Source organism: Silanimonas algicola, assembly GCF_054777375.1.
Genome location: NZ_BAAHAS010000003.1, coordinates 225,340 through 340,682, shown reverse-complemented (window position 1 = coordinate 340,682; position 115,343 = coordinate 225,340). Strand labels below are relative to the sequence as shown.

Annotated in this window: 89 protein-coding genes, 1 tRNA gene and 4 pseudogenes (2 of these 94 only partly in view); 42 read left to right on the top strand and 52 right to left on the bottom strand. The window is 71.6% G+C overall.

The window, feature by feature from the left end:
• Nucleotides 1-175: the 3' portion of a potassium/proton antiporter gene (locus ACYVAK_RS11690; protein WP_461061153.1), read on the top strand. Its footprint begins 1,589 nt before the window's first position; only the last 175 of its 1,764 coding nucleotides appear in the window; its start codon lies off the left edge, out of view; the stop codon is at nt 173-175.
• Between the two features lie 210 nt (nt 176-385).
• Nucleotides 386-3,712 carry a S8 family serine peptidase gene (locus ACYVAK_RS11685; protein WP_461061151.1) on the top strand — a complete coding sequence of 1,109 codons (3,327 nt, stop codon included), beginning with the start codon at nt 386-388 and terminating at the stop codon, nt 3,710-3,712.
• A gap of 104 nt (nt 3,713-3,816) precedes the next feature.
• Here ACYVAK_RS11685 and aceA read toward each other — a convergent pair whose 3' ends face one another.
• Both aceA and aceB read right to left on the bottom strand, forming a co-directional pair.
• Nucleotides 3,817-5,118, bottom strand: coding sequence for an isocitrate lyase (aceA, locus tag ACYVAK_RS11680; RefSeq protein WP_461061149.1), 1,302 nt, complete (start codon nt 5,116-5,118; stop codon nt 3,817-3,819).
• 95 nt (nt 5,119-5,213) lie between these two features.
• Nucleotides 5,214-6,899 (bottom strand): malate synthase A, encoded by a 1,686-nt coding sequence (gene aceB / locus ACYVAK_RS11675; protein WP_461061147.1) that lies wholly within the window; start codon nt 6,897-6,899, stop codon nt 5,214-5,216.
• Nucleotides 6,900-7,044: 145 nt separating this feature from the next.
• Here aceB and ACYVAK_RS11670 point away from each other — a divergent pair, with 145 nt between their 5' ends.
• The 5 genes from ACYVAK_RS11670 (at nt 7,045) to ACYVAK_RS11650 (ending at nt 10,255) form a co-directional block, all read left to right on the top strand.
• A complete protein-coding gene (locus ACYVAK_RS11670; RefSeq protein WP_461061145.1) occupies nt 7,045-8,055 on the top strand; it encodes a LysR family transcriptional regulator in 1,011 nt (336 codons plus the stop codon).
• Nucleotides 8,056-8,167: 112 nt separating this feature from the next.
• On the top strand, nt 8,168-8,572 hold the full coding sequence (gene rnk, locus ACYVAK_RS11665) for a nucleoside diphosphate kinase regulator (protein ID WP_461061143.1): 405 nt from the start codon (nt 8,168-8,170) through the stop codon (nt 8,570-8,572).
• 23 nt (nt 8,573-8,595) lie between these two features.
• A complete protein-coding gene (locus ACYVAK_RS11660) occupies nt 8,596-8,937 on the top strand; it encodes a hypothetical protein (RefSeq protein WP_461061141.1) in 342 nt (113 codons plus the stop codon).
• A 32-nt stretch (nt 8,938-8,969) separates the two neighbouring features.
• Entirely contained in the window at nt 8,970-9,548 is a 579-nt protein-coding gene (locus tag ACYVAK_RS11655) for an RNA polymerase sigma factor (RefSeq protein WP_461061139.1), read from the top strand.
• 14 nt (nt 9,549-9,562) lie between these two features.
• Entirely contained in the window at nt 9,563-10,255 is a 693-nt protein-coding gene (locus ACYVAK_RS11650) for a hypothetical protein (RefSeq protein ID WP_461061137.1), read from the top strand.
• Nucleotides 10,256-10,265: 10 nt separating this feature from the next.
• Here ACYVAK_RS11650 and ACYVAK_RS11645 read toward each other — a convergent pair whose 3' ends face one another.
• Nucleotides 10,266-10,826: a DUF805 domain-containing protein gene (locus tag ACYVAK_RS11645; RefSeq protein ID WP_461061135.1), complete on the bottom strand. Its 561-nt coding sequence runs from the start codon at nt 10,824-10,826 to the stop codon at nt 10,266-10,268.
• A 206-nt stretch (nt 10,827-11,032) separates the two neighbouring features.
• Between ACYVAK_RS11645 and ppk2 the strand changes: the two genes are divergently transcribed.
• The gene (ppk2, locus tag ACYVAK_RS11640; RefSeq protein WP_461061133.1) at nt 11,033-12,175 is read left to right on the top strand and encodes a polyphosphate kinase 2; all 1,143 of its coding nucleotides are present in this window, start codon (nt 11,033-11,035) and stop codon (nt 12,173-12,175) included.
• Between the two features lie 3 nt (nt 12,176-12,178).
• On the opposite strand, the gene pbpC is transcribed toward ppk2, so the two are convergent.
• From pbpC to ACYVAK_RS11600, 8 genes are all read right to left on the bottom strand, one after another.
• Nucleotides 12,179-14,545, bottom strand: a complete 2,367-nt coding sequence (gene pbpC, locus ACYVAK_RS11635) for a penicillin-binding protein 1C (protein ID WP_461061131.1) — start codon at nt 14,543-14,545, stop codon at nt 12,179-12,181.
• A 34-nt stretch (nt 14,546-14,579) separates the two neighbouring features.
• The gene (locus ACYVAK_RS11630) at nt 14,580-20,498 is read right to left on the bottom strand and encodes an alpha-2-macroglobulin family protein (RefSeq protein ID WP_461061129.1); all 5,919 of its coding nucleotides are present in this window, start codon (nt 20,496-20,498) and stop codon (nt 14,580-14,582) included.
• Nucleotides 20,499-20,634: 136 nt separating this feature from the next.
• Complete coding sequence (locus tag ACYVAK_RS11625) at nt 20,635-21,576, bottom strand: pirin family protein (RefSeq protein WP_461061127.1); 942 nt, start codon at nt 21,574-21,576, stop codon at nt 20,635-20,637.
• An 80-nt stretch (nt 21,577-21,656) separates the two neighbouring features.
• The gene (locus tag ACYVAK_RS11620; RefSeq protein ID WP_461061125.1) at nt 21,657-22,280 is read right to left on the bottom strand and encodes a 1-acyl-sn-glycerol-3-phosphate acyltransferase; all 624 of its coding nucleotides are present in this window, start codon (nt 22,278-22,280) and stop codon (nt 21,657-21,659) included.
• A complete protein-coding gene (gene arfB, locus ACYVAK_RS11615; protein ID WP_461061123.1) occupies nt 22,277-22,702 on the bottom strand; it encodes an alternative ribosome rescue aminoacyl-tRNA hydrolase ArfB in 426 nt (141 codons plus the stop codon). The genes ACYVAK_RS11620 and arfB overlap by 4 nt, the downstream gene beginning before the upstream one ends.
• 52 nt (nt 22,703-22,754) lie before the next feature.
• The gene (locus ACYVAK_RS11610; RefSeq protein WP_461061121.1) at nt 22,755-24,011 is read right to left on the bottom strand and encodes a heme biosynthesis HemY N-terminal domain-containing protein; all 1,257 of its coding nucleotides are present in this window, start codon (nt 24,009-24,011) and stop codon (nt 22,755-22,757) included.
• Nucleotides 24,008-24,973 (bottom strand): uroporphyrinogen-III C-methyltransferase, encoded by a 966-nt coding sequence (locus ACYVAK_RS11605; protein WP_461061119.1) that lies wholly within the window; start codon nt 24,971-24,973, stop codon nt 24,008-24,010. The genes ACYVAK_RS11610 and ACYVAK_RS11605 overlap by 4 nt, the downstream gene beginning before the upstream one ends.
• Before the next feature lie 40 nt (nt 24,974-25,013).
• The gene (locus ACYVAK_RS11600) at nt 25,014-25,769 is read right to left on the bottom strand and encodes a uroporphyrinogen-III synthase (RefSeq protein ID WP_461061117.1); all 756 of its coding nucleotides are present in this window, start codon (nt 25,767-25,769) and stop codon (nt 25,014-25,016) included.
• On the opposite strand from ACYVAK_RS11600, the gene ACYVAK_RS11595 reads away from it, so the two are divergent.
• From ACYVAK_RS11595 to ACYVAK_RS11575, 5 genes are all read left to right on the top strand, one after another.
• Nucleotides 25,762-26,247, top strand: coding sequence for a YiiD C-terminal domain-containing protein (locus ACYVAK_RS11595; protein WP_461061115.1), 486 nt, complete (start codon nt 25,762-25,764; stop codon nt 26,245-26,247). The genes ACYVAK_RS11600 and ACYVAK_RS11595 overlap by 8 nt on opposite strands.
• 12 nt (nt 26,248-26,259) lie before the next feature.
• On the top strand, nt 26,260-26,679 hold the full coding sequence (locus ACYVAK_RS11590; RefSeq protein ID WP_461061113.1) for a hypothetical protein: 420 nt from the start codon (nt 26,260-26,262) through the stop codon (nt 26,677-26,679).
• Between the two features lie 83 nt (nt 26,680-26,762).
• Nucleotides 26,763-27,200 carry a rhodanese-like domain-containing protein gene (locus ACYVAK_RS11585; protein ID WP_461061111.1) on the top strand — a complete coding sequence of 146 codons (438 nt, stop codon included), beginning with the start codon at nt 26,763-26,765 and terminating at the stop codon, nt 27,198-27,200.
• A 137-nt stretch (nt 27,201-27,337) separates the two neighbouring features.
• A complete protein-coding gene (secB, locus tag ACYVAK_RS11580) occupies nt 27,338-27,838 on the top strand; it encodes a protein-export chaperone SecB (protein ID WP_461061109.1) in 501 nt (166 codons plus the stop codon).
• Between the two features lie 70 nt (nt 27,839-27,908).
• Nucleotides 27,909-28,937, top strand: coding sequence for an NAD(P)H-dependent glycerol-3-phosphate dehydrogenase (locus ACYVAK_RS11575; protein WP_461061107.1), 1,029 nt, complete (start codon nt 27,909-27,911; stop codon nt 28,935-28,937).
• Between the two features lie 92 nt (nt 28,938-29,029).
• On the opposite strand, the gene ACYVAK_RS11570 is transcribed toward ACYVAK_RS11575, so the two are convergent.
• The 4 genes from ACYVAK_RS11570 to ACYVAK_RS11555 form a co-directional block, all read right to left on the bottom strand.
• Nucleotides 29,030-29,563, bottom strand: coding sequence for an outer membrane beta-barrel protein (locus ACYVAK_RS11570; protein ID WP_461061105.1), 534 nt, complete (start codon nt 29,561-29,563; stop codon nt 29,030-29,032).
• Nucleotides 29,564-29,755: 192 nt separating this feature from the next.
• Nucleotides 29,756-30,226, bottom strand: coding sequence for a tRNA (cytidine(34)-2'-O)-methyltransferase (locus ACYVAK_RS11565; RefSeq protein WP_461061103.1), 471 nt, complete (start codon nt 30,224-30,226; stop codon nt 29,756-29,758).
• A 52-nt stretch (nt 30,227-30,278) separates the two neighbouring features.
• A complete protein-coding gene (locus tag ACYVAK_RS11560; RefSeq protein ID WP_461061101.1) occupies nt 30,279-31,085 on the bottom strand; it encodes a hypothetical protein in 807 nt (268 codons plus the stop codon).
• Nucleotides 31,079-31,807, bottom strand: a complete 729-nt coding sequence (locus ACYVAK_RS11555; protein WP_461061099.1) for an SDR family oxidoreductase — start codon at nt 31,805-31,807, stop codon at nt 31,079-31,081. Before ACYVAK_RS11555 ends, ACYVAK_RS11560 begins: the two co-directional genes overlap by 7 nt.
• A 138-nt stretch (nt 31,808-31,945) precedes the next feature.
• Between ACYVAK_RS11555 and ACYVAK_RS11550 the strand changes: the two genes are divergently transcribed.
• The 7 genes and pseudogenes from ACYVAK_RS11550 to ACYVAK_RS11520 all read left to right on the top strand — a co-directional run bounded on the left by ACYVAK_RS11550 (nt 31,946) and on the right by ACYVAK_RS11520 (nt 41,988).
• A complete protein-coding gene (locus ACYVAK_RS11550) occupies nt 31,946-34,813 on the top strand; it encodes a M16 family metallopeptidase (protein ID WP_461061097.1) in 2,868 nt (955 codons plus the stop codon).
• Between the two features lie 106 nt (nt 34,814-34,919).
• Nucleotides 34,920-35,240: pseudogene (locus ACYVAK_RS11545) on the top strand (DUF4156 domain-containing protein); the annotation flags it as partial.
• A 192-nt stretch (nt 35,241-35,432) separates the two neighbouring features.
• Nucleotides 35,433-36,449, top strand: a complete 1,017-nt coding sequence (locus ACYVAK_RS11540; protein ID WP_461061095.1) for a 3-oxoacyl-ACP synthase III — start codon at nt 35,433-35,435, stop codon at nt 36,447-36,449.
• 102 nt (nt 36,450-36,551) lie between these two features.
• On the top strand, nt 36,552-37,454 hold the full coding sequence (locus tag ACYVAK_RS11535; protein WP_461061093.1) for an alpha/beta fold hydrolase: 903 nt from the start codon (nt 36,552-36,554) through the stop codon (nt 37,452-37,454).
• A 10-nt stretch (nt 37,455-37,464) separates the two neighbouring features.
• On the top strand, nt 37,465-39,168 hold the full coding sequence (oleC, locus tag ACYVAK_RS11530) for an olefin beta-lactone synthetase (protein ID WP_461061091.1): 1,704 nt from the start codon (nt 37,465-37,467) through the stop codon (nt 39,166-39,168).
• A gap of 31 nt (nt 39,169-39,199) precedes the next feature.
• Entirely contained in the window at nt 39,200-40,216 is a 1,017-nt protein-coding gene (locus tag ACYVAK_RS11525; RefSeq protein ID WP_461061089.1) for an NAD-dependent epimerase/dehydratase family protein, read from the top strand.
• Between the two features lie 41 nt (nt 40,217-40,257).
• Nucleotides 40,258-41,988 carry an amidohydrolase gene (locus ACYVAK_RS11520; RefSeq protein WP_461061087.1) on the top strand — a complete coding sequence of 577 codons (1,731 nt, stop codon included), beginning with the start codon at nt 40,258-40,260 and terminating at the stop codon, nt 41,986-41,988.
• Nucleotides 41,989-42,174: 186 nt separating this feature from the next.
• On the opposite strand, the pseudogene ACYVAK_RS11515 reads toward ACYVAK_RS11520, so the two are convergent.
• Nucleotides 42,175-42,708 (bottom strand): annotated as a pseudogene (locus tag ACYVAK_RS11515) (pseudouridine synthase); the annotation flags it as partial.
• A 55-nt stretch (nt 42,709-42,763) separates the two neighbouring features.
• On the opposite strand from ACYVAK_RS11515, the gene ACYVAK_RS11510 reads away from it, so the two are divergent.
• Entirely contained in the window at nt 42,764-44,512 is a 1,749-nt protein-coding gene (locus ACYVAK_RS11510; RefSeq protein WP_461061085.1) for an ABC transporter ATP-binding protein, read from the top strand.
• Between the two features lie 61 nt (nt 44,513-44,573).
• On the opposite strand, the gene ACYVAK_RS11505 is transcribed toward ACYVAK_RS11510, so the two are convergent.
• Nucleotides 44,574-44,978, bottom strand: coding sequence for a PPC domain-containing protein (locus tag ACYVAK_RS11505; RefSeq protein WP_461061083.1), 405 nt, complete (start codon nt 44,976-44,978; stop codon nt 44,574-44,576).
• A 129-nt stretch (nt 44,979-45,107) separates the two neighbouring features.
• On the bottom strand, nt 45,108-45,986 hold the full coding sequence (locus tag ACYVAK_RS11500) for a class I SAM-dependent methyltransferase (RefSeq protein WP_461061081.1): 879 nt from the start codon (nt 45,984-45,986) through the stop codon (nt 45,108-45,110).
• Between the two features lie 195 nt (nt 45,987-46,181).
• On the opposite strand from ACYVAK_RS11500, the gene ACYVAK_RS11495 reads away from it, so the two are divergent.
• Nucleotides 46,182-46,628, top strand: coding sequence for a hypothetical protein (locus ACYVAK_RS11495; RefSeq protein ID WP_461061079.1), 447 nt, complete (start codon nt 46,182-46,184; stop codon nt 46,626-46,628).
• A 60-nt stretch (nt 46,629-46,688) separates the two neighbouring features.
• Here ACYVAK_RS11495 and icd read toward each other — a convergent pair whose 3' ends face one another.
• From icd to ACYVAK_RS11480, 3 genes are all read right to left on the bottom strand, one after another.
• Entirely contained in the window at nt 46,689-48,014 is a 1,326-nt protein-coding gene (icd, locus tag ACYVAK_RS11490) for an isocitrate dehydrogenase (NADP(+)) (protein WP_461061077.1), read from the bottom strand.
• A gap of 92 nt (nt 48,015-48,106) precedes the next feature.
• Complete coding sequence (locus ACYVAK_RS11485) at nt 48,107-49,357, bottom strand: patatin-like phospholipase family protein (protein ID WP_461061075.1); 1,251 nt, start codon at nt 49,355-49,357, stop codon at nt 48,107-48,109.
• A gap of 48 nt (nt 49,358-49,405) precedes the next feature.
• On the bottom strand, nt 49,406-49,774 hold the full coding sequence (locus ACYVAK_RS11480) for a YkgJ family cysteine cluster protein (protein WP_461061073.1): 369 nt from the start codon (nt 49,772-49,774) through the stop codon (nt 49,406-49,408).
• A 127-nt stretch (nt 49,775-49,901) separates the two neighbouring features.
• Here ACYVAK_RS11480 and ACYVAK_RS11475 point away from each other — a divergent pair, with 127 nt between their 5' ends.
• The 6 genes from ACYVAK_RS11475 to recD all read left to right on the top strand — a co-directional run bounded on the left by ACYVAK_RS11475 (nt 49,902) and on the right by recD (nt 62,626).
• Nucleotides 49,902-50,102, top strand: coding sequence for a hypothetical protein (locus tag ACYVAK_RS11475; protein ID WP_461061071.1), 201 nt, complete (start codon nt 49,902-49,904; stop codon nt 50,100-50,102).
• Between the two features lie 45 nt (nt 50,103-50,147).
• Nucleotides 50,148-52,298, top strand: coding sequence for a S9 family peptidase (locus ACYVAK_RS11470; RefSeq protein WP_461061069.1), 2,151 nt, complete (start codon nt 50,148-50,150; stop codon nt 52,296-52,298).
• A 134-nt stretch (nt 52,299-52,432) separates the two neighbouring features.
• Nucleotides 52,433-53,842 carry an HDOD domain-containing protein gene (locus ACYVAK_RS11465; protein WP_461061067.1) on the top strand — a complete coding sequence of 470 codons (1,410 nt, stop codon included), beginning with the start codon at nt 52,433-52,435 and terminating at the stop codon, nt 53,840-53,842.
• 53 nt (nt 53,843-53,895) lie between these two features.
• Nucleotides 53,896-57,291 (top strand): exodeoxyribonuclease V subunit gamma, encoded by a 3,396-nt coding sequence (locus ACYVAK_RS11460; protein ID WP_461061065.1) that lies wholly within the window; start codon nt 53,896-53,898, stop codon nt 57,289-57,291.
• A complete protein-coding gene (locus ACYVAK_RS11455) occupies nt 57,288-60,854 on the top strand; it encodes a UvrD-helicase domain-containing protein (protein ID WP_461061063.1) in 3,567 nt (1,188 codons plus the stop codon). The genes ACYVAK_RS11460 and ACYVAK_RS11455 overlap by 4 nt, the downstream gene beginning before the upstream one ends.
• Nucleotides 60,851-62,626: an exodeoxyribonuclease V subunit alpha gene (gene recD, locus ACYVAK_RS11450; RefSeq protein ID WP_461061061.1), complete on the top strand. Its 1,776-nt coding sequence runs from the start codon at nt 60,851-60,853 to the stop codon at nt 62,624-62,626. Before ACYVAK_RS11455 ends, recD begins: the two co-directional genes overlap by 4 nt.
• On the opposite strand, the gene ACYVAK_RS11445 is transcribed toward recD, so the two are convergent.
• Nucleotides 62,612-64,330 carry a cation:proton antiporter domain-containing protein gene (locus ACYVAK_RS11445; protein WP_461061059.1) on the bottom strand — a complete coding sequence of 573 codons (1,719 nt, stop codon included), beginning with the start codon at nt 64,328-64,330 and terminating at the stop codon, nt 62,612-62,614. The two genes, recD and ACYVAK_RS11445, sit on opposite strands and share 15 nt — an antisense overlap.
• Nucleotides 64,331-64,446: 116 nt before the next feature.
• Between ACYVAK_RS11445 and ACYVAK_RS11440 the strand changes: the two genes are divergently transcribed.
• The 3 genes from ACYVAK_RS11440 to ACYVAK_RS11430 all read left to right on the top strand — a co-directional run bounded on the left by ACYVAK_RS11440 (nt 64,447) and on the right by ACYVAK_RS11430 (nt 67,808).
• Nucleotides 64,447-64,857, top strand: a complete 411-nt coding sequence (locus ACYVAK_RS11440; RefSeq protein ID WP_461061057.1) for an NUDIX hydrolase — start codon at nt 64,447-64,449, stop codon at nt 64,855-64,857.
• Nucleotides 64,858-64,979: 122 nt separating this feature from the next.
• Entirely contained in the window at nt 64,980-66,905 is a 1,926-nt protein-coding gene (locus ACYVAK_RS11435) for a methyl-accepting chemotaxis protein (RefSeq protein WP_461061055.1), read from the top strand.
• Nucleotides 66,906-67,022: 117 nt separating this feature from the next.
• A complete protein-coding gene (locus ACYVAK_RS11430) occupies nt 67,023-67,808 on the top strand; it encodes a DODA-type extradiol aromatic ring-opening family dioxygenase (RefSeq protein WP_461061053.1) in 786 nt (261 codons plus the stop codon).
• A 5-nt stretch (nt 67,809-67,813) separates the two neighbouring features.
• Here the strand turns inward: ACYVAK_RS11430 and ACYVAK_RS11425 are convergent.
• The 10 genes and pseudogenes from ACYVAK_RS11425 to hrpB all read right to left on the bottom strand — a co-directional run bounded on the left by ACYVAK_RS11425 (nt 67,814) and on the right by hrpB (nt 81,876).
• Nucleotides 67,814-67,890: transfer RNA gene (locus tag ACYVAK_RS11425), tRNA-Arg, on the bottom strand.
• A gap of 77 nt (nt 67,891-67,967) precedes the next feature.
• Nucleotides 67,968-69,155, bottom strand: a complete 1,188-nt coding sequence (locus ACYVAK_RS11420; protein ID WP_461061051.1) for a serine hydrolase domain-containing protein — start codon at nt 69,153-69,155, stop codon at nt 67,968-67,970.
• A 29-nt stretch (nt 69,156-69,184) separates the two neighbouring features.
• On the bottom strand, nt 69,185-70,354 hold the full coding sequence (locus ACYVAK_RS11415) for an FG-GAP repeat domain-containing protein (protein WP_461061049.1): 1,170 nt from the start codon (nt 70,352-70,354) through the stop codon (nt 69,185-69,187).
• Nucleotides 70,355-70,415: 61 nt separating this feature from the next.
• Nucleotides 70,416-72,347 carry a putative bifunctional diguanylate cyclase/phosphodiesterase gene (locus ACYVAK_RS11410; RefSeq protein WP_461061047.1) on the bottom strand — a complete coding sequence of 644 codons (1,932 nt, stop codon included), beginning with the start codon at nt 72,345-72,347 and terminating at the stop codon, nt 70,416-70,418.
• Nucleotides 72,348-72,384: 37 nt separating this feature from the next.
• Entirely contained in the window at nt 72,385-72,633 is a 249-nt protein-coding gene (locus tag ACYVAK_RS11405; protein ID WP_461061045.1) for a hypothetical protein, read from the bottom strand.
• A 702-nt stretch (nt 72,634-73,335) separates the two neighbouring features.
• Nucleotides 73,336-74,397 (bottom strand): annotated as a pseudogene (locus tag ACYVAK_RS11400) (pectate lyase family protein); the annotation flags it as partial.
• Nucleotides 74,398-74,568: 171 nt separating this feature from the next.
• Entirely contained in the window at nt 74,569-75,942 is a 1,374-nt protein-coding gene (locus tag ACYVAK_RS11395; RefSeq protein WP_461061043.1) for a sensor histidine kinase, read from the bottom strand.
• Nucleotides 75,943-75,947: 5 nt separating this feature from the next.
• Nucleotides 75,948-77,042, bottom strand: coding sequence for an HD domain-containing phosphohydrolase (locus ACYVAK_RS11390; protein WP_461061041.1), 1,095 nt, complete (start codon nt 77,040-77,042; stop codon nt 75,948-75,950).
• Nucleotides 77,043-77,139: 97 nt separating this feature from the next.
• Nucleotides 77,140-79,023, bottom strand: coding sequence for a tRNA uridine-5-carboxymethylaminomethyl(34) synthesis enzyme MnmG (mnmG, locus tag ACYVAK_RS11385; protein ID WP_461061039.1), 1,884 nt, complete (start codon nt 79,021-79,023; stop codon nt 77,140-77,142).
• A gap of 363 nt (nt 79,024-79,386) precedes the next feature.
• Complete coding sequence (gene hrpB, locus ACYVAK_RS11380) at nt 79,387-81,876, bottom strand: ATP-dependent helicase HrpB (protein WP_461062136.1); 2,490 nt, start codon at nt 81,874-81,876, stop codon at nt 79,387-79,389.
• A gap of 112 nt (nt 81,877-81,988) precedes the next feature.
• Here hrpB and ACYVAK_RS11375 point away from each other — a divergent pair, with 112 nt between their 5' ends.
• Nucleotides 81,989-82,936, top strand: a complete 948-nt coding sequence (locus ACYVAK_RS11375) for an energy transducer TonB (RefSeq protein ID WP_461061037.1) — start codon at nt 81,989-81,991, stop codon at nt 82,934-82,936.
• Between the two features lie 152 nt (nt 82,937-83,088).
• A complete protein-coding gene (locus ACYVAK_RS11370; protein ID WP_461061035.1) occupies nt 83,089-84,099 on the top strand; it encodes a TonB family protein in 1,011 nt (336 codons plus the stop codon).
• A 69-nt stretch (nt 84,100-84,168) separates the two neighbouring features.
• On the opposite strand, the gene ACYVAK_RS11365 is transcribed toward ACYVAK_RS11370, so the two are convergent.
• From ACYVAK_RS11365 to ACYVAK_RS11330, 8 genes are all read right to left on the bottom strand, one after another.
• On the bottom strand, nt 84,169-85,341 hold the full coding sequence (locus ACYVAK_RS11365; protein WP_461061033.1) for an ABC transporter permease: 1,173 nt from the start codon (nt 85,339-85,341) through the stop codon (nt 84,169-84,171).
• Nucleotides 85,338-86,084 carry an ABC transporter ATP-binding protein gene (locus ACYVAK_RS11360; protein ID WP_461061031.1) on the bottom strand — a complete coding sequence of 249 codons (747 nt, stop codon included), beginning with the start codon at nt 86,082-86,084 and terminating at the stop codon, nt 85,338-85,340. The genes ACYVAK_RS11365 and ACYVAK_RS11360 overlap by 4 nt, the downstream gene beginning before the upstream one ends.
• Nucleotides 86,085-86,094: 10 nt before the next feature.
• Nucleotides 86,095-87,573, bottom strand: coding sequence for an alpha/beta hydrolase (locus ACYVAK_RS11355; protein ID WP_461061029.1), 1,479 nt, complete (start codon nt 87,571-87,573; stop codon nt 86,095-86,097).
• Between the two features lie 37 nt (nt 87,574-87,610).
• Nucleotides 87,611-88,816: a M50 family metallopeptidase gene (locus tag ACYVAK_RS11350; protein WP_461061027.1), complete on the bottom strand. Its 1,206-nt coding sequence runs from the start codon at nt 88,814-88,816 to the stop codon at nt 87,611-87,613.
• A 3-nt stretch (nt 88,817-88,819) separates the two neighbouring features.
• The gene (locus ACYVAK_RS11345) at nt 88,820-89,014 is read right to left on the bottom strand and encodes a helix-turn-helix transcriptional regulator (protein ID WP_461061025.1); all 195 of its coding nucleotides are present in this window, start codon (nt 89,012-89,014) and stop codon (nt 88,820-88,822) included.
• The gene (locus tag ACYVAK_RS11340) at nt 89,014-89,442 is read right to left on the bottom strand and encodes a hypothetical protein (RefSeq protein ID WP_461061023.1); all 429 of its coding nucleotides are present in this window, start codon (nt 89,440-89,442) and stop codon (nt 89,014-89,016) included. The genes ACYVAK_RS11345 and ACYVAK_RS11340 overlap by 1 nt, the downstream gene beginning before the upstream one ends.
• Nucleotides 89,439-89,876, bottom strand: a complete 438-nt coding sequence (locus tag ACYVAK_RS11335) for a hypothetical protein (RefSeq protein WP_461061021.1) — start codon at nt 89,874-89,876, stop codon at nt 89,439-89,441. The genes ACYVAK_RS11340 and ACYVAK_RS11335 overlap by 4 nt, the downstream gene beginning before the upstream one ends.
• A gap of 99 nt (nt 89,877-89,975) precedes the next feature.
• Nucleotides 89,976-90,710 carry a ferredoxin--NADP reductase gene (locus tag ACYVAK_RS11330; protein WP_461062134.1) on the bottom strand — a complete coding sequence of 245 codons (735 nt, stop codon included), beginning with the start codon at nt 90,708-90,710 and terminating at the stop codon, nt 89,976-89,978.
• A gap of 141 nt (nt 90,711-90,851) precedes the next feature.
• Here ACYVAK_RS11330 and ACYVAK_RS11325 point away from each other — a divergent pair, with 141 nt between their 5' ends.
• From ACYVAK_RS11325 to ACYVAK_RS11300, 6 genes and pseudogenes are all read left to right on the top strand, one after another.
• The gene (locus ACYVAK_RS11325) at nt 90,852-92,561 is read left to right on the top strand and encodes an AMP-binding protein (protein ID WP_461061019.1); all 1,710 of its coding nucleotides are present in this window, start codon (nt 90,852-90,854) and stop codon (nt 92,559-92,561) included.
• A 91-nt stretch (nt 92,562-92,652) separates the two neighbouring features.
• Nucleotides 92,653-93,513, top strand: a complete 861-nt coding sequence (locus ACYVAK_RS11320; protein ID WP_461061017.1) for a methylated-DNA--[protein]-cysteine S-methyltransferase — start codon at nt 92,653-92,655, stop codon at nt 93,511-93,513.
• A gap of 127 nt (nt 93,514-93,640) precedes the next feature.
• Nucleotides 93,641-94,617, top strand: a pseudogene (locus ACYVAK_RS11315) (ABC transporter ATP-binding protein); the annotation flags it as partial.
• On the top strand, nt 94,594-95,382 hold the full coding sequence (locus ACYVAK_RS11310; RefSeq protein ID WP_461062132.1) for an ABC transporter permease: 789 nt from the start codon (nt 94,594-94,596) through the stop codon (nt 95,380-95,382). The pseudogene ACYVAK_RS11315 and the gene ACYVAK_RS11310, both read left to right, overlap by 24 nt.
• 130 nt (nt 95,383-95,512) lie before the next feature.
• Nucleotides 95,513-96,301, top strand: coding sequence for an alpha/beta fold hydrolase (locus ACYVAK_RS11305; protein ID WP_461061015.1), 789 nt, complete (start codon nt 95,513-95,515; stop codon nt 96,299-96,301).
• Nucleotides 96,294-97,190, top strand: coding sequence for a GGDEF domain-containing protein (locus tag ACYVAK_RS11300; RefSeq protein ID WP_461061013.1), 897 nt, complete (start codon nt 96,294-96,296; stop codon nt 97,188-97,190). Before ACYVAK_RS11305 ends, ACYVAK_RS11300 begins: the two co-directional genes overlap by 8 nt.
• A gap of 3 nt (nt 97,191-97,193) precedes the next feature.
• On the opposite strand, the gene ACYVAK_RS11295 is transcribed toward ACYVAK_RS11300, so the two are convergent.
• From ACYVAK_RS11295 to ACYVAK_RS11260, 8 genes are all read right to left on the bottom strand, one after another.
• Nucleotides 97,194-98,387: an ATP-binding protein gene (locus ACYVAK_RS11295; protein WP_461061011.1), complete on the bottom strand. Its 1,194-nt coding sequence runs from the start codon at nt 98,385-98,387 to the stop codon at nt 97,194-97,196.
• Nucleotides 98,388-98,462: 75 nt separating this feature from the next.
• A complete protein-coding gene (locus ACYVAK_RS11290) occupies nt 98,463-99,557 on the bottom strand; it encodes a response regulator (RefSeq protein ID WP_461061009.1) in 1,095 nt (364 codons plus the stop codon).
• Entirely contained in the window at nt 99,554-103,795 is a 4,242-nt protein-coding gene (locus tag ACYVAK_RS11285; protein WP_461061007.1) for a response regulator, read from the bottom strand. The genes ACYVAK_RS11290 and ACYVAK_RS11285 overlap by 4 nt, the downstream gene beginning before the upstream one ends.
• Before the next feature lie 133 nt (nt 103,796-103,928).
• Nucleotides 103,929-104,750 (bottom strand): TatD family hydrolase, encoded by an 822-nt coding sequence (locus ACYVAK_RS11280; protein WP_461061005.1) that lies wholly within the window; start codon nt 104,748-104,750, stop codon nt 103,929-103,931.
• 13 nt (nt 104,751-104,763) lie between these two features.
• On the bottom strand, nt 104,764-105,981 hold the full coding sequence (locus ACYVAK_RS11275) for a BaiN/RdsA family NAD(P)/FAD-dependent oxidoreductase (protein ID WP_461061003.1): 1,218 nt from the start codon (nt 105,979-105,981) through the stop codon (nt 104,764-104,766).
• Between the two features lie 13 nt (nt 105,982-105,994).
• A complete protein-coding gene (locus ACYVAK_RS11270) occupies nt 105,995-106,558 on the bottom strand; it encodes a YaeQ family protein (protein WP_461061001.1) in 564 nt (187 codons plus the stop codon).
• Between the two features lie 55 nt (nt 106,559-106,613).
• A complete protein-coding gene (locus ACYVAK_RS11265) occupies nt 106,614-107,516 on the bottom strand; it encodes an alpha/beta hydrolase (protein ID WP_461060999.1) in 903 nt (300 codons plus the stop codon).
• Nucleotides 107,516-107,920 (bottom strand): DUF3224 domain-containing protein, encoded by a 405-nt coding sequence (locus ACYVAK_RS11260; protein ID WP_461060997.1) that lies wholly within the window; start codon nt 107,918-107,920, stop codon nt 107,516-107,518. Before ACYVAK_RS11260 ends, ACYVAK_RS11265 begins: the two co-directional genes overlap by 1 nt.
• A 99-nt stretch (nt 107,921-108,019) precedes the next feature.
• Here ACYVAK_RS11260 and ACYVAK_RS11255 point away from each other — a divergent pair, with 99 nt between their 5' ends.
• Complete coding sequence (locus ACYVAK_RS11255) at nt 108,020-109,174, top strand: serine hydrolase domain-containing protein (protein ID WP_461060995.1); 1,155 nt, start codon at nt 108,020-108,022, stop codon at nt 109,172-109,174.
• Here the strand turns inward: ACYVAK_RS11255 and ACYVAK_RS11250 are convergent.
• The 3 genes from ACYVAK_RS11250 to ACYVAK_RS11240 are packed head-to-tail and all read right to left on the bottom strand — an operon-like array spanning nt 109,135 to nt 113,667.
• Complete coding sequence (locus tag ACYVAK_RS11250; protein ID WP_461060993.1) at nt 109,135-112,383, bottom strand: efflux RND transporter permease subunit; 3,249 nt, start codon at nt 112,381-112,383, stop codon at nt 109,135-109,137. The two genes, ACYVAK_RS11255 and ACYVAK_RS11250, sit on opposite strands and share 40 nt — an antisense overlap.
• Nucleotides 112,376-113,452 carry an efflux RND transporter periplasmic adaptor subunit gene (locus ACYVAK_RS11245; RefSeq protein ID WP_461060991.1) on the bottom strand — a complete coding sequence of 359 codons (1,077 nt, stop codon included), beginning with the start codon at nt 113,450-113,452 and terminating at the stop codon, nt 112,376-112,378. Before ACYVAK_RS11245 ends, ACYVAK_RS11250 begins: the two co-directional genes overlap by 8 nt.
• Before the next feature lie 11 nt (nt 113,453-113,463).
• Nucleotides 113,464-113,667: a YgaP family membrane protein gene (locus ACYVAK_RS11240; RefSeq protein ID WP_461060989.1), complete on the bottom strand. Its 204-nt coding sequence runs from the start codon at nt 113,665-113,667 to the stop codon at nt 113,464-113,466.
• Nucleotides 113,668-113,836: 169 nt separating this feature from the next.
• On the opposite strand from ACYVAK_RS11240, the gene ACYVAK_RS11235 reads away from it, so the two are divergent.
• Entirely contained in the window at nt 113,837-114,250 is a 414-nt protein-coding gene (locus tag ACYVAK_RS11235) for an ArsR/SmtB family transcription factor (RefSeq protein WP_461060987.1), read from the top strand.
• Nucleotides 114,250-114,483, top strand: coding sequence for a DUF2798 domain-containing protein (locus ACYVAK_RS11230; RefSeq protein WP_461060984.1), 234 nt, complete (start codon nt 114,250-114,252; stop codon nt 114,481-114,483). The genes ACYVAK_RS11235 and ACYVAK_RS11230 overlap by 1 nt, the downstream gene beginning before the upstream one ends.
• A gap of 18 nt (nt 114,484-114,501) precedes the next feature.
• On the opposite strand, the gene ACYVAK_RS11225 is transcribed toward ACYVAK_RS11230, so the two are convergent.
• Nucleotides 114,502-115,343, bottom strand: partial view of an MBL fold metallo-hydrolase gene (locus ACYVAK_RS11225; RefSeq protein ID WP_461060982.1) — the 3' portion only. The gene runs 55 nt beyond the window's last position; 842 of the gene's 897 nt are visible here — the last part of the coding sequence; its start codon lies beyond the right edge, outside the window; it ends in the stop codon at nt 114,502-114,504.

Sequence of the window (115,343 nt, the reverse complement as noted above, 5' to 3'; positions counted from 1 at the left end):
CGAAGGCGAGGTGCATATCGGTGACCGCATCGCGCTCGGCGGTGCCACGCTGGTGGCTCGCCGCATCCGCGAAGGCCGCGCCATGGAGATTGGCATCGTGTTCCACACCGACTCGCTCGGGCGCCTCCAGCGCTGGATGTCAGGATGGCGTGAGCGCCTGAAACGCGCCTTTTGATACGGCGCAGCACCGCGGCGTGATCGCGCGCGCGAGAGCTCGCTGCGCACTTGCAGGGCTGTGGCATTCACGTTACACAGTAACGATACGACCGAAGCGCCCCCGCTGCCGATCGTCCCGCCCCCGCGAGTCCGCCAAGGCGCCGATGCCACGTCCATCGGCCCGAGCGGCCGCGGACTTCATCTGAAACGTTTCGTTGGGGAGTCAACCATGCGTCGCTTGCAACAGAAGTGGTGTTCGATCGCGGTGTCTTCGGCCTTGGTGGCCATGGCGGGGGCTGCGCAGGCAACCTCGTTGAAGAACGTCCCGGTGGCGACCTCGGCCTCGCCGGTCCTGCAGGCGTTCGAGTCGACCGGGCGGATGCCGTACATCGTGGGATTCCGTGACGCACCGGCGATCACCTTCGAAGCGCAGTTGCAGGACGCGCCGGCTCCGCCCCTGCTCGGCAAGCCGGGCGTCGACGTCGACGCGGCCGTCGAGGCCTATGCCACCCAGCTGGAAGGCCAGCAGCGCACGAACGAGGCACGGCTCAAGTCGCGCGTGGGGCGCAACTTCGCGGTGCAGCACCGGATGCAGCACGCGTTCAACGGTATCGTCGCCGAGCTCACCCCGGCCGAAGCAGCCGCGCTCGCCAACGATCCGGCGGTCACGCTGGTGGAGCCCTACACCGAGTACGCGCTGGACGACGAAGTCGCTCCCGCAGTGATCGGCGCGGACAAGGTCTGGGAGGATGGCACCGGTTTCCACCGCGCGGCGTTCATCAGCCGCGGCCGGACCGAAGTGTCGGTGTACAACCGCCGCGCCAAAGGCGAGGGCGTGGTGGTCGGCATCATCGATTCCGGCATCAATTTCGCCAGCCCGTCCTTCGCCGGCACCGAGCCGGCCACCGGCCATGAGATCAAGAATCCGCTGGGCGAAGGCAACTACCTCGGCACCTGCGCAGCCGGCGGCGTCGATGCCGGCCGCTGCAACGACAAGCTGATCGGCGGCTACGATTTCGTCTGCGGCCCTCCGGCCAACCTCTGCGGCACGGCGAACGTCGCGGAGGAGCCCGGCTTCGGCGACAGCAACAGCCACGGCACGCACACGGCCGGCACCACCGCGGGCAACGTCCGCACGGCGACGTTCCGCGGCAACACGATCACGCTGTCGGGCATCGCGCCGCGGGCCAACGTGATCGCCTACGACGCCTGCTACACCAACACCGCGACCGGCCAGGGGCTGTGCCCGAACGTCTCGACACTGGCCTCGATCAACCAGGCGATCGCCGACGGCGTCGACGTGATCAACTACTCGATCGGCGGCGGCGCGCAGCCGTGGTCGGAGGCGATCTCGCAGGCCTTCCTCGCCGCGACCGATGCCGGGATCTTCGTCTCGGCCTCGGCCGGCAACAGCGGCCCGAACCCGTCCACCAACGGCCACAGCCAGCCGTGGGTGATGACCGTCGCCGCGGCGCAGTCCGGCCGCGCGGGGTACGAGTTCGGACTCAACGTCAGCGGCGCCGGCGTGCCCGCGAACCTGTCGACGATCCTCCTGAACGCGGGGACCGGCGGCGTCGAGCTGGGCGGGCCGATCCCGAGCACCGTGCTCCGCGCCGGCCCGGGCTTCACGGGCGCGGCCGACGGCTGCACGGCGAGCGGCGCCTTCCCGGCGGGCTTCTTCAGCAACCGCATCGCGCTCGTGCGTCGCGGCACCTGCGCCTTCACCGAGAAAGTGGCGAACGCGACGGCGGCCGGCGCGCGCGCCGTGATCATCGTCAACAACGCCGCGGGCGGCATCGCCCCGTCGGTACCGGGCGCCACCGTGCCGGTGTTCGGCATGGCGCAGGACAGCGGCGTGGCGCTGCAGGCGCTCACCGTGTCGAACCCGGCGCTCGCCGCCACGGTGCCCTTCCCGGCCACGCGGATCGACAACGCGGCGGACCAGCTGGCGGCTTTCAGCTCGCGCGGCCCGGCGGCGTTCTCGGTGCTCAAGCCGGACATCACCGGCCACGGCGTGAACATCCTCGAGCCGGTGACCTGCACCAATCCGGCGCAGTGGAACACGGCGGCCTGCGCCCAGACCATCGGCTTCCTCAGCGGCACCTCGATGTCGTCGCCACAGGTGGCGGGCAGCGGCGCACTGCTGCGCCAACTGTTCCCGACCTGGACCCCGGCCGAGATCAAGTCGGCCCTGATGATGACGGCCACCCAAGGCGTGCGGAACGAGACCGGCGCGCCGGCCACGCCCTTCCAGGCCGGCGCCGGCCGCGTCCAGGTGGACGCCGCCGCGAAAACCGGCCTCGTGCTCGACGAACAGCGCGCGGACTACCTGGCCGCGAACCCGGCCCTTGGCGGCGACGTGTCGCAGCTCAACCTCGCGAGCCTGGCGAATCGCGGCTGCGGGCCGACCACATGCACGTTCACCCGCACGTTCCGCAGCACCCGCGGGACGTTCCAGACCTTCAGCCTGTCGCTGTCGGGCGTCACCGGCACGATCAGCACGCCGGTGTTCACCATCGCCCCGTTCGGCACGCAGACGGTCACCATCACGGTGAACACCGCGGGCCAGCCGGTTGACGGCAGCTACCGCTTCGGGACGCTGACCCTCACCTCCACCGGGGATGACGCCACCACCCGCTCGCCGACCCTGCGCCTGCCGATCGCCGTCGCCGTCCGCGCGCCGGAGCTGGGCCTGAGCACCGAGACGGTCGCCGTCAGCGTCCCCGCGAATACGACGCGCAGCGCCAACTTCACCCTGTGGAGCAACAGCAACCCGGTCGACTTCAGCACGCGTACCACCGGCACCGGCACCGGCGCCGTCGTCGCGCAGAGCGGCGCAGGCGCCCAGAGCGGCTACGCCACCGGCCGCTACAGCGACTTGGGCATCGGCCAGTTCGCCGCCGATGATTTTGTCGTGACGCAGCCGACCACGCTGTCCAGCATCACCAACGAAGGCTTCGTGCTCGGCACCGGCACCATCCCGGCGACGACGGTGATCGGCTGGTCGATCTTCGCCGACGCGGGCGGCGTGCCGGCGGGCGACCCGGACACCTCGCCGAACGCGGCGGTGTGGCGCTACGCCGCTCCGGCCAATTCGCCGGGCATCAGCACCGCCGGCGGCGTTCTCCGCTTGAACCTCGCCGCTGCGGGCCAGAGCGTGACGCTGCAGCCGGGCCGCTATTGGCTGGTGCCGCAGGTGAACGCGGTGTTCGCCAACCGCTTTGCCTGGTTCTTCTCGCAGCAGGGCAACGGGACGGCACCGCGCACCATCGTCCCCAGCAACCCGGCCCCGGACAACGTCTGGGCCACCCCGGCCGGCGCGCCGGCAGGCCTCGCGTTCACGCTCAACGGCACGGTCAGCTGTGGCGCGCCGTGGATCAGCAGCGTGTTGCCGGTCTCCGGCCGCGCCGCGGCCGGCGCCCCGGCCACGGTGACCGTCAACGTCAACACGGCCGGCCTCGCTCCGGGCAGCTACTCGGGCTTCGTCTGCCTCGGCAGCAACGATCCCGCCCGTGCGTCGGCGACGGTCCGCGTGAACCTGACCGTGACGCCGTAAGGCTCACAACGGCAGAAATGAGAACGGGCCCTTCGGGGCCCGTTCTTTTTTCACCACGGGAAGGCGTGCCGGCCCCGCCTCCGCTCGGGGCCGGCCGCCGCGGCTCAGGCCGCGACGGTCTCCTTCTCGCCGTGGAACTGCTCTTCCTCGGTGCTGCCGCGCATCGCCGTGGTCGAGCTCTGGCCGCTCTGGATGGTCTGCGTGACCGCGTCGAAGTAGCCGGTGCCGACTTCGCGCTGGTGCTTCACCGCGGTGAAGCCACGCTCGGCGGCGGCGAACTCACGCTCCTGCAGCTCGACGAAGGCGCTCATCTGGCGGCGGGCATAGCCGTGGGCCAGGTCGAACATGCCGTAGTTGAGGCTGTGGAAGCCGGCCAGGGTGATGAACTGGAACTTGTAGCCCATGGCCGCGAGCTCCTTCTGGAAGCGCGCGATGGTGGCGTCGTCGAGGTTCTTCTTCCAGTTGAAGGACGGCGAACAGTTGTAGGCCAGCAACTTGCCCGGGTACTTGGCGTGGATGGCCTCGGCGAAGCGCTTGGCGAAGGCGAGGTCCGGCTTGCCGGTCTCGCACCACACCAGGTCGGCGTAGGGCGCGTAGGCGAGGCCGCGGCTGATCGCCTGCTCCGCACCTGGGCGCGTCTTGTAGAAGCCCTCGACGGTGCGCTCGCCGGTGCAGAACGGGCGGTCGTTGGCGTCGATGTCGGAGGTGAGGAGGTCGGCGGCTTCGGCGTCGGTGCGCGCGACGATCAGCGTCGGCACGCCCATGACGTCGGCGGCGAGGCGCGCGGCGTTGAGCTTCTCGATGGCCTCGCGGGTCGGCACCAGCACCTTGCCGCCCATGTGGCCGCACTTCTTCACCGACGCCAGCTGGTCCTCGAAGTGCACGCCCGAGGCGCCGGCCTCGATCATCGCCTTCATCAGCTCGAAGGCGTTCAGCACGCCGCCGAAGCCGGCCTCGGCATCGGCCACGATCGGCTGCAGGTAGTCGATGTCGCCCTGGCCTTCGGCGCACTGGATCTGGTCGGCGCGCAGCAGCGTGTTGTTGATGCGCTTGACCACCTGCGGCACCGAGTTGGCCGGGTACAGCGACTGGTCGGGGTACATCTCGCCGGCGAGGTTGGCGTCGGCGGCGACCTGCCAGCCGGAGAGGTAGATGGCCTTCAGGCCGGCCTTGACCTGCTGCATGGCCTGGTTGCCGGTCAGCGCGCCGAGCGCGTTGATGAAGTCTTCCGTCTGCAGGTAGCGCCACAGCTTCTGCGCGCCAAGCTTGGCGATGCTGTGCTCGACCGGAACGGTGCCGCGGAGGCGCACGACGTCGTGGGCGGTGTAGTTGCGGGTCACGCCCTTCCAGCGGGGGTTGGTGGCCCAGTCGTGCTTCAGTTGGTCGGCGGTCGGCAGCGTGCTCATGGCGGAGTCCTTGGCGGGTAAGGAGGGGTGGGGCGAGGAGAGGAAGAAGAGCGTGATGAAGCGAGAAGAGAGGAACGAGTGAGTGCGGTTGCGCGTCAGCTGGGGTGGAGTTCGCTCTGGACGAGCTGCGGGTAGGCAGCGCTGGTAAGGAAGGCTTCCAGCGTGTCGGCGTGGGTGAGGCGGTCGAGCAGGGCAATGGCGGCATCGAGGCGCTCGCCACCGGTGATCACGCGGCGGTCGCCGATCACGGACGGCAGGTTGATCAGGGCGCGCTCGAACAGCGCCCAATCCACCGGCGTCCCGTCGTCGAGGTGCAGCGGCTCGGCGGGAACGCCGTTCTTCGCCGCGATCTGCGGGTGGTGCAGCCAGCGCCACAGCTGGGTGCGGCTGATCTCGGCGGTGGCCGCGTCCTCCATCAGGTGGTGGATCGGCACGCAGCCGCTGCCGGCCAGCCACGCCGCCATGTAGCGCACGCAGACGTCGACGTTGTTGTCGAAGCCGGCGCGAGTGATGGTGCCGAGCGAGGGCTTCAGCAGGTCGTCGCGCGTCACCTGCACGTCCTCGCGCTTGACGTGGTGCTGGTTCGGCGTCGGCATGTGCGCGTCGAAGACCTCGCGCGCGATCGGGATCAGCGCCGGGTGCGCCACCCAGGTGCCGTCGTGGCCGGCGGTGACCTCGCGCAGCTTGTCGGTGCGCACCCGCTGCATGGCGCGCTCGTTGGCCTCGTCATCGCCCTTGATCGGGATCTGGGCCGCCATGCCGCCCATCGCATGCGCACCGCGGCGGTGGCAGGTCTGGATCAGCAGTTCCGAATAGGCCTTCAGGAAGGGCTGGGCCATCGTCACCTGGCCGCGCTCCGGCAGCACCTTGTCGGCGTGGCGGCGCAGCGTCTTCAGCCAGCTGAAGATGTAGTCCCAGCGGCCGCAGTTCAGGCCGACGATGCGGCCGCGGAGTGCGTGCAGGATCTCGTGCATCTCGAACACCGCGGGCAGCGTTTCGATCAGCACCGTCGCCTTCATCGTGCCCACCGGCAGGTTGAGGCGCACTTCGAGGAAGGCCATCACCTCGTCCCACAGGCGCGCTTCCTCCATGCACTCCATTTTCGGCAGGTAGAAGTACGGGCCGCGCTCGCGCCAGGCGAGCGTCTTGGCGTTGTGGAAGGCGAAGGTGGCGAGGTCGAACAGGCCACCGCCCATCGGCTGGCCGTCGACCGTCACGTGCACCTCGTCGAGGTGCCAGCCACGCGGACGGACGATCAGCACGGTCTTGCTGGCCGGGTCGAGCGCGTAGCGCTTGCCGGTCTCCGGCGCGGTAAAGGTCAGGATGCCGTCGACGGCGTCGCGCAAGGCGCGCTGGCCGGTGATCTGGTTGGCGAAGGACGGCGCGTTGCTGTCCTCGAAGTCGGCCATGAAACAGTTCGCGCCCGAGTTCAGCGCGTTGATGACCATCTTCGGGTCGACCGGGCCGGTGATCTCGACGCGGCGGTCCTGCAGGGCCGCCGGGATCGGCGCCACGGTCCAGTCGCCTTCCCGAATCGAACGCGTGTCGGCGCGGAAGTCCGGCAGCATCCCGGCATCGAACTCGGCCTGGCGGGCGACGCGGGCGGCCAGGCGCTGGCGGCGGGCCGGCTCGAACAGGCGGTGCAGGTCGGTGAGCAGGGCCTGCAGCTCCGGCACCAGGATCGTGGCCTCGCCCTCGACCGGGCGGCCGACGCGGCGGAAGCCGCTGGCGGTTGGCGAGGTGGCGTCGGGGGTGCGGGTGGGCTCGGTGGCGGTGCTCATGGGGCGAGGCGGGTCCGTGGGGCGGGGTCAGGGGCCGGACGCGACGGGCGTCGGGCATGGACCCCAAGCTCACCCTCGGAGCGATTGTTGACAAAGCAAATCTGTGGATACGATGTATGAGTTAAGCAAATACACATCGGAAACCATGGCCAACGTGACGCGAAAGCGCGCTCAAAAGGCGGCTACGGAGCGGAATCCCGAGGTCGATTCAGGGCGCTTCTACTACAAGGGCAGCCGCCTCAAGCCCTTGCAGGCCTTCTGCCAGGTGGCCCGACTGGGCTCGGTGAGCCGCGCCGCGGAGGCCCTGTTCCTCAGCCAGCCGGCCGTGTCCCTCCAGCTCAAGGCGCTGGAAAGCCACTACGGCGTGCCCCTGCTGGAGCGCGTCGGTCGGCGCCTGTCGCTGACCCGCGACGGGCAGGCGCTCTACGACCTGGCGCGGCCGCTGATCGACGGCTTCGAGGGCCTCGACGAGGCCTTCCGAGGCAGCCAGGCCGGCCTCGAGGGCGGTGAGCTGCACATCGCGGCCGGCAGCTCCACGCTGCTGCACCTGCTGCCGGAGCCCCTGGCCGCCTTCCGCGCGCTGCGCCCGGACGTGCGCATCCACCTGCACAGCGTCACCGGCCAGGCCGGCCTCGCGAAGCTGCGCGCCGACGAGGTGGATTTCGCCGTGGGCGCGATGTGGGAAGTGCCCAACGACCTCGACTACGCGCCGCTGCAGCGCTTCGACGCGATGCTGATCACCGCGCCGCAGCATCCGCTGGCGAAGAAATCCGCGATCAAGCTCGAGGACCTGTCGCCGCACGGCCTGATCCTGCCGCCGAAGCAGCTTTCGACCTGGCGCATGGTGACCACCGCCTTCGAACAGCGCCGCGTGCCGTACCAGGTCGCGATCGAGGTCGGCGGCTGGGAAGTGATCAAGCAGTACGTCGCGCAGGACCTCGGCATCTCGGTCGTTTCCGCGCTGTGCCTCACCGACGCCGACAGGGCGCGCCTCGTGGCGCGGCCGCTTCGCGAGTACTTCCCCTCGCGCACCTACGGCGTGCTGGTGCGCAAAGGGCGATCACTGACCGGCCCGGCGCGCGCCTTCGTCGACCTGATCAAGCCGGGGCTGTTCAAGCGCAAGGACTGGTTCGAGGCGGGGCATTCGGAGCGCTGAACCGCGCGCGGGTTTGACCTTGCGCCGCGGTGGGGCTAGCGTGTTCGCACACAATCCGTTGATCCAAGGGCAGGTGCTCCGGCGCCTGCCCTTTCGCTTTAGGAGCACCACCATGGGCCTGCCACCACCAATCCTGATCGCTACCGACGTCGCCCGTCGCCTCGAAGCCGTGCTGGAGCACGCCGGCGACGAGGCCGCCGACGTGGTCGCCAAACTCGAAGAAGAGCTCGCGCGCGCCGAGCTTCGCGAGCCGTCGGCGATGCCCGGCGACGTCGTGACCATGCATTCGCGCGTCGGCTTCATTGACGAGGACAGCGGGGCGACGCACGAGGCACGCCTCGTGTACCCGCAAGAGGCCGGGCAGCAGGCGGGCGATGTCTCGATCCTCTCGCCGGCCGGGGCGGCCCTGATCGGCCTGTCGGTCGGGCAATCCATCGAATGGCCCCTGCCCGGCGGCCGGACCACGCGCTTCCGCGTCACCTCGGTCACGGCGCCCACGGACCACGCGAACCCCTGACGCCCGGCGACACGCGAACCGGCATGGCAGGGTGGTTCGAAGGCTTCTGGCCGTGGCGGCGCCGGAGCCAAGGGCTGCGGCTCCGCATCCGCGGCGTCGTGGCCTGGCCCGGCCCCTGCGCCACGCGTCGGGACGCCCCACGCTGGACGGTGCAGCTCACGCTGGCGTCGTGGTGGGTGGTGGACGGTTACCCGCAGGGCGGCGATCTGCGACTGGTCGGCGAAGCCGATGACGACGCGCTTCGACAGCTGCAAGGTCGTTGCCCCGAAGGCGCCTTGGTGGAAGCGGACATACTGCTCCCGCTCGCCACGGACGCGCCGGCGATCTTGCTGGCGATCGTCGACCGGCCCGGCACGACGGTGTAAGGACGGCAGCGCTGGCCGCGTATCACCCCGGCATGGACGCCCTCACCGCCCCGATGACCGACGCCCTCGACGCCCGCCGCGAACGCTTCGCGCTGCTGCTCGGCCAGCACCGCGGCCTACTGCGCAAGATCGCTTGGGGCTTCAGCGACTGCCCGGCCGACCGCGCCGACCTCGAGCAGGACATGGCCGCCCAGCTCTGGGCGGTGTTCCCGCAATGGGACGGCGAACGGCCTTTCGCCACCTGGGCCTACCGCGTGGCGCTCAACGTCGCCCTGAGCGGCCGGCGCGCGACGCAGGCCCGAGGCGGCGGCGCGATGCGCGCCCCGGGGCGCGGCCCCTCGGGCGCGACGGACTCGCCCGACGACGACGCCTCGTACGACCCGCTCGACCACCTCATCGACCCCGGCGCCACGCCGGAACAGATCGCGCAGCAGCGCGACCTGCACCGCGTCATCGCCGGCCTCGACCCGCTGAACCGCGCGCTGCTGCTGCTCTGGCTCGACGACCTGCCCTACCGCGAGATCGGCGACGTGCTCGGCCTGTCCGAAAGCAATGTCGGCGTGCGCCTCAATCGCTTGAAGGCGCGGCTGCGCACCCAACTGGACCCCTGATCGTGGAGATCGCCATGGACCTCGACACCCTGAAGACCGCTTGGAAGTCGCTCGACGAGCGGCTGGCACGCATCGAAGCGCTGCAGAGCGACGCCAACGCGCTTAAGCGCGCCCGCGAGGCCGAAGCCCGCGCCCAAGCCGGGCAACTCGCCAGCCGCCGCGCGCTGCGCCCGCTGGCCATTGGCCTCGGGGTGCAGGCGATCGCCGGCGTCGTGCTCGCGACGATCGCCGTCGCCTTCTGGGCGAAGCGCATGGACGCCGGCGCGCAGTTCATCGTCTACGGCGTGCTGGTGCAGGCCTATGCCGTCGCGCTGATCGCCTCCGCCGGCCAAGAACTCTCGCTGATCCGCCGCGTGCGGATGACCGGTGCGGTGCTCGATATGCAGGGCGCCCTCGCCGCGCTAAGGCGCTGGCGCGAAACAGTCGGCTGGGTGCTGGGCCTCGCCGGCGGCGTGATCTGGGTGCCGCTGCTGCTGATGGGCTTCGCCGCCGCCGGCGTCGACCTCTGGACCGAACGACCGGAACTCGTCGGCGCATGGATCGCTTCCGGCATCGTCTTCACCGCGCTGATCGGTGCTGGTCTGCGCTGGGTGTATCGCCAACCGCGACTCGCGGCGGCGATGCGGGCCGACCCCGCCGGCCAGAGCGTGCGTCGCGCCGAGCTCGCGCTGGCGGACCTGCGGGCCTTCGAGGCCGAAGGCCGCTGAGCTCCGGGCCTCAGCTCGCGGTCGCGTCCACCGGGACCTCGGCGGCCTTGCTCGGGAAGGTGTGCAGGTAAAGCAGCACCACGATCCCCGCGACCGGTGCGAACGCGATCAAGGTCCACCACGGGCTCAGTCCGGCGTCGCGCAGGCGGCGGGCGCTGGCGGCACCGAGGGGCAACAGTACGACCAGTTGCGTGAACCGGAAGATCAGGGCGCCGAACGACTCCGCCAACAGCTGGGCGGCGGCGAGCACCATCACCACGGCGAGGAAGAACCACCAGTAGTCGGCGCGGGCGGTGGTGCTGGTGAAGTCGAGCCCGCGGACGACGCCCTCGCGCATCGCCGCCAGTGCCGGCTGTGAACCGGTGAGCGGTGTGGGCGCCGTCACCAGCAGGCTCTCGGCCGGCACCTCGAACACCGCCGCGAGGGCGCGCAGGGATTCGGTCGAGACCTTGGCGCCGGATTCGAGGCGCTGGATGGTGCGGAGGTTCAGGCCACTGAGCTCGGCCAGCTGCTCCTGCGACCACCGCTTGGCGGCGCGCAGTTCGCGGAGGCGGGCGCTGTCGATGTGCATGGGAGTCCTCCTCGGGGTCCGGTGGGTGGTGCCCGGAATCATGCTGCCCGAGCCCGCCGGGCGTGACGACACGGGCCCGCCAGCGACCCGACATCCCCCCGACACGGGCCGGTCGACGGCTTTGACCGGGCTCAAAGGCAGGCCGGATCGGCCGCCGCACAGTGGGCAGGTGGGGGCCGCTTCGGGCCCCCGGAGGAGCCCCCACGATGAGCACCCCGTCCCGCCGCCGCCCGCCCTCGTCGCGCCGCGTGGCCACCGAAGTCCGCCCCAGTCGCCGCGGCGACGTGACGCCGACGCTCAAACCCGAGGCCATCGGCGAACGCGTCGCCGCGGTGCGCACCATCGCCGCCCAGAGTGGCGTGGTCGCCGCCGCGGAAGGTCTGCTGCACCCCGGGCACCCCGACGCGGTCAGCGACCGGGCCCGGGCCCTGCGCACCCTGATTGAAGGCGCCGACCCGGAGGATGCCCGCGTGCTCCGCTCCGCCCTGCTCGCCCCGGCACCGCCGCCGCCGGACCGCCCCGACCCGGACGACGTCCTGGCCCCGGACTGGCGCGAGGGCGGCTACCCCTACCTCAACCTGCTGCGGCGGGCGCCCTATGAGAAACAGAAGTTCAAGCTGCAGGTCGAGTTGCTGAAGCTGCAGGCCTGGGTGAAGGACACCGGCCAGCGCGTGGTGATCCTGTTCGAGGGCCGCGACGCGGCCGGCAAGGGCGGCGCGATCAAGCGCTTCATGGAGCACCTCAATCCGCGCGGTGCGCGCGTCGTCGCGCTGGAGAAGCCGACGCCGACCGAACAGGGCCAGTGGTACTTCCAGCGCTACGTGGAGCACCTGCCGACGCGCGGCGAGATCGTGCTGTTCGACCGCAGCTGGTACAACCGCGCCGGCGTCGAACGCGTCATGGGGTTCTGCAGCGAGGCCGAGTACACCGAGTTCATGCGCCAGGCCCCGGAGTTCGAACGCCACCTCGTGCGCAGCGGCGTCCACCTCGTGAAGTTCTGGTTCAGCGTCAGCCGCAAGGAGCAGCGCCGCCGCTTCAGGGAGCGCGAAGCGCATCCACTGAAGCAGTGGAAGCTCTCGCCCATCGACAAGGCCTCGCTCGACAAGTGGGACGACTACACCCGCGCGAAGGAAGCGATGTTCTTCGGCACGGACACCGCCGATTCCCCATGGACGGTCATCAAGAGCGACTGCAAGAAGCGCGCGCGGCTCAACGCCATGCGCTATGTGCTGCACAAGCTGCCGTACACGAACAAGGACGCCGCGGCGATCGGCAAGCTCGACCCGCTGATCGTGGGCCGCGCTCACGTCGTCTACGAACAGGGCGAGCAGACCGCGCAGGGGGCGTAAGCCCTACTCCGCCTCCACCACCACCTCGCGCTCGTCGCCACGGCCGTGCTCGTCGACGGCGCGCAGCAGCACGCGGCCGGCGCGGCGCGGCGTCCACGCGATGGCGCGGCCGCTGGCCGATTCGCCGATGAAGGCGCCATCGGCGAACCAGAACACGGTGCGCGCATCGGCATCGGTGGTCGCGGCCAAGGGAATGCCGGGCTGTTCCCGGCCGTCGAAATGCAGGCGGTAGCGCGTGGCGCGATAGGGCTGGGTGATCTGCGGGGCACTGCCCAGCCATTCGGCCGCGCCCGCGCAATCCGCGCCCGGCGGCGGCTTCCGCCGCGGCAGGCCCGCTTGGGCGAACACGCGAGCGAGGTCGCTCGGCCAGAACTCGTAGACTTCGCGCCGCATCGTCGCCGGATCGAACGGCCCGCAGGCCACCTGGCCGGTGGCCCGGTCGAGCTGAACCGGTCGATGCACGGTGCTCACGCGGATCGGCGACACGCCGGGGATGAACCAGGTCTCGCCGCGCTGCGGGCACCACGCGTTCGGCAGGTCGCCGCTGGCGAGGCACACGCTCACGCGCTTCATCCGCGAGGCCGCGGTGCGCTGCGGCGTCACGTCGAAGCCTTCGGCGCGCATCGCGTCGGCGATCGAGAAGAACAGCGGCGCGGCGGCCTCCACGCCGATCAGCGCCGGGTTCGCTCGGCCGTCGAAATGCCCCATCCACACCACCACGGCGTAGGGCCCGACCACGCCCGCCGTCCAGGCGTCGCGGAAGCCCCAGCTGGTGCCGGTCTTCCACGCCACCGGCCAGCGCCCGAGGTCACTGGCGGTCGCGCCTCCCGGCCGCGGATTTCGGCGCAGCATGTCGAGCGTCATGAAGGCCGCTTCGGGGCTCAGCATCGCCGTGCCCTCGCTGCGCTCGTCCGCCGCGCGGAATCGCAGCGGGCGCAGCCGGCCCTCGCCGCCGAGCATCGCGTACAGCCGCGCGAGATCCTCCGCGCGCACTTCCCCGCCGCCGAGCACCAGGGCCAGGCCGTAGTGCTCGCGGGTGCGCAGCTTCGGCACGCCGGCCTCGCGCAGCAGGTCGAAGAGGTCGGGTGAGCGCAGCCGCGAGGCAACGGTGACCGCGGGGATGTTGCGGCTGCGGTTCAGCGCCTCGGTGGCGGTGACCGGCCCCTGGAAGCGGCCGTCGTAGTTCTCCGGCGTGTAGGCGCCATAGGCACTCGGGACGTCGCGCAGCACGGTGGCCGGATGCAGCTGGCCCTGATCGATGGCGAGCGCGTAGAGGAAGGGCTTCAGCGTCGAGCCGGGAGAGCGCAAGGCGGCCGTTCCATTGACCTGCCCGCCGATGGCGGCGTTGTGCCAGTCGGCCGACCCCATCAGCGCGACGACGCCCATGTCGCGCGTGTCGACGATGAGCACGGCGGCGTTGTCGAGCCCTCGCGAGGCCTCGCGCTGCAGATGCGCGCGCACGCGGCGTTCGACCAGCCGCTGCAGGCGGCGGTCGAGCGGCGTGGCGATCTCGGGCGGGCGCGGTCCCTGGCGCTGCTGCGCGGCCAGCACGCGGTCGACGTAGTGCGGGGCGGCGAACGGCAACGCGCGTGCCGGGCGCAGGCGCAGCGGCAGGGCCATGCGCGCGGCCATGTCGGTGGCGACGTCCGTGCCCGTATCGGCGCCGTAGGCGTCGACCCAGCGGGCGTACAGCCGCTGCCGCGCGGCCTGCAGGCCGGGGCCGAGCGTGGTGACGCCGCGCGCATCGACGACGAAGCGCCCCCGCGGGTTCGGGGCCTGCGGCATCACCGCGAGCGCCAGCGCTTCCGGCAACGAGAGTTCGGCAGCGGCCTTGTCGAAGTAGATGCGCGAAGCCGCGCCCACGCCCTCGACGTTGCCGCCGTAGGGCGCGAGGTTGAGGTAGGCCTCGAGCAGCTCGTCCTTCGAGTACATCGCCTCGAGCTGCAGCGCGCGGGCGATCTGCACCAGCTTGCCGGGCACCTCGCGCGTTTCCAGCCGCCAACGCAGGCGGGCGAGCTGCATGGTGATCGTCGAGCCGCCGATGCGCGGCCCGCCGGAATAGGTGCTGCCCGCCGCGCGCAGCAGCGCCACCGGATTGACGCCGGGATGCCAGCGGTAGTGGCGGTCTTCGTGCAGCAGCACGGCCTCCACCAGCGTTGGCGAGATCGCCTCCAGCGGCAGCCACTGCCGGTAGCGCTCGTCGGCGGCCAGCGTGAGGCGCAGCAGGCGGCCGTCGGCATCGAGCACCGCGGTCGAGACCGGCACGCCGGCCGACAGCGGCGGCTTCGGCCACAGACGCACCACCAGCAACATCGCGGCCAGCAGCGCCGCGACCCCCAACCCCCACCTCAGCGCGTGCGGCAGACGCATGGGCACGCGCGCGGTGCAGATGGCGAACCGGCGCTCAGCGCGCCGGCTCGGTGACGGTGAGCGTTCCGGCGGGGCCGCCGCGCGCGATCACGCCGTTGCGGTACATGTGCTCGGCAAAGATCGGCGGCACCTGGAACGTACCGGTGGTCGTGGCGCGGATGCGATAGCGGAACTCCTGCATCGTGTTCGACACGCTGCCGTAGAGCACGAGGCGGTCCTCGCGGATCTCCTCGTGCACCGGACGGAAGGTCGACTCCGGCAGGGCCAGCACCGGCGCCGCCGGCTGGGCGGCGCCCGGTGCGGCATCACCCTCGATCAACTCGCCGCTCTCGTCGTCGTAGCCGTCACCGTCGGCATCGCGCTGACCGGCCTCGGCCGGGTCGCTGCCGCCCTCGGCAGGCGATGGTGGCGTCAGCACCGCTTCGAAGCCGCCCGGCAGCAGATCGAGGAGGGCCACGTTGTCCCACCCCGAACCGCGGACGCGCAGTCGCACCGTGAGCGCCTTGCCCTGTTCCACCGTCGTGGTCGGCTTGCCGGCCTCGTCGAGGAAGTCGCGCTGCACTTCAAGGCCTCGGTCCTGCACGGCCGCCGGCGGCGTGCGGTCGAAACCCGCTTCGGTGCGCGCGACCCACACGGTCTTTCCGGGCTCCGGCATCACCATCAGCCGCGTCGCGTCGGCGCGGAACGGCCCGGCCAGCACGCCGTCCTTCGATTCGCCGAACGCGGCCTTGCCACCGCGCCATTCCTGCTCGAAGCGCACCGGCGCGGCGGTTTCGCCGCCCACGGCATCCAGGGCGAGCACGGCCAGCGCGCTGTTCAGGCTGTTGAGGCCCTGCTCGTTCACCGAGGCCAACAGGCGGGTCGTGGCTTCGGCACTCAGCGGGCGACGCTGGTCGGGGAAGTGCTTGCCCAACAGGTACAGGCGCCAGGCCTGCGCGCCGAAGGGGTCGTAGTAGTCGCCGTAGGCCCAGCGCGCGTAGAGCGCATCGCGCTCCCCGGCATTGAGCTGCGACCACGGCTTCGGCGTCTCGTTGGCGATCTCGCGATGGCGGCGCGCCAGCGGCGCGGCCGCCGCGGTCTGCTGCAGGCCGCTGTAGCTCGCAGCCACCAGCAGGCCGGCGAGGTCCTCGCGCCAGGCCTTGGGCTGGTCGCGCTCCAACTGCTCGACGAGCGCCGCCAGCGCGTTGCCGGCCGACTCGCCCTGACGCACCTGCAGGTAGACCGCCAGCGCCCGGGCACGAAGGCCAGCGAGGTCGTTACGGCTCGCATCGGTCGCCGCCTGCGCCAGCCACTGGTTGGCGCGATCGAGCAGGTCGCCCGGCACGCGCTCGCCGCGCTCGCGCGCTTCCACCAGCACCAGCATCGCGTAGGCCGACACCAGCGGATCGACGTCCGGCGTCGAGGTCCAGGTGCCGAAACCGCCATCGCCGTTCTGCCGCGCGCGCAGCGTGTTGAACAGGCCGGAGAGGTCGCCGTCGCCGCGCGTCCGACCAAACGCCGGGTGCGAGCGCAGCACGAGGCCCGGCAGGGCCTGGCTGGCCAACTGCTCGGTGCAGCTGTAGCGGTAGTCGCCGAGCCACGCCTGCAGGCCGGTCAGCGCGACCAGCGGCGAACTCGAGGCGGCGAGTCGGCGGGTCGAACGCTCGTCGAACATCGCGCGCAAGTCGGTGATCGCGGTGTTGCGCGAGGCCTGCTGCACCGACACGGTGGTGAGCGAGGGCTGCAGCGGCCGCACCGACACTTCGAGGCGACGCTGCGCGGCGAATCGCCCGCTGCTCGCCCGCAGGGTGATCGGCACGGCACCGAGCGCCTGCGAGGCCTTCAGCCGCACGTTCACCACGGTCTCGTCGCCCGGCTTCAACATGACCGGCGCGGGCGCCGCGCCGACCAGGGCGAGCGAGGGCGGCAGCGTGAGCTGCAGCGCCACGTTGGCGGGCTGCGTGGCGCCTTCGATGGTGTTGGCGATGCCGACGGGAACGACGAACTCATCGCCCGGGGCCACGTGCGTCGGCAGGGTCGGCGTCAGCACGAAATCACCGCGGATCGTCGCCTTGCCTTCGCGGAAACCCACGCGCTCCGGCGTCACCGCCACGGCCACGAGGCGCAGCTCGCCGTTGAAGTGGTCCGGCGGCGTGAACTCGAAGCGCTTGGCGCCCTCGATGTCGACGACGCCCGACCACCACACGGCGGGCTTCTCGCCCTTGCGCTTGAACGGGTTCAGATGGCGCGCACCGGCGCCCTCGCCGTCACCGCCGGGGGCGGCGCCGTCGGCGAAGCGCGCGAACTCCGGCAGCAGCAGGTCGAGGATCTGCGCGCTGTCCACCTGGTGCATGCGCTTGGCGAAGAACGCATCGAGCGGGTCGTCGACGCGATAGCCCGCCACCTGCAGGATGCCTTCGTCCACCGCGAACACGGCCACGCGGGCCGGACCGCCGGCATCGATGTCGATGGCGAGCGGCTGGCCGGGACGCGAACGCGCCGGCGCGCCCATCGTCAGCGGCAACTGCCGCGGCGTGCGATCGATGGCGAACGGCACCACGCCCCACGAGAGCGGGCTGAGGTGGATCTCCTCGCTCGCCGGATCGCGCAGCAAGGTCACCGACACGTAGGCATTGCCCTCGAGGCCTTCCGGCACGCGGATGCGCTGCACGGTGCTCGTGGTGTCGGCCTTGAACCAGCGCTGCGCCACGACGGTGTCGCGCTCGATGGTGATCAGGCCGGCACCTGAGTACGGGCCGCGGATCGAGACCTCGATCTCCTCGCCCGCCGCATAGCTCGGCTTCGACAGGCTCAGCTGCAGCTCGGCGTTGCGCTCCAGCGAGCGCGAGAGGTTGGCGTCGCCCACCACGGTCCAAGCCTGCGAGTTCAGCACGCGGCCCTGCGCGTCCTGGATCTCGAGGAGGAAGTCGCCCGGCGTCGCGGTGTCGAGCGCCAGCGCCTGCGCACTGGCCTTCGAGGCCAGCGCCGCGCGGGATTTCTCCTCGCGACGTTCGCGGGAGACGAAGCGGAACAAGCCGTCGTCGCCGCGCGTCAGCACCGAGACCATGCGCTTCTCGATGCGCACGGCCTGCAGGCCATCAACGGCCAACGGCGCGCCGTCCGGACCGATCACCAGCACCTCGGCCGAGGCGCGCGAACCGCGATTCACGTAGCCGAGCGAATCGGCGGCCTTGATGCCGACGAGGTAGGGCTGGTCGGAGACCAGCGCGCGCAGCGTCGAGGCCACGCCGCGGCCACTGCCGGGCTCGTAGGCACGCACCAGAAGATCGAGGCGGTAGCTGGCGCGCTCGTACTGCTCGAGGCCCAGCGCGATCTCGGCGCGGCCTTCCGCATCGGTGCGTGCGTCTTCGAGACCCTGCTGCACGCCCTCGCGGGCCTGCTGCGGGTCGCTGAAGCGGAAACCCGGGTGCTGCTCGAAGGCCGGGACGCTCGGCGTCAGCCGCAGCTGCGCGGTGACGCGACGGTCCTGCGCCGCCGTGCCGAACAGATTCTCGACCTCGACGACGGCCTTCAACTCGTCCGGCCGCACCCAGCCGCGCTGTGGCGGTGTCGACAGCGTCGTCTTGACCCGCAGCGTGTCGGGCTGGAACTCGCGCACCTGCACCGTCGTACTGCCGACGAGGCGGCGGTCGTAGGTGTTGCGGCCCTTGAGGTAGAGCTGCGCCATCCACGTGCCGGAGGGCGCGCTCTCGCCCGGCGTGAAGTCGAAGCCCTCGAAGCCGGCGGCACCGAAGCGGATCGTCTCGCGGCGCGCGAGGTTGCCCGTGGGATCGAGGATGTCGAGCTCCAGCGGCGCGCCCACCGGCGTCTTCGCCCAGTCCTGCGCGCGCAGGATCAGCCCGAGATGCACGGTTTCGCCGGGGCGGTACAGCCCGCGGTCGGAGAAAAGAACGGCCTTCAAAGCCCCCGGATCGACGTGGTTGATCTCACCGCCGACGTCGAAGCGCGAGGTGTCGAGGCGACGCGCCCAGTCGCCCAGCGGCAGGAAGCTCATGTCCTCGCCGCGCGTCACCTGCAACAGCACGGGGGTGCGTTCGCGCACGAAGGCATCGAAGGCCGGCAGCGTGGCCACGCCGTCACCGTCGGTGTTGGCCGCGACCACCACCTGGCCGTTGCGGCCCACCACCGCCACCCGCGCGCCGGCCACCGGCGTGCCCGCCGACAGGCTCTGCACGAACACCTTGCGGCGCCCGTCCAGCTCGGTCTTGGCCAGCACGCCGAGGTCGGTGAGCACGACGAGGCGGGAATCGGTCTGCTGGCCGGCGTTGCGATCGAGGCGCTCGCGCGTGGTCAGCGCGGCCTCGTCGGCACGCATCGAGCGCAGCGACAGCAGGAACACGCCGCGCTCGTTCGCATTGAAGTAGGTGCCAAGATCGACGCCGCGGTAGTTCGCCTTCGCCGGGTCGTCGGTCGGGATCGACAGCGTCTCCTCGAAGCGCTCGACGAGCATGTCCTCGTCCACGCGCCACAGCGACGGGTTCTGCAGGTCGCCGGAATTGGTGGCGACCAGCACCTGCAGCTGCTCGGGCAGCACGCGGCCGATCTCGAGGCGCACGTCGGGCGTGTTGCGCGCCACGAGGCTCACGCGGCGCTCGCCGCGCAGCGACAGCAGCGCCCCCTCGCCGACGAAGCGCAACAGCTTGGGGTACTCGGGCACCGCGAGCAGGCGGCGCTGCGGCTGGCCGAGCAGGAAGCCGCCGAAGCTCTTCAGGCCCTTCGGCACCTCCAGCCAGAGCCGGCGTCCCGGCGGGGCGTCGAAGCGCAGCGTGTGCGTCGCCACCCACTCGCGCTCGCCGGGCAGCAGCTCGAATGGCAGCGGCGTGGCGGCGTTCAAGGTGGCGGCATCGACCTCGCCAGCCGACCATGGGTAGGGGACCGCCCGCTGGGAGGTGCTCGCCGGATCGGCGCGGCGCTGCGGGCTGGGTACGAAACGCTCCGGAAGCAGCCACAGCTTCACCTGCGAGGCGATCTCGCGATCCCTCAGCGTGTCGTTGAACGACAGCACGACGAGCTGCTTGGGCTCGCCGTTGGCATCGTCGACCACCGCGGCCTCGACGCTGTCGAGCGCCACCGAGTACAGCGAGGGCAACGCCACGCTGGACGTGGCCTCGCCGGCGCGGCCCGGCCCGTCAAGACGGCTCTTCGCGCCCTCGGCGAGGGTGAGGGTCACGCGACCACCGTTTTCCGGCACCGTGAGCGGCGCGGTCTGCACCCAAGCCTTGAGGCCGGGCTCGTCGAAGCGCACCTCGATGGGCGGCGCGGCGAGCGGACGGCCGGCCCCATCGACGGCCTTCGTGGACAGTCGCGAACGCAGGGCGTCGGCATCCACCGGATGCGAGAATGTGAACGCCCAGACGGCGCGCTTCAGGCCGGCGTTCTCCGGGTCCTGGTAGAACTCGGCGCGGTCGATGCCGGCGGTGAACGCCGCGGTCTCGAAGGCGAAGCGCGTTTCGGCCAGCACGCGGCCGGGCGCCAGCGCCTTCCGCGCGTCCACCGCGACCTCGTAGCCCTGCCCCACCGGCCAATCCTCGGCCGGCGTGAACACGAGGGTCGACTCATCCTCGAAGGCCCAGCGGCCGGCCAGCGCCGGCGTCAGCATGAGACCTTCGACGGCCTTCGCCGCGCCGTCCTCCCCGCCCACCGCGTCGAGCGTCGCCACCGGCGCGCTGAATCGCAGGCGCAGCGGAACGATGCTGATCGGCGTTGCCATGTAATCGGTGGCACCCGGCGCCTCGATGGCGGCCGTGATCGCGTCCGGCGGCGGCGGCACCTCGCGGGTGGACCACCACGTCGCCACCACGGCGAGAGCCAGCACCGCCAGCGGCACGCCCACGCGGGGGCCCGGCCTTGCCCGCAACCACGCGAGGGATTGCCCCATCCAAACCGGCGGCTGCCACGCGCCGAACACGCGGGTGGACCACGAAGAGGGGGGCCGTTCGTCCTTGACGCTCATGGGGGGGCTCGCGCGGGGGGCGCGGCGGGGTGCCGCGCGTTCACCGCATCATAACGAGCCGCCACCCGAGCCCCGGGGCGACGATGGGCAGACGCGGGCCGCCGGTGGCGAAACGCGGGCAGGCGCCCGCGGCGCCTCAGAACCGCCCGGCCTGGAAGTCGGCGATCGCCTCGCGGATCTCGTCGGCGGTGTTCATCACGAAGGGGCCGTGCCAGGCCACCGGCTCGCGCAGCGGCCGGCCGGCGACGACGATCAGGCGCGCCCCGTCCGCGCCCGCCCGCAGCACGACGTGGTCGCCGTCCGAAAGCACGGCCAGCTGTCCGATGCGCACGTCGGTGTCGCCACCGCTGGCGGCGAGGCGCAGCGCCCCGCCGAACACGTGGACGAAACCCTGGTGGCCGAGCGTGGCGGGCAGCGCCAGCGTGGCGTTCGGGGCCAGCAGCACGTCGGCGAACAGCGGCTGCGTCGCCTCCGCCTGCACCGGACCAGCCACCCCGGCCACCGCGCCGGCGATGACCTTCACTGCCGCGACCGCGCCGGGGGCATCGAGCAAGGGCGCTTCAAGGCCCGTGCCCTGCACCAGCACCGTGCCGCTCGCATCGAGCTGCACCACCGGCAGGTGCTCGGGACCAATGTCCTGGTAGCGCGGCGCGCGCATCTTGTCCTTGGCCGGCAGGTTCACCCACAGCTGGAAGCCGCGCATCTCGCCTTCCACCTGCTCGGGCATCTCGGAATGCACGATGCCGCGCCCCGCGGTCATCCACTGCACGCTGCCCGGCACCAGCAGGCCTTCGCCGCCCTTGTTGTCGCGGTGGCGCATGCGTCCCTTGAGCATGTAGGTGACGGTCTCGAAGCCGCGGTGCGGGTGCGGCGGGAAGCCGGCGATGTAGTCCTGCGGCCGCTCGGTGCCGAAAGCGTCGAGCATCAGGAAGGGATCGACGGGCGGCTGCTGCGGCGTGCCGATCAGGCGCGTGAGCTTGACCCCGGCGCCGTCCGAGGTCGGCAGGCCGGTGGTCAGACGAAGGACGTGGCGGGGCGCGTGCAGCACGGGCGCGGAAGCGGCGGGGATGGCGTTCATGCCGAGGATGCTCGGCGCGCCATCGCCGGGCCTCAAGCGGCGGGCCGGAACGCGCCATTGCGCGGACGCAACAGCCGCCACTAGACCGTGCCGCGATTCTTCCCCATGAACGGCCGGTACCAGTCGCGGATCGCCGCCATGTCGGCGTCGACGTCGTCGCTGCAGCGCACCAGCGGGCCGATGCGAACGCAGCGGTTCGGGTAGTCGAACGCGGCGCAGAGCACCGGGACGTCGGCGGCGCGGGCGATCTTCCAGAAGCCGGTCTTCCACTTGTCGACGCGCCGTCGCGTGCCTTCGGGTGCCAGCACGAACCACATGCGATCCGAGTCGCGGATCCGCGTTGCCACTTGGTCGACGACGCCGCCCGGCGCGGCGCGATCGACGGCGAGGCCGCCCATGCGTCGCAAGTACCACGCCAGCGGGCCGACGAAGATTTCCTTCTTGGCCATGAACACGACGCCGAGATCCATCGCCAGCAGCATGGCAAATCCCCACACCGCATCCCACGCGGACGAGTGCGGGGCGGCGATGATGACCAGACGCGGCTCGTCGGGCCATTCGCCCTCGATGCGCCAGCCTCCTGCCCGCAGGACCCACGTTGCGACGTGGCGCCACAGCGGTGCGCCGCCGCCCCGCGGCGCCATCGGGGGCAACGCCGGCACCAACGCGCCCCCCGACCGCGCGCGGACGTCCGTGGCACTCACGGCTCGCGCTCCCAGCGCCGCGAGGCGCGTTCGCGCTTCACCTGCGCGCGCTCGCGCTTGCTGCCGAGCCGGCGCTCCTGCGATCCCTTCGTGGGCTTGGTCGCGATGCGCTTCTTCGGCGCCACCCGACAGGCCTCGATCAAGGCGTGCAGGCGCTCGCGGGCGTCCTCGCGATTGCGCTCCTGCGTACGGAACCGCTGGGCCTGGATGACCAGAACGCCTTCTTCCGTCAGGCGCCGATCGCGCCGCGCCAGCAGGCGATCACGAACGGCTTCCGGCAGGGTGGCCGAGGCGCGCACGTCGAAACGCAGCTCCACCGCACTGGCGACCTTGTTGACGTTCTGACCGCCAGGGCCCGAGCTGCGGACGAAGCGCTCCTCGAGCTCGCTGTCGGGGATGGTCAGGGGCAGGCGTGGCGTCATCGCGGCGAAGTGTAAGCGTGCACGGGGGCGCTTCCGCTTGGCATGCCGCGGATCAAGCCGCCGGCAGCCGCGGATGGCCGAACTCGTCACGCTCCTCGCCCGCAGCGGCGTCACTGATCCGCTCCCGCAAGCCCCGACCCGGGAAGGCCTGCGGGGGCTCGGCGCGGGCCACTTTCAACGCGTTGCCGAACGCAATGGCCGCCCGCGCATCATTCGCGGCGGCCATCAGGTCGCCCAGCGCCTCCCAGGCCTCGGCCCCGGCGCCTTGGGCGATCGCGCGGTGGAAATAAGTCTCGGCTTTGCCCGGCAAAGCCTTGGCCCGGCACAGCCGGCCCAAGGCCAACAGCAGGGCGGGCGATGTGGAATGCGCCGTGAGCCAGGCTTCGGCCCGGGCGAGGCGCTCGTCGCCTGCGAAGCCAGGCAAGGCGCCGAAGGCCGCCACCACGCCCTCGTCCCAACGCGCCTCGATGGCCTCGGCGAGGGCCTGCGCCGCTTGTGCCTCGACATGCAGTGCCGCCGCACGACGCGCAAGCGCCACGAGCACTGGCGACTGCGCGCGCAAGGCCGGCGGCAGCCCCTTCCAGCGGATCAGCAAGGTGCCGGCTTCCTGCGCATCGACCAAGGCCGATTCCGCCAGCCGGGTCTCCAAGGCGGACAACGCGGCTGCGTCGGTGCCGCGCTCGCCGCGGAGGCGGGCCACCATCGGCAGGGCTTCATCGGCGCGTCCAAGCCGGGCCAACGCTTCGGCGCGCAGCAGGACACCGGCAGGAGGCAGCGTCGTGCCGGCAGCGGCGGTATCGAGGCTGGCAAGGGCCTCCAGCGCGCGATCCTCCGCAAGCCACGCGGCGCTCTGCTCGAGCGACGCCACCAGCGGGTCGGCCTTGGCGAGGGCCAGGCGATGGGCGCGCACCCGCTCGCCCAAGCCCGCGGCCCGGGCCGCGGCGATGGCGTGCAACAGCGCGGGCACGCGGTCGATGCTGCTGCGCTTCGCGGCAAGGGCGAGAAGGTGTTCGGCACGCTCCGGACGTCCCTGCTGCAAGGCCAGCAGGCCATTGCTCAAGCGCTCGCGCGCGAGGCGCTGCGAATACTTGCGCACGGCGCGGAACGGCAAGCGCACCAGGGCGATGAACCCGAGCAGGGCGGCCGTGGCGAGGCCCCAAGCCAGCGCCGCTACCTCGGCACGGAGACTGACCAGCGTGTCGCCCCACTGCAGCACGAGCAGGCCTTCCTGCTCGCGCAGCAGCTGCCAGCCGAAGCCCGCCAGCAAGGCGAGCAGCAGACCGAGGAGCAGCGCGGGGAACAGTTTCATCGAGCGCCCTCGTTGCGCCGCTGCGCGCGCAGCTGCGCCAGGGTGCTGCCCAGCACGGGCACGTCGACGGCGAGGTCGGCCTTCGCGAGCGCATCCAGGCGGATGGTTTCGGCCTCGAGCGCGGGGTTCGCGGCGTACAGGCGCTGCATCCACTGCCGCGCGCGCTCGGCGGCGGCGGCGAGCCCCTCGCGGTCGCGGCGTTCGATGGCGAGGCGCGCGAGGCCGAGTTCCAGACGCAGGGCCGCGAGGCCGCGCTGGCGGTCGGCAGGCGCCAGCAGGTCCTGCGCGCCGCGAGGACGCACGTCGACCAGCGCGTCCAGCACCTTGTCCAGCGTCGACGCCGGGGCCGCCGGGGCCGCATCGGCCGGGGCCATCTCGAGGGCCGGCAGCGCCGCCTCGAGGGCATCGATGGCGCCGCGCGCCACCAGCCGCGGATCGGCCGGCAATGCGGCGAGCGCGGCCTGCTCCTGCGCCAGCGACTGGCGGAGGTTGACGTACTGAGGCGCAGTGAGCGCGGACAGCAAGCCGTCGGCGAAGGCGTAGGCGCGGCGCGCCCCATCGATGTCGCCGGACAGCGCCAGTCGCGTTTCGGCGAAGCTCAGCAGCAGATCCACTTCGTCGAGGCGCAGTGCGATGCCGCTGTCGCCCTGCGGGCCCGCCGCGACCTGCTGCACGCTCTCCTCCAGCAGGGCCGTTCGCTGCCCCCAGCCCAGAAGCTCCTCGCGCTGCACCGTGCTCCGCGCCTCAAGGTCGGCAAGGCGCTGCGCGTTGCGGGACTGACCGCGCTCCAGGGACGCGATCGCCTGCTCCACCGCCAGCAGGCGCTGGTCGAGAACCGCGTTCGACAGCGGGTCCGACGCGATCTCCGGGGTGGGGCGCGCCGACCACCACCATGCCACGGCAGCGCCGGCCACCAGCACGGGAATCGCGATCAGCAGCGGACGGGTGAGAGAGCGATCCATCGAAGCCATCATCAGGGGGCACGGCGCGATGCCGCGAGGTTCATTGTAATGGCCGGATGCGCGACGCCGCCGCGACGAGGGCCGCCGGCGTCGGCCCGTCGGCGACAAGCGCCTGGAGGAATCCGGCGCCGGCCGCCAGCGCGGCGAGCCGCGGGCTGCTCACCACCACCGGCCGCGTCCGCAGGGCGCGCCCCGCCGCCGAGTCCGCATCGGGCAAGCGGGCCTCGAGGAGCCCCAGGGCTTCGGCACTGCTCGCCACCAGCACGGCACCGGCATCATCGACGAACGCCGCGAGGTGGCGCGCGCCACCCCGCAAAGCGGTGCGGCGGTACACCTCGGCGACGCGCACCTCGATCCCTCGCTCGCGCAGCGCCGGGATCAGCACCCCCCGGCCCCCCGGCGCGGTGATGATGCCCACCGCCTGCGCGATGGGCGCCTGCAGCTCGGCCATGGCCAACACGCCCTCGCTGTCCATCCGCGCGGGCGATCGCGCGCCGGCCACGCCGACGCGACGCAGCGCCGCGGCCGTGCCGCTGCCGACGGCGAGGTCAAGGCCCTCACGACGCAGGCGCCCCTCCGCTTGCGAGGCCGCAAAACGCACCGCCGCCGGACTGGTGTAGAGCCGCACGGGGGCCGCCAGCGCGGCGGCGAGGCGCGCGCCGTCGGGGTTCGCCACCAAGCGCTGCAGCGGCAGCACGCGCAGGCGGAATCCCGCGCCTTGCGCCACCCGGCGCAGCGCCGCATGCTCGCCCGCCGGTCGCAGCGACCACAACGTGGTTGTCGTTCCGGTGTCCATTCCCGAACTCTCGCACAGCGCCATGGCCGACGACGCCGTTTCCCGCCTCCAGTCCCTGCTCGACGCCATGCCCCCGGTGGCGGCCCTCGGCGTCCGCGTGGCCCGCTGCGACGCCGAACGCGTCGTGTTGGAAGCCCCGCTGGCGCGCAACGTCAACGACAAGGCCTGCGCCTTCGGTGGCAGCCTCGCCAGCCTGTTGACCCTGGCCGGCTGGGGCGCGCTGGAATCCGCCCTGCACGCCCGCGGCATCCACGCGGAGGTCTATGTCGCCGACAGCACGCTGACGTACCACGCGCCGCTGTACTCGGACCTCGTCGCGGTGGCCGAGGTGCCCGGCGCGGCGGCCCTCGACGCCCTGCTGGCGAAGCTCGCCCAACGCGGCCGCGGCGGCATCGTGCTGGAGGCGTCGGTACGCGATGCCACCGGCCAGGTGGTCACCACGCTCAGCGCTCGTTATGCCGCCGTCGCCTCCCGCTGACATACTCGCCGCATGAGCCGACTCCCCCGCATCGCCCTCGCCCTCCTCGTCGCCCTGCTGGCCGCCTGCAGCAGTGGCGCCGGCAGCAAGCCCGACGCCCTCGACCGCACGCTCTACGACTATTCCGGCGCCATCCGCTGGAACAACTTCGAGGTCGCCTGGGACATGGTCGACCCGAAGGTGCGCGAGGCCAAGCCGCTCAGCGATTTCGAGCTCGAGCGCCTGAAGCAGGTGCAGATCACCAACTACAACCTCGTCGCCAGCGTCACGCTGCCGGACGGCCGCGTCGCCCGCGAAGTCGAGCTCGGGGTGGTCAACCGCCACACCCAGGCCGAGCGCGTGGTGCGCGTCCGCGAGATCTGGCGCTACGACGAGCAGGCCCAGCGCTGGTGGCAGACCGAGGGCCTGCCGGTCCTCGCCCAGGACCGCTGACTCCCCGGCCGGGCGGCCGCCGCGCTGGTGGCCGGCCCCGGGCCGACGGATAATGCCGGCCCGTCCGTTCCCCTGAGGCCCCGATGTCCTGGGACCAGCTCACCGCCTTCGCCCAATCCACCCCGCTGCTCAGCCTCGCCTTCGCGGGCCTGACGGTGGCCGTGATCGTCACCGAGGTGAAGCACCGCCTCTCCGGCATCGCCGGGCTGTCACCGGCGCAGGCCACGCTGCTGATGAACCGCGAGGACGCGCTGGTCGTCGACGTCTCGCCGGCGGCCGACTTCGCCAAGGCGCATATCCCCGGTTCGGTCTCCGCGCCACTGGCGGACCTCGATCCGGAAAAGCACAAGCAGCTGTCGAAAGCCAAGGACCGCCCGGTCATCGTCACCTGCCGCACCGGCATGAGCGCCCACGGGGCCGCCGCAAAGCTGAAGAAGGCCGGCTACACCAAGGTGAGCGTGCTGGACGGCGGCCTCGCCGGCTGGCGCCAGGCCGAAATGCCGGTGGGCAAAGGCCGCTGAGCCGCAGGGCAGGGACCGCGCGGCGGCCGGGGCGTTCACCCCCCTTGCCTCCGCCGGAGGTCGCCCCCACCCCCGTTTCCAGCGCATGCGATACTTGCGCGCTGACCCTTTCACTTTCCTGATCCGGAGTTCCACCCGTGGCTGACGAAAACACCCAGGGCGCCGCTGGCGCCGAGCAGCAGGCCCAGTTCGCGATCCAGAAGATCTACGTCAAGGACATCTCGTTCGAGGCCCCGGGCACCCCGATGGTGTTCAACGAGCAGGGCAATCCGGACCTGAACCTGAACCTGAACCAGAAGGTCGGCAAGCTGGCGGACGACGTGTACGAGGTCGTCCTCGGCATCAATCTCACCTGCAAGCTCGGCGAAAAGACGGTGTACATCGTCGAACTCGAGCAGGCGGGCATCTTCGGCCTCAACGGCTTCGACGAGCGCAACCTCGACTTCATGCTCGGCACCTACTGCCCGAACGTGCTGTTCCCGTACGCCCGCCAGATGGCGTCGGACCTGATCCAGGCGGGCGGCTTCCCGCCGTTCTACCTGCAGCCGATCAACTTCGAGGCGATCTACGCCGAGAGCCTGCGCCGTCGCGCCGAGCAGCTGAAGTCGGCTTCGGCCCCGGCCGTCGGCAACGCCTGATCCGCCACTGGATCGATCGCCCGGCCACCCGGCCGGGCGGTGCATCACCCCGCTTCATGAGGACGCCGGCATGACCGCGACGACTCCCGTCACCGTGCTGGGCTCCGGCTCCTGGGGCACCGCCCTCGCCGCGCAGATGGCGCGGCAGGGCCACGACACCCTGATCTGGGGCCGAGACGCGACCCAGGTCGGCGACATCAACGTCCGCCACGAGAACTCCCGCTACCTGCCCGGCGTGGCGCTGCCGCCCAGCCTCCGCGCCACCACCGATTTCGACGCCGCCGTGCGTGCGGCCTCGATGCTGCTGGTGGTGACGCCGAGCCACGCCTTCACCGAAACCATCCGTCGCCTCGCGCCGTTGCGCCCCAAGGGCTGCGGCGTGGCTTGGGCCACGAAGGGTTTCGAGCCGGGCACCGGCCGCTTTCTCCACGAGGTCGCCGCCGAGCTGCTGGGGCCCGACGTGCCGCTGGCGGTCGTGACCGGCCCCTCCTTCGCCAAGGAAGTCGCGCAAGGCCTGCCGACAGCCGTGACGACGCACTCCGACGACGCCGACTTCGCGCAAACGGTGGCCGAGAGGCTTCACGGCCCGTCCTTCCGCGCCTACACCGGCACCGACATGCTTGGCGCCGAACTGGGTGGCGCCATGAAGAACGTGCTGGCCGTGGCCACCGGCGTCGCCGACGGCATGGGCCTCGGCTTGAACGCCCGCGCCGGACTGATCACCCGCGGCATGAACGAGATGCTGCGCCTCGGCGCCGCCATCGGCGCTCGGCCGGAAACGCTGATGGGCCTCGCGGGCGTGGGCGACCTGGTGCTCACCTGCACCGGTGACCTCTCGCGCAACCGCCGACTCGGCCTGGCTCTGGGCAAGGGCCAGACCCTCGCCGAGGCGGTGGCCGCCATCGGCCAGGTCGTGGAGTCGGTGCAGACGGCGGACGAGGTGATGCGCCAAGCCGAGGCCCACGGCATCGAGCTGCCGATCAGCCACCAGGTGCAGCGCGTGCTGCACGGCGAGATCACCCCGATCGAGGGGCTCGGGGAACTGCTGGCCCGCGAGCAGAAGCCGGAATACCCGGAAAGCCTGTTCCGCGACCGCTGACGCCTGACGCGAGGACGACGACGCCCGGCCGAAGCCGGGCGTCGTCGTCGACTCGCGCGAGCGGCGCCGCTCGCGCCGCCGCAAACGCAGGATCAGAAGCTGGCGCGCAGGCCGACGGTGTAGATCTCGCCGTTGTCGCCGTCGAACTCGACTTCGCCGGTCAGGCCCCACGTCGGGCTGAACTTGTACTGCAGGCCAGCCGTGTAGGTGAAATCATCGCTGTCGCCGCGCACGTCGAGGTTGCGGTAGTTCACCTTGCCGAGGTACTCGAAGTTCTCGGTGAAGTTGCCGCGGACGCCGGCGGACAGCCGGTAGCCATCGACGAGGTCGAAGTCGGTGTGCGCCGCTTCGGCGATCAGGTCGACGTTGTCCGACAGGTTCAACGCGTAGCCGAAGCCCAGCTCCCAGAAGTCGGCGTCGGCGCCGCGCTCGGAGAAGTTCTGGTACTGGCCGAGGCCGTAGAAACCGGTGTCGGCGAACTGGACCGAGCCGCGCACGCCGAAGCCATCGATGTCGCTGTCGATGTTGTTGTAGGTACCTTCCACGTAGGTGTAGCTGCGCTCGGCGGCATTGGCCGACAGCGGCAGCATGGCGACGAGGGCGAGGGCAATCAGGGTCTTCTTCATGGCGTTTCTCTTTCTTGTGTGGGGTGTCGCGAAGCCGGGGCTGGGCGACGGCTACAGAGAAACAGCCGCGACGCGCAGCGACAACCCAACGAAGAGTGAACATTCAGCGCGGCGTCGGCATTGAATTCGTGCGTCGCTGACCACGGGGACTTGCGGTTTCGCAATCCGCGACTTCGCGCGCCAACAACCGGGCTACGGCTCCTGGCTTCCGGCATAGCCGCACTGCCGCCACGCTTCGAACACGGTGACGGCCACGGCGTTGGAAAGGTTCAAGGAACGGTTGCCTTCGCGCATCGGCAACGCGATGCGCGTGCCGGCATCGAAGCGCGCGAGCACGTCGTCGGGCAACCCGCTGGTCTCGCGGCCGAAGAGAAACACGTCGCCCTCGCGGTAGGCGACGCGATCGAATCGTGTCGCTTCGCCCGTCTCCACCACCCACCAGCGCGACGGGCCGATCGCGGCGATGCAAGCGTCGAGATCGTCGTGCACCTGCATCGTGGCGAACTCGCGATAGTCGAGCCCGGCGCGCCGCAAGCGCGCGTCGTCGACGTCGAACCCCAGCGGCCGCACCAGATGCAGCGTCGCGCCGGTGTTGGCGCAGAGGCGGATCGCGTTGCCGGTGTTCGGCGGGATCTCGGGCTGGAACAGGACGACGTGGAACATGGCGCTCGGACGGACGCGGGGCCGCGAGTATCGCCGCCTCGGGTCCGCGCTGTCAGGCGCCGACCCGGCAAGCCCGCAGCGGCTCGGCCGCGAGGCGGGCGAACGCGTCGGCGTCGACGGCCTTCGGCGCGTCGGGGAACTCGATGCGCACTTTCAGGGGATCGTCGCCAGCGTCATCGCGCAGATTCGACAACCCTTCGAAGCGCAGCAAGCGACGGTCCTGTTCGGCGTAGACGACGTCGATGTGCGGGGCGAACCACCCGAGGAGGCCGCCGAGCCGGAGCCGGAAACGCCGATCGCCTTCGCGATCGGCATCGCCGGCGTCGACCTCGTAGACCTTGAAGTCGTAGCTCGTGAGCCGGGAAGGCACGAGGAAGGACATCGGCACGCTCTCGCCCGCCGTGAGGCGCGGCCACTCACGACGCACCCACTGGTCGAAACCGGCATCCGCGACCAGGTTGCCGCCGGGCAGCGGGGCCTGCTGGGGGTCGGCGTCGGGCCGATCGACGAAGACACGGGCCGCATCGCCCGTCCGCGACACGCCTTCGCGGTAGCCACTGCGCACGTCCTCGAACTGGAACGCGGGGGCGGCCGGCGCGCCCCGGTAGTCGACGCGCTTGCGTGCGAACGGCGTGCCATCAACGCAGCGGTAGACGACAAGGCGCTCCAGCGGGCCGCCGTCGGGCGCGGCGCGAAGCAGATGCTGCTCGCGGTAGAGGGCCTCGCCGCTCTCGAGATCGGCGGCCAGGCCGATCTCCTCGCGGTACGCGGCGGACACCGGGAACGACGCCAGGGCGATGGCGAGGACAAGGGTGCCCGGGGCACCGGTGCGGCGGCCCCATGGCCGGCGACTCACCATGGCAACGCCTCCCCGCGATAGTCGATGAAGTCGCCGTGCGCGTCCGTCGGCAGGGCATCGATGACGCGCAGAAGGCCGGCCACCGATTCGGCGGCTTCCAGCGGTGCGGCCGGGCCGCCCATGTCGGTCTTCACCCACCCCGGATGCAAGGCGACGCTGCGGATGCCCTGCTCGGCCATCGGGATCGCCGCAAGGCGGACCGCCATGTTCAGGGCCGCCTTCGAGACCGCGTAGCTCGGCGCGTGGAACTGCCGCGTCGACGCGATCGAGCCCAGCACGGAGCTGAGCCAGGCGACGGCCGGCGCGCGCCCGCGTGCCAGCAGCGGCGTGGCCGCTTCGGCGAGCAACAGGGGCGACAGGACGTTGGTCTCGAACGCCTCGCGGAAGATCGAGGCCTCCAATTGGCCGAAGCGCTCGCCCGACGCCAGGACGCCGGCGTTGTTGATCAGCAGATCGATGCCCCCCCACGTCGCCGCCACGTCGTCGAGGAGCGCGCTCCGCGACGCCGGGTCCGTCAGTTGCAGAGGCCGCAGCGCAAGGCGGTCCGGCTGTTCCGCGGCCAGGGAACGGAGCGCGGCGGCGGCGCCAGGCTGGCGGCAAGCCGCCACCACCGTATCGCCTCGCGCCAGCAGTTGGCGCACGAACTCGAGGCCGAGGCCTCGGGACGCGCCGGTCACGAGGACCCGGCGGGCGGAAGGTGGCGAGAGGGCTTGGAGCGTCATGTCGGCATCTTGGCCGGCACGCGGGTCGCGCGGGCGTCAAGAAAACCCAAGGATGGCGTGAGGCCATGCCATCCGGCAGGGGTGACGGACCGTGGCGGCGGTTACGCTCGGACGGTTATCCACCGTGGACGTTCGACCATGCCCCTGCTTCGCCCCCTCGCCATCGCCCTCGCGGCTTCGCTCGCGCTGGCCGGCTGCCAGCCCGCCACCGACGCCGGCGCCCACGCCGCGACGGCCGAGACCAATGTGCAGATCCCGTACGAGACCTTCACGCTGCCGAACGGGCTGCGCGTGGTGGTACACACCGACCGCAAGGCGCCGATCGTCGCGGTCAACGTCTGGTACCACGTGGGCAGCAAGGACGAGGAGCCGGGTCGCACGGGCTTCGCGCACCTGTTCGAGCACCTGATGTTCCAGGGTTCGGAGAACTGGAAGGGGGAGTTCTTCGAGCCCTTCGAGCAGGTCGGCGCCACCGACCAGAACGGCACCACCAACAACGATCGCACCAACTACTTCCAGAACGTCCCCACCAGCGCGCTCGACCTGGCGCTGTGGATGGAATCGGACCGCATGGGCCATTTCGCCGGTGCCATCTCGCAGGACCTGCTCGACGAGCAGCGCGGCGTGGTGCAGAACGAAAAGCGCCAGGGCGAGAACCAGCCTTATGGCCGCGTGTGGAGCTTCCTCGCCGAGAAGGGCTATCCGGAAGGCCACCCCTACAGCTGGAGCGTGATCGGCTCGATGGCCGACCTCAACGCCGCGTCCATCGAAGACGTGAAGCGCTGGTTCTCGGCCTGGTACGGCCCGAACAACGCGGTGCTGGTGCTGGCCGGCGACATCGACGTCGAGACAGCCAAGGCCAAGGCCGAGCAGTACTTTGGCCACATCCCGGCCGGCCCGTCCATGCCGCAGCCGGCACTCAACATCGCCGCTCGCACCGAGAGCACGCGCTTCGAGATGAGCGACCGCGTGCCGCAGGCGCGCCTGTACCGCACCTGGAACACGCCGCAGTTCGGCACCGCCGAGGCGCAGAAGCTCGGCCTGCTAGCCCAGGTGCTGGCCGGTTCGCGCAGTTCGCGCCTCGACAAGCGCCTCGTGTTCGAGGAGAAGCTGGCCGACAACGTCGGCGCGTTCTCGTGGGGCAGCCAGCTCAGCGGCATGTTCATGCTACAGGTCGACATCAAGCAGGGCGTCGACCCGGCACGCGTCGAGGCCATCGTCAACGAAGAGATGGCGAAGCTGCTGGCCGAAGGCCCGACCGCGGCCGAGATCGACCAGGCCCGCACGGTGTTCAAGGCCGGCTTCATCCGCGGCATCGAGCGCATCGGCGGCTTCGGCGGCAAGGCCGACGTGCTGGCCGAGTGCACCGTGTTCACCGGCGACCCGGGCTGCTACCGGAACGACCTCGATACGCTGGACGCGACCACGCCGGCCAGCGTGCAGGCCGTCGGCAGGACCTGGCTGGCACAAGGCGACATGACGCTCCTCGTGACCCCGGGCGACCGCCCGGCCCTCGTCGTCGACGAGAGCACGGCACGCGAGGGCTATGTCTCGCCGCCGATCCCGGCCGTCGATCCGAAGTACACCACGGTCGCCAGCACGGTCGACCGCAGCGCCGGCCCGCCGATGCCGGCCAGCTTCCCGGGCCTGAGCTTCCCGGCCCTGCAGCGCGCCACGCTGTCGAACGGCATCAAACTGGTCGTCGCCGAGCGCCCCGGCCTGCCGGTCGTGCAGATGAACATGCTGTTCGGCGGCGGTTTCGCGGCCGACCAGGGCCGCAAGCTCGGCACCTCGAGCTTCACCATGGGCATGCTCGACGAGGGCGCGGGCGACTACGACGCGCTGCAGTTCGGCGACCGCGTCGAATCGCTGGGCGCGCAGCTCGGCAGCTCGGCCGCGCTGGACGACAGCAGCGCCTTCCTCTCGGCGCTCACCGAGAACCTCGACGCGTCGGTCGCGCTGTATGCCGACATGGTCCGCCGCCCGCGCTTCGCCGAGGCCGATGTCGAGCGCGTCCGCGCCCAGTGGCTCGCCAGTATCAAGCAGGAGAAGGCCCGCCCGAACGCCCTGGCCAACCGCCTGCTGCCGCCGCTGATGTACGGGGCCGGCCATCCCTATGCCATTCCGTTCTCCGGCTCGGGCACCGAGGCCTCCATCGCCTCGCTCACGGTCGACGACCTGAAGGCCTACCACACCGATTTCGTGCGCCCGGACAACGCCACCCTGATCGTCGTCGGCGACACCACGATCGAGGCGATCACGCCGATCCTCGAGAAGCACTTCGGCGACTGGAGCGCCCCGGCCACGCCGGTGCCGCAGCCGACGATCGCCGAGGTGCCGCTGCCCACCGCGCCGCGCGTCTACCTGGTCGACCAGCCGGGCGCCATCCAGGCCACGATCCTCGCCGGCCAGCTCGCGCCGTCGACGACCGACGACGGCTCGGTGGAGTTCGACATCGCCAACTCGGTGCTGGGCGGCGAGTTCAGCTCGCGCCTCAACATGAACCTGCGCGAGGACAAGAGCTGGGCGTACGGCGCCTACAGCTTCAGCTCCGGCGCCAAGGGCCAGCGCCCGTGGATCGCGTTCGCGCCGGTGCAGATCGACAAGACCGCCGACGCGCTGAAGGAAATGCAGCGCGAGATCGCCGCCTACGCCGACGGCAGCGAGCCGGCCACGCCGGAGGAAGTGGCCAAGATCCAGGCCACCGAGATCCGCAGCCTGCCCGGCTCGTTCGAGACGGCCAACGCCGTCCTCGGCCAGATCGGCGGCATCGTGCGCTACAACCGCCCGGACAACTGGGTGGAGGTGCGCCGCGGCCGCATCGAGGCGCTCGACCCGTCGGCCGTGAATGCCGCCGCCAAGACGCTCGACCCGAAGGCCCTCACCTGGGTGGTGGTCGGCGACCTGTCGAAGATCGAGGCCGAGGTCCGGGCGCTGAACCTCGGCGAGGTGCGCATCATCGACGCCGACGGCAACCCCGCGGGCGAGACCACGGCCGCGCGCTGACCGCGCCCCGGTGGGCGCCCGGCGCGCCCGTCGGGCTCATCGCCGATTTATCGAACGCCCGGCACAATCCGGGCGTTCGCCTTCCTGAACCCCTCGGAGAGCCCCGATGCGTTTCACTCCTGCCCTGCTGCTGGTCGCCACCCTCGCCACCGGCCTGTCGGCCTGCACCTTCGTGCAGATCCAGCCCGGGGGCCAGACTGTCCGCGTCGTCGCCGCCGGCCAGCCCCTCACCTGCGAAAAGCGCGGCGAGATCGGCGTTTCCGTGAAGGACCGCCTCGGCCCGCTGGAGCGCAACGACTTGAGGGTGCGTGACGAGTTGGAAGTGCTGGCCCGCAACGAGGCCCCGGGCCTCGGCGCGGACACCGTGCAGCCGGTCAGCGAACCGATGGACGGCGAACAGCGCTGGGCGGCCTTCCGCTGCGGCGGCACCGTCGGCAACGCCCCGGCCACCACCGGCACCCGGGTGGAAGCCCTGCCGGAGGATGAGGCCGAAGTCACGCCCCTGCGCGACAACTGAAGCGGGTGCCCCCGGGCCCGGCCCGGGGGTCCATACGGCTGCCGGAGCGGGGCGGCCGGGCCTGCGCTAAACTCCGGAGTTCGTTTACTCCGGGTCCCGCCCATGCTGTTCCAGCACGTCTCCATCGCCGGTCTCGCTCACATCGACGCGCCGCACACGCTGTCGTCCGACGAGATCAACCTGCGCCTGAAGCCGACCCTCGACCGGCTCGGCATCAAGACCGACGTGCTGCGCGACGTCGCCGGCATCAACGCCCGCCGGCTCTGGGACGCCGACATGCCGCTCGCCGACGCCGCCACCGACGTGGCGCGCAAGGCGATCGCCGAAGCCGGCATCGACCCGGCGAAGATCGGCATCCTGATCAACACCTCGGTCTCGCGCGACTTCCTCGAGCCCTCGGTGGCCTCGATCGTCTCGGGCCAGCTCGGCCTGCCGGACACCTGCCAGAACTTCGACGTGGCGAACGCCTGCCTGGCCTTCATCAACGGCATGGACATCGCCGGCCGCATGATCGAGCGTGGCGAGATCGACTACGCCCTGATCGTCAACGCCGAAAACGCCAACGTCGTCTACCAGAAGACGATCGAGCGCCTGAACCGCGAAGGCATCACCCACGACGAGTTCCGCAACGAGTTCGCCAGCCTGACGCTGGGCTGCGGTGCCGCCGCCATGGTGCTTGCCCGTCGCGAACTGGTGCCGGACGCCCCGCAGTACCGCGGCGGCGTGACCCGCGCGGCCACGCAGTGGAGCCACCTGTGCCGCGGCAACCTCGACCGCATGGTCACCGACACCAAGATGCTGCTGATCGAAGGCATCAAGCTCGCCCAGCTCACCTTCGGCGCCGCCAAGCAGGCGCTGGGCTGGGCGGTGGAGGAGATGGACGAGTTCGTCATCCACCAGATCTCGCGCGCCCACACCGAAGCCTTCCTGAAGACCTTCGGCATCGACCCGCAGAAGGTCCTCACGATCTTCCACGAGCACGGCAACATCGGCCCGGCCTCGGTGCCGATCGTGCTGTCCAAGCTCAAGGAGATGGGCCGCCTGAAGAAGGGCAAGCGCATCGCCTTGCTCGGCATCGGCTCGGGCCTGAACTGCTCGATGGCGGAAGTGGTCTGGTAAGGCCGGCCGCGACCTGATGCAACGCGAGGGCCGGGCGACCGGCCCTCGTCATTGACGCGGCCCGCGGGAATCGCGCCCGCCGCGCACGACCTGAGGATCCCGATGCCGCTCCCCCTCGACACGCTCCCCGACTACCCCTTCACCCCGCAGCGCTTCGACCGCGGCGCCGGGATCGCGATGAGCTATCTCGATGAAGGCCCGCGCGATGGCGAAGTGGTGCTGATGCTGCACGGCAACCCGTCGTGGAGCTTCTACTGGCGCCACCTCGTGCTGGGCCTGCGCGACCGCTACCGCTGCATCGTGCCCGACCACGTCGGCATGGGGCTGTCGGACAAGCCGGACGACAAGCACTACCGCTACACCCTGCAGTCGCGCATCGAGGACCTTGAGAAGCTGCTCGAGCACCTCGGCATCACCGGCCCGATCACGCTGGCCGTGCACGACTGGGGCGGCATGATCGGCTTCGGCTGGGCGCTGAAGCGCCGCGGGCTGGTGAAGCGGCTGGTCATCACCAACACCGCCGCCTTCCCGCTGCCGAAGGAGAAGCCGCTGCCCTGGCAGCTGCAGCTCGGCCGCAACTACAACATCGGCGCCCTGCTGATCCGCGGCTTCAACGCCTTCGCCGCCGGCACCATCGACCAGTGCGTGTCGACCAAGGTGTCGCCCGCCGTGCGCGCCGCCTACGTGGCGCCCTACGACTCGTGGAAGAACCGCATCAGCACCCTGCGCTTCGTGCAGGACATCCCGCTGTCGCCGCGCGACAAGGCCTGGGCCTTCGTCGACGAGGCCGGCCGCACCCTGCACGAGTACGCCGACCGGCCGGCCTTCATCGCCTGGGGCCTGCAGGACTTCGTGTTCGACCATCACTTCCTGAAGGGCTTCACCAACGCGCTGCCCAAGGCCGAAGTGATGGCCTTCGAGGACGCCCACCACTACGTGCTGGAAGACAAGCACGCGGTGCTGGTGCCGGCGATCCGCCGCTTCCTCGACGCGAACCCGCTCTGACCCCGCGACCATGACGGCGACCGCCAACATCGCCGCCGTGCTGCCGCGCATCGCGGCCGAACGCCCGGAGCAGCCGGCGATGCGCTGCCCCGGCAAGCCCGGTGCGGACGGCATGGCGCGCTACGACGTGGTGCTGACCTACGGCGAGCTCGACCGCCGAAGCGACGCCATCGCCGCCGGCCTGCAGGCCTACGGCATCCGCCGCGGCATGCGCACCGTGGTGATGGTGCGGCCGTCGCCGGAGTTCTTCCTGCTGATGTTCGCCCTGTTCAAGCTCGGCGCGGTGCCGGTGCTGGTCGATCCGGGCATCGATCGCGGCGCGCTGAAGCAGTGCCTCGACGAGGCCGCGCCCGAGGCCTTCATCGGCATCCCGCTGGCGCAATTCGCGCGCCGCGTGTTCGGCTGGGGCCTGAAGACGATCCGTCGCGTCGTCACCGTCGGCACCCGTGCCTGGCCGCTGTGGCGCGGCGAGACGCTGGCCCGCCTCGAGCGCAAGGGCGCGGCGCTGCTGGCCGCCAAGGCGGTGCGCGGCGAGCCCACGACGATGCTGGCCGACACCCACGGCGACGAGGTGGCGGGCATCCTCTTCACCTCGGGCTCGACCGGCGTGCCGAAGGGCGTGGTCTACCGCCACCGCCACTTCATCGCCCAGATCGACCTGCTGCGCGAGGCCTTTGGCATCGCGCCGGGCGGCGTCGACCTGCCGACCTTCCCGCCCTTCGCACTGTTCGACCCGGCGCTGGGCCTGACCTCGATCATCCCGGACATGGACCCGACGCGGCCGGCCAACGCCGACCCGCGCAAGCTGCACGACGCCATCCGGCGCTTCGGCGTGACGCAGCTGTTCGGTTCGCCCGCGCTGATGCGCGTGCTCGCCGAGCATGGCGAGGCCCTGCCGACCTTGCAGCGCGTCACCTCGGCCGGCGCCCCTGTGCCGCCCGACGTCGTGTCGACGATGCGCGACCTGCTGCCGGCCGACGCGCAGTTCTGGACGCCCTACGGCGCCACGGAATGCCTGCCGGTGGCGGTGATCGAGGCCCGCGAGCTCGAGACCACGCGTGAGGCCACCGAAGGCGGCGCCGGCACCTGCGTGGGCCGCCCCGTCGCGGCCAACACCGTGCGCATCATCCGCATCCTCGACGACGCGATCGCATACTGGCGCGACGACTACGTCGTCGGCCCCGGCGTGATCGGCGAGATCACCGTCGCCGGGCCCAGCGCCACCGACGAGTACTTCGCGCGCCCCGAGGCGACGCGGATGGCGAAGATCCGCGAGCGCGTCTCCGCCCGCGAGGAGCGCATCGTCCACCGCATGGGCGACCTCGGTTATTTCGACGCCGAAGGCCGGCTGTGGTTCTGCGGCCGGAAGAGCCACCGCGTGGAGACCGCCGGCGGCCTGATGACGACGGAGCAGATCGAACCGATCTTCAACACGCATCGCCGCGTCGCGCGCACGGCCCTGGTGGGCGTCGGCGCGCGCGGCATGCAGGTCCCGGTGCTCTGCGTCGAACTCAAGGCCGGCGTGCCCGAGAGCGAATGGGTGCACGTGCAGGCCGAGCTGGAACGCCTCGCCATGCGCGACACCAAGACCGCCCGCATCCACCATTTCCTGCGCCATCCGGCGTTCCCCGTCGACATCCGCCACAACGCGAAGATCGGCCGCGAGAAGCTCGCCGAGTGGGCGAAGGCGCAGCTGCGCGGCGTCCTCCACTGAGCCGCGACGCGGCACCCGCGACCCTCGACCCATGAAGATCCTCGTCACCGGCGGCGCCGGATTCCTCGGGCAGGCGATCTGCCGCGGCCTGCAGGCCCAGGGCCACACCGTCCTCAGCACGCAGCGCCGGCGCTCCGCCAACCTCGACGCGATGGGCGTCGAACAACGCCTCGGCGATCTCGCCGACGCCGCCCACGTGATGCGGGCGCTGGAAGGCGTCGACGCGGTGTTCCACAACGCCGCCAAGGCCGGGCACTGGGGCAGCGAGCAGAGCTATGTCGAGGCCAACGTGACCGGCACGATGAACGTGCTGGACGCCTGCCGCGCCCACGGCATCACCCGCCTCGTCTACACCTCGACGCCAAGCGTGGCGCACAACGGCCGCGTGCCCTGCGAGGGCGGCAACGAGATCACCACGCCCTACGCACCGGCCTTCAAGGCGCCCTACCCGCGCACCAAACAGATCGCGGAGAAAGCGGTGCTGGCCGCGAACGGCAGCGCGGTGGCGGGTGGTGGCACGCTGAGCACCGTCGCGCTGCGCCCCCGGCTGATCTGGGGCCCCGGCGACACCAACCTGCTGCCGCGCCTCGTCGAGCGCGCCCGCGCGGGACGCCTGCGCTTCATCGCCGGTGGCCACAACCGGATGGATACCAGCTACGTCGACAACGCCGCCGACGCGCACGTGTTGGCCTTCGCCGCGCTCGGCCCCGGCGCCGCCTGCGCCGGCAAGGCCTACTTCATCTCCAACGGCGAACCGCAGCCGGTGCGCGAGATCGTCAACGGCCTGCTGGTCGCCGCGGGCGAGCCGCGCGTCGAGGCCAGCGTGCCCTTCGCCGTGGCCTACGCCGCCGGCGCGCTCTGCGAAGTGCTGTGGCACGCGCTGCCGCTCAAGGGCGAGCCGCCGATGACGCGCTTCGTCGCCGAGCAGCTGGCCACGCCGCACTGGTACGACCTCTCCGCCGCGAAGAACGACTTCGGCTACGTGCCGCAGGTGACGGTGGCCGAGGGGCTGGAACGCCTCACGCGCTGGTGGCGCGACACGCACTGAGATGCGGCATGCTCCGGCTTTCTTCGGCCGGAGCCCCCCGCATGCGTCGACTCGCCCTGAGTTCGCTGATCCTCGTTGCGCTCGCGCTGCCCGCGTGCACGCCCCCGTCCAGCGACGGTGGAACGCCCGCGGCAGCCCCCACCGACGCCCCGGTCCACCTGCTGGTAGCGGCACGCATCGTCGGCAGCGACACCGCGGACGCCAACGCCATGGCATGGGACGACGCGGGCCGCCTGCTCGCCGTCGGGGGTGCCGAGGACCTCGCCGCCCGATTCCCGAGCGCGACGCGCCATGACGCCGGCGACGGCGTGGTGGTGCCGGGCCTGATCGACGCGCACGGCCACCTGATGAACCTCGGCTTCGCCCTGCTGCGCGCCGACCTCGTCGGCGCGGCGAGCAAGGCGGAGATCATCGAACGTCTGCAGGCGTATGCCGCGACGCTGCCCGCCGACGCGTGGATCATCGGCCGCGGATGGGACCAGAACGACTGGCCTGAAAACGACTTCCCGACCGCCGCCGACCTCGACGCCGCCTTCCCCGACCGCCCGGTGTGGCTGGAGCGCGTCGACGGCCACGCCGGCTGGGGCAACACCGCCGCGATGCGGGCGGCAGAGGCGAAGCACGGACGATCCTTCGACGGCGACTGGCAGGTCGATGGCGGGCGGATCCTGCGCGACGGCGGCAAGGCCACGGGCGTGTTCATCGATGCCGCGGCGACCTTCATCGACGCCGCGGTGCCCGCGCCGTCCGAAGCGCTGCGCGAGGAGGCGTTCGAGCGCGCGCTGGCGGCGGCGGCCGCGAACGGCCTCACCGGCGTGCACGACATGGGCGTCTCGCGCGACGACCTCGCCCTGTACCAGCGCTTCGCCGATGCCGGCCGCCTGACGCTGCGCGTCGAGGCCTATGCCGATGGCGACCGCGACGCCCTGGCGGACCGCTGCGCGCAGGGCCCCTACGTGCACGACGGCGGACGCCTCGCCATGCGCGGGGTGAAGGTCTACATGGACGGCGCCCTGGGCAGCCGCGGCGCCGCGCTGATCGCCGACTACAGCGACGAGCCCGGCCATCGCGGCCTGCTGCTGATGCGCAAGGAGGCGCTGGAAACGCTGCTGGGCAAGATCAAGGGCTGCGGCCTGCAGGCAGCCACGCATGCCATCGGCGATCTCGCCAACCGTCTGGTGCTCGATGGCTACGCCAAGGTGTTGGGCCCGGACGCCGCGAGCATCGACCATCGCTGGCGCATCGAGCACGCGCAGGTGGTGTCGCCGAAGGACCTGCCACGCTTCGCCGAGCTCGGCGTGATCGCCTCGATGCAGCCCACGCACGCGACGTCGGACATGCCATGGGCCGAAGCACGGATCGGCGCCGAGCGTGTCCGCGGCGCCTACGCCTGGAAGACGCTGCGCGACAGTGGCGCCCGGCTCGCGCTCGGCTCGGACTTTCCCGTGGAATCCGTCGATCCGCGGCTCGGTCTGTATGCGGCGGTGACGCGCCAGGACCTCGAAGGCCTGCCGCAGGGCGGCTGGCAGCCGCAGGAGCGCCTCACCATGGTCGAGGCCCTCGCCGGTTTCACCGCCGACGCGGCCTTCGCGCATCGCCGCGAGGCCGAGGTCGGCCGCTTGGCCGAGGGCTATCGGGCGGACTTCGTGGTGCTGGACGCCGATCCGGCGGCGACCGAGGCGTCGACCTTGCCGAAGCTCGTGGTGCACTCGACTTGGGTGGACGGCCAGCCGGTGTACCAGCGCGCCGAGGCCGATGCGGCGGCACGCTGAGGAGTCGCGCGACGCGGCTCAGCGCCCGTCGCGCCGCCAGGGACGGATCAGGCCCGGTCGCGCCGCCGCGTCGTGGCGCGACGGCGGCACCGATGGGCCTTGGCCCGTCGACGCCGGTCGCGCGCTGTGCGTCGCGGCTCGCGGTGCCCCGCTGCGACGCAGGCGCGCCGGCAAGGCCGGCGCCTGCACTTCGCGCCACTGCCCGGCCGGCAACCCGTCAAGCGTGTAAGGGCCGATCGCTTCGCGCACCAGCCGCAGGGTCGGCAAGCCCACCGCGGCGGTCATGCGTCGCACCTGGCGGTTGCGGCCCTCGCGGATCACCAGCCGCAGCCACGCGTCGGGCACGGTTTGGCGAACCCGCACCGGCGGGTCTCGCGGCGGCAACCACGCCGGCGCCTCGATCACCGTCACCTCGGCCGGCTTCGTCGGGCCGTCGTTGAGGACGAGCCCATCGCGCAGGCGTTGCAACGCGGGGCCGGCGGGCGTGCCCTCGACCTGCACGAGGTAGGTCTTGGGCCAGTCGAACTTCGGCGAGCCGATCGCCGCGACGAGAGGGCCATCGTCGGTGAGCAACAGCAGGCCCTCGCTGTCGAAGTCCAGCCGACCCGCCGCGTAGACGCCCTTGGGCAAGCCGTACCCGGCCAGCGTCGGCCGCGGCAGCGCGCTGCGGTCGGTGAACTGGCACAGCACGTTCATCGGTTTGTGGAAGGCCAGGAGCATGCCGCCAGTGTATCGACGCGCCCTACACTCTGGCGTTGCCCTCGTGGAGCCCCCGATGCATCCCCTTCGCCGCCTCTACGGCTACGCCCGCGCGTACCGACGCAATGCCGTGCTCGGCGCCGTCTACTCGGTGCTGAACAAGATCTTCGACGTGCTGCCCGAGCTGCTGATCGGCGTGGCCATCGACGTGGTGGTGAATCGCGAGGACAGCTTCATCGCGCGCTTCGGCATCGTCGACCCGATGGACCAGCTGGTGGCGCTCACGGCCATCACCATCGCGATCTGGGTGCTCGAATCCGTGTTCGAATACCTGCTCGCGCTGAAGTGGCGCGGCCTCGCGCAGGACCTCCAGCACGAGCTGCGCCTCGACGCCTACGCGCATCTGCAGAAGCAGCCGCCGGCAGCGATCTCGGAGGCGCGCAGCGGCCGCCTGATGGCGGTGCTCAATGAAGACGTCAACCAGGTCGAGCGGTTCCTCAACACCGGTGCCAACGAGCTGATCCAAGTGGTCGTCGGCTCCCTGATGGTCGGCGTCTTCTTCTTCGCCATGACGGCCAGCCTCGCCGCGCTGGCCCTGTTGCCGGTTCCGCTGATCCTCGTTGGTGCGTTCTGGTTCCAGAGGCGCCTGCAGCCGCGCTACGCCGCGGCACGCGAAGCGGCGGCCACGGTGTCGGCGCGGCTGGACAACAACCTCGCCGGCATGGCGACCATCCAGGCCTATACCGCCGAGGATGCCGAGCTCGCCCACGTGCGGTCGGCGTCGGACGCTTACCGGCAGGCGAACGCGGAGGCCATCCGCTTCGCCGCGGCGATCACGCCGGTCATCCGCATGGCGGTGCTCGCGGGCTTCGCGGTCACCCTGCTCTACGGCGGTTGGCTGGTGCTTCAAGGCGAACTCGGCGCCGGCAGCTATGCGGCGCTGGTCTACCTCACGCAGCGCCTGCTGTGGCCGCTGACGAGGCTGGCCGAGATGACCGACCTCTACAACCGCTCGATGGCGTCGGTGCAGCGGGTGATGGACCTGCTCGACAGCCGCGTGCCTTCCCCGCCCGCAGGCCGGATCGAGGCGCGCCCCGTGGGCGCGCTGGCCTTCGAGCACGTCCGCCATGCCTATCGGGGGCAAGTCGCGATCGACGACGTGAGCTTCCGTGTCGGGCCCGGCCAGACGGTGGCGCTGGTTGGTGCCACCGGCGCCGGCAAGAGCACGCTGCTGAAGCGCCTGCTCGGGTTCCTCGAACCCCAGGGCGGTCGGATCACGCTCGACGGCCGCGATCTCGCCGACGTCGATCCGCGCTCGTTGCGCCGGCAACTGGCCTATGTCGCCCAGGAGCCCTTCCTGACCGATGGCAGCGTCGCCGAGAACATCGCCTACGGGGAGGCCACCCCCGACGCCCACCGCGTCGAGGCCGCCGCGCGGGCCGCGGCGGCGCACGATTTCATCGCCGCCTTGCCCGGGGGCTATTCGGCGCAGGTCGGCGAACGCGGCGCGCGGCTCTCGGGCGGCCAGCGCCAGCGCATCGCGCTGGCAAGGGCGCTCTATCGCGACCCCGCCGTGCTGGTGCTCGACGAAGCGACGTCGGCGATCGACAACGAAACGGAGGCCGCGATCCAGCATTCGCTGGCCACGCACGCGAAGGGGCGCACCACGCTGGTGGTCGCGCATCGCCTGAGCACCGTGCGCCACGCGGACGCCATCCACGTGCTGGAGCGGGGCCGCATCATCGAGTCCGGCACCCACGAGGCCCTGCTGGCGCGGGACGGCGCGTACGCGTCGCTCTGGCGCCTGCAGACGGGAGAAGGCTGAGCCCAAAAGAAGAACACCCCGGTCGGAGCCGGGGTGTTCATCGGGTGCCGCGCCCCGCGATTTACTCGGAGAACGCCATGACTTTCAGCGTGAACTTGCCCATCGACTCGTCGCCGCTGCCCAGCGACCCGACGCGGATCGTGTAGCTGCCATCCTGCGCGGTCTCGACCACGGCCAGCGGGTTGAGGTTGCCGTCGGCGCGGTCATCGTTCTCGATCGCTTTCGTGCGGTCGGGGTTGAAGACCGTCACGACGCCATCGAAATCCTCCGACGTGACGGAGACGATGAGGAACTGCCCGCTGCGGGCCTCCACCTTGTAGTCGCGGCTGACGCCACCGTCGTCGCGCGGCGAATCGTTGGCGGTGAGCTCGCCTTGGACGGTCTGGCCGACACGAATGGTTTCCGGGGCGGCGACGGCGAGGCCGGCGAAGGTGAGCGTGGCGAGGGCAAGGGCGATTCGGCGCATCGGGGGTCTCCTGGGGGCTCGCCGCCCCGGGCGGGGCGGCGTGAAGAGGAGTCTAGGCGCCTTCACCCGCCTTACACCACCGCCCATGGGGCGGAACGCGGGCGATGCGGGGCAGGTTCAGGAAACCGGTCAGGCCTCCGGCTTGCGGAAGCGCAGGGTCATGCGGTCGGACTCGCCGATCGCTTCGTACTTCGCCTTGTCTTCGCCTTCGGGGACATTGAGGTTCGGCGGCAGGGTCCACACGCCGTTCGGGTGGTCCTTCGTGTCCTTCGGGTTGGCATTGATCTCGCTACGCTCCTCCAGCACGAAGCCCGCGCCCTCCGCCAGCGCGATCACCTGCGCCTCGCTGACGTAGCCATTGATCTGCTCGCGCGGCACGTCGGCATCGGCGCGGTGCTGCTCGAGGCCCAGCACGCCACCCGGCTTCAGCACGTCGAAGAACGCCTTCATCTGCGCCTCGGCCTGGCCGTTGCGCATCCAGCCGTGCAGGTTGCGGAAGGTCAGGACGGCGTCCACCGAACCCGGCTCGCCGTAGACCGGTGCCGCCGGGTCGACCTCGCGCAGCACGACCGCGTCGAACTGCGTGGGCGCCGCGGCGAGGCGCTCGCGCAGCTTGGCGTTGTCGCCGGTGAAGTACTCGCGGGCACGATCCGAGGTGGTCTTCGCCGGATCGGTGATGGCGGCGACATACGTGCCGCCGCCCTGCTTGATCCACGGGGCCAGGATCTCGGTCCACCACGCGCCGCTGCCGGGGCTGACCTCCAATACCGTCATGCCGGGCTGCAGGCCGAAGAAGGCGAGGGTCGGGCCGGGATGGCGGAAGCCATCGCGCGCCACGTTGGCCGGGGTGCGCCATTCACCGGCGATCGCGGCGTCGAGACCGGCCTTGGCCTGCTCGTGGGCGTCGTGCGCCGCCGCGTCTGCCGGCGTCGCGCCGCCGTGGTTGTGCGCGAACGCGGCTGGAGCGATGGCGGCGAGCAGGGCGATGCAGAGCAGGGAGCGGCGCATGGCGGGACCTCATGGTGGGGAAGGAAGGAGGCGTGAAGGTTGCGCAGGCCCGCGTTACGGGCGTGGCAAGGCGAGCGGTCGTGGCGCGACCGCGACCCATCGCCCGTCGACGCGGCCATCGCAGGCCGCGCCGCAAGAATGGAGCCTCGCCACCACGCCGCCGACGAGCGGCCAGCAGGCCTGCGGATCCCCACCATGGCGTTGCCCGAACACCCCGCCCCGCCGTTCCGTCCCCATGGGCGCATCGAGTGCCGGCGCTCGGGCCGCGTCATCCGTACGCAAGCCCAAGGCCCGTTCAACGCGGAGTCGGTGCGCGGTTACGGCCAGATGCTGGCGTCACTGACCGCGGAGCTCCCCGACGGTTGCCCGTTCGTGGTGATCGCGACGATGAGTGGCAGCATCCTGGCCACCCCCGACGCCTGGGAAGCACTGGAGGCGGGCGTGCGGCGCCGCCAAGGCGGCGCGCACCGGCAACTGGGGTCAGCGTGGGTCGTGGCGGGCGATGTCGAAGGTCGCAGCCTGTTCGTGCCGCGGGCGCGGAGCCTCTACGAGTCGATGGGGATCCGCTTCGGTGCCTTCGACCAGGCCGCGGCGGCGGAAACCTGGGCCGACACGCTGCTCGAGGACCCGGCGTCGCGATGAGGTCGGAACGACGACGGGGCGCCCAAGCGCCCCGTCGTCATGCGGCGTCAACCGCCCGGATCAGAGGTGCTTGATGATCTCGTCGGCGAACTCGCTGCACTTCACTTCCGTCGCACCCTCCATCAGGCGGGCGAAATCGTAGGTGACGCGCTTGCTGCCGATCGCGCCGTCCATCGCCTTGATGACGGCGTCGGCGGCCTCGGTCCAGCCCATGTAGCGCAGCATCATCTCGCCGGAGAGGATGACCGAGCCCGGGTTCACCTTGTCCTGGCCGGCGTACTTCGGCGCGGTGCCGTGCGTCGCCTCGAACACCGCGTGGCCGGTCACGTAGTTGATGTTGGCACCCGGCGCGATGCCGATGCCACCGACCTGCGCGGCCAGCGCGTCGGAGAGGTAGTCGCCGTTGAGGTTCAGCGTGGCGACGACGTCGTAGTCCTTCGGACGCAGCAGGATCTGCTGCAGGAAGGCGTCGGCGATGGCGTCCTTGATGACGATGCCCGCACCCGGCTTGCCTTCCGGGATGACGTGCCACGGGCCGCCGTCCAGCGGCACGGCGCCGAAGAACTCGCGGGCGACGTGGTAGCCGAAGTCGCGGAAGGCACCTTCCGAGAACTTCATGATATTGCCCTTGTGGACGAGCGTGACCGACTTGCGATCGTTCTGGATCGCGTAGGCGATGGCGCTGTGCACGAGGCGCTCGGTGCCGAGGTAGCTCACCGGCTTGATGCCGACGCCGACCTGCACCGGCAGCGAGCGCGCCGGCGAACCGATGGCCTCGAGCTGCTTCGTCCACGCGTCGTTCTTCGCCTGCGTGCCGAAACGGATCTTGTCGAACGGCTTCGGGAATTCCTTCTGCAGGAAGTCGAGCACCTTCTGCGCGTCCGCCGAGCCCGGCTCGAACTCGATGCCGGCGTAGATGTCCTCCGTGTTCTCGCGGAAGATCGTCATGTCGGTGTCCTGCGGGCGCTTCACCGGCGAGGGCACGCCGTTGAACCAGCGCACCGGGCGCAGGCAGACGTAGAGGTCGAGCATCTGGCGCAGCGCCACGTTCAGCGAGCGGATGCCGCCGCCGACCGGCGTGGTGAGCGGGCCCTTGATGCTGACGAGGTAGTCGCGGCAGGCATCGACGGTGGCGTCGGGCAGCCAGTTCTGCGTCAGGTTGAAGGCCTTCTCGCCGGCGAGCACTTCCATCCAGTGGATCTTCTTCGCGCCGCCGTAGGCCTTGGCCACGGCCGCGTCGAGCACGCGCACCGAGGCGCGCCAGATGTCCGGGCCGATGCCGTCGCCTTCGATGAAGGGGATGATCGGGTTCGACGGGACGTGCAGCTTCCCGCCTTGGATGGTGATCTTCTCGCCGCCGGCGGGCGGCGTGGGCGTGTGCGACATGGGGCCTCCAGTGAACGCGTGGACCCGCATTGTCGCGGTTCCGGGGCGCCGGGGGAAAGCGCGCGGGGTTAATTCGATGTGAGCGACCGGCCTCAGGCCGCGCCGGACGGCGCCGCGCTGGCCGCCGGCCAGTGGAAGAAGGCCCGCACTTCGTCGGCACGGGCCAGCGCGTCGGCCTCGCCGAGCGCGATCAGTTCACGGGTGAAGTCGGATTCGAACAGCAGGTAGCTGGCCAGCGCACCGCCGCCGGCACCGGCGCCCTTGGCCGCCCCGGCGCTCTGGCTGACGCCCACGGCGCGCAGCATCGTGCGCACCGGCGCCGGCAGGGCGGCGATATGCCGCACTGCAATATCGTCGAGCCGCTGGCTGGGGGCGATGACCAGCATCTCCACGGGCCGCAGCGCGGAATGCGCCCGAAGCTCGGCGGGCAGCAAGGACAGCGTGGCATTGATGCGCTGGGCACGCTCGATATCGACCGCGAGCGCATCGAGGAAGATGTTCGACAGCGCATGGCCGCCGATCTGGGCCAGCGACGGGTAGCCGCCCGCGGCGCGCTTCTCGCCCGGCGGTTCGTGAAGGCGACCCGCACCGATCACCAGCAGGCGCTCGGCGCCGAGGTGGATGGCCGGCGACAGCGGCGCCGTCTGCCGCATCGAGCCATCGCCGAACCAGTGGTCCTGGCCATCCAAGGGCAAGGCCTGCGCCGGGAACACGAAGGGGATCGCCGACGAGGCGAGGAGGTGCGTGAGGGTGATGCGCCCGGGCACGGCGACGCGCTGCGAGCGCACCCAGGGCTTCTGCGACTCGGGAGCGTCGTAGAACGTGACGTGCGTGCCCGCGGTGTAGCTCGACGCGGTGACACCGAAAGCCCGCAGCACGCCGCGATGCACCAGCGAGGGGATGCGCTCGAGCGGCAGCACTTCGGCGAGCAGTTCGGCCAGGGGCGTGTTGTCGAGCAGCGACTTCGGCTTGGCGCGGCGCCAGCGCGCCACCGCCCAGCCGACGGTGAAGAGGGTGAGCCAGCGCGCGCCGCTGCGCACCACGCCGAACGCGTCGGCGCGATAGACATGGTGCGCCTGGAAGCCGTCCCAGATGCGATGCAGGCGTTCGACGGCCTTGGGGTACTCGTCGGCGTAGCTGGCCAGGGCGGCGGCGTTGATGGCACCCGCGGACGTGCCGGTCATCACCGCGAACGGATTGCCGGTCGGGCCGTGGGAGGCGCCGCACTCGGTGCGGATGCGTTCGATGCCGCGCAGCACGCCGGCCTGGTAGGCCGCCCGGGCGCCGCCACCGGTGAGCACGAGGCCGGTGACGGGCGGATGGCGGGGCGACGTCTCGACCATCACGGCTCCTGCGCCGCACGGGGAGGCGGCGTCGCGCGGAGTGTGCGCTCAGGGCGCCGTGGAGGTGAAGTCTGCCGGGGTCAGCGGCGGCAGCCCATGGCGCGCCCGGGCGCGATCACATTGCGGGCTGGGCGCGCCATGCTCCCAGGACGCCTGCAACGCGCGGCAGGGCGAGGGGCGGCGCGCGTAGATCGTGCAGCCCACCGCGCGTCCCACCTCGCCCTCCAAGGCCGCGCAGCGCGGTGCGGGCCCACCCTCGGTGCCGCGCATGGCCACCTCGAACGGCCGCACCTTCACCGTCATGGCTTCATCCGGCCCTTCGGGCGCGTGCGGCGCCGCCTCGCTCCAATGGAAGGCCACTCGGAAGGCGGCGCAGCAGGCACCGCAGCGTTGGCAAGGGTGGATCGAGGCAGCCATGGCCGGCGAATGTCGTGAGACGGGGTGAGTATTTTCCTACAGCGGTGTCCGACGACGGATGACGGCGCACGCGCCCGCGGCGTCGCAGTCTGCGGGCATGAGCCTCCGGAAGTCCGCCCTCCCTCCCATGCCGCGCCTCGACGGCGAGCGCGACGTCGCGCCGCGCCTCGATGGTGAAGACGCCCTGATCTGGGCGAGGCGTGTATGGGAGGAGCGCGATACCTGGCTTCGCGCCCGCGGCGGCGTGGAGTCGGTGTTCATGGCCGCACAGCTGATGGGCTGCCGGGAGGACGCCGTGCGCTGGCTGCGTTCGCGCACGCGGCTCTGACCCCATCGTCTGGCAGAGTGCGGGCTTCGCCTCCGAGGACCCGCCATGGCCCTGCATCACCCCACGCGTCGCCCCGCCCCCCGTTCGCTGCCCGCCCGCCGTGCGCTGGCGCTCGCCTTGGGCGCGGGCCTCCTCGCCGCGGGCTGCACCGTCACGGATCGCGATGGCAGCGCGCCCGTCAACGCAGGTGCGGGACGCAGTCCGGCCACCACGGCCCCGTTCGGCAGCTGGGCCAGCCCGATCGCCGCGGGTGATCTCGCCAAGGCCGCCGTCGGCACCAGCGACGTGCGGGTGTTCGACGGCAAGGTGTACTGGCGCGAGAGCCGCCCCGACGAGGGCGGCCGGCAGGTGCTGCGCACGCTCGGCGCCGACGGCCAGCCGGCCACGCTGACGCCCGAGGGCTTCAGCGTCCGCACCCGCGTGCAGGAGTACGGCGGCAGCAGCTACTGGGTGATGGGCGAGCGCATCGTCTTCGCCAACTTCGCCGACCAGCGCCTGTACCTGCAGCAGGGCGACGCCGCGCCGGTGGCGATCACGCCGGAGAAGTACCAGTACAGCGACTGCGTGGTCGACGCGGCGCGCGGCGCGCTGGTCTGCGTGCGCGAGGACCACACCGAGGCCACGAAGCAGGCCAACGGCGAAGAGCGCAACGAGATCGTGCGGGTGGCGGTGCCCACCGCGGAGGCGCTGGCCGCGCACGACGCGGCCGCGACGGCCGCCGCCGGCACGGTGCTGTTCACCGGCACCGATTTCGTCGCCTACCCGCGGCTGTCCGCCGACGGCGCAAAGCTCGCGTTCATCGCCTGGAACCACCCGGACATGCCCTGGGACCGCACGACGCTGAACGTCGCCACGGTGGCGGCGGACGGCACCGTGGGCGAACCGCGGCGCGTGGCCGGCGGCGACACCGCCGTGCTCGAGCCGCAGTGGGCCGACGACGGCACGCTGTACTTCATCGACGAGACCAGCGGCTGGTGGAACCTCTACGCCTGGAACGGCGAGGCGACGCGCGCCGTGGCGCCGATGGCGCGCGAGTTCGGCGGTGCGCTGTGGTCGCTCGGCATGCAGACCTACGTGCTGGCCGGCAACGGCAAGGCCTACGTGCGCACCAGCCTCAACGCCGTCGACGAGCTCGGTGAGCTCGACCTCGCCACCGGCGCCTACCGCGCGCTCGACCTGCCCTTCGTCGCTTTCGGCGATGTGTCGCTCGATGCGGGCGGCCGCATCATCACCAGCGCCGCGGCCGCGGCCGACGAGGGCGCCCTCCTCGCGGTGACGCCGGCGACGGGCGCCGTGGCGCGCCTGCACCAGCCGAATGCGCTGGGCATCCCGACCGAGCTCGTTTCGGTCGGCGAACGCATCGTGTTCCCCACCGCCGCCGGCCCGGACGGCGCGGCACGCACCGCCCACGCCACCTACTACCCGCCGACCAACCCCGCTTACCAAGGCCCCGAGGGCGCCAAGCCGCCGCTGATCGTGACCATCCACGGCGGCCCGACCTCCGTCTCGAAGCCGACCTTCTCGCTGTCGCGCCAGTACTGGACCAGCCGCGGCTTCGCCATCGTCGACGTGAACTACGGCGGCTCCACCAGTTACGGGCGCGACTACCGGAAGCGCCTCAACGGCCAGTGGGGCGTCGTCGACGTGCAGGACGCCGTGGCGGCCGTCGACTTCCTCGTCGCGTCGGGCAAGGTCGACGCGGACAAGGTGGCGATCCGCGGCGGCAGCGCCGGCGGCTTCACCACGCTGGCGGCGCTCGCCTTCACCGACCGCTTCAAGGCCGGCGCCAACTACTTCGGCGTCAGCGATATCGCCGCGCTCGCCGCCACCAGCCACAAATTCGAACGGAAGTACGACGTCTCGCTGGTCGGCCCGCCGGACGAGGCGCTGTACCGCGCGCGCTCGCCGATCTTCCACCTTGAAGGATTCACCGAGCCACTCATCACTTTCCAGGGCTCGGAAGACCGCATCGTCACCCCGGACCAGAGCCGAAAGATCGTCGAGGCGCTCGACGCCAGGGGCGTGATGCACGCGTACTTCGAGTTCGAGGGCGAACAGCACGGCTTCCGCAAGGCCGAGAACATCATCCGTGCGCAGGAGGCCGAACTCGCGTTCTATGGCGCCGTGTTCGGCTTCGCCCCGGACGACGCCATCGCCCCCGTCGACATCAAGCACCCGCGGCCCCCGTCGCCCTAGGCCCGAACGCGACGCGATCCGCGGTTCGACGCGCTGTCACCGGCGTTGACAGGCCGGGGGCGTCGAGCAGGGTTGGGTGGGGCTAGGCTGGCGGCGTCCTCCCCTCGCGCGGGCACCGCCCGCAGGACCGTGCCATGACAGGTTCGGAACGCAGCGGACTGCCGCAGGGCACCACGGGCTGGGCCAAGGCGCTGCTCGCGCAGCAGTTGCCCGCCCTGGCGCGAACGGCGCAGAGCATCAGCGAATGCGCGGGCGACGACGACACCTCGGGCACCGATCTCGCGGCACTGATCCTGCGCGACGCCGGCATGACCACCCGGGTGCTGCGCCTCGCCTCGAGTCGGCTGCACAACCCGCACGGACAACGCATCCGTACCGTCAGTCGCGCGGTCGCCCTGCTCGGCTTCGATGTCGTGCGCGAGATCGCGCTCGGCATCGCCGTGCTGGACCTGCTGGGCGGGCGCCACGCCGGCTGCGCGCAGGCCGCCGCCGAGGCAGCGCGCGCCTTGCGCACCGCGGTGCAGGCGCGCGCCCTGGCCGAAGCGGCCGGCATCGACGCGCCGGAAGAAGTGTTCATCGCCGCGCTGCTTCAGGACATCGGCCATCTCGCGTTCTGGAGCGTCGTTCCGCAGTGGCTCCCCGCGTGGCGCCAGGACGCGGCGCAGCCACCGCTGCAGGCGGCCAAGCGCGTGCAGACCGACATCGGCCTCGATCTCGACGACCTTTCCCTCGTGTTGAACGCCGAGTTGCGGCTGTCGCCACTGCTGCTCGGCGACGCCGACACGCCCGGCCGGCTGGCGGCCAGCCTCGCGCGGCGCTGGGTGGATGCCCTCGAGCCCGGCGGGCCTCGCGAGGACGTCGATGCCGCGCTGGCGGTCGCTGCCGACACTTTCGCCCTCGATCCGGCGGCCCTGCGCGACCAGTTCGTCACCCAGTCACGGCTGGCCGATGCCCTCATCGAAGACCTGTTCGACCCGTCCGTTCGGGCCCTGCTGCCCGTGCCGCGGCGACTCGACGAAGTGCGCGACGACCCCGCGCCCACCCTCCCGCGTGCGGATGCCGCCTTGGGTTTGGACGTGCTTCGTGAGCTCGCCGAGCTGCAAGCCAGCGGCCGTCCGGACCCTGGCGTTGCCCTGTCGATGGTGATGGAAGGCCTGCAGCGCGCCGCGGGGTTCGACCGCGTGGTGTTCGCGCTGCTTTCGCCCGACCGCGGCGAGCTTCGATTGCGCTCCGCGCTGGCCATACAGCGTGCGCCGCTGGCCGCGGCTTTCCCCGTCGAACTCCGCGACTGCGGGCGCTTGCTCGAGCTGCTCGCACACCCCCGCGTGCAGCACCTCACCACGGCCTCACCGGACACCGGGCGCTGGCTGCATCGCCTCGGCGCGCGCGAGGCGCTGCTCGGCCCGCTGGTGGTCGACGGGCGCGTACTCGGGCTGCTGCACGCTGACCGCAGCGTTGGGGGCGACGCCATCGAGAACGACGCACGAACCCTGTTCGCGCTGCTGCTGCAGCAGGCCAGCCTCGCCCTTGGCGCCGTGAAATAGCCTCACACCCACCGTCTCAAGCGGTGCGAACCCCTTCGGGTATCGTTCCCACCATGCGCGACGAATGGACCATCGACCCGGAACGCGGCCTCTGGCTGTTCCGGGCCAGCCGGCTGGAAGCCCTGCTTGATCCCCTCGAGGCCCTGCTGTCGCACCTGCCTCCGGCGTCGCCACTGGCGTCGCAGACGGTGCTGGTGGGGCATCCCGGGATGCGCCACTGGTTACGCGACGGTCTTGCCCGCAAGCGGCGGGGCGGCATCGTGGCCCACCTCGACATCGTGCTGCCCAGCCCGTGGCTCGACGGCCTGGCGCGGCGGGTGCTGGGCGAGCCGCTGCTGGGTATCCGCGCCTGGCAGCGCGAGGTGCTGCGCTGGCGCCTGTTGCCGCTGTTGCCGCAGCTCGACGAACCCCGCGTGACGGCCGCATTGGCCACGGACACCGACGGCCGCGAAGCCTTCGCGCTGGCCGATCGACTGGCCGCCGCGCTGTCGCCGCTGATGGTGTATCGCGAAGGCTGGCTGCGGTCTTGGGACGACGGCCGCGAGGCCGTCGCTGGCGATGCCCTGCTGCGCGGTGCGTGGCGCGCGCTGCGTCGCGGCTCCGCCTCGCGCCATCGCGGCGAGCGTCTCGTGGCGCTGGCCCGTCGCCTGCGCGAGGGCACGCCGCCGACGGGCCTCGACGATTGCCCGCTGCACGTGTTCGGGCTCAACCACCTGCCCCCGCTCGAACTCGACGTGCTTCGCGCCTTGGCACGGCATCGCCCGGTGGTCTTCCACGTCGCCGATCCCTGCCGCGAGCATTGGGTGGGCCTCCCCTCGGGCCGCGAAGCGATGCAGCGCGCGCTCAACCGCGAGGACCGCGGCGAGAGCGAATTCCTCGCTCTCGACCACCCGCTGCTGGCGGCGTGGGGGCGGCTGGGCCAGCACTTCCTGCTGGAGCTGGAGAACGGCGAGCTGGCGCTGGAAGAGCGCAGCGGCCGGGATTGGGAGGAGCGCCGCGACGATCACGCACCGCAGGCCCTGCTGGCGCGCCTGCAACGCAGCCTGCTGTTGAACGACATGGCGGCCCTCGCCGCGCCCACCGGCCACTCACGCGAGGCCGCGCGTGCCGACGCCAGCCTGCGCGTCCACGCCTGCGCCACGCCCTTGCGCGAGCTCGAGGTCCTGCACGACGCCCTGTGCGACGCCTTCGCCACGGTCGACGGCCTGCAACCGGCCGAGGTCGTCGTCGTCTCGCCGCATATCGAGCGCTATCGCGCGCTGATTCCCGCGGTGTTCGGCGAGCCCGGCCGGCGCGATGGCCCTTGGCCGTACCACTTGGCCGACATCCCGCTTGCCGCCACGCACCCGATCTACCGGGCGCTCGACACCGCGCTGGCCCTGCCGACGCGCCGCCTCACGGCGCAGGGCGTGCTCGACCTGCTCGACATCGACGCCGTGGCGATGCGCTTCGGCCTCGACGGCGGGGCGCGCGACACGCTGCGCCACGCGCTGGCGCGCGGCCGCGTGGCCTGGGGGCTCGATGGTGCGGACCGGGCCCGATTCGGCGCACCGGAAGACGACGCGCACAGCTTCGCCTGGGGCCTCGACCGCGCCCTGGCCGGGCACGTGTTCGGCGGCCGCGAGCCCGAGGTGCTTGCCTTGCCCGATGGCCAACGCGTGCTGCCGATCGACGGCATGAACGACGACGTGGCCGAGGTGCTCGGCCGCGCCCATGCCCTGCTCCTGGAGTTGCGGGAGTGGGCGGGCTTGGGCACCGCGACACTGCCTCCGGAGGACTGGTCCGCGCTGCTGCAGCGGCGCGTCGAAGCGCTGCTCGGCGCGCCGGCGCTCGACACCGACGGTCGCGAGGCGCTGGACGCGGCGAAAGGCCTCATCGTCGCGCTGCGCGAAGAATGGCGGGATGCCGGCCTTGGCGCGCCGCTGCGCTGGGCTGCCGTGCGCGAAGCGTTGTTGGCCAAGCTGGCCGCGGTGCCCGAGCGGCAGCGTTTCCTCATCGGCGGCATCACCTTCTGCGGGATGGTGCCGCAGCGCGCGATCCCGTTCCGCGTGGTGGCCGTGCTGGGCCTCGACGAAGGCGCGCTGCCGCGCCATGTCGAGGACGGCGGGCTCGACCTTCGCCGCCGGAAGCCGCAGCGCGGCGACCGCGACCTCGCCAGCGACGACCGCTACCTCTTCCTCGAAACCGTGATGGCCGCCCGCGAGCGCCTCCACCTGAGCCATGTCGGCATCGGCGCGAACGACGGGCGCCCGCGCAATCCGGCGGCCCCGCTCGCCGAGCTGCTCGACACGCTCGCACGGTTTGCCGACGTCCCCGGCGCCGACGCGAGCCGCACGCTGTTCGACACGACGGCGGGCACGTGGCCGTGGCAGCGACGGGCACCGCTGCAGCCTGCGGCCTTGGTCGCGGCGCTCGCGACGGCCACGGCGTCGACCGTCCACGGGACGCCGGCGATCGCCGCGGCGGCGTCGGCGCTGCCGGACCTCGACAGCCTGTGCCGCTTTTTCCAGCAGCCGGCGCAGCAGGTGCTGCGCCACGCCTACGGTGTGCGCCTCGACGCGCTCGAAGACGATCGCCTCGACGACAGCGAGCCGCTGCTCCCGCGCAGCGATCCGCGCGAGGCCTGGGCGAAACGGATGGTGCTGGACGCACTCACCCGGGGCGACGACGCGATCGACGCGGCGCCGCCGGAGGCCTGGCGGCTTGCGGGTCGCCTGCCACCGGGCGCCCTCGGGCGCGCGGCCTGGGACGAGGAGGCGGAGAAGGCGCGCAAGGCGCTCGCCGCGCTCCGCCCGGTGGAGAACGGTCTGCCGTGGCCCTTGCCGCCCGCGCAATCGCGCCCCGTCCGCCTCCCGCTCCAGGGCGGCGAGCTGCGTGGCCAGGTGGCCGTGCACGAAGCGGCAGACGGCACGCTCTGGCTGCTGGATGCCGCGCCGGGCAAGGACCCGAAGGACCTGCATTTCGGCCTGCGCGTGCCGGCGTTCCTTCGATGGGCCGCGCTGCGCGCCAGCACCGACGCCCGGGTGCGCGTCGCGCTGGTCACCGCGAAGGGCCTTGCGCCCTGGGGCGACGTCATGGCGACCGAGGATGCGCTGTTCCTCGCGCACGCCGAACGCGCCCTTGCCGTGGGCGGCGTGGCGGCGCGGGTCGAGGCCCTCGTGGCTTTCCGCGCCGCGGTCCTGGCCGGAGAACGCCGCTACAGCCCGGCCACGAGCTGGGTGGCCGCGACCACCGACGATGACGACGCGATCGCCGAGGCGTGGGCGGGCGGTGACTTCCTCACCGGCGAGCGCGATTACGCGCCCGGCTATGCCGCCCTGCTCGGCCGCGACTGGCGGCTGCGGCCCGGCAGCGACGACCTCACCCGGTTCCGCGAGGACGCCCGTGTGCTCGCGAAGGCGCTCCCCGACGACGCCCGCACGAGCGGCGCCGAGGGCGACGCCGCATGAGCGCCGCCCTCGACTGGACCACGGCGCCCCTGCAGGGCCGGCTGCAGATCGACGCCAGCGCCGGCACCGGCAAGACCTGGACGATGGCCGCGCTCTACCTGCGCCTGCTGCTCGACGACGCCGACGGCCGCTCGCGGCCGCTGCCCGAGCAGATCGTGGTGGGCACCTTCACCGAGGCCGCCGCGCAGGAGTTGGGCGCCCGGCTCCGGCAGCGCGTCGAAGCGGCGCTGCGCTGGTCGCAGTCGCCGTTGGCCGCGCCGGTCGCCGGTACGGGCACGGAAGACCCCGTGCACGCCTGGATGCGCCAGCGCTGGGAGACCGCACCGGGCCGACGCGACGCCGACCGGACGCACCTGCTGGCGGCGCTCGCACAGCTCGATCGCGCGCCGATCGGCACGCTGCACGGGCTTTGCCATCGCATCCTGTCGGCGCACCCGCTGGAAAGCGAGCAAGGCTTCCAGCCACTGGCGCTCGGCGACGGGCGGCGCGTGCTCGAGGCCATGGCCCGCGACCTGCTGCGCCGCATCGGCGCCGGTGAACCGCCGGAGGAAGCGCGCCAACTGCCGAAGGGCTGCCGCAGCCTCGAGGGCCTGACGACCGCCATCGCCACCCTGCTGCAACCGGGCGTGGTGGTGACGAAGCCGCCGACGCACCAGGCGCTGCGCGCGAGCGTGACGCCGTGGCTCGACACGCAGCTGCGCACGCTGGCGAAACTGGACGGGAACTACACCCGAAAGAATGCCGCGCCGTACACGCAAGCCCTGGGCGTGGTTGCCTTCCTCGACAACGGGCTGATCTTGCCTCCCAAACTGGATGCCCTTGCGGGCGACGGTGAACCGTCGTCCCTCGTGCTCGAACCCGCGCGCGCGATCCTCCTCGACCCGGCGTTCCGCACCGCGATGCGCGGCGTTGCCGCGGCGATCGAGCAGGCGAACAGCGCGGAGCGCGCGTTCTGGGCGTGGTGGTGGCCGGAACTGCGCGCGATGCAGAAGGCCTGCAGCCTCGAGATCGGCGAGATGGGCTTCGATGGCCTCATCGAGCAAGTCAGTCGGGCGATGCGCACGCCGGGTTCGCCGCTGCCCGATGCCGTCTTCGCCCACTGGCCCATCGCCCTCGTCGACGAATTCCAGGACACCGACGGCGCGCAGTACGCCCTGCTGGACCGCCTCTACCGCGACCGCGACGGCGCCAAGCGCGGCCTGTTGGCGATGGTGGGCGATCCGAAACAGGCCATCTACGGCTTCCGCGGTGGCGACATCGCCGCCTACCTCGCGGCCTGCCGCGATGCCGACGCCGTGCTGACGCTCGACACCAACCAGCGCTCGTCCACGGCCTACGTCACCGCCTGCAACACCGTGTTCGACGGCGATCGCGCGCGCCTTGGCACCGGGGGCACGCCCATCGCCTACGTGCCGGTGCGCGCCGCCGGCCGTGCCGACGCGCAGCCCTTGCGGGAGGACGGCCAACCGGTGGAGGCGCCGCTGGTGTTCCATCGCCTCGATGTGGCGCAGCCCAACAGCGCGATGCGCCCGCAGGCGATCGAGGCCTGCGCGGCCCTCGTGGTCGATCTGCTCGCCTCCGGCCGATACCGCCTCGGTGACCGCCCGCTGCAGCCCGGCGACCTCGCGGTGCTGCTGGTCTCGAACGCCGAAGTTTCCGCCCTGCGTCACGCCCTGCAGCGGCTCGGCGTGCCCTGCGCGGGCCAGGGCCGGCAGACGGTGTTCGATTCCGAATGGGCGCGCGACCTGCTGATCGCGCTGCACGCGGTGCGCCATCCCGGCGACGCCGGGGCCCTGCGCGCGGCCTTGATCACGCCCCTGTTCGGCTTGCCGCCCACGCAATTGCCCACGCTCGAGGCCCGTGGTGCGCTGGACGACTGGCGCGAGCGCTTCGTGGTGCTTCGCCAGCGCTGGGCGCGCGCCGGCGTGCTGGCCGTCGTGCAGGCGCTGATCGACCTCGCCCTGCCGGTGCTGGCCCGTCGCGAGGAGGGCGACGGGGAACGCGCGCTCACCGACCTGCGCCACCTCGGCGAATTGCTGCAACAGGAAACGGAGGCCGGGCACTCGCCCGAGGCCCTGCTGGACTGGATGCGCGCCCAGCGCGAGGACGCGGAAGACACCGTCGGCGGCGAACGCAGCCTGCGCCTCGAGTCCGACGCGAAGCGCGTGCGGCTGATGACCCTGCACGCCAGCAAAGGCCTGGAGTTTCCCGTCGTGCTGCTGCCCACGCTGTGGGCCCACGAATACCGCGCACCGAAAGGCCCCACGCTCGCGGCCCAGGACGACCAAGGCCGTCGCGCCGCGGTGTTCGAGGCTTCGGCGCAGAAGAACGCGAAGGACGCGCTGCAGGACGAGCGCTTCCGCCTGCTCTACGTCGCGCTGACCCGCGCTGAGCACGCGTGCCACGTGTTCACGCTGCCACCGGAGCGGCCCGCGCAGCGCCAAGGCCACAGGAAAAGCGCACCGGCCGCGAAGACCGACCCCGACCGCTCGGCGCTGGATGCGCTGCTGTCGCGTTGGCCGGACGCGGACCGCGACGGCCCGGGCGTCGCGTGGCGGCGCGGCTGGCCGACGCCGCCCGCGGCACCGTACGTCGCACTCGACGACAGCGCGCCGGCCGTCCATCCCGTCCCGCCGGTGCCCACCGGCTTCCGCCTGCCGGGCCGCTACAGCTTCTCCGCCTTGAGCGGGCACGGCGAGCGCCGGCATCTCGAAGCCCGTGCCGCCGACGACGAGCGCAGCGCCCTGCCCGATCGCGAACCGACCCCTGACGCCACGGCGGCGACATCGCCCATCGTCGACGCGGAGGCGCCGGCGGCGTGGCAGGCGCTCGCGACGGTGCGCGGCACCGGCTTCGGCCAGGCCGTGCACGACCTGTTCGAGACCCGCGAGGCCGGCCAGCGCTTCGCCACCGATCCCACTCGCGTGCACCGGGCGCTGGAACAGCACGCGGTCCGCACCTCGGACGGCAGTCCGCTCGCTTCGGCCGTGCCGCACGTGGCCGCCATGCTCGACCGCTGCCTCGACGTGCCCCTGCCCACCGGCGGCACCGCGCCGTGCACGCTCGGCGCGCTGTCGCCCACGCAACAGGCCATCGAGCTCACGTTCCAGTTCCACGTCGACGACGCCGCCGTCGCGGACCTGCGGCGCCTCGCCGCCGAGCACGGCGAGCCTGCGCTCATCCCCGAGGGCCCGGTCGACCGCCTGCGCGGCGCGATGGTCGGCGCCATCGACCTGGTGTTCGAGCACGAAGGCCGTTTCCACGTGCTCGACTACAAGACCAACGCCCTGCCCACGCTCGCCGACTACGCCCCCGAGGCGCTTGTGGCGGCGATGGACGCCCACCACTACCGCTTCCAGGCCTTCCTCTACACCGTCGCCGTGCACCGCCACCTGCGCCAGCGCCTCCGCGATCGCTACACCTACGCCTCGCACGTCGGCCCGGCGATCTACCTGTTCGTCCGCGCCGCCGGCCTCGCGCCGGGGCTGGGCCTGTGGTCACAGCGCTTCCCGGAGTCGCTGGTGATGGCCACCGACCGCCTGTTCGCCGGGGTCGCGGCATGAGCGCCCGACCGCTCCCGCTGATGGCCCGCCCGGCGACCGGCCTGCCCGAGCACTGGCGGCCGATCGACCGCCTGCTGCATCGCTGGGTGCTCCGCCACGGCGGCAGCGAGGACCTCGCGCGCATGGGCGGCGCCCTGAGCGCCGCGACGGGCGAAGGCCACAGCGCGCTGGCCGTCGAGGATGCGCTGCGCTTCGGTGCGCCGACCCTCGCTCCCGAGGCCCTCGACGCCCTCGGTGGCGCGTGGCTGGGCCCCGCCGAGGGCCACGCGCCCTTCGTCCGCGACGGCGACGACCGCGTCTACCTGCGGCGCTACTGGCGCGCGGAAACGGCCATCGCGCGCGCGGTCGCCGACGCCGTGCAGGGCCCGCTGCCGCCCCTCGCGACCGCAATCAGCGACGCCACGATGGACGCGCTGTTCGGCGGCCCCGCCACGCCCGAGACGGCGCCGCAGCGCGAGGCCGTGCGGCGCTGCCTCGGCACGCGCCTGTTCGTCCTCACCGGCGGGCCGGGCACCGGCAAGACCACGACCGTGCGTCGCATGCTGATGGCGCGCCAGCGGCTGCAGACGGCGCCGCTGGCCGTGCGCGTGGCCGCGCCCACCGGTAAGGCCGCGCAACGCCTGGCGGAATCCCTGCAGGCCGGCGACGGCCCGGGCGTCGACGCACTGGCCCTCACCGTGCATCGCCTGCTCGACTACCAGCCGCACGCGCAGGCCTTCGGCCGCCATCGCGGGCGACCGATCGACGCCGACCTCGTCGTCGTCGACGAGGCCTCGATGCTCGACCTGGAGACCCTCGAGGCCCTGCTCGACGCCCTGCCACCGCACGCGGCGCTGTGGCTGGTGGGCGACGCCGACCAGCTCAGCCCGGTCGGGCCGGGTTCGGCGCTGCAGGACCTCGTGCAGGCGTTCGAATCCCGCGACGGGGCGCCGCTGGTGCGCTTGCACCACAGCTTCCGCGCCGACGCCGCGCTCGCCACCGTCAACGCCGCGCTGCGGCGCGGTGACGGTACGGCGCTCGCCAAGGCCATCGACGGCAGCGCCGGCGCGGTCGACCGGCGCGACACGGGCGATCCCGCGGCCGTGCACGCCGCGCTGCGCCTCTGGGCCGAAGCACTGATCGCCGATGGCGCGATGCCGGTGCTGCCCGCCGATCCTGCCGCCGCCGCCGCGCCGGCCGCCGCCGCGCTGCGCGGCCTGAAGGCGCGGCAATGGCTGTGCGCGGTACGGGACGGCGCGTTCGGCAGCGTGGATGCCAACCAGCGTCTCGATGCCGCCCTCCGTCGCCACGCCGGCCCCTTGGCCCAAGGCGAGTGGTATCCGGGGCGTCGCGTGCTGATCACGCGCAACGACGCGGACGCCGGCCTGTTCAACGGCGATGTCGGTCTTTGCCTTGCCGATGCCGACGGACGACTGCGTGTGTGGTTCGAGGTCACGACGGGAGGGGGCGAGACGGCCGCCCGAGCCCTCCCGATCGGCGCACTGCCGGCCTTCGAGCTGGGCTTCGCGATTACCGTGCACAAGAGCCAGGGCTCGGAATACACCAACGTCGCCGTGCTGCTGCCGCCGGACCCCGCGCACCGCGTGCTCTCCCGCGAGCTCCTCTACACCGCCGCTTCGCGCGCGAAGCGCCGACTCACGCTGCATGCCTCCGACGCGGTGATCGACGCCTGCCTGATGCAACCGGTGCGCCGCGTCGGCGGCCTCCACGTGCGGCTGGCCGAGTCCCTCGGGCCCGCAGCCGGCGATACGCCGGGCTCAGTGCCCGGCTGAGGGCGCGGCGCCGTCCTTGAACACCTCGCTGACGCGGTCGGCGAGGCCAATGGCGAGCTCGCGTTCGGCGTAGAACACCTCGCCGAGGTGGGCGCCGGCCAGCAGCTCGGCCTCGTCGGCGCTGTGCGTGCGCAGCAGCACGCGGATGTTCGGGCGCAAGGCCTGCGCCGTCTTGGCGATGCCGCGCACCGCGAGCAGGTCCGGTGCGGCCACCACCAGCAGACGGGCATGCTGCAGGTGCGCCTGTACGAGGACCTCCGGCAGCTGCGCATCACCGAGCACCGCCGGCTGGCCGCGCGCGCGCAGGGCCTCCACCTGGTCGCGCTGCGTCTCGACGACGACGAAGGGCAGGCCACGGGCGGCCAGCTGCTCCGCCAGCACGCGACCGACGCGGCCATAGCCCACCAGCACGACGTGGTCGCGCAGGGCCTGGGCGTCGACGTGGTCGGGCAACACGGCCAGCGGGTCGGAGAGGTCCTGCGGCAAGGCCTGCGCCGCGCCCTTCGCCTCGAGGCGCCTCTTCAGCGGCTCGATCGCCGCGAACAGCAGCGGGTTGATGGCGATGGACACCACCGCGCCGGCAACGATCAGGTTCATCGCCTCCTGGCCCAGCAGGCCCAGCGCGAGGCCGAGGCCGGCGAGGATGAAGCTGAACTCGCCGATCTGCGCCAGGCTGCCGCCGACCGTCAGCGCCGTGCGCCACGGGTAGCGCAGCGCGCGCACCACGAGGATCGCGGCGATCGTCTTGCCGACCACCACCACCCCCACCACGGCGAGCACGCGCAGCGGCTCCTCCACCAGCACGGCGGGGTCGAACAACATGCCGACGGAGACGAAGAACAGCACCGCGAACGCATCGCGAAGCGGCAGCGATTCCTCGGCGGCGCGGTGGCTGAAGTCCGACTCCCGCATCATCATCCCGGCGAAGAACGCGCCGAGCGCGAAGCTCACGTCGAACAGCGCCGCGGCACCGACGGCGATACCGATGGCCGAGCTCACGACCGCCAGCGTGAACAGCTCGCGGTTGCCGGTCTTGGCGATGGCCCAGAGCAGCTTCGGGTACACGCGACGACCGATGACGAGCATCACCACGAAGAAGGCGGTCACCTTCAGCACGGTGAGGCCGATGGCCGCGCCCAGCGCCTTCCCGGTCACCGTCGCGCCGGTGCCCTCGGACAGCATCAGCGGCGCGACGACCGGGAGCAATACGAGCACCAGCACCATCACGAGGTCTTCGACCACCAGCCAGCCGACGGCGATCTTGCCGTCGCTGGTTTCAAGCAAGCCGCGCGCTTCCAGCGCCTTAAGTAGCACCACGGTCGAAGCCACCGACAGCGTCATGCCGAACACGAGGCCCGCGCCCCATGACCAGTCCCACCAGGTGGCGAGCCCGAAGCCCATCGCCAGCGCCGCCGCGATCTGCAGCAGCGCACCGGGCAGCGCGATGCCGCGCACCTTCATCAGGTCGTCGAGGGAAAAGTGCAGGCCCACGCCGAACATCAGCAGCATCACGCCGATCTCGGCGAGCTGGCTGGCCAGCGCCATGTCCGCGACGTAGCCCGGCGTGGCCGGGCCGATCAGCACACCCGCGGCGAGGAAGCCGACGATGGCCGGCAAGCGCAACCGATGGGCCAGCCAGCCCAGCACGAGCGCACCGCCAAAGGCCGCGGCAAGCATGATGATGAGGGTCACGTCGTGGGGCATGGGCCCTCCTTTTCCTTGTCCGATCAGCACCTTACCGCAGGCGTCCGGAACGGCACGGGAACAGCCCGGCGCGATTGCGCCATCATGCCGATACGCCGTCCATGCCCTCGCCGCCCATGTCTGCCCTGCCACCGATCCGCACCGTCGCTGCCGTCATCGCCGACGACGACGGCCGGGTACTGTTGGTGCGCAAGCGCGGCTCGACCACCTTCATCCAACCCGGCGGCAAGCGCGAGCCCGGCGAAAACGCACTCGCCACGCTCGCGCGCGAACTGCACGAGGAGCTCGGCGTCCACCTCATCGAAGGCAGCGCACGGCGTCTCGGCGAGTTCGAAGCCGAGGCGGTCAACGAGCCCGGCCGCCGCGTCCGCGGTGAGGCTTTCGCCGTGCGCATCAGCGGCACGCCGGTGGCGCACGCGGAGATCGCCGAACTGGCGTGGATCGCCCCGCAGCCGCCCTTCGCCATCCCGGTGGCCCCGCTCAGCGCGGACCACATCCTCCCCGCGTGGCGGGCGACGCGCCGCTGAGGGTTTTTCCCGACCCGCGGGAACGGTCAACGCGCGCCAAAAGCGACGGGGCCCGCACATTCCGGGCCCAGCGCCGTGCCTAGGCTGCCGTCACCTGAAGCGACCGACGACGGAGGTTCCCCATGTCTCTCGGCAAGCCCCATGACTGGGCCCATCGGCTCCTCGACACGCTGGGCCACCCCGACCCCCGGGTGCAGGACCTCGAAGCCACCGTCGCGGCGATTCGACGTTCCACGGCCGTCGTCGAATTCACCCCCGAGGGCACCGTCCTCGATGCCAACGAACCGTTCCTTGCGGCGCTCGGCTACCGCCTCGACGAGATCCGCGGCCAGCACCACCGGATGATGCTGACGCCGGAGGACGCGGCGGCACCGGCGCACAACGACTTCTGGGCACGACTGGCCGCCGGCGCGGTCTCGTCGGGGCAGTACGAGCGTCGCCACAAAAGCGGCCGCCCGGTGTGGATCGAAGCGAGCTACAACCCGGTCTTCGATGCGAGCGGCCGCACGGTGAAGGTGTTGGCCTTCGCCACCGACATCACCACGCAGCGCCTCGCCGAAGCGGAGGCGAAAGCCAAGCTCGAGGCGATCGACCGCGCGATGGCCGTGATCGAATTCGACCTCGACGGCCGCATTCTTCACGCCAACCCCGCCTTCCTCGCCGCCACCGGCTACACGCTGGCCGAGGTCGTCGGGCAGCACCATCGGGTGTTCGTCGCCGCGGAGGAGGCCGCCAAGCCTGCCTACGCCTCGTTCTGGGCGCGCCTGCGCGAGGGCCACCCCGACCAAGGCCAGTACCACCGGTTCGGCAAGGGCGGGCGCGAGCTCTGGCTCGAGGCGACCTACAACCCGGTGAAAGACCCGACGGGGCGCCCCTTCAAGGTGGTCAAGTTCGCCACCGACATCACGACCCAGAAGCTGAAGGACGTGGAGTTCAGCAACCAGATGGCGGCCATCGACCGCACGCAGGCGATCATCGAGTTCGACCTCGACGGCACGATCCTCAAGGCGAACCGCAACTTCCTGACGGCGACCGGCTACACGCTCGACGAGGTCGTCGGCAAGCACCACCGGATGTTCGTCCGTCCCGAGGAGCGCGAGAGCGCCGAATACCGCGACTTCTGGCCCAGCCTCGCCCGCGGCGAGGCCAAGGCCGGCCGCTTCCGCCGCGTCGGCCGCGGCGGGCGCAACGTGTGGCTCGAGGCCAGCTACAACCTGCTTCGCGGGCTCGACGGCAAGCCCTACAAGGTGGTGAAGTTCGCCGCCGACATCACCCCCGCCATCAACGACATGATGGGCGAGATCCGCGATTTCTCGATGCTGATCCGCACGGCGTCCTCCGAGATCGCCACCGGCAACGAGGATCTCGCCAAGCGCACCGAGGCGCAGGCCGCCAACCTGGAGGAAACCGCCGCCTCGATGGAGGAGCTCACCTCCACCGTCAAGGCCAATGCCGCCTCCGCCGCCGAAGCGCGGCAGCTCGCCACCAACGTGGCCAAGGAGGCCGACGGCGCCGACCACGTGGTGCACGACGTGATGCGCTCGATGACCGAGATCGAAGCCTCGAGCCGCAAGATCGCCGACATCATCGGCCTGATCGACGGCATCGCCTTCCAGACCAACATCCTCGCGCTCAACGCCGCGGTGGAGGCCGCCCGCGCCGGCGAGCAGGGCCGCGGGTTCGCGGTGGTCGCCTCGGAGGTGCGCGCGCTGGCGCAGCGCTCCGCCGTCGCCGCCAAGGAGATCAAGGGGCTCATCGACCTGGCCACCACCTCGGTGCACGAGGGCTCGGGCCGCGCCCGCCACGCCGGCGAGGTGATGGCCGGCATCGTGCGCCAGGTGCAGACGGTCTCGACGCTGATGCAGGATATCGCCTCGGCCACCATCGAGCAGGCGTCGGGCATCGAGCAGGTCAGCACGACCGTGGTGCAGATGGACAAGGCCACCCAGCAGAACGCCGCCCTCGTCGAGGAAGCCGCCGCAGCGGCACGCTCGCTGGACGACCAGGTGGACGGCCTGCTGGCGATCGTGCGCGGCTACGTCGACTGAAGGCCGGATGCCGTGCGGGCGCCGGGCCATCCTCGGCGCCGGCGCGAATGCGGTGGGCAACGCTGCGTTCCCGCCCTGCGCTCGCCGGAGGCAGGAGCGGAGGCCCAGGCTGGCAGCATGGACCTCCCCCTCCCCACCCTCTTCGTCTCGCACGGCGCCCCGACCTTCGCGCTCGAACCCGGCGCCGCCGGCGCCGCGCTGCGCACGTTCACCCGGGCGGCGCCGACCCCGCGCGCGGTGCTGCTGCTTTCACCGCACTGGATGACCCGCGGGCTCGCGATCACCGGCGCGGCCGCCCCACGGACCCTCCACGACTTCGGCGGCTTCCCCGCGCCGCTCTACGCGCTGCAGTACTCCGCACCCGGCGACCCGGCGCTGGCCACCCGCGTGCAGACGCTGCTGGCGGCGCAGGGCCTCGCCGCGACGATCGACCCGCAACGCGGCTTCGACCACGGGGCCTGGGTGCCGATGCTGCACCTGTACCCGCACGCCGACGTGCCGATGGTGCAGCTCTCGATGCCGGCCGACCTCGACGCGCGCGGCGCGACGGCGCTTGGCGCGGCACTGCGGCCGCTGCGCGAGGACGGCGTGCTGGTGATCGGCTCGGGCAGCCTCACGCACAACCTGTACGAGCTCGACATGGCGGCCGGCGACACGCCGACGCCCGAAGCGCAGGGCTTCGTCGATCGTGTGAGTGCGTCGCTCGCGAGCGGCATCCCGCCGGCGGCCTTCGCCGACCAGCTGATGGCCATGCCGGGCCTCGCGCGCACGCATCCCACGCTGGAACACCTTCTGCCCCTGCCCTTCGCCCGCGCGGCGGCAGGCGAGCAGGTCGCGGTGGAACGATTGGACGGCGGCTACCGCTACGGCGCGCTGTCGATGCACGCTTTCGTGTTTGCGTAGGGAGGTGGCGCGCCCGGAGGGATTCGAACCCCCGACCAATGGCTTCGGAAGCCACTACTCTATCCGGCTGAGCTACGGGCGCGTGGTGTGCTGCGACTGCCGGGCGACCCACGGCAGGGGTGCAGTATAGCCGAGGCCAGCCCCTGCCGGCCGCCGGCCTCAGGGGGCGGTGGTCCGGGCCGCCAGCAAGCGCTTCAGGAAGGCGTCGAGCGCCGGCTCGCCGTCGATCCAGCGGGCCACCACCACGAGGTCGTGCTCGCGGTCGATCACTACGGCGTTCATGCCGTTGCCGACGAAATAGACCGTGCTTTCGGGCATCGACGGCAGGGCCTTGCGGCCGGTGTTGAGGAACCAGTTGGCGTGGCCGTAGGCGGGGTTCACGCTGCCGGGCGTGCGCGAGCGCGCGATCCAGGCCGGGTCGACGATCTGCCGGTCGCCCCAGCGGCCGTCGCGCAGGTAAAGCAGACCGAAGCGCGCGAGGTCCCAGCTGTCGATGAACAGCCCGCCGCCCCAGTGGCCGCCGCCGGACACCGATTGCATCCGCTGGCCGTCGAGCGCGACCCACGAATTCCGGTAGCCCTCCCAGCGCCAGCGCGAGGACGCGCCGATGGGGTCCATGATCCGCTCGCGGAACACCACCGGCAGCGGCTCGCGGTGCACGTGCAGCGCCGCCAGGGCCAGCACGTTGATGCGCACGTCGTTGTACTCGTACACCGTCCCCGGCGCGGCGCGCGGTGCCTTCGGCCAGTCCTCGGGCGTGTCGCCCACGGGGCGGTCGGCCCAGTCCGGCTTGCCCCACAGCGTGCCCTGCCAGTCGCTGGTCTGGCGCAGCAGGTGCTCCCAGGTGATCGGCGCGTTCTTCGGGTCGGTGAACAGATCAACCCCCGGCGGCATCGCTGCGGCTACCGGCGCGTCGGGGTCGATGCGGCCGTCCTGCCACGCGAGACCGACCACGGCGGAGAGCGCGCTCTTGGTGATGCTGTGCGCCATGTCGACGCGATCCGGCTCACCGAACGACGCGAGCACGCGGCCACGGTGGATCACGACGCCGCTCACCGGCCCGCGCGGTGCCATCGGCCCGAGGATGCCGCCGAACCAGGGCTCGCGCTGGCCGAAGCTGCGCACCCAGGCGGCGGTCTGGTCGCGCGGTGCCGGGTTCTCCTGCGTCTGCACCCAGGCGACCGCCTCGGCGAGCTTCGCCGCATCGAAGCCGCAGTCGCGCGGCGGGCATTCGGCCCAGGCACCGCGCGGCGGCACGTCGGCGGCGTCGTGGGCCGGCGTGGCCCACGACGGGGTGGCCAGCAGCAGGGCGAAGCCCAGGGCGAGCGACGGCAGCGGACGGGGCATCACGGGTCTCGGGTGGGATCGAAGAAGGCTCAGCGGGCCAGCAGCACGTCCGGCGCGGCCCGCATCGCGAGGAAGAGCTCGAGGCGGCCGTCGCCATCGACGTCGAGCATCACGCTGTCGAACAGCGGGCCGCGGATGGCAGCGGGCCACAGCGAGGCGGGGGCCGGCGCGAAGCGCCCGGTGCCGTCGTTGAGCAGGGCACGCACGGGCGCCGGCTCGGGCGCACCGAACACCACGTCGGCGCTGAGCAGGTCGAGGTCGCCGTCGCCATCCAGGTCATGGAGGTCGCCGTGGAAGCCGTTCTGCGCGTCCGGTGGCAGATGCGTGGCGGTGGCCTCGCTGAAGCGGCCGCGTCCGTCATTCAGGAGCAGGCGATCCTGCGCGTCGCCCTGCGGGCGGCTGAAGCGGGTGTTGGCGAGATACACGTCGAGGTCGCCGTCGCCGTCCACGTCCCCCAAACCGACCTTGCGCGTCTCGTCGGCCAGCGTTGGCCAGTGCGTCTCGGCGGCGAGCACGAAGCGGCCCGCGCCGTCATTGAGCAGCAGGCGCGCGCCGTTCTCCTTGCCGAACACGAGGTCGGCGTCGCCATCGCCGTCGACATCGCCGGCGATCACGTCCTGCGAGATGCCGTCCACCGCGGGCAAGGCCTCGCGGTCGTGGGTGAAGCGCGCCGCACCGTCGTTGCGCAGCACGCGGTCGCCATCGGCATTGGCGGCGACGAGGTCGAGGTCGCCATCGGCATCGACGTCCACCGCGATGATCCCGTTGCCCACGGCGCCGGCCGCGGCCTCGAAGGGCGCGACGGCGAATCGGCCCGTCCCGTCGTTGAGCCACAGCTCGGCCGCGCGGTCGTCCTCGCTGACGATGGCGAGGTCGAGGTCACCGTCGCCGTCGAGGTCGGCGAGCGCGGCTTCCTCGTGGTCGTGCGTGGTCTGCGGCACGCGCGCCGGGTCGGCGGTGAAGCGGCCGCGGCCGTCGTTGAACAACACCTGCACGGGGGCCCACTCCATCGCCACGACGAGGTCGGCATCGCCATCGCCATCGACGTCGCCTGTCTTGGCGTCCATCGACAGACCCGCCAGCAAGCCGCCCGGCAGGGCACCGTCGCGCGGGGCCCACGGCGAGGCGCCGACCGGGGTGGCGAGGGCGGCGACGAGGGCGGCGACGAGGGCTCGGCGGGCCGGGCGGGTCGGGGGCATGGACGGACTCCGTGGCGAGGGCAGGCAGTGTCGGCGCGGCCGCGTGAGCACCGCGTCCGCCTCAATGCCGCAAGGTGGACGGCTCGGACGTCTGCGCCAAGGCCGGCGGGAAGCGCTCGGCATACCAGGTGGCGAAGAGGGCCGCGGGCATCGCGTCGCCCCACCAGCGTCCCTGGCCGGCATCGCAACCGAGTTCCTGCAGGCGCTCCGCCTCCGCGGGGGTCTCGATGCCTTCGGCCACGCTGCGGATGCCGAGGCTGGCGGCAAGCTGCGCGATCGCTCGGACGATGGCTTCGCCCTGGACGCCATCGGCCAGGCCGCGCACGAACCGTTGGTCGATCTTCAGGGTCTGCACGTCGAAACGCTGCAGGTAACCGAGGTTGGAGTAGCCGGTGCCGAAGTCGTCGATGGACAGTCCCACGCCGATGGCGCGCAAGCGGGCGATGCGGTTGCGCAGCGGTTCGGCGTCGCCGACGAGGCTGGACTCGGTGAGCTCGAGGAGCAACTGGCGCGCCGGCAGCGCGTTGGCCGCGAGCGCGCGTTGCACGACGAGGTCGAGCTCGCCCTGGGAAAGCTGGACCGGCGAGACGTTCACCGAAACCACCAGCGGTGGCAGGCCGCGCGCCTCCCAGCGGCGCGCCTGCGCCACCGCCTCCTCCAGCGCCCAGGCGCCAAGTGCGTGGATCAGGCCGCTGCGCTCGGCCAGCGGGATGAACGCCCCCGGCGACACGAGCCCGCGCTCCGGATGGCGCCAGCGCACCAGGGCCTCGACCGCACCGACGCGGCCGCTCGCCAGATGGACGATCGGCTGGTAGTGCAGCTCCAGCTCGCCGCGCTCGATGGCGGCGCGCAACTCCGAGACGAGCCGGAGGTGCTCGCCGACATCGAGGTCCACTTCCGCGTCGGCGAAGCGGAACGCGTTTCGGCCGTCGGCCTTCGCGCGAGCCATCGCGGCTTCCGCGCGGTTCAGCAGGGTCTCGAAGGTGTCGCCGTCGTGCGGAAAGCGGGCGATGCCGATCGAACTGCCGCAGGTGATGCAGAGCCCGTCGCGTTCGAACGGTTCGGCAAGGCCGTCGAGGAGCCGCTGCGCGAACACCGCCAAGGCCTCCGCGTCACCCAGTTCGCTGCTGACCACCACGAACTCGTCGGCGCCGAGGCGGCCGAGGGTGTCGGTTTCGGCGGCGAGCACCCGCAGCCGTTCCGCCATCCGCTGCAGCACCGCATCACCGACACCGTGGCCGAGCGAGTCATTGACGCGGCGGAAGTCGTCGAGATCGATCACCAGCATCGCCAGCGGGTCGCCGTCGCGACGCGAACGCGCCAGCGCCTGGGCGAACCGGTCCTGGACCAGCAGGCGGTTGGGGAGGCCGGTGAGCGCGTCGTGCTGCACGAGGAAGGCCAGCCGCATGGCATTGTCCTTGGCGCGATCGCTTTCCGCCTCGGCGCGCGTCACGGCAGCCTGGAGATCGCGGGCCATGGTCCGACCGATCACCGCGACGACGACGAGGATCAGCGCGCGGTTGATGAAGCTCCAGAAGCCGACCTCGTGCCTGGTCGGGGTGAACCATCCGCCGATCTCGGCCGCAGTGAAGCCCGCCAGGGCCAGCAGCATGAATCCACCCAACAGGAAAAGCGGCCGCGGGCTCAGCGTCATCGCCGCGAGGACCAGGATGCAGGGGTAGGCGAGCACGACCAGGTCGGTGACCCCGGTACGCATCCCGATCATCGCCGTGGCCACGAGCGTCATCACCCACAGCACCAGCAGCAGGGCCTCTTCGACCCGGCACCGCTGCTGCAACCACAAGGCGACGCCGAGCAGGGGCACGCCAACCACCAGCGGCAACAGCACCGGCGTGTCGATGACCGCGAGGTTGACGACGGCGAAGACCAGCAGCGCCGCCATCAGCAGGACGATCAATTGCCGCACGCGCCGCGATTGCAGCGCGAGCAGGGTGTCGCGCGCGGCGCCAGCGTGGGCGGGGCGCTGGCTCACGGCCCGGCGGCACCCTCCGGCGCGGCGCGGAGGATGCTCACGACGCGGGCTTGTACAGGGCGGCGTGGACGCAAGCGACGAGACTCACGAGGCCCCACCCGAACGGCGCGAAGCCGAGGGTGAAGATGAAGGTGAGCACCGCCAGCAGGCAGGCGGCGGCGAACCAGACCAGCGCCCAGAGGAGGCGGCCCTGCACCAGCTGGCCGAGGCCGGGGATGAAGAAACTGCAGACCGCGGCGATGACATTCCCCGTGCTGCCGCGCCCCGCGTGTTCCTGTCCGCTCATGCCCGCCCCTCCTGACCGTCGATGGTGGACCAAGCGTGCGGCCGCGGGGTGCCGCCGCGCAAGCGTGGCGACGCGGCAGGCGCCGCGCCGCCCCCTGCACTCCCGAGGGTTCCGCGCTCAGTTCTGCCGCGAGCACTTGTTCGGCGCGCCGCCCGGATCGCTGCCGAACGCCGCGGTGGTGCAGGCGATGCTGTTGCCCACGCCGACGAAGCGCGACACCCAGCGACCCTTGCGGCCGAAGGCGACCCAGCCCGTGCCACCATCGACCCGGCAGCTGCCGCCGAGGTCGGCGCACTTGCTGAAGCCCGTCGGATAGTCGCCCGTGCCGCGCAGGGCCGGGGCCACGCCGCCACCGGAGGGTGGCGCGGCCGTGGCCGGGCGCGTCGCCGACGCGGCATTCGAACTCGTCTCGCGACCGGCGACCGTGGTGCTGATCCAGTACCAGTACGGCACGCCGGCCACGGCCGTGGCGTCGCTGTAGCTGCGGATGCTCGCGCCGACGATCCCGATGCGGGTGCGGCCGGCGGGATTGGCGTCGGTGTCGCGGTAGACCTCCTGCGTGCCCGGCGTGAGGTTGGCCGGCGTCCACGCGAGGTTGATGCCCGAGGACGACGCCGAGGCGGTCAGGGCGATCGAGGGCGTCGCAGCCTGCGGGGGCGGCGGCGGCATGCCGCCGCCCGAGCCGCACTGCGGCGCCGACGTGGCGAGGTTGGTGCCGGCGCCCGCGGTGGCGAACACCAGGCACTTCACCTGCGCGGCCGGTGCGATCGGCAGCGTGTAGCCCAGCGGCTCGGGGAAGGTGCGGGTGCTCTGCCAGTTGGTCGCGTTGACGGTGTTGCCGCCGGGCGACGACCAGGTGATGCCGCTGCCGATGACGTTGTTGCGCAACTCCCAGAAACCGATCTGCGAACTGTCGCGCGAGGTCACCGGGTTGGCGGCGTTCTCGAAGTAGTTCGCCTCGATCAGCGCGACGCCGCCCATGCGGACGTTGATGCCCGACGTGCTGATGTTGCCGAAGTAGTTGTTGGCGATGTGGCTGAGGCCGAAGCGCTGCAGCGGCACGCGCGCCTGCACGTTCTCGAAGCGGTTGCGGTAGTAGGTGGTGCGCGCGGCGTTGTGGTCGGTGAAGCTGTCGGTGTGCCCGTTCAGCGCCACCTTCTGGTAGTTGTAGACGTGGTTGTACGAGACGGTGATGAAGCGCGCGCCGCGCTTGATGTCGATGCCGCCGTCGAAGCTGGCGTCGCCCGCACCAGGGCAGCTGGTGAGCGAGGCGAAGATGGTGTTGTGGTCGATCCAGATGCGCTCGGGGATGCGGCCGGCGCCGCGGCCTTCGACCGTGATCGAATCAGCGCCTTCGCCACCGGGCAGCAGGCCGATCGTCATGTTGCGGACGATGATGTTGCGCGAGTTGCCGACGATGAACAGGCCGAAGTTGGCCGATGAGCCGTTGGCGCCCTCGATCGTGATGTCGCTCTTGTCCTTGATCTCGACGACCACCGGGTCCTTGCGCCACTGCGCGCAGGGGTCGGTGATCGTGCGGAAGTCGAAGGTGCCGGTGTAGCGGATCACCAGGCCGCCGCTGCCGCCGTAGGCGTCGATGGCGGCGCGCATCTGCTCGGGGGTGCTGACGACGACGGGGGCACGGTTGCCGCCGCCCGTGGTGCCGGCGGCGTAACCGACGGCCTGGGCCTGCAGGCCGAAGGCGATGGGCAGGGCGAGCAGGCCGACGGCGAAGGCGGGGGTGGGGGGGCGCTTGGAGGGCATGGCGGGACTCTCGATGGGGGGATGCCACGTGCGCCCGGACGCTCGGGGGAGGCGCTGGCGGCGGGTCTATTCAACGCCGGATGTCTACCGGTGTCAATTGCCGATGCGAGGGGGGCCGGGCCCTGCGGCTGCGACGCAGCACGACGGTCGCGCAGCGCGGGATGCCCCGGCTCAGGCCGGCGCTTGGCAGGGGAAGCGGACGTCGACCCGGCAGCCTTCGCCGCTGGCGGTCTGGATGCGGATTTCGCCGCCGAGCGTCCGCTCCACGAGCGTGCGGACGATGCTGAGCCCGAGTCCGGTGCCGCCGCGCATCCGCGCGGTGGTATAGAACGGCTCGAAGGCCTTCTGCAGCACCTCGGGGGGCATGCCGGCGCCGGCATCGATGACGCGCAGCCACGCCATCCCGCCACTCTGCCCCGCCTGCAGCTCGATCCATGCGTCGGGCGGCGGGGTGTCGCCGTACCCGTGCACGCAGGCGTTGACCACGAGGTTGGTCACGACCTGCGCGAGGCTGCCGGCGTAGCTGTCGCACTCCACCGCGGCCATCTCGGCGAGCCGGGCCTGCACGCCGCGGCGGCGCAGCAGCGGCGACAGCGTCGTGAGGACGTCGGCCAGCGTCTTGCCGAGCTCGAAACGGCTGCGCACGTCATGGGTCTGGTCGGCCGCCGTGCGCTTGAAGCTCTCGACCAGCCCGGCAGCGCGCACCGCGTTGCGCTGGGCCATCTCGAGGCCGTCGCCGATCTCGGCGAGCGCGGATTCGAAACGCGAGCGCGTCAACATGCCGCTCGCCTGCGCCTCGCGCAGTTCGGCCAGCAGCCCGGCGCAATGGCTGACCGCCGTCACGATGACGCCGACGGGCGTGTTGATTTCATGCGCCACGCCGGCGACCAGCTGGCCCAGTGCGGCCATCTTCTCGCGCTCGACGAGGTGGCTGCGGGCCCGTTCGAGGTAGTCGAGGGCGGCGCGAAGCTCGGCGGTGCGTTCGGCGACGCGCTCCTCGAGCGAGGCGTTCAGGGCTTCGAGGCGACCCTGGTAGTCGCGGCGCTCGGCGGCGGTCAGCACGCGACCGAACAGGTCGGAGAGGCTCCCGAGGAAACCGACCTCGTCGTCCGCCCAGGCGCGCCGGGCGCCGCGATGCTCCGCGCAGAGGATGCCCACCATGCGGCCGTGCTGGCGCACCGGGCAATCGAGCATCGCGTGGATGCCCAGCACGTCGAGATAGCCGGTGGCGAACTCGGCGGTATCCGGGTGCGTGGCGGCGTCGCAGGCCACGATGGCCCGCTCGCGGGCCAGCGCGTCGAAATAGCGGGGGTACTGGGCGGCCGTGAGCTCGACGCTCCCGCCTTCGTGATGGCCGCCCTCGGCCCGGTCGAACAGGTGCAGGCAGCGGATGGAGCAACCGTCGTCCCCCCGCATCCAGACACCGCAGCGGTCGATGCCCAAACCCTCCACCGCGGCGGCGGTGATGGCGCGCGCGCTCCGGGCGACGTCGCCCTCGTCGATGTACGTCGCCTCGCTGAGGGCCAGCAGGAGGCCGTCCCGCACGCTCCTCACGTCGCCAAGGCGCGGGCTTTCGCCCGGACGAGCAGGAGGATGTCGAAGTTCTCGAGCGCCAGGGCGACCAGGGCCGGGTCCAAGGACCGCGCCGACCGCTCGGCGAGCAAGGCCCGGAGGGCTTCCGGGGTGCTGGGCGCGCGGTCGGTCGCGCCGGCCAACCGCGCGTCGATGAGGTTGGCGACCGCGAGGATCCGGCTCTCGAGCCCGATGGCCTCGCCCTGCAGGCCCTGCGGGAATCCCCCGCCGTCCCAACGCTCGTGGTGCTCGCGGGCGAGCTGCGCGGCGAGGCGCCCTTCGACCGTGGCCAGGCGATCGAGCAACCGGGCGCCCACCATCGGATGGTCGAGCACGGCCTGGCGGGCATCGCCGTCCAAGGTCTCGTACTGCAGCAAGGCGTGGCGCACGCCGGTCGGCAAGCGGAGGAGGCCGATGTCGCGGAGCACGGCGGCGTGGCGCACGGCCTCGACGCGGGTGGCCGGCAGGCCCATGAGGCGGCCCATCTCGGCGGCGACTTCGGCCGAGGCGATGGCGTGCGGGAAATACTCGGCGAGGGATTCGTCGACGACCCGGGACAGCAGCTCGACCATGCCGTGGAAGGCGCCTTCGACCGCCACGATATCGCGGAAGCTGCGGATGGCCGAATGCGCGACCGTGCGCAGTTTCTGCGCGGAAAGCTCGGTCTTCTCGCGATAGTCGTTGATGTCGTAATCGCGGATGACCCGGTCCTCCGGCAGGTGGCCCGGCTGTCCGGTGCGCACCACGAGGCGCGTTCGGTGGTTCCCCTGCTGCTCGCGCACCGCGGTGATCACCCGCAGGCCCGCGCAGGGCTCCTCCATCACCATGTCGATGAGCCCGAGCGCGATGTCGGGATGCGTCGCGAACAGCGCGATGCCTTCTTCGGCGCTGGCGGCCTCGAGCAGGTCGAGCGGGCGGCCGTCGACCTTCAGCTGGCCGAGGGCGAGGCGGGTGATCGCGCGGACGGACTCGTCGTCATCGACGACCGCGACCTTCCACGGCGTGGCCACGGGCGCCAGCGGCGCGTCCTCGGGGACTTCCTCGGCGAACTGCAGTTCGTCATTCATGGCCATCGCACGCTCCGACCGTGGCGTCTCCCGAGCATGCCACGCAGGCCCGGCTTGGCAATGAGCGCCTTGCGAAAACCGGTGAAACGACCCTGCGGACGCCTCAGGCGGCGCAGCCACCCCGCTTGAGATGCACCAGCAGGAGGGAGATGGCCGCCGGTGTCATGCCCGGGATGCGCTGGGCCTGGCCGATCGTCTCCGGCCGCACGGCGCCCAGCTTGGCCACGATCTCCGCAGAGAGGCCGCTGATGCCGCGGTATTCGAAACCGGGTGGGATGGCCAGGGTCTCGTTGCGGCGCTGGCGTTCGATGTCCTCGCGCTGGCGGTCGAGGTAGCCGGCATACTTCGCCGTGATCTGCACCTGCTCGGCGACCTTGGCATCCGTGACGCCGGGGCCCAGACCTTCGACGGACACCAGCGCGGCGTAGTCGAGCTCGGGGCGCTTCAGCAGGTCCAGCGCATGGGTCTCGCGCGAGACCGGCTGGCCGGTGGCGGCTTCGAAGGCGCGGCCCAGCGCGTTGTTCGGCGCGGCCCAGAGCCCGCGAAGCCGGGCCGTCTCCGACTCGATCGCCGTGCGCTTGGTTTCGAAGGCCGCCCAGCGCGCGTCGTCCACCAGCCCGAGCGCGCGGCCGGTCGGGGTGAGGCGCAGGTCGGCGTTGTCTTCGCGCAGCTGCAGGCGGTACTCGGCGCGCGAGGTGAACATGCGGTAGGGCTCGGTGGTGCCGTGGGTGATCAGGTCGTCGACCAGTACGCCGAGGTAGGCCTCGTCGCGTCGCGGCGTCCAGGCGTCCTTCTGCTGCACGAAACGCGCGGCATTGAGGCCGGCCAGCAGGCCCTGTGCCGCCGCTTCTTCATAGCCGGTGGTGCCGTTGATCTGCCCGGCGAAGAACAGGCCGCGGATCGCCTTCGTCTCCAGCGAGACCTTGAGCCCGCGCGGGTCGAAGTAGTCGTACTCGATGGCGTAGCCCGGCCGGGTGATGTGGGCGTTCTCGAAACCCTTGATCGAGCGGACGAGCTGCAGTTGCACGTCGAAGGGCAGCGAGGTGCTGATGCCGTTGGGGTAGATCTCGAAGGTGTCGAGGCCCTCGGGCTCGATGAAGACCTGGTGCGAGGCCTTGTCGGCGAAACGCGTGACCTTGTCTTCGATGCTGGGACAGTAGCGCGGGCCTACGCCTTCGATCACGCCCGTATACATCGGGGAGCGGTCGAGGCCGCCGCGGATGGCGTCGTGCGTGGCCTCGTTGGTGTGGGTGATCCAGCAGCTCACCTGGCGCGGGTGCACGGACGCATCGTGGTCGAAGCTGAAGGTCGGGATCGGCGTGTCGCCCGGCTGTTCTTCCAGCCCGGAGAAGTCGATGCTGCGGGCGTCGATGCGCGGCGGCGTGCCGGTCTTGAGCCGCCCCGCCCCCAGCGACGCCTCGCGCAGGCGCATCGCCAAGGCGCTGGACGGCGGATCCCCGGCGCGGCCGCCGGCGTAGTTCGCCAGCCCGATGTGGATCTGCCCGGCGAGGAAGGTGCCCGCGGTCAGGACCACGGCCGGCGCATGGAACTCGAGGCCCATCTGCGTGCGCACGCCGGTGACGGCCTCACCCGCGAACCGCAGGTCGTCCACCGCCTGCTGGAACACCGACAGGTTCGGCTGCGTTTCCACCATCCGGCGGATCGCGGCCTTGTAGAGCCCGCGGTCGGCCTGCGCGCGGGTGGCGCGCACGGCCGGGCCCTTCGAGGCGTTGAGGGTGCGCCACTGGATGCCGGCGCGGTCGGCCGCACGCGCCATGGCACCGCCCAGCGCGTCGATCTCCTTGACCAAATGGCCCTTGCCGATGCCACCGATGGCCGGGTTGCAGCTCATCTGGCCGATCGTCTCGATGTTGTGCGTGAGCAGCAGCGTGCGCGCGCCGCTGCGGGCGGCCGCCAGCGCGGCTTCGGTGCCGGCGTGGCCGCCGCCGACGACGATGACATCGAAGGCGTGGAAGGACGTGGACATGGGTGCCATTGTGCCGTGGCGGGGCTGAATCGGCGTCGGCGGGGCAACCCGATGCCGACCCCATGCACCGTCGACCTACCGCGGACGCCTGACGTGCGACGGGGAGCAGTCTCGGCGGTCGCGGCGCTCCCCCGCCCTGCCGGCTCCGACAGGCAGCGGGCGCGGCATGGGGTCTGTGGCGGATTTCGAGCCCCGACGCGGTGTCGAGACGCCAGCCCCGAAGGGGTCGCGCAAGGATGCGCGATCCGGCCGAGCGACAGGATGTCGCCTTCGGCCGGACCGTCGGGTTGCTTGCGTGATCGGTTCCGGGGCGAGGCGGCCGCAGACCCCGTGACGCGGCCACTGCCCGCCGGATCCAAGGCCTCAGGTCCCCCGCGGCTTCGCGCGGTGCGTGGCGGTGGCCGTCCACGGATCGTCGGGCCACGGGTGTCGTGGGTAGCGGCCCTTCATGTCCTTCTTCACGTCCGGGTAGGCGTTGTTCCAGAAGCTCTTGAGGTCCTGCGTGATCGCCAGCGGCGCACCGCCCGGGGACAGCAGGTGCAAGGTGAGCGGCACGCGGCCGTCGGCGATGCGCGGGGTGTCGGCGAGGCCGAACAGCTCCTGGAGCTTGCAGGCCAGCACCGGGCGCTCGCCGTGCGCGTAGGTGATCGGCCGCTCGAGCCCTGAAGGCACCGTGATGCGGCGCGGCGCCAGGGCATCCAGCTTGGATTTCAGCGACCAGTCGAGGCGCGACTTCAGCGCGTCGCCGAGCGCCTCTTCCGAGAGCGCATCGAGCCGCGTCTTGCCTTGGAACGCCGGCTTCAGCCAGTCGTCGAGGGAATCGATCAGGGCCTCGTCGCTGGCGTCCGGCCAGCCGAGCTCCGGCAGCCAGTCGCGCAGGCAGCGCAGGCGCTCGAGCCACTGCTTCAGGCCTTCCGTCCACGGCAGGGCCTCGAGGCCGAGCTCGCGCACGGCGTCGGTGAGCGCCTGCGCGGCGCGCGCCGGGTCGGGGCGGCCGGCCGGCTTGCTCTCCAGCACGATGCGGTCGAAGCGGCGCTCGCGGCGGGCGACCAGCGCGCGGGCGGTCGCATCCCAGCGCACGGTGTCCTCCTCGACGAAGCGCTCGGGGAACTCGCGCTGCAGGCGGGCCTCGTCCACCGGCGCACCGCGCAGGATCAAACCGTCGCGCGCCTCGAAGCGGAGCTCGCTGGCGACGATCCACGGCTCGCCGTACAGCGCGGAATCGTCGAACACGCGCGCACTGCGGCCGTTGCTCAGGGCATAGCGGCGTGGATCGGTGGGGTGCTGCACGCCGATGCGGTCGGGAAAGGCATGCAGCAGCAAATCGCCCAGCAGATGGTTCGGCGCGTCCTTCGGCGGCAGGGCTTCGCAGCGCAGGCGGCGGCGCCATTGCTTGGCCTGCGCATCGATCGCGGCGAGCGCGGAGCGCGAGGCTTCCGGCGGAGCGCGCCCCGCGCGGAACGCCGCCAGGGCCTGCCAGCGCGCCGCGACGTCGTCGCGGCGCGGGCCCTTCAGCGGGTCGCGCGCTTCGACCAGTGCCGCGAGATCGCAGGCCAGCGCGATCTCGGTCGGATCACGGGTGCTGAGCAGCATGGCCGCGAGGCGCGGGTGCGTGCCCAAGGCCAGCACCCGCTTGCCGAAGCCGGTGATCCGGCCGTTGGCATCCAAGGCGCCGAGGCTCTTCAACAGGTCGACGCCCGCGGCCAGCGCGCCGCGCGGCGGCGCATCGACGAAGCGCAGGTCGGCCTCGCCCCACGCGGCCAATTCCAGCGCGAGGCCGGAGAGTTCCACCTGCGCGATCTCGGCGCGACGGTTGGGTTCGAGGCGCTGCGATTCCGGCCACAGCCGGTAGCACCAGCCTTCGGCCACGCGACCGGCACGGCCGGCGCGCTGGTCGGCGCTGGCCTGCGAGATCGCCACGGTGTCCAGCCGCGAGAAGCCGGAGTTCGGCTCGAAGCGCGGCTCGCGGGCGAGGCCGCTGTCGATCACCACGCGCACGCCGGGCAGGGTCACGCTCGATTCGGCCACGTTGGTGGCCAGCACCACGCGGCGCTTGCCGTCCGGGTCGGGGTTCAACGCGGCCGACTGCGCCTCCACCGGCAGCTCGCCGTGCAGGGGCAGCAGTCGGACGTCGGCGGGGATCACGGGCTCCAGCGCCCGCGTCGCGTCGGTGATCTCGCGCTGGCCCGGCACGAACACCAGCAGGTCGCCGGGATGCTGGCCGAGCGCATGTTCGACGCAGCGGCGCAGCTGCGCGGTGGCGGGCTCGTCGCGACGCGCGGGGAAGTGGCTGGTGGTGACGGGATACGCCCTGCCTTCGGCGGTGAGACGCGGGGCGTCGAGGAATCGCGCCAAGCGCTCGCCGTCGAGCGTCGCCGACATCACCACGATCCGCAGGTCGGGGCGCAGCTGGGCCTGCACGTCGAGCGCGAGCGCCAAGCCGAGGTCGGCGGCGAGGTGCCGCTCATGGAATTCGTCGAACAGGATCGCCGCGATGCCGTCGAGCGTCGGGTCGTCCTGGATCAGGCGCGTGAGGATGCCCTCCGTCACCACTTCCACCTGCGTGGCCGCCGAGACCTTGGCCTCGAAGCGGATGCGGTAGCCGACGGTGCGCCCGACCTCTTCGCCGAGCTGCTTGGCCATGAAGCCGGCGGCGGCGCGCGCGGCGACGCGGCGCGGTTCCAGCATCAGGACCTTGCCGCCCGCCCGCCACGGGGCGTCGAGCAGGGCCAGCGGCACCTGCGTGGTCTTGCCGGCGCCAGGCGGCGCTTCCAGCACGAGGCGCGAATGGTCGTCGAGCGCGTCGCGCAGCTCGGGCAGCAGGGGCGAGATGGGGAAATGCACGGCGCGCAGGGTACCCGAGCCTGTGCGCAGGGCTGCACTTCAGGATCACCGACGGCAGTTCGCCACGACGCTGTCATGCGCGGGACCTACGGTGCCGGGCCCCGATCCGCCGAGCTCCGCCATGCGCGACGCTGTCCGACACCTCCTTCCCGCGCTGCTCATCCTGGGCGTGGTGGCCTGCGGCGGCGAGGCGCCGTCGGCATCCGAAGCCACGACCACCGCCCCCGTCCCGGCACGTCCCAACGCACCGGCCGCCGCCGTCCTCGACACGGCCAGCCTTCGCGATCGCGCCGCGGCCTCGCTGGCGTCCCACCGCCTCTATGCCCCGGCCGGCGACAACGCCGTCGAAGACTATCTCGCCCTGCGCGAGCGCCACCCCGACGACCCCGCGGTGGAAACGGCCCTCTCCGACCTCGCGCCTTACGTGGTCATCGGCGCCGAGCAGGCCACGGCCGCCGAGGCTTTCCCCGAGGCGGCGCGGCTGATCGACCTGCTCGCGCGCATGGATGCCGACGCCCCGGCGGTGCCGCGCCTGCGTGACGCCCTTGGCGCGGCGCGGTCCGTTGCCCAGGCCCGCGACGCCGCGGCGCAGGCGGACGCGGAGCGCCTCGTCGCGGAAGCGCAGCGCGTGGCCGAAGGGGCCGCAGCGGCCACATCGACACCCACGGCGCTGCCCGCGGCCGCGACGGTCGCGCCCCCCCGCGCCACCGCCGTCCCGGCCAACCGGCCGGCCGACCCGCCAGCCAACCCGCCGGTCTCACGCCCCGTTGCCGGCAGCCCGGCGCCCGCACCGGCGCCGCCTCGCGCCACCGCGCCGGCACCGCGCCCCCTGGTCAACCGCGTATCGCCCCGCTTCCCCGAGGCCGCGGCGCGTCGTCGCCTCGAGGGGGAGGTGGAAGTGGCGGTCCGCATCGGCGCCGACGGACGGGTGGAAGCCGTGGACGTCGTGCGTGCCGACCCGCCGGGTGTCTTCGACCGCGAGGCCGTCCTCGCGGTCCGCCGCTGGCGCTACGCGCCGGCGGCGGAGGCCAGCGATGCGCGCGTCGTGCTGCAGTTCAAGCGCTCCTGAAACCGCCGCGGGCCCAAGCGCGCCGGCATCTTGCGGCGATGCAATGTGAAAAACCGTCGCCATCCGTGCCGAACGTCACGGCGGCGGGTTGACAGAAACCTAACGGACGCCGGAGTCTGGGCCCTCCCCTTTCCCCGGCTGGAAAACCCATCGTGTCCGCTCCGTCGATCCGCAAGCCCTCCGCCGCGCTCGCCACCGCCCTCGCGCTCGCCCTTGGCCTCACGGCCTGCTCGCCGGCGACCGACGAGGCGGCTACGGCCGCGCCGGCCGCCGCCCCGGCCGCCGCTCCGGCGGACACGGTGGACCAGGCGGCACAGGCCGCCGAGGCGGCCCAGGCCACGGCCAGCGCGCTGGCCAGCCTCAGCGAAGCCGAACTCCGCGAGAAGGGCAACACCGCCCTCCGCGAACAGCGCCTGTACGCCCCGGCGGGCGACAACGCGATGGAGTACTACCTGGCACTGCGCCAGAAATCCGCCAAGCCGGACGTGTCGGCGGAGTCCGCGCTGATCGACCTGATGCCCTATGCGCTGATCGCATCGGAGCAGGCCATCAACGAGTCCGACTTCGCCGAAGCCGAGCGCCTGCTCGAACTGATGGGCCGCACGGATCCGGAGGCCCCGTCGCTGAACCGTATCCGCGACGCGATCGCCTCCGGCCGCACCGCCGCGGCCGACCGCGAGCGCCAGGAGGCCGAACGTGCCGAACGCGAGCGGCTCGCCGCGGAGCAGCGCGCGCGCGAGGCCGCCGCCGCCGCCACCGCCGCCGTGACTCCGGCCCCGGCCGAGCCCGCACCCGCCGTCGAGGCGCCCGCCCCGGCACCGGCCCCGGCACCGGCGCCCACCGCGCCAACGCCCGCCCCGGTGGCCACGGCGCCCGTCACGCCGCCGCCGGCCGCTCCCGCGCCACGCACCGGCGGTGCGCCGCGCGCCATCAGCACCCCGCAGCCGCCCTATCCGCGTGAAGCCGCGCGCACGCGCGCTTCGGGCACGGTGACCGTGCAGTACACCATCGGCGCCGATGGCCGCGTCACCAACGTGGAGGTGCTGCGCGCCCGCCCCCGCGGCCTGTTCGACCGCACGGTCGTGCAGACGGTGTCGACTTGGCGCTTCGAGGCCACCGGCGAGACCACCACGCAGACCCGCACGTTCGACTTCAGCATGTAAGCCGGAAGCGCCACGGTCGAAAAAAAGCCCGGCGCGAGCCGGGCTTTTTCGTCATGTGGTACGCGCCGGTCAGGCCGAGATCGCCAGCTGTTCGCGGTGGTACAGCCGTGCTGCAACGAGCCACAGCAGTGCGCCGAGGCCGAAACCCGCCCCGAGGTAGGTCGCCCACTGCGCCGCGCCGATCGCCTCCTGGCGCAGCACCATCAGGATCAGCTGGTTCTGGGCGAGGAAGGGCGTGGCGAACATCCACAGGGCGTTCTTCACCGGGTTCACCATCAGGATGATGGTCGGCAGGATCGGCAAGAACATCAGGAAGGCCATGTAGCTCTGCGCCTCCTTCAGGGTCTTCACCGAGGCCGAGATCAGCGTCAGCAGCGTCGTGCCGATCAGCACCATCGGCAGCAGGATCAGCAGCAGCTTGGCGACGGCGAGCATCGAGACATCGACGCCCTTGAAGGGGCCGCTGTCGACGAAGCCGAAGCTCAGCTTGAAGCTCAGCAGCGTGAGCAGCAGGCCGATCATGCCGAACACGCAGGCCGCCGCGATCTTGCCGCTCATGATCGCGCCGCGTCCGGCCGGGGTGGCGAGCAGCGGCTCGAGGGACTGCCGCTCGCGCTCGCCGGCCGTGGCGTCCATCACCAGGTAAGCACCGCCGAGGAAGGCCGACAGGATCAGCACGTAGGGCAGGAAGGCCAGGAGCATGCCGCGCTTGGCTTCCGGCGTGGCGAGGTCGCGGTAGGTGACGCTGACCGCGGTGCCGAGCGAGGGATCGACGCCGCGCGCGATGAGGCGGATGGCGCCGGCCTGCCGCGAGTAGGCCTGCAGCGCGCGCTCCACGCGGCGCACGGGGATCTGCGAGTCCTGGCGCGAGCTGTCGTGCAGGATCTCGACGGTCGCCGCCCGGCTGGCACGCCAGTCGTCGGCGAAATCCGGGGCGATGCGAAGGATCACGTCCTTCTCCTGGGAGAGGATCAGCGCATCCGGGTCCGCCGGCGGCGCTTCCGCGGTGATGTTCTGCGTGGCGAGGAAGGCGACAAGGTTCGGCGCGATGTCGGCACCGATCACCGGCAGCTTCAGTTCCGACTCGAGCTGGGTCTTGGCGCGGTTCTCGGCCAGGGCGCCCATGCCGAGGATGAGGATCGGGAACACGAACGGCATGAGCAGCAGGCCGTTGATGACGATCTTGCGGTCGCGGAAGATTTCGGCGAGCTCCTTGAGCATCACCGTGATCAGGGTCTTCATGCCTGCAGGCCCTCCTCGGAGCCGATGGCCTTGACGAAGGCGTCTTCGAGATTGGATTCGCCGGTCTGCGCGCGCAGCTCGTCGGGCGAACCCTGCGCGGTGACGCGGCCCTTGGCGATGACCACGATGTGGTCACACAGCGCACCGACCTCCTGCATGATGTGGCTGGAGAGGATCACGCAGCGCCCCTCCCCTTTCAGCCGCAGCAGGAACTCGCGCAGGCCGCGCGTCGTCATCACGTCGAGCCCGTTGGTCGGCTCGTCGAGGATGACGTTCTTCGGGTCGTGCACCAGGGCGCGTGCGATCGCGGTCTTGGTGCGCTGGCCCTGCGAGAAGCCTTCGGTACGTCGATCGATGAAGTCGCCCATCTGCAGGGCTTCGACGAGTCGATCGGTGTTCCTGCGGATCGCCGCGTCGTCCATGCCGTGCAGGCGGCCGAAGTAGGTGATGTTCTCGCGTGCGGTCAGGCGCTTGTAGACGCCACGCGCGTCCGGCAGCACGCCGAGCGAACGGCGCACCGCTTCGGCCTCGGCGTAGGCGTCGCGGCCGTCCACGCGGACGCTGCCGCGGTCGGGCTTCATCAGCGTGTAGAGCATGCGCAGCGTGGTGGTCTTGCCGGCGCCGTTGGGGCCGAGCAGGCCGGTGATGGCGCCGTCGCGGGCGGTGAAGCCGACGCCCGAGACGGCGCTGACCAGCCCGGTCTTGGTCTTGAACTGCTTGTGCAGGTCGGTGAGTTCGATCATGGCAGTGTCCTCAGGGCTCCCAGCCGTGCAGGCCGGTGCCGGGGGGAAGCGGGGCGAGGCGGTCGAGGCAGGCGGCATCGAGCCCCTTCGCGTCGGCGGTCTCGATGAATTGCGCGAACAGCTTCGGCATGCAGCCTTCATTGATCGGCGTGTGGCCCTGGCCTTTCAGCACGAGGTGGCGCGCGTTCGGCAGCTGGGCGATGGCGCGCTCGCCGTAGCGCGGCGGCGTGACCGGATCGAACTCGCCGCTGATCGCGAGGACCGGCAGGTCGCCGGTCAGCGGGGCGCGGAAGTCGGCCGGGCGCTGGCCACGCGGCCACACGGCGCACTGGGCCTTCAGCCAGCCGACGAACTGGGAACCCATCACCGTCGCGTCGTCGGCGGGGTCGACGGCCATCTCGTCGGCGTCCTCGGCGCACATCACCGAGAGCTGCATGCCGTGCATGATCGAGTCGCCGATGCTGCCCATCAGGAAGCGCGACTGCGCCAGCAGCGGCGCGTAGTCGCCGTCGGCGGCCTGCTTCAGCACCACGGGCAGCAGGGTCGCGGTGAGTGGCGAGTAGCTGTACAGGCGCAGCGCGATGCCGAGATGCCCCAGCGTCGGCACCTCCTCGCGGCGTTCACCGGTGGTCGGGTCGCGGTAGGCCACCGGCGCGAGGCCCGGCTGCGACAGGGCCTCGCGCACGGCCGCCAGCGACGCCCGCGCATCCGGCAGCGTCCTGGCGCAGGCCGCGTCGGCGGCGCAGCGCGCGAACTGCACGTCGAGCGCAGCGTCGAGGTTCTTGGCGTGCTCGCTGCCGAGCACGAGGTCCATCGGTGCGACGCTGTCGATCACCACGGCGCGGGTGTGCTGCGGGAAGGTCTTGGCGTACTGCTGCGCCACGCGGGTGCCGTAGCTGCCGCCGTAGAGGTTGATGCGCTCGGCACCGATGGCCTGGCGCACGGCGTCGAGATCGGCCACGGCGTCGGTGGTGGTGTAGTGGCGCACGTCCGAGGTCTTCGAGAGTTCGGCGAGGCAGGCTTCGGCGAAACGCGCCGCGGCGTCGGCATCGTCGTCCGACGGATCGCCGAAGGCGTTGTTGCCCTCGGCGTCGCGGCAGGCCAGCGGGTTCGAATCGCCGGTGCCGCGTTGGTCGACGAGGATGACGTGACGCGTGCGCATCACGTCGCGGAAGCCCGCAGCGACCGAGGGGAAGGACTCCCGCGCCCCCTGCCCTGGACCACCGGCGAGCATGAAGATCGGGTCGGGCTCAGCCTCGGCGTCGGTCGGCACCCAGGCGATGGCGAGCTCGATCTGGCGGCCGTCCGGCTCGGCGCGGTTCTCGGGCACGGACAAGGTGGTGCATTGCGCCTCCACCGCGGCGGCCGCGCCACTGCCGTTGAGCGTGCAAGGCTCGAAGTCGAGACCGCCAAGCGAGCGGGCCGCGGCGGGTTGGCTGGTGGCCAGCAGCCCGAGCAGCACGGCGGTGGCCAAGGGGGTTCGGATCACGCGGGTTCTCCTGGGGTTGGGGGCGGAGGAAACGGGGTCATGCCGCGGCGGCAATGCGGTGGGCGAGGCGTTCGAGGCGCTCGCCGACCACGGTGCGGGTCCCGGCGTCGTGGATGCGCGGCAGGGCGGCGAGGGCGTCGGCATGGCCCTGGCGTGCAGCCTCGACGTCGCCGTCGGCCAGCGCGATCTCGGCGTCCAGCCAGGCTTCATGGCAGCCCATGTCGAGCAGGCTGCCGACCATGCGCTCACGCCATTCGCGCAGGGTCGCGATGTCCTTCCGCACGAGCAGGCAATGCACGGCGAGCATCACCGCCAGGCCCGGACGCAGCGCCGGCGTCGCCGTCGGCCACGCGGCGTGCAGGTACGAAGCGGCGGCCTCGGCCTGCGGCACGTGGCCTGCGTCGAGGGCGCGGCTCAGCCGCATCGAGGCGATGGCGATGTCGAGGCCCGGCTCGCCGAACTCGCCGAAGGGCGCGTCCTCGCGGGGCAGCAACTCGGCCGGCCAGTCGCGCGGTCGCACGCCCTCCACGCTCGCTTGCACGGCTTGCTGCAGCGCAATCGAGGCGAAGGCGAGGCCCGGCTGGCGCCACAGCGACCACAGGCCGGCGCCGTCGCTGAGCCAGCCTTGGCTGCGGAAAGGGATGAGGTTCACCACGGCCAGGAACAGGCCGGTGGCGACCAGCGCCACCAGCAGGCCGTGCAGGACGCCGGACGGCGCGAGCGGGAGCGCCCAAAGCGCCGCACCGGCGACCAGCGCGTTGGCGACGACGCCACCCAGGAGGTAGGCGGCCTGCGTGCCCCGCGACGGCGGATGCTCGGGCGAGGGCAGCAGGAGCGCGAAGCCGCTGATGCCCGAAAGACCGCCCCCCCAGCGGACGCGCCATCCCTCGCCGCTGCGCTCGAGGCGGAGCGGCCCCACGCCGAAGGCCAGCGGACGCAGTCCCCCCGCGATGCCGGCGAACGCATGGCCGGCTTCGTGCAGCAGCACCTGCAGCCAGAAGGCCAGCAGCAGCAGCGACCAGCCGATCAACCACCGGGCGCCGCCGGCCTCCTCCGGAAACAGCGCGCGCCACTCGATGCCCAGCGCATCGGCGGCTTCGATGCCCGCGAGCGCCGCCGCAGCGCCGATCGCCGCACCGCCAAGGGCTCCAAGCACCACGCGGGTTGCCGACGTGGGCTTGGCCGGCGCATCCGGCAATGGCGACAGGTCGATCGGGAGGGGCGAGGAGGCGGGGGCGTCCATGGCTCAGGGGGCGTCGTCGAACAGGGATTCGATGGGCTCGCCGAACAGGCGGGCCAGCTTGAAGGCAAGCGGCAGGCTGGGGTCGTACTTGCCGGTCTCGATGGCGTTGACGGTCTGGCGCGAGACGGCGAGACGCTCGGCGAGTTCCGCCTGCGACCACCCCATGGCTTCGCGACGTTCGCGGATCAGGTTACGCATCAGCCGTGCCGCCAGCGGCCGACGACCTTGCCCAGCGTGTAGGCCAGCATCACCGCCGGCAGCATCCCGTAGGCGATCAGGGTGCCGTCGAGCACCACGAGCTTGAACAGACCGAGCAGGCCGAGGGCGAAGTACGCCATGCCGACCAGAAGCACGCCGATGGCGATGCCGTAGACCTCGATCAACTTCTCCCACTCGTCGCAATCGCGGAAGAAGTCGATGTAGACCTTCATCACCCAGGCCATGGGCAGCACCGGGAGCAGGGCGAGGGTGGCCAGCACGGCGAACGGCCACTCGTCGCGGTATTCGCGCACCAGCAGGGAGCTGCCGGCCATCACCGCGAGGAAGGCCAGCGTCGGTGCGACGCTGCGGCGGTAATAGCGCTTCTCGTTCGGCGTGAAGCGCACCATGTCGATGAAGGGGTTCATCCGCCATAGCTCCGATGCACGACGGCCTTCGCGATGCCGTAGGTGCCGAACAGCGTCGGCAGTACGAGGATGGCGACGAGGCCGCCCTTCAGACCGAACACGCCGGCATTGGCGAGGAATCCGGCGACCAGGAAACCGATGCCGGTCGACAGGGCGGCGAAGGCGACGGACTGCAGCTCGATCTGGCGCTGCATCTCGTCGGCCTCGCGGATGTAGCGGGCGAAGGCCCAGACCAGGACCAGCAGGGGAAGGACCGGCAGCAGCCCCAGCAGGGCGCGGAGCGCCAAGGCGTCGGCCGCGACCGTGCGCAGGGCGAACAGACTCGTGACCAGCAGCGAAACGTAGGCCGACATCGAGACCACCAGCCAGCGCAGGTAGCGCCGGATGGGCGGGGTCAGGCGATCGTCGTCATGAGCGGGGGGTGGGAAGGGCACGGCCAGGCTCCGGGGTGTCAAGGACGCTTGACACCATCCTCGGGCGCGCGCCGCCCGATGTCAAGCATCCTTGACACCCGGCCGCGGCAACCACCGCGGCTACTTGCCGGAGACGTACTTTTCGCGACGGATCTGCGGCATCGGCAGGCCCGCGGCCTTCAGCGCCTCGAAGGCGGCGTCGACCATGTTCGGGTTGCCGCACAGGTAGGCGATGTCGCCGTCGGCCTGCGGTTCGAGGGCAGCGATCTGCTCGGTGACATAGCCGCGGCGCGCGTCGGGGCCGGCGGCCTCGTTGAATTCGCGCGAGTAGCAAGGGATGAAGCGGAACTGCGACGGGTGCTTCGACGCCATGGCGCGGAAGTCGTCGGCGTAGATCAGTTCGGCCTCGCTGCGGGCACCGAACAGCACCACCACCTCACAGCCGCGCTCCACGATGGCCTTCTCCAGGAGCGGCAGCATCGAGCGGTAGGGCGTCACGCCGGTGCCCGTGGCGATCAGCAGGTAGCGGCGGTTGGCGTCGTTCGGCAGCAGGCAGAAGCGCCCGAACGGGCCGCTGGCGGTGATCTCGTCGCCCTCCTTCAGGCCTTCGAACAGCGCGGTCGCGGTGCCACCCGGGACGAACGACGCCGCGATATCGACGGCCTCGCCCGGCCCCATCGCGTGGTCGTGGATGGTGGCCAGCGAGTAGCTGCGCTTGGTCGGCTCGCCGTCGCGCCCGACCAGGTGGATCTGGATGAACTGGCCGGGGATGTAGTCGAGCGCCTGCCCGTCGGCGCGCTGGAAGCTGAGGTGGGCGACGGCCGGGGCCAGCATGCGCTTGGCCACGAGCTTCATGGGGAATTGGGGAATCAAGGCGAGGCTCCAGAGGACGGCGGATTATCGCCCGGCCCGGCGTGGGCAGGGCGTGGCGGCATCACCACGCGGCGTGCACGCGGCGCGACGAACTCTGGGCCCACCTGCCCGTTCGATCCTGCCATGGCCCCGACCGCCGCACCGAACCCCGACGCCCTCGCCCTGCAGCGCCTCTACCACTGGGAGCGGCAGTCGCCGGCCAAGCGCGTGTTCGTGCAGCCCTACGGGCCCGGCGACGTGCGGACCTGGACCTGGGGCGAGGCGCTGGTCGAGACGCGGCGCATGGCCGCCCACCTGCGCGCCCTCGACCTGCCGCCCGGCTCGCGCATCGCGCTGATCTCGAAGAACTGCGCGCACTGGCTGATGGCCGACTGGGCGATCTGGATGGCCGGCCACGTGTCGGTGCCGCTGTACCCCACGCTCACCGGCACCTCGGTGCGCGAGCTGCTGGCCCACAGCGGGGCCTCGCTGCTGTTCGTCGGCAAGCTCGACGACTGGGCCTCGATCGAACCCGGCATTCCCGACGGGCTGCCCTGCATCGCCTTCCCGCTGGCCCCCGAAGGCGCGAAGGCGCGCTTCCCCGGCTGGGACGCCGCCTGCGCCGCGCAAGGCCCGCTCGCCGGCACGCCCACGCGTGCCGCCGACGAGCTCGCCACGATCATCTACACCTCGGGCACCACCGGCATGGCCAAGGGCGTGATGCACGCCTTCGGCAACTTCGCCGCCGCCACCGCCGCGGTGCTGGCCCGCGTGCCCTTCCACCCCGGCGACCGCCTGCTCTCCTACCTGCCGCTGTCGCACATCGTCGAGCGCACCTTCCTCGAACACACGCTGCTCGCCACCGGCTACGAGGTGTTCTTCGCCGAGAGTCTCGACACCTTCATCGCCGACCTGCAGCGCGCGCGCCCCACCCGCTTCGCCTCGGTGCCGCGGCTGTACCTGAAGTTCCAGCAGGGCGTGCTGGCCAAGGTGCCGGCGGCGAAGCTGGATCGCCTGCTGAAGCTGCCCGTCGTCGGCTGGGTGGTGAAGCGCAAGGTGCTGAAGGGCCTCGGCCTCGACCAGTGCGTCTACGCGGGCGGCGGTGCGGCGCCGATGCCGCCGGCGATGCTCGCCTGGTACAAGCGCCTCGGCCTCGAGATCCTCGAAGCCTATGGCATGACGGAAAACTGCGGCGTCACCCACACCAACGTGCAGGGCCACCAGCAGATCGGCACCGTCGGCCCGCCCTACCCCGGCGCCGAGGTGCGGCTCGACCCGCACACGCAGGAAGTGCAGGTGCGCTGCGCCTGGAACATGCAGGGCTACTACCGCGACGAGGCCGCGACGAAAGCCGCCTTCACCGACGACGGCTTCCTGAAGACCGGCGACAAGGGCGCCATCGCCCCCGACGGCACGCTGAAGATCACCGGGCGCGTCAAGGACGCCTTCAAGACCAGCAAGGCGAAGTACGTCGAGCCCGGCCCCATTGAAGAAAAACTCTCGGCGCTGCCGCTGTTCGAAGCCTGCTGCGTGGCCGGCGCCAGCCTGCCGCAGCCGGTGGGCCTGGTGATGCTGGGTGAAGCGGCGCGCGCCAAGGCCGCGACGGCGGCGGGCCGGGCCGACATCGAAGCGGCGCTGGCCGCACACCTCGCCGCGGTGAACGCCACGCTCGACACCTACCTGCACCTCGACGCCCTGATCGTCGTCGGCGAGGAATGGACGGTCGATAACGGCCTGATCACTCCGACGATGAAGGTGAAGCGCGCCGGCATCGATGCCACGTACGGCCCGCACTTCGAACGTTGGCTGGCGGGCGGCAAGAAGGTCGTGTGGGCCGAGCGCGTGGTGGCTTAGGCGCCGAAAGCCGCGCAGGCGGCCTGGCGCCGGCGGTGCGCTCGGCAAGAAGCGGAGTGCGACGCCGCACGGGCGCGTCCACAATGCCGCCATGCCCGATCCCTCCGCCACACGCCGTGCCTGCGACGACGACGCCCTGATCGCCGTGGCACGCGCCATCGCGGCCCGTGCCGACGACGCCCGGCCGCTCGCGGATCTCGCGGCGGGATTCGGCCTCTCGGCCTCGGCTTTCCAACGCCGCTTCACCGCGCTGGTCGGGCTCTCGCCCAAGGGGCTGCAGGACGCCGCGCGACTGGGGCGTCTGAAGGCCGCGCTGAAGGCGGGCTCGCCGGTCACCGAGGCCATCCTCGAGGCCGGGTTCGGATCGACCAGCCGCGTCTACGGCGAAGCGCAGCGCGACCTCGGCATGACGCTCTCCGCCTACCGCAGCGGTGCCGCCGGCGAAGTCATCCATTGGGCGGCGCGCGAGACGCGTCTCGGGTGGCTGGCGATGGCCGCGACCGCGCGCGGCGTCTGCTTCGCGCAGTTCGGCGACCGAGCGGACGCGCTGCGGGCCGAACTCGCTCGGGAGTTCCCGAAGGCCACGCTGATCGCCAGCGGGGCGCACGCATCGCTCGACGCCTGGACCCACGCCCTCGACGCGCACCTCTCCCGCGCCGCGCCGGCCCCGACACTGCCGCTCGACCTCCGCGGCACGGCGTTCCAGATGCGGGTCTGGCGCTTCCTGCAGGGCATCCCGCTGGGCGAGACGCGCGCCTATGCCCACGTGGCCCGGGCCATCGGTGCCCCGAAGGCCACCCGCGCCGTCGGCACCGCCTGCGGGGCCAACCGGGTCGCGGTGCTGGTGCCCTGCCACCGCGTCCTGCGCGGCGACGGGGCACTCGGCGGCTATCGCTGGGGGGTGGAACGCAAACGCGCGCTGCTGGAGGCGGAGTCGGCCGCCGGCCGGTAAGCGCTCCCGCCACCGTTCCGTCGCGCTGAACGCTGCATCCCTTGCGTGGCGTGCCGGATGGGGCGGCGGTACGAGGTCGGCGACCTATACTCCACGCCTTGCACTCCCGCCCGCCGCCTGAAGGCCCATGGCCGCCGTCCCCGCGCTCTGCGTCACCGATCTCCGCAAGACCTACGACAACAGGACGGAAGCCCTGAAGGGCGTTTCGCTCAGCGTGCAGCCCGGCGACTTCTTCGCCCTGCTCGGCCCCAACGGCGCCGGCAAGAGCACGCTCATCGGCATCGTCAGCTCGCTGGTGAACGCCAGCTCGGGCGCGGTGTCGATCTTCGGTGTCGACCGCTTCGCCCACCGCGAAGAGGCGATGCGACTCCTCGGCCTCGTGCCGCAGGAGATCAACTTCAACATGTTCGAGAAGCCCTTCGACATCCTCGTGAACTACGCCGGCTTCTACGGCGTGCCGCGGGAGGAGGCCGAGCGCCGCGCCGAGGCGCAGCTGAAGCTCGCGCAGCTGTGGGAGAAGGCGCAGGTGATGAGCCGCACGCTCTCCGGCGGCATGAAGCGCCGCCTGATGATCGCCCGCGCGATGATGACGAACCCGAAGCTGCTGATCCTCGACGAACCGACGGCAGGCGTGGACATCGAGATCCGACGGGGCATGTGGAAGCTGCTTCGCGAGATCAACGTCAAAGGCACCACGATCATCCTCACCACGCACTACCTCGAGGAGGCGGAGAACCTCTGCCGCAACCTCGCCATCATCGACAAGGGCCGCATCGTCGAGCAGGGGCCGATGCGCGACTTGCTGGCCAAGCTCGACGTCGAGGGCTTCGTGTTCGACATCGAAGGCGCGCTGCCGGCCGCGCTGCCGGCGATCGAGGGCGTCAAGCTGCACGCCGAGAACCCCCAGACGCTGAAGCTCGAGATGCCGCGCGAGATGGACCTGAACCGCGTCTTCGCGGCCTTCGCCGCGGCCGGCATCACGGTGCGCTCGATGCGCAACGAGGTGAACCGGCTCGAGGAGCTCTTCGTCCGCCTGACCAACAAGGACGCCGCATGAGCGCCCCGGAGACCACCGCCCCGATGACCGCGACCGCCGGCAATCCGAACTGGACCGCCTTCCGCACGATCATCCGCCGCGAGGTCGCGCGGATCGTCCGCATCTGGGGCCAGACCCTGGTGCCGCCGGCGATCACGATGACGCTGTACTTCCTGATCTTCGGCAAGCTGATCGGCAGCAAGATCGGCGACATGGGCGGCTTCAGCTACATGGATTTCATCGTGCCGGGCCTGGTGATGATGTCGGTGATCCAGAACGCCTACGGCAACATCAGCTCCAGCTTCTTCGGCGCCAAGTTCGGCCGCCACATCGAGGAGCTGCTGGTCGCGCCGCTGCCGAACTGGGTGATCCTCGGCGGCTACGTCGGCGGCGCGGTGCTGCGCGGCTTCATGGTCGGCGCCATCGTGCTGGCGGTGGCGATGCTGTTCACCAAGGTGCGCGTGCACGACTGGCTGGTGACGCTGAGCACCGTGCTGCTGGGTGCGGTGATCTTCTCGCTCGCCGGCTTCGTCAACGCCGTCTACGCGAAGAAGTTCGACGACATCGCGATCATCCCGACCTTCATCCTCACGCCGCTCACCTACCTCGGCGGCGTGTTCTACTCGGTGAAGCTGCTGCCGGCCTGGGCCGAGGCGGCCACCCACGCCAACCCGATCTTCTACATGGTCAACGCCTTCCGCTACGGCCTGCTCGGTACCGGCGCCACCGACGTGCCGCTGTGGAGCGCCTATGCGGTGATGCTCGGCTTCGTCGTCGCACTGGCATGGCTGGGCCTTTGGCTGCTGCAGCGCGGTGTGGGCCTGCGGAGCTGAGCGGACCGCCGGCGGCCACGCGTCACGCCTTTTGACCGCGGGCGCCTGCACGCAGCGCCCCGCCGGTCTAGACTGCGCGCATCCGACGAGGACCCGCGGGAGCGGCATGGATTCGGCCTCGGCAGCGCGAGTGCGGCGACGCCACCACGTGCAGGTGCACGGGGACGGCCCCACGCTGGTCTACGCCCACGGCTTCGGTTGCAGCCAGGGCATGTGGGACGGCCTGACGCCCTTCTTCTCGGGCAGCCATCGGCAGGTGCTCTTCGACCACGCCGGGGCGGGCCGCGCGGACCCGCTGGCCTTCGACCCCCAGCGGCACGCCACGCTCGAGGGCTACACCGAGGACCTGATCGAGATCGTCCGCGCGGTGGCGCCTCCCGAAGGCGTGGTGCTGGTCGCCCACTCGGTCAGCTGCAGCATCGGCCTGGTCGCGGCACGCCGCGAGCCGGCGCTGTTCCGGAACCTGGTCCTGATCGGCCCGAACCCCTGCTTCGTCAACCATCCGCCGGACTACGTCGGTGGCTTCGAGCGCCGCGACCTCGCCGGCCTGCTCGAGCTGATGGAGCAGAACGACCTCGGCTGGTCGTCGACGCTGGCGCCCCTGGTCGCGGGCGAAGGCGGCGGCACCGTCGCCCGGCGACTGGAAGCCAGCTTCTGCTCGACCGACCCGGCGGCCGCGCGGGTCTTCGCGGCCGCCACCTTCTACGCCGACAACCGTGCCGACGTGCCGCACGTGAGCACGCGGGCGCTGATCCTGCAGCACCGCCACGACGCCCTCGCACCGCTCGCCGTCGGCCGCTGGTTGCAAGCACACCTCCCCGACGCCCGGCTGGAGGTTCTCGATGTCGCCGGGCACTGCGCGCACATGAGCCATCCCGCCCTCGTGGCCGACGCCATGCGCCGGCACCTCGGTGGCTGACACCGGGCCAAGCGGCCTGTGGTCGGCCCTGCCTGGCGTGGTGGCCGAGACCGATGCGTTCGGCCGCCTCGTCGGGCTGCACGGCGAATGGGTCCCACGGCTGCCTCCCGAGGCGGGTGTTCTCGACGACATCGCCAGGCTGTTTACGCGGCCCACGGCCATCTTCCTCGAAACGCACCTGTGGCCCTTGCTACGCCACGAGGGACACTTCGACGAGTGCCACGTGCGGCTGCAGTTGGCCGACGGCGACGCGTTGCCCTGCTTCGCCAGCGCCCGATGGTTCGGAGAGGGCGAGGATCGGCGGGTCGCCTGGCTGTTCTTCCCCGCCGTCCAGCGCGCCCGCTTCGAGGCGGCGCTGGTGGGCGCCCGTGCCGAAGCCCAGCAGCAGGCCCGCATGCTGGACCGACTGGCCCACACGGATCCGCTCACCGGCCTCGCCAACCGTCGTGCGCTCGACGCCGCGTTCGCCGCGCAGGGCGATCGCGGCGGGGCCTTGCTGGTCATCGATGTCGATCACTTCAAGGCCATCAACGACCGCTGGGGGCATCACGCGGGCGACGCCGTGCTGGCCGAACTGGGCATCGCCCTCCGCCAGTGCGTGCGACGCAGCGACTGCGCGGTGCGCATGGGGGGCGAGGAGTTCGCGCTGTGGCTCCCGCAGGCCGATCGCGAGGTCGCGGCACGCGTGGCGGAATCGGTACACGAGCGTGTCGGGGCGATCCGCTTGCCCGAAGGCGCGGGCGCCGTGACGGTGAGCGTGGGCATCGCCTGCAGCCCGGAGGGCGAACGGGCGCATCCGCTGGAGCTGATCCAACGCGCGGACGATGCCCTGTATCGCGCCAAGTCCACGGGCCGCAACCGGACCCACTGGTGGGGGCCGCCGGGTTGAGGCTCAGCGCTCGCGCCAATCCTCGCCGGGCATGATCCGCCGCAGGTAGGCGTCGAACATCGGCACGGTGAAGGCGGTATCGCCGTGGTTCGGGCTCCACACCATGCCTTTGTTGATCAACTGGGCGCGGATCGGCCCCATCGCCGTGACCTTGCGGCCGAGCGCGTCGGCGACGTCGCCGGAACGGTGCGGGCCGGGCCCGAGCTCGGCCATGGCGCGCAGGTAGCGCTTCTCGGCCAGCGTCAGGCGGTCGAAGCGCACGCGGAAGAAGCTCTCGTCCAAGGTGGCCAACGCCTCGCGTGCGGCGCGCTCCACGTCGGCGACGGTGATCGGCGAGGCTTTCGCCACGTCCCACGCATGCTTGCCCCACTCCTGCAGGAAGTACGGGTAGCCCTCGGTGGCGGCGATGATCGCTTCGGTCGCGGCGGGCTCGAAGCGCACGCCCAGCGCGGCGGCGGGCACTTCCAGCGCGTCCCGCGCGGCGGTCGCGTCGAGCGGACCGATGAAGGGAAACGCGAACAGCCGTTCCGCGTAGGACTTCGCGCGTCCCATCTGCCCCGGGAGGGCAGGCAGGCCCGCGCCCACGAGCACCACCGGCACCTGCTGCTGCGCGCAGCGGTGCAGGGCCGTCACCAGCGATGCGAGCTGTTCCTCGGGCACGTACTGCATTTCATCGATGAACAGCACGAGCGCGGTCTCGCCGGCCTGCGCGGCGCGCCCCGTCGCTTCCAACAGGGCCTGCAGGTCGTGCTCGAGGTCGCCGTTGTCGGCGAGGCCGGGCTCCGGGTCGAGGTCGATGCCGACTTCGAGGTCGTCGTACTTCAGCTTCAGCGACGTCGCGAACCCGGCCAGCGCGCGGAGGCCGCGGGCGGCCAGGTCCTTCGCCTTCTCGCGGCGCGAGAGCTTCAGCAGGGCGAGGCGCAGCTGCGGGGCGAGCATGGCCGGCAGCGAGCGGCCCTCCGGCGCTTCGATGCGGACGGTCTCCATCCCGGCCGCCTCGGCATCCTGGCGCATGCGATCGAGCAGCACGGTCTTGCCCACGCCGCGAAGGCCGACCAGCAGCACGCTCTTGGCCTGTCGGCCGATGCGAATGCGCTGGGTGGCGATGCGCACCTGCTCGATCAGGGCGTCGCGGCCGGCCAGCTCGGGCGGCGGCGCGCCGGCACCGGGGGCGTAAGGGTTGCTGATCGGGTCCATGGCCTGACTTATAGGCCAATCTTTGCTGATTTACAAAGTAAACATAAACCAACAAAACAACGCCAATCCGGCCGCTCAGTCGTCCTTGTAGGTCGCCGCGATCCGTTCGAACTCGACCTGGCGCAGCAGGAACGCGTCCACCACATCGGGGTCGAAATGGCTGCCTCGTCCTTCGACGATGAGCCCCGCGGCCACGGCGTGCGGCATCGGGGCCTTGTAGACCCGCTTCGAGATCAGCGCGTCATAGACGTCGGCCAGGGCCATCAGCCGCGCCGACACCGGGATCGCGTCACCGGCCAGCCCCTGCGGGTAACCGCTGCCGTCCCACTTCTCGTGGTGGCCGTAGGCGATTTCCTTGGCGTAACGGAGGAACTCCACGCGGATGCCCAGGGCATGCTCGGCGCGCTCGATGGCCTCGCGTCCGACGGCGGCGTGCGTCTTCATGATCTCCCACTCGCTGGCATCGAGGCGCCCCGGCTTGAGCAGGATGTGGTCGGGAATGCCCACCTTGCCGATGTCGTGCAGGGGCGCGGACTTGAACAGCAGATCGATGGCCTCGGGCGTCAACGCGGCGGAGAATCGCGGATGCCCCGCCAGAGACTCGGCCAACACGCGGACGTAGTGCTGCGTGCGGCGGATGTGGTGCCCCGTTTCGTTGTCGCGGGTCTCGGCCAGCGAGGCCATCACCTGGATGGTGACGTCCTGGATCGTGGAGATCTCGCGCGTTCGCCGCGTGACTTCGCATTCGAGGAACTCGGCCTTGTCGCGCAGGAAGTCGGCCGAGGCCTTGAGCCGCAGGTGGGTCTTCACCCGCGCTTCGAGGATGGGTGGGCTGATCGGCTTGGTGACGTAATCCACGGCACCCACCTGCAGGCCGTGGCGCTCGTCCTCCACGCTGCTCAACGCGGTCAGGAAGATCACCGGGATGCCTGCGGTGGCCGGATCCGCCTGCAGCCGCTCGCAGACTTCGAAGCCGTCCATGTCCGGCATCATCACGTCGAGCAGGATGAGGTCGGGCCGCACCGCCCCGGCGGCGAGGCGCAGGGCATCCGGCCCGTTGGTGGCCACGCGGATCCGGTAATCGCCGCGCAGCAGCTCGACGATCAGGGCCAGGTTCTCCGGCGCGTCGTCGACGGCGAGGAGCAGGGGACGCAGGTCGTCGTTGGTCATGGGGCGGTGGCCTCGAGGGCGGGACGGAGCAGCGCGAGCGCCGCGGCGAAATCGAAGCGTTCGATCGCGGCCTGCACGGCCGCGTGCTGGTCGGGCAGCCGCCGGAGGAATGCCTGGCCGTGCGTCTTCCAGACCTGCAGTGCGTCGGCATCGGCGGCCTCGAGGTGGTCGACGAGACGGCGCAGTGCCTCGCCGACCCCATCGCTGCCGGACGACGCGGGCGGCGCCGGAACCTCGCGCACCGCCGGCAGGTGCGCGATGCCCTCCAGCACTTCGCCGAGCGCCTCCGCGAAGGCCGCCCGCTCGACCGCTGCATCGGCCGCCGGCGACGCCAGCGCCTCCTCCAGCGCGGCCGCCGCCTCGGCCGCCCGGCGCGCGCCGATGAGCGCGCACAGGCCCTTCACCGTATGCGCGAGGCGATGCGCGGCTTCGCGATCGCCCCGGGCCAAGGCGGCATCGATGCGCACGGGATCCTCGGCATGCTCGTTGCGGAAACGCACGAGGCTCTCGAGGAAGGGGGCGAGGCCGCCGACGCGGCGCGACGCGCCCTCGGCCACGTCGATGCCGGGCACGTCGGGCAAGGCCGTGCCACTCGCGGAGCTCCGCTCGGTCGCGTTGTCGGCGGAAGGTCGCTCTGCGACGCGACGGGGGAGCCATCGCGAGAGCACGGCGCCGAGGCGCTCGGGATCGATGGGCTTGGCGACGAAGTCGTTCATCCCCACGTCGAAGCAGCGCCGGCGATCCGTGTCCATCGCATTGGCCGTCATCGCCACCACCGGCAGCGCCGCGTGACGCGGCTGCATGCGGATGCGGCGCGTCGCCTCAAGCCCATCCATCACCGGCATCTGCATGTCCATGAAGACCAGGTCGGGCACCGCCTCGTCGAGGCGGCGCAGGGCTTCAGCCCCATCGCCCGCCACGGTCACGACCACACCGAACAGGCCCAGCAGCTCGACGGCCACATCTTGGTTCAGCGGGTTGTCCTCGACCAGCAGGACACGCGCCCCATCGAAGCGCGGCAACGCCGCGGCGCCATCGGCCTCCACCGCGGGGCTGGGCACCCGTCCAGCGCCGGGCATCAGCAGGCGCGACAAGCTGTCGAAGAGCACCGACGATCCCACCGGCTTCACCAGCACGTCCTCGAAGCCGGCCTGCTGCGCCTCGCGGAAGACTTCCTCGCGGCCGTAGGCGGTGACGATGAGGAGATGCGGCGACGGGTCGAGGCCGAGCGCCTTGATCGCTTCGCCGGTCGCCACGCCGTCCATCCCCGCCATCCGCCAGTCGATCAGCACCACGTCGAAGCCCTGACCGGCCGCCGCCGCGGCGCGCACGCGTTCGACGGCCTCGACGCCCGAGGCCGCGACTTCGGGGACGAAGGTCATAGACTGCAGCTGCTCGGCGAGCATCGAGCGGGCCGACTCGCTGTCATCGACCACCAACACCCGCCGGCCGCGCAGGTCAGGGAGGGGGACGCGAACGGTGGGCACCCCGGCCTGCACGCCGACCTCGGCGGTGAACCAGAAACAGCTGCCCTTGCCGGGCTCGCTGGTGACGCCGACCTCGCCGCCCATCAACTCGGCCAGGCGCTTGGAGATGGCGAGGCCGAGGCCGCTGCCGCCATAGCGACGCGTGGTCGAGGTGTCGGCCTGGTGGAAGCTCTGGAACAAGCTGACGCGCACCGACTCGGGGATGCCGATGCCGGTATCGATCACGTCGAAGCGGAGGCGCCGTCGATGCAGCCCATCGCCTTCCACCACGGAAACGCGCACCTCGATCTCGCCACGCTCGGTGAACTTCACCGCATTGCTGAGGTAGTTGATCAGCACCTGGCCGATGCGCAAGGGATCGCCGACGAAGGTCGGGACCGGGCCGGGCGGGAGGTGCACCAGCAGCTCGAGGCCCTTCTCGGCGGCGCGCTGCGCCACGACGCCGACGGCCGACTCGACGACGCGCTCCAGATCGAAGCCCGTTTCCTCGACGGCCATCTTCCCCGCCTCGATCTTGGAGAAGTCGAGGATGTCGTTGATCAGGCCCAGGAGGTGGCGTCCCGAGGCTTGCAGCTTCGCCACGTACTCGCGCTGCTTCGGCTCCAACGCCGTCCGGCCCAGCAGATGCGTCATGCCGATGATCGAATTCATCGGCGTGCGGATCTCGTGGCTCATGTTGGCCAGGAAATCCGACTTCAGCCGCGCGGCGTCCTCCGCCATCTGCTTGGCGCGGACGAGGCCGCGCTCGGCCAGCTTGCGCTCGCTGATGTCGAGCAGGAAGCCGAGAACGCCCGACTCGCCGTCATACTCGAACGGCACGAGGGTCATCTGCGATTCGGTGGGCTCGCCGCTCGCGCCCACGGTTTCCAGCTCCATGTTCTCGACGATGCCGGCATCACCGAGCCGGGCGATGAGCGCGTCGCGATCGGCCGGACGCCGGTAGAGCCGCTGCGCCCGGTCGCCCTCGCGCAAGCCATACATCGTCTCGAACGCCGGATTGGTGTAGCGGAGGACACCTTCCGACGAGAAAGCGATGCCCACCGGGCTGCTTTCCAGGATGAGCTGCAACCGCCCACGCTCGCGGCGCAGCGCCTCTTCGCGGCGTTGCCGCTCGGTGACGTCGCGGAGCACGGCGCAGACCATGGCCTCGCGGCCGCCGATCGACGGCAGGGAGGCGAGCCCGGCCTCCACCGGCAGCAACGTCCCGTCCTTGCGCTGCCCGCGCAGCGCCGCACCCGCAAGCCCCATGGGGCGCGAGGCCGACGCCTCGGCGAATCCCCTGCGCAAGCCGACATGGGCCGGCCGGATCGCCTCGGGCACCAGGACCTCGACCGGCTGGCCGAGCAACTCACCGCGCGCGTAGCCGAACATCTCGTCGAGCTTCGCATTGGTCATGCGGATGACGCCCTGGTGGTCAGCGACGAGGATGCCGTCCGGCGCATTCGCGAGGATCGCGCCGTACCAGCGCTCGGTCTGCTCGGCCAAGGCCCGGCCTTGGGCCAAGGCGTCGCGCTGGCGAATGGCCTGCCAACGCAGTCCCAGCATCGGCGCCAACTCACGCAATAGCGCCAACAGATCGTCCGCGGGGGGCTCGACCAAGGCCAACTCGATCGCCCCCAGGAGTTGCCCCTCGGCGTCCCGCAGCGGCAAGACGAGCAGCGCCGAGGGCGAGGCCTCGCCGAGCGACGAGGCCAAGCGGAAGTATCCCGCCGGCAGGGCGGTGATCAGCGCGGGCTCCATGCCGGCCAAGGCCGGCCCCAGCAGAGCGACCGGTGCCGCGGCATCCGGCACCACCCCATGCGCGGCCAGAAGCGTCATCTCCGCCGTCTCGGTGTCGATGCGATGCACCGCACCGGCCGGGGCCTCGCACAGCCTGGCCAGCTCCGCGACGAGGACGCGGGCGAAACCCTCGTGGTCGTCCTCGGCTTGCAGCGCCGACAGGAGCGCCGTGGCCCGCCCCTTCAACAGGCGGTCGCGCTCCACCGCGATGCGGGCCAGCCGGCTCTGTTCCAGCAGGCGCGCCAACTGGCCCACCTCGTTGTCGAGATGCTGCCAACCGAACGCACCGTGCCGCGCCCCCACCGCGCAGCCCTCCGCTTCGGACGCGAGCGCGGTCAATGGGCGGGTGATCTGGCGCCGGACGTAGAACTGCAGCAGGGCCACGAGGCCACCCATGCAGAGCAACACCGCGATCAGCGCGACGCCGTCCTTGAGATCGCCGCCACGGGCGTAATCCTCGATCTGAGCGTCGAGGCTGGCGCGCATGGCCACGCTCGCGCGCCCCATCGTGTCGACGAAATCGAGGCGCAACTGCTCATGCCGCGCGCTCAGCAGCACCGCCCGCGTCCCGCCACCGGCCGAAGGACGCAGCGCGGCGCGCTCGTACGCGCGCAGCTGCTTCCATGAATCCAAGGCGTTCTGGAGCGGCGCGATCACGGTCGCACTGGCGCCCGCGGCCTCCAGCGACTGCAGCTTGGCCTCGACCCGGCGGGTGGCCTCGCCCAGCGCCTCGAGCTCGGCCCGGACGTCATCCACCTGTCCGGGCGATAGCGCCGCGCGGCTGGCCGCGTAGGAGTGGTGGGCCGCGAGGTCACGCAGACCATCGACGAATTCCTCGGACAGGCCCTGCTGCCGCGCCAGCCGACGTTCGGCCTCGGAACCGGTGCCGTGGAGCAGCAGCGCACCGATGGCCACGCCGCAGAGCGTGACCACCATCGTTAGGGAAACGCGGCTGATGGATGCGATGCGCATGCGGGCCCTCCTGTCCGCGTCCGGTTTACCAGCCGGGGGCTCGCCCGTCCATGACATCGGTCCACGTGCGTGGCGTGGCGGCCCTCGAGCGGGTTGCGGCACGTCAAGCAGCGACGCGCGTCACGCGCGTGACTCAGGCTGGCGGCAACCGGAAGAACGCCCGTGCCGTCGCCGTGGTGCTCGCGGCGGTCACCGCCACCTCCTCGCCGCGGTCCTTCGCCAGCTCGTGGACGATGTGCGGCAGGAAGGCCGGCTCGTTGCGGCGGTCCTTCGGGGTGGGCTTCAGCGTGCGCGGCAGCAGGTAGGGGCAGTCGGTCTCGACCATCAGGCGATCGGCCGGGATGCGCTTCACCAGCTCCCTGAGGTGCTGGCCGCGGCGTTCGTCGCAGAGCCAGCCGGTGATGCCGATATGGCAGCCGGCGTCGAGCGATTCCCTCAGCGCGCGCTCGTCGCCGGTGAAGCAGTGCACCACCGCGGGTCCGCACTTCGGCAGGAAGGGCTTCAGGATCGCGAGGAAGTCGTCGTGCGCGTCGCGCTGGTGCAGGAACAGCGGCTTGCCGCATTCCACGGCGAGCTCCAGCTGGCGCTCGAAGGCGCGCTGCTGCGCGTGGCGCGGGGCGAAGTCGCGGAAGTAGTCGAGGCCGCACTCGCCGACCGCGACGACTTCGGGATGCGTGAGCAGCTCGCGCAGCTCGGCGACGGCCTCGTCGGTCACTTCGATGGCGTGGTGCGGGTGCACGCCGGCGGTGGCGAACAGCCGGCCCGGATGCGCACGGGCCAACCCGAGCGCGTGGCGCGAACCCTCGCGCGAGGCGCCGGTGACCACCAGCTGGTGGACGCTGGCCTCAGCCGCGCGTTCGAGCACGGCGTCGAAGTCGTGGCCGAAGCTCTCGTGCGTCAGGTTCGCGCCGATGTCGACGAGCGGGTGCGGGAACGTGGTGCGGTAGGGGTTCATGGGTTGGTTCAACTCAAGCGTTCTGCCCGGCGGCGTGGCCGGAGGCCCAGGCCCATTGGAAGTTGTAGCCACCGAGCCAGCCGGTGACGTCGAGCACTTCGCCGACGAAGTACAGGCCGTGCACGCGGCGGCTTTCCATCGTGCTCGACGAGACGTCCTTGGTGTCGACACCGCCCAGCGTCACTTCAGCGGTGCGGTAACCCTCGGTGCCGCTGCACACCAGCGGAAAGTGCCTGATCAAATCTGCAATCCGCTGCAGGGGCTTCGGGTCGATCTGCTTCATCGGCCGGCTCTCGAACACCGTCTCGCACAGGCGCTCGGCGAAACGCTTGGGCAGCAGCTCGCCCAGCACGGTCCGCAGATGGGCATCGGGGCGCGCCGCGCGAAGCGCCGTCAGCGTGCCCAGCGCGTCCTGGCCGGGCAGCAGGTCGAGCGTCAGCGCGTCGCCGGGCTGCCAGTAGTTGGAGATCTGCAGGATGGCCGGGCCGCTGATGCCGCGATGGGTGATCAGCATCGCGTTGCTGAAGCTCGTCTTGCCGGATGTCGCGGTCACCGGCAGCGCCACGCCCGCGAGCTCGGCCATATGCTCCGCCGGCTTGCCGGTTTGCGTGAGCGGCACCAGGCCGGCGCGGGTGGGCAGCACGGCGTGGCCGAACTGCTGGGCCAGCGCGTAGCCGAAGCCCGTCGCACCCATGCTCGGGATCGACAGCCCGCCGGTGGCGACGACCAGCGAGTCGGCCTCGACGACGCCTTGCGACGTGATGATGCGGAAGCGCGGCATGCCCTCGCCCGCCGCGTCCAGCGCCTCGACGGCCTCGACCGCGCACGACGTGCGCACGTCGACGCCGGCCTCGGCGCACTCGGCCAGCAGCATGGCGACGATCTGCTTGCTGCTGTCGTCGCAGAAGAGCTGGCCCAGCTCCTTCTCGTGGTAGGCGATGCCGTGGCGCTCCACCATCGCGATGAAGTGGGCCGGCGTGTATCGGGCCAGCGCCGACTTGCAGAAGTGCGGATTGGCAGACAGGAAGTTCGCCGGCGTCGTGCCGGTATTGGTGAAGTTGCAGCGCCCGCCGCCGGACATCAGGATCTTCTTGCCGCAGCGGTTGGCGTGCTCGATCACGCGCACGCGGCGGCCGCGGCGGCCGGCCGTGAACGCGGTGAACAGCCCGGCCGCGCCACCGCCGATCACGACGACGTCGACCCGATCGGCCTTGGCGCGCGGCGCGCTCATCGTCGCCGAGCGATCAGGCCGCGCGCTGGTGCCAGATCGGCGTGACGGCCACCGTGCCGCCCTCGCCCATCAGCTGCACCTCGCCCATCAGCTGCACCTCGCCGTCCTGCACGAGGCACTGCAGGTCCATGCCGCGGGCCAGCAGCGGGGCCAGCGCCTCGGCGGTGCCGGCCGGCAGCTCGACGACCTCGAGGTTCGCGCAGCGCGCGAGCCCGGCGGCGTTCTTCTCCCACCACAGGCCGAAGCCGCGGCCGCTGTAGCCGACCACCGTGACGCGACGCGAGCGGCCGCAGGCGCGGCGCACGTCGGCTTCCTCGGGCTGGCCGAGTTCGATCCAGTGCTCGATGTCGCCGGTCAGCGAGCGCAGCCACACATCGGGCTCGCCCTCGCTGCTGATGCCGCGACCGAACTCGAGGCGTTCTTCCGCGAACAGGCCGAAGGCCAGCAGGCGCACCATCAGGCGCGCGTCCGTCTCGGAGGGATGCTGCGCCAGCGTCAGCGTGTGCGTGGCGTAGTAGTGGCGATCGAGGTCGGAGACCTGCAGCGTCGCGCGGTGGACGGTGGCCTTGAGCGCCATGGGAGTTCCGGGGAAGAAGCGGGCCGCATTGTAGGCGAGCCCGCGGGACGCCCGTTCAGCGCGGGTCGCAGATCGGCGCGAAGCGCCAGCACAGGGCCGCCGGAAGCACATCACGCCAGGACGCCTCCTTGTGCTGGCCTTCGGGAATCTCGACGAAGACCTTGTCCAAGGCGCCGCCGTCCGACGCCTCGAAGCGTCGGAACATCGCCTTCGCGTCCGGCACCATCGATTCACTCTCCTGGCCACCGGCATACACGTAGACGCGCTGGCCGGCCCGAAGCGGCGTGCGCGCGGTCTCCGGGCCGATGGCCGGCGAGAACCAGTAGCTCGGCGAGAAGATGATCGCCCCGCCGAACACGTCGGGCCGGCGCAACAGCGCCGCATGGGCCATCAGCCCACCCATGGAGCTGCCGACGATGGTGGTGGAGGCCGCCGCCGGCCGGGTGCGGTAGCGCGCATCGATGGCGGGCTTCACCGCACCGACGAGGTCGGCGAGGAAGGCCTCGCCGCGCGCGGGCTTGAACTCCGGGTTCTCCCAGACGCTAAGCTCGTTCATCCGCGCCTCGCCGCCGTGGTCCACGCCGACCGCGATCACCGCGAGGTCGTGCTTCGCCAGCAGCGCATCGAGCGTTTCATCCGCGCCCCACTCCCCGGCGTAGCTGGTGGCGGCGTCGAAGACGTTCTGCCCGTCCATGAAATAGACGACCGGGTAACGGCAGCCCTCGCAGTTCGTGTAGCCGCGCGGCAGGTAAACGCGCAGCGTGCGTTCGACGCCCAGCATGGGCAGCGCGACGGTGAAGATCTCGAAACGCGAGGGCGCGGCGACCGTGGAGGGGCGCTCGGGCTCGGCGGACGGTGCGGCCTCGGCCGTGCCGGCGACCGGCGCGAGGACGACCATGCCGGCAAACGCGAGCCGTGCCACAGCGCCGCGCCACGAACACAGGGAAGGGCGCGGCATCATTCGGCCTCCGGAAGCGAGAATTCGAAGCGGTAGAAGTGCTCGCCGCCGGCGATGTCGATGCCCATCCGTCCGGACAGGCCCACGAGCTCGCCGGTGCCGGAATCCGGCACCACCTCGAGGAAGAGGCGCTTCATGCCGCGCTCCATCACCCCGCTGTGTTGCAGGACGAAGCTGCCGCAGCGACCGGCCAGCCTGCCGGAAACGCGCTCGATGGCGACGTAGCCGGCGGAGCCCTCGACCGCCGTTCGCACCGACAGCATCTCGCCAGCACCAACCGCATCGAGCACCCCTTCGTAGCGCTTGTCGAGCAGGAAGCGCCCCAGCAAGGCCGGCGCGTCGGCGTGCGCCAGATCCTGGGGGGTCATGCGGACGTGGAAGGGGCCTTCGATGGTGGTGGTCATGGGCGGCGGGGGCAGGACGGTGGGGTACAGCGTAGCGGTGGAAACGCCGCCGCGACGCCCTCCGGTCAACCATCCCTTCCCCGCCGCGTTACCCGCCCCATGCGCCCGCTCCTCGCCCTCCTCGCCCCCCTGCTGCTCGCCCTGCCCACCGCGGCGCAAACGCCCGCGAAAGTCGACTTCGCCGTGGTCGATGCCCGCATGCAGTCCCTCGTCACCCGCTACCGGCTCGACGGCGCCTCGCTGTGGGTGGCGCAGAACGGCCAACCGGTGCTCAGCCGCCACTACGGCGGCTACGCCGACGCCACCCGCATCCCCATCGCCTCGGCCAGCAAGTGGGTCTCGGCGCTGGTGCTGGCGCGGCTGGTGGAACGCGGCACGCTGCGCTGGGATTCGACGGTCGGCGAATGGTGGCCGACGGCACCCGCCGACAAGCGGGCCATCACCCTCGCGCAGCTGTTCTCGCACACGAGTGGCCTGCCCGGCGACGAGTCCGGCTGCATCGCGAACGCGCTGACGACGCTGCAAGCCTGCGCCGGGCAGATCCTCGCCGGGCCGATGATCGCCGCACCCGGCAGCACCTTCGCCTACGGCGGCCTGTCGATGCAGGTGGCCGGCGCGATGGCCGAGCGCGCGACGGGACTCGGCTGGGACGTGTTGTTCGCCCGCGAACTCACCACGCCACTCGCGCTCACCGCGACCGACTTCGGTCTCAACAGCACCGCACCGGGCATCGTCACCGTGCCGAACCCGCGCATCGCCGGGGGCATCCGCAGCACGTTGGCGGACTACCGGAAATTGATGGCGATGTGGCAGGCCGACGGCGTCATCCGCGAAGGGCCCTTCGCCGGCCAGCGCTACCTCGCCGTGGCGACGATCCGGGCCATGCAGCGCGACCACGCCGCCGGCACCGTGAAGCAGGACGTGCCACCGGTACCGCAGCAGCTTGATGCCTGGGGCTACGGCTTCGGCTACTGGTTGCTGCCGACCACGCGGGCGGGCGCGCCGGTCGTCGAGTCGAGCCCCGGCGCCTTCGGCTTCCAGGGCTGGGTGGACGGCGCGGCCGGCATCGCCGGCGTGTTCATGGTGCAGGACACGAACCTGCGGATGGCGCCGGAGGCGGCCGCCGTGCAGGCCGACCTCGCCCGCCTGCTCGATCCGCCGCGCTTCACGCAGTCGGCGGGCGCGGCCACGCCCCCGTCGTCATCGATCCGCCCTCAGGCCGGGCGCGGACGCCCCCGCAACCACGCGAAGTAGAGCAGCGGGATCACCACGAGCGTCAGCAGGGTGGAGACGGCGATGCCGAAGATCAGGCTGATGGCGAGGCCGTTGAAGATCGGGTCGTCGAGGATGAACAGCGCGCCGAGCATCGCCGCCAAGGCCGTGAGACCGATCGGCTGCGCACGCACCGCGCAGGCCTCGACCACGGCGTCGGCAAGGTCGCGGCCGTTGGCGATGGCGTGGTTGATGAAGTCCACGAGCAGGATCGAGTTGCGAACGATGATGCCGGCGAGCGCGATCATCCCGATCATGCTGGTGGCGGTGAACTGCGCGCCGAGCAGCGCATGGCCCGGCATCACGCCGATCACGGTCAGCGGGATCGGCGCCATGATCACCAGCGGCACGACGTAGCTGCGGAACTGCGCGACGATCAGCAGGTAGATCAGCACCAGGCCGGCGGCATAGGCGAGGCCCATGTCGCGGAAGGTCTGCCACGTCACCTGCCACTCGCCGTCCCACTTGATGGTGAAGGCCAGCGGGTCGTCGGGCGCGGTGAAGAAGCGCTGCGCCACCGGCACGCCGACGTCGAGCGAATCGACGCGGCCTACCAGCGAGAACATGCCGTAGAGCGGCGAATCGACCTCGCCCGCCTCGTCGGCCATGACGTAGGCCACCGGCAGCAGGTCCTTCTGCATCAGCGTCGGTTCCCATGGCTCGCGACGCACCTCGACGAGCTCCACGAGCGGGATCATCCGGCCGTCCTGCGCACGCACCTTCAGCGCCAGCAGCTCATCGATGCGCGCCTGCTCGCCCGCCGGCAGGCGAAGGCGCACGGGGATGGCGTGCTTGGCCACGCCGTCGCGCAGGTAGGTCGCGTCCACGCCCCCCACGGCGAGCGCGAGCGTCTGCGCGATGGCCTGCTGGCTGACGCCCAGCCGTGCGGCCCGCACACGGTCGACCACGACCGTCTCACGCTCGGCCTTCGCCTCCAGCGTGGTGTCGATGTCGACGAGGCCTTCGGTGTCACGCGCCAAGCCTTCGAGGCCTTCGGCGATGCGACGCACCGTGGCGGCATCGGGGCCGTAGACCTCGGCCACCAGCGGCGCCAGCACCGGCGGGCCGGGCGGCACTTCCACGACCTTCAGCGCGGCGCCGTAGCGGGCGGCAATCGCCTGCAAGGCCGGGCGCCACGCGCGGGCGAGGTCGTGGCTCTGGTCGTCGCGGTCGTGCTTGTCGACGAGGTTCACCTGCAGGTCGCCGAGGGCGGCGCCTTCGCGCAGGTAGTACTGGCGCACGAGGCCATTGAAGTTCACCGGCGCCGAGGTGCCAGCGTAGCCCTGCACGTCGAGCACTTCCGGGCGTCCACGGAGTTCGGCGGCCAGCTCCAGCAACAGCGCATTGGTGCGCTCCAGCGGCGTGCCTTCCGGCAGGTCCACGACGACCTGCAGCTCCGACTTGTTGTCGAAGGGCAGCATCTTCAGCACGACGAGCTGCACGAGCACCAAGCCCACCGACAGCGCCACCGCGGCTCCGATGCCGGCGAAGAGCTTCCAGCGGCGACGGCCGCCCTGCGCGGCGTCCAGGAAGGGGCGCATCAGGCGGTCGAACACGCCGTGCAGGCGCGCCGCCAGCCCGCCATGGCCGTGGCCGCCCTGCTCTCCATCGACATGAGCGCCCAGGCGCGCGTAGTGACGCGACAGCAGCTTCACCGCCAGCCACGGCGTCACCGTGAGGGCGATCAGCAGCGAGAGCAGCATGCCCACCGAGGCGTTGATCGGGATCGGCCGCATGTACGGCCCCATCAAGCCCGTGACGAAGGCCATGGGAAGCAGCGCGGCGATCACGGTGAAGGTCGCAAGGATCGTCGGGCCGCCGATCTCGTCCACGGCCGCCGGCAAGGCCTCGCGCAGCGATTTGCCGCCGAGCGTCATGTGGCGATGGATGTTCTCGACCACGACGATGGCGTCGTCCACCAGGATGCCGATGGAGAAGATCAGCGCGAACAGGGAGACGCGGTTGATGGTGAAGCCCATCGCCCAGCTGGCGAACAGGGTGACGGCCAGCGTGAGGATCACCGCGGCACCCACCACCATCGCCTCGCGCCAGCCCAGTGCCACCAGCACCAGCAGCACCACGGCCATGGTCGCGAACACCAGCTTCTTGATCAGCGTCATCGCCTTTTCGTTGGCGGTGAAGCCGTAGTCGCGCGTCACCGTGGCGTGGACGCCCTCCGGAATCAGCGCGCCTTCCAGCGCCACGAGGCGCTCGCGGATCGCGGCCGTGATGTCGGCGGCATTCGCGCCGGGCTTCTTGGCGATCGCCAGCGTGACCGCCGGCGCCCATTCGACCGGCGCGGCGTCGCCGGCCGGCGCACCGGCACCGGCCGCATGCCACACGTAGGCCGTCGGGCGGTCGGCGGCCTCGCGGATGGTGGCGATATCGGCCAGGCGCAGCGGCTGGCCGTCGCGCAGACCGAGCACGAGATCGGCCACGCCGTTCGCGTCGGCGAGGAAGGTGCCCACGGTCACCGGCACCTGCGTGCCGCTGGCGTCGACGCGCTCGCCGGCCTGCAGCACCACGTTGGCCGCGGCCAGCGCCTGCTGCAGTTCGCCGACCGTCATGCCATGCGCGGCGAGGCGCGTGGCGTCGAGTTCAACGACCACCGCACGCTCGGGCGCGCCGATGGTGGTGATGTCGCGCGTGCCGGGCACACGCTTCAGCTCGGTTTCCAGTGCGCGGGCCACGGCGCCGAGTTCGGTCGCACCGCGCTGCGGATCCTCGGTCCACAGGGTGACGCCCATCACCGGCACATCGTCGATGCCCATCGGCCGCACCAGCGGCGGGCCCACGCCCAGGCCGGGCGGCACGAAGTCGGCGTTGGCGAAGACCTGGTTGTAGAGCCGCACAAGGGCGTCCTTGCGTGGGATGCCGACGTCGAATTCGACGGTGACCACGGCCATGCCGGGGCGGCTCATCGCGTAGACGTGCTTGACCCCTTCCACTTCGGCGAGCGTCTGCTGCAGCGGCACGCTGACGAGGGATTCGACGTCGTGCGCCGACGAGCCGGGGAAGGGCACGAAGACGTTCGCCATCGTCACGTCGATCTGCGGCTCTTCCTCGCGCGGCGTGATCATCACGGCCACGAGGCCGAGCAGCAGGGCGGCCAAAGCCAGCACCGGCGTCAGCGGGTTGGTCTGGAAGGCGCGGGCCAGGCGGCCGGAGACGCCGAGGCGGGTCTCACTCATCGGCGGCCTCCCGCGCGGCGCGCTGGGCCACGAGGGCCGCCACCGGGTCGAGCGCGATGGCCTCGCCCGCGGCCAAGCCGGCGATCACCTCCACGCGATCGCCGAAGACTTCGCCCACGCGGATCTGGCGCAGGCCGACGCGGCCCTCGGGCGACACCACGTAGACGGCGGCGATCTCGCTGCGGCGCACGAGGGCCGTCGCCGGCACCAGCAGGCGTTCGGCGTCGCCCAGCTTGAAGCGCACCTTCACGGTATTGCCCGGCTGCAGGCCGGTTTCCATCTCCGGCAGTTCGACGCGCACGGTGAAGGTGTGGGTCTGCGGGTTGGCCGCCGGGAAGACGATGACCTCGCGGGCCTCCACGTCGCGACCGTCGGCCAGCCGCACCGTCGCCGCCTTGTGCTCGCGGATGGCGGCGATGTCCGCCTGCGGCACCTGCACCTCGACGCGCAGCTGGCCGAGCGAGAGGCCCGAGACCAGCGGCTGGCCCGGCGCGACGGTCTCGCCGATCTCGACGTGGCGTTCCGTCACCAGCCCGGAGTACGGCGCGCGCACCACCGTGTAATCGACCTGCTCACCGGCCTGCTTCACGCCGGCTTCGGCGGCGGCAAGGGCCGCGCGCGCCGCGTCGCGACGCGCCGTCGCCTGGTCGAGCTGCGAGCGCGCCACCAGCTGGCGCGCGGCGAGGTCGGCGATGCGGCGCTGGTCGGCCTCGGCCTCGGCGGCTTGCGCGCGGGCGGCGCGCAGCGAGGCTTCGGCCTGGGCACGGCCGCTGCGCTGCTCCACGTCGGTGAAGCGGACGACGACATCGCCGGCCTTCACCACGTCGTTGACGTCGAAGGGCAACTCGACGACGCGCCCCGCCGTTTGCGCGGCGAGCGTTGCCTGGTTCACCGCCTGCACCACGCCGTCCCAGCTGCGTTCGCGCATGGCGGTGGCCGGCGCGACGACCAGGGTGTCGAGGCCAGGATCACGCGTCGAGACGGCGCTGTCGTCGCCCGCACCCGTGCAGGCGGAGAGCGCAACGGCAGCGACGACGGCAACGGCGGCGGGCAGGCGGCGGAGGGCCATGGCGGAATCCTTCAGCGGAACGCGCAGCCGGACGAGACGCCCAGCTTCTTGAACACGATGGCCGCCGGGCAGAAGCCGGTGAAGGCCGACTGCAGGAGGTTCACGCCAATGAAGACGGTGAACAGGACGAACCACGGCGAGACGAACTGGGTGAGGGCGACGGACAGCAGGGTCATGACGCCGGCGAAGGCGAAGACGGCACGGTCGAGGTTCATGGCGGGGCCTTGGGCGGGGTGGATTGTCTTCTAAATTAGCATGAGCTAATGTTATGTCAAGCCATTCCACCACCCGCTTGGGAGAAGGTCCGTGCCCGCCATCCGAACCCGTGCTCCACGCCCCGGGCTGTGCCGGCTGTCGATGCGACCGACCTACAATGCGCGGCCTATGCCCAAGACCACGTCCACCCTGCCGCCGATGGCGGCCGCCATGGCGGCGCAAGCGGAAGCCGCCGCCGATCTCCTGAAGACGCTGGGGAACCCCCAGCGCCTTCGCATCTTGTGCCTGCTGGTGGAAGGCGAGCATTCGGTCGGGGAGATCAACGCCCACGTGCCGCTGTCGCAGTCGGCGCTCTCGCAGCACCTCGCGGTGCTGCGCGACCAGGCCCTGGTCGAAACGCGTCGCGAGGCGCAGACGATTTACTACGCCCTCGCGGACGGCCCGGCACGGGCCCTGCTCGGCACCTTGCACGACCTGTATTGCCCCGGCCCCGAAGCCGTGGCGCCCAAGGCGGCCGTGTCCGGAGGCGCCAAAGGGCGCAAGCCGGCCGTGAGACCTTCCGCGCGTCGCAGGGCCTCGTGATGGACACCCTGAAGTTCCGCGGCCTGTTCGCGGTGATCATGGCGCTGCTCATGGCTTTCCTGATGAGCGCGGTGCTCACCGCGGTCAACACGGGCGTCGATGCCGGCTTCGTCGGCCGATGGCTGCATGCCTTCATCGTCGCCTGGCCGATCGCCATCGTCGCCGCCTTTTTCTGCGCCCCGGTGGCACGACGCTGGACGATGCGCCTGCTGGGCATGGCGCCGCCGCGTTGAGCACGGCGGCGCCCCGCCTCAGAAGGCGTCGATCGGCAGCTTGAAGTAGCGCGTTCCGTTCGATTCCGGCTCAGGGAGCGCCCCGGCCTTCATGTTCACCTGCAGCGACGGCAGGATCAGCGCGGGCACGGACAAGGTGGCGTCGCGGGCCTCGCGCAGGGCGACGTAGGCGTCTTCGTCGATGCCGTCGCGCACGTGGATGTTCGCGGCGCGTTGCGCGGCCACCGTCGTCTCCCATCGGATCTCGCGCCCGCCCGGGCCGTAGTCGTGGCACATGAACAGCCGCGTCTCGGGGGGCAGCGCGAGCACCCGCCGCATCGACCGGTAGAGCGTGCGTGCGCTCCCGCCGGGAAAATCGGCGCGCGCGGAACCGCCGTCCGGCATGAACAGCGTGTCGCCGACGAAGGCGGCATCGCCGATCACGTGCGTCATGCAGGCCGGCGTATGCCCGGGCGTGTGCAGCGCCACGGCCTGGAGCGCGCCGATAGCGTAGCGCTCGCCGTCGCGGAACCGGTGGTCGAACTGGCTGCCGTCGCGCTTGAACTCCGGCCCTTCGTTGAAGATGCGGCCGAAGGTGTCCTGCACGACGTCGATGCGCTCGCCGATGGCGATGCGTCCGCCGACCCGGGCCTTGATCCACGGCGCCGCCGAGAGGTGGTCGGCATGGACATGCGTCTCGATGATCCACTCCACGCGCAGCCCTTCGCGCGCCACGTGCGCGACCAGCGCTTCGGCGGAGTGGTGGCGCACACGACCCGAAGGCACGTCGAAATCGAGCACCGGGTCGATGATGGCGCACGCGGGGCCCTCAGGCTCTCGAACGACGTAACTCACCGTGTGCGTGGTGGGATCGAAGAAGG

Excerpts from the sequence above, each read along its gene's own strand:
- ACYVAK_RS11605 (WP_461061119.1), bottom strand. The coding sequence starts at position 24,973 with ATGGATCGCTCTCTCACCCGTCCGCTGCTGATCGCGATTCCCGTGCTG.
- ACYVAK_RS11600 (WP_461061117.1), bottom strand. The coding sequence starts at position 25,769 with ATGGACACCGGAACGACAACCACGTTGTGGTCGCTGCGACCGGCGGGC.
- ACYVAK_RS11320 (WP_461061017.1), top strand. The coding sequence starts at position 92,653 with ATGCCCGATCCCTCCGCCACACGCCGTGCCTGCGACGACGACGCCCTG.
- aceB (WP_461061147.1), bottom strand. The coding sequence starts at position 6,899 with ATGAGCACCGCCACCGAGCCCACCCGCACCCCCGACGCCACCTCGCCA.
- ACYVAK_RS11465 (WP_461061067.1), top strand. The coding sequence starts at position 52,433 with ATGACAGGTTCGGAACGCAGCGGACTGCCGCAGGGCACCACGGGCTGG.
- ACYVAK_RS11655 (WP_461061139.1), top strand. The coding sequence starts at position 8,970 with ATGGACGCCCTCACCGCCCCGATGACCGACGCCCTCGACGCCCGCCGC.
- ACYVAK_RS11505 (WP_461061083.1), bottom strand. The coding sequence starts at position 44,978 with ATGCGCCGAATCGCCCTTGCCCTCGCCACGCTCACCTTCGCCGGCCTC.
- ACYVAK_RS11330 (WP_461062134.1), bottom strand. The coding sequence starts at position 90,710 with ATGAAGCTCGTGGCCAAGCGCATGCTGGCCCCGGCCGTCGCCCACCTC.
- ACYVAK_RS11435 (WP_461061055.1), top strand. The coding sequence starts at position 64,980 with ATGTCTCTCGGCAAGCCCCATGACTGGGCCCATCGGCTCCTCGACACG.
- ACYVAK_RS11270 (WP_461061001.1), bottom strand. The coding sequence starts at position 106,558 with ATGGCGCTCAAGGCCACCGTCCACCGCGCGACGCTGCAGGTCTCCGAC.
- ACYVAK_RS11670 (WP_461061145.1), top strand. The coding sequence starts at position 7,045 with ATGGCCAACGTGACGCGAAAGCGCGCTCAAAAGGCGGCTACGGAGCGG.
- ACYVAK_RS11470 (WP_461061069.1), top strand. The coding sequence starts at position 50,148 with ATGGCCCTGCATCACCCCACGCGTCGCCCCGCCCCCCGTTCGCTGCCC.
- ACYVAK_RS11295 (WP_461061011.1), bottom strand. The coding sequence starts at position 98,387 with ATGGACCCGATCAGCAACCCTTACGCCCCCGGTGCCGGCGCGCCGCCG.
- ACYVAK_RS11510 (WP_461061085.1), top strand. The coding sequence starts at position 42,764 with ATGCATCCCCTTCGCCGCCTCTACGGCTACGCCCGCGCGTACCGACGC.
- ACYVAK_RS11240 (WP_461060989.1), bottom strand. The coding sequence starts at position 113,667 with ATGAACCTCGACCGTGCCGTCTTCGCCTTCGCCGGCGTCATGACCCTG.
- ACYVAK_RS11245 (WP_461060991.1), bottom strand. The coding sequence starts at position 113,452 with ATGGCCCTCCGCCGCCTGCCCGCCGCCGTTGCCGTCGTCGCTGCCGTT.
- ACYVAK_RS11495 (WP_461061079.1), top strand. The coding sequence starts at position 46,182 with ATGGCGTTGCCCGAACACCCCGCCCCGCCGTTCCGTCCCCATGGGCGC.
- ACYVAK_RS11430 (WP_461061053.1), top strand. The coding sequence starts at position 67,023 with ATGGACCTCCCCCTCCCCACCCTCTTCGTCTCGCACGGCGCCCCGACC.
- ACYVAK_RS11570 (WP_461061105.1), bottom strand. The coding sequence starts at position 29,563 with ATGAAGAAGACCCTGATTGCCCTCGCCCTCGTCGCCATGCTGCCGCTG.
- rnk (WP_461061143.1), top strand. The coding sequence starts at position 8,168 with ATGGGCCTGCCACCACCAATCCTGATCGCTACCGACGTCGCCCGTCGC.
- ACYVAK_RS11255 (WP_461060995.1), top strand. The coding sequence starts at position 108,020 with ATGCGCCCGCTCCTCGCCCTCCTCGCCCCCCTGCTGCTCGCCCTGCCC.
- ACYVAK_RS11540 (WP_461061095.1), top strand. The coding sequence starts at position 35,433 with ATGCTGTTCCAGCACGTCTCCATCGCCGGTCTCGCTCACATCGACGCG.
- ACYVAK_RS11625 (WP_461061127.1), bottom strand. The coding sequence starts at position 21,576 with ATGAACGCCATCCCCGCCGCTTCCGCGCCCGTGCTGCACGCGCCCCGC.
- ACYVAK_RS11405 (WP_461061045.1), bottom strand. The coding sequence starts at position 72,633 with ATGAGCGGACAGGAACACGCGGGGCGCGGCAGCACGGGGAATGTCATC.
- ACYVAK_RS11460 (WP_461061065.1), top strand. The coding sequence starts at position 53,896 with ATGCGCGACGAATGGACCATCGACCCGGAACGCGGCCTCTGGCTGTTC.
- ACYVAK_RS11585 (WP_461061111.1), top strand. The coding sequence starts at position 26,763 with ATGTCCTGGGACCAGCTCACCGCCTTCGCCCAATCCACCCCGCTGCTC.
- ACYVAK_RS11265 (WP_461060999.1), bottom strand. The coding sequence starts at position 107,516 with ATGCCGCGCCCTTCCCTGTGTTCGTGGCGCGGCGCTGTGGCACGGCTC.
- ACYVAK_RS11360 (WP_461061031.1), bottom strand. The coding sequence starts at position 86,084 with ATGATCGAACTCACCGACCTGCACAAGCAGTTCAAGACCAAGACCGGG.
- arfB (WP_461061123.1), bottom strand. The coding sequence starts at position 22,702 with ATGACGCCACGCCTGCCCCTGACCATCCCCGACAGCGAGCTCGAGGAG.
- ACYVAK_RS11250 (WP_461060993.1), bottom strand. The coding sequence starts at position 112,383 with ATGAGTGAGACCCGCCTCGGCGTCTCCGGCCGCCTGGCCCGCGCCTTC.
- ACYVAK_RS11550 (WP_461061097.1), top strand. The coding sequence starts at position 31,946 with ATGCCCCTGCTTCGCCCCCTCGCCATCGCCCTCGCGGCTTCGCTCGCG.
- ACYVAK_RS11375 (WP_461061037.1), top strand. The coding sequence starts at position 81,989 with ATGCGCGACGCTGTCCGACACCTCCTTCCCGCGCTGCTCATCCTGGGC.
- ACYVAK_RS11660 (WP_461061141.1), top strand. The coding sequence starts at position 8,596 with ATGGCAGGGTGGTTCGAAGGCTTCTGGCCGTGGCGGCGCCGGAGCCAA.
- ACYVAK_RS11455 (WP_461061063.1), top strand. The coding sequence starts at position 57,288 with ATGAGCGCCGCCCTCGACTGGACCACGGCGCCCCTGCAGGGCCGGCTG.
- ACYVAK_RS11590 (WP_461061113.1), top strand. The coding sequence starts at position 26,260 with ATGAGCCGACTCCCCCGCATCGCCCTCGCCCTCCTCGTCGCCCTGCTG.
- ACYVAK_RS11525 (WP_461061089.1), top strand. The coding sequence starts at position 39,200 with ATGAAGATCCTCGTCACCGGCGGCGCCGGATTCCTCGGGCAGGCGATC.
- ACYVAK_RS11555 (WP_461061099.1), bottom strand. The coding sequence starts at position 31,807 with ATGACGCTCCAAGCCCTCTCGCCACCTTCCGCCCGCCGGGTCCTCGTG.
- ACYVAK_RS11280 (WP_461061005.1), bottom strand. The coding sequence starts at position 104,750 with ATGAACCCCTACCGCACCACGTTCCCGCACCCGCTCGTCGACATCGGC.
- ACYVAK_RS11345 (WP_461061025.1), bottom strand. The coding sequence starts at position 89,014 with ATGCGTAACCTGATCCGCGAACGTCGCGAAGCCATGGGGTGGTCGCAG.
- ACYVAK_RS11275 (WP_461061003.1), bottom strand. The coding sequence starts at position 105,981 with ATGAGCGCGCCGCGCGCCAAGGCCGATCGGGTCGACGTCGTCGTGATC.
- ACYVAK_RS11480 (WP_461061073.1), bottom strand. The coding sequence starts at position 49,774 with ATGGCTGCCTCGATCCACCCTTGCCAACGCTGCGGTGCCTGCTGCGCC.
- oleC (WP_461061091.1), top strand. The coding sequence starts at position 37,465 with ATGACGGCGACCGCCAACATCGCCGCCGTGCTGCCGCGCATCGCGGCC.
- ACYVAK_RS11485 (WP_461061075.1), bottom strand. The coding sequence starts at position 49,357 with ATGGTCGAGACGTCGCCCCGCCATCCGCCCGTCACCGGCCTCGTGCTC.
- ACYVAK_RS11285 (WP_461061007.1), bottom strand. The coding sequence starts at position 103,795 with ATGCGCATCGCATCCATCAGCCGCGTTTCCCTAACGATGGTGGTCACG.
- ACYVAK_RS11440 (WP_461061057.1), top strand. The coding sequence starts at position 64,447 with ATGTCTGCCCTGCCACCGATCCGCACCGTCGCTGCCGTCATCGCCGAC.
- ACYVAK_RS11575 (WP_461061107.1), top strand. The coding sequence starts at position 27,909 with ATGACCGCGACGACTCCCGTCACCGTGCTGGGCTCCGGCTCCTGGGGC.
- ACYVAK_RS11685 (WP_461061151.1), top strand. The coding sequence starts at position 386 with ATGCGTCGCTTGCAACAGAAGTGGTGTTCGATCGCGGTGTCTTCGGCC.
- aceA (WP_461061149.1), bottom strand. The coding sequence starts at position 5,118 with ATGAGCACGCTGCCGACCGCCGACCAACTGAAGCACGACTGGGCCACC.
- recD (WP_461061061.1), top strand. The coding sequence starts at position 60,851 with ATGAGCGCCCGACCGCTCCCGCTGATGGCCCGCCCGGCGACCGGCCTG.
- ACYVAK_RS11645 (WP_461061135.1), bottom strand. The coding sequence starts at position 10,826 with ATGCACATCGACAGCGCCCGCCTCCGCGAACTGCGCGCCGCCAAGCGG.
- ACYVAK_RS11630 (WP_461061129.1), bottom strand. The coding sequence starts at position 20,498 with ATGAGCGTCAAGGACGAACGGCCCCCCTCTTCGTGGTCCACCCGCGTG.
- ACYVAK_RS11445 (WP_461061059.1), bottom strand. The coding sequence starts at position 64,330 with ATGCCCCACGACGTGACCCTCATCATCATGCTTGCCGCGGCCTTTGGC.
- ACYVAK_RS11565 (WP_461061103.1), bottom strand. The coding sequence starts at position 30,226 with ATGTTCCACGTCGTCCTGTTCCAGCCCGAGATCCCGCCGAACACCGGC.
- pbpC (WP_461061131.1), bottom strand. The coding sequence starts at position 14,545 with ATGCGTCTGCCGCACGCGCTGAGGTGGGGGTTGGGGGTCGCGGCGCTG.
- ACYVAK_RS11365 (WP_461061033.1), bottom strand. The coding sequence starts at position 85,341 with ATGAAGACCCTGATCACGGTGATGCTCAAGGAGCTCGCCGAAATCTTC.
- ACYVAK_RS11235 (WP_461060987.1), top strand. The coding sequence starts at position 113,837 with ATGCCCAAGACCACGTCCACCCTGCCGCCGATGGCGGCCGCCATGGCG.
- ACYVAK_RS11260 (WP_461060997.1), bottom strand. The coding sequence starts at position 107,920 with ATGACCACCACCATCGAAGGCCCCTTCCACGTCCGCATGACCCCCCAG.
- ACYVAK_RS11340 (WP_461061023.1), bottom strand. The coding sequence starts at position 89,442 with ATGAACCCCTTCATCGACATGGTGCGCTTCACGCCGAACGAGAAGCGC.
- ACYVAK_RS11650 (WP_461061137.1), top strand. The coding sequence starts at position 9,563 with ATGGACCTCGACACCCTGAAGACCGCTTGGAAGTCGCTCGACGAGCGG.
- ppk2 (WP_461061133.1), top strand. The coding sequence starts at position 11,033 with ATGAGCACCCCGTCCCGCCGCCGCCCGCCCTCGTCGCGCCGCGTGGCC.
- ACYVAK_RS11420 (WP_461061051.1), bottom strand. The coding sequence starts at position 69,155 with ATGCCCCGTCCGCTGCCGTCGCTCGCCCTGGGCTTCGCCCTGCTGCTG.
- icd (WP_461061077.1), bottom strand. The coding sequence starts at position 48,014 with ATGTCGCACACGCCCACGCCGCCCGCCGGCGGCGAGAAGATCACCATC.
- ACYVAK_RS11310 (WP_461062132.1), top strand. The coding sequence starts at position 94,594 with ATGACCGCGACCGCCGGCAATCCGAACTGGACCGCCTTCCGCACGATC.
- ACYVAK_RS11230 (WP_461060984.1), top strand. The coding sequence starts at position 114,250 with ATGGACACCCTGAAGTTCCGCGGCCTGTTCGCGGTGATCATGGCGCTG.
- mnmG (WP_461061039.1), bottom strand. The coding sequence starts at position 79,023 with ATGTCCACGTCCTTCCACGCCTTCGATGTCATCGTCGTCGGCGGCGGC.
- ACYVAK_RS11325 (WP_461061019.1), top strand. The coding sequence starts at position 90,852 with ATGGCCCCGACCGCCGCACCGAACCCCGACGCCCTCGCCCTGCAGCGC.
- ACYVAK_RS11390 (WP_461061041.1), bottom strand. The coding sequence starts at position 77,042 with ATGGCCATGAATGACGAACTGCAGTTCGCCGAGGAAGTCCCCGAGGAC.
- ACYVAK_RS11535 (WP_461061093.1), top strand. The coding sequence starts at position 36,552 with ATGCCGCTCCCCCTCGACACGCTCCCCGACTACCCCTTCACCCCGCAG.
- ACYVAK_RS11610 (WP_461061121.1), bottom strand. The coding sequence starts at position 24,011 with ATGAAACTGTTCCCCGCGCTGCTCCTCGGTCTGCTGCTCGCCTTGCTG.
- ACYVAK_RS11560 (WP_461061101.1), bottom strand. The coding sequence starts at position 31,085 with ATGGTGAGTCGCCGGCCATGGGGCCGCCGCACCGGTGCCCCGGGCACC.
- ACYVAK_RS11475 (WP_461061071.1), top strand. The coding sequence starts at position 49,902 with ATGCCGCGCCTCGACGGCGAGCGCGACGTCGCGCCGCGCCTCGATGGT.
- ACYVAK_RS11290 (WP_461061009.1), bottom strand. The coding sequence starts at position 99,557 with ATGACCAACGACGACCTGCGTCCCCTGCTCCTCGCCGTCGACGACGCG.
- ACYVAK_RS11415 (WP_461061049.1), bottom strand. The coding sequence starts at position 70,354 with ATGCCCCCGACCCGCCCGGCCCGCCGAGCCCTCGTCGCCGCCCTCGTC.
- ACYVAK_RS11350 (WP_461061027.1), bottom strand. The coding sequence starts at position 88,816 with ATGGACGCCCCCGCCTCCTCGCCCCTCCCGATCGACCTGTCGCCATTG.
- ACYVAK_RS11520 (WP_461061087.1), top strand. The coding sequence starts at position 40,258 with ATGCGTCGACTCGCCCTGAGTTCGCTGATCCTCGTTGCGCTCGCGCTG.
- ACYVAK_RS11500 (WP_461061081.1), bottom strand. The coding sequence starts at position 45,986 with ATGCGCCGCTCCCTGCTCTGCATCGCCCTGCTCGCCGCCATCGCTCCA.